This window comes from Actinoallomurus rhizosphaericola, from assembly GCF_024055675.1.
Lineage (GTDB): Bacteria > Actinomycetota > Actinomycetes > Streptosporangiales > Streptosporangiaceae > Actinoallomurus > Actinoallomurus soli.
In genome coordinates this window covers 1-114,046 of the sequence record NZ_JAMXMW010000008.1, presented here as the reverse complement: position 1 = coordinate 114,046, position 114,046 = coordinate 1, and the positions used below count along the sequence as shown (strand labels likewise).

At 71.8% G+C, this 114,046-nt stretch carries 102 protein-coding genes and 3 pseudogenes (1 of these 105 cut by a window edge); 44 read left to right on the top strand and 61 right to left on the bottom strand.

The genetic code is table 11. The annotated features are described in order from the left end of the window. The 8 genes in view from NE234_RS19475 to NE234_RS19440 are tightly spaced (at most 1 nt apart) and all read right to left on the bottom strand, a layout consistent with a single transcriptional unit that may run on beyond the window. On the bottom strand, window positions 1-600 hold the 5' portion of the coding sequence (locus tag NE234_RS19475; RefSeq protein ID WP_252781876.1) for a V-type ATP synthase subunit D. Its footprint begins 12 nt before the window's first position; only the first 600 of its 612 coding nucleotides appear in the window; it begins with the start codon at window positions 598-600; its stop codon lies beyond the left edge, outside the window. After that, window positions 597-1,949 carry a V-type ATP synthase subunit B gene (locus NE234_RS19470; RefSeq protein WP_252781875.1) on the bottom strand — a complete coding sequence of 451 codons (1,353 nt, stop codon included), beginning with the start codon at window positions 1,947-1,949 and terminating at the stop codon, window positions 597-599. Before NE234_RS19470 ends, NE234_RS19475 begins: the two co-directional genes overlap by 4 nt. Next, the gene (locus NE234_RS19465) at window positions 1,939-3,621 is read right to left on the bottom strand and encodes a V-type ATP synthase subunit A (RefSeq protein ID WP_252781874.1); all 1,683 of its coding nucleotides are present in this window, start codon (window positions 3,619-3,621) and stop codon (window positions 1,939-1,941) included. Before NE234_RS19465 ends, NE234_RS19470 begins: the two co-directional genes overlap by 11 nt. Next, a complete protein-coding gene (locus NE234_RS19460) occupies window positions 3,609-4,187 on the bottom strand; it encodes a hypothetical protein (RefSeq protein ID WP_252781873.1) in 579 nt (192 codons plus the stop codon). Before NE234_RS19460 ends, NE234_RS19465 begins: the two co-directional genes overlap by 13 nt. A gap of 1 nt (window position 4,188) precedes the next feature. Continuing rightward, on the bottom strand, window positions 4,189-4,599 hold the full coding sequence (locus NE234_RS19455; RefSeq protein WP_252781872.1) for an ATP synthase subunit C: 411 nt from the start codon (window positions 4,597-4,599) through the stop codon (window positions 4,189-4,191). After that, on the bottom strand, window positions 4,569-5,915 hold the full coding sequence (locus NE234_RS19450; protein WP_252781871.1) for a V-type ATPase 116kDa subunit family protein: 1,347 nt from the start codon (window positions 5,913-5,915) through the stop codon (window positions 4,569-4,571). Before NE234_RS19450 ends, NE234_RS19455 begins: the two co-directional genes overlap by 31 nt. Further along, a complete protein-coding gene (locus NE234_RS19445) occupies window positions 5,899-6,864 on the bottom strand; it encodes a hypothetical protein (protein WP_252781870.1) in 966 nt (321 codons plus the stop codon). Before NE234_RS19445 ends, NE234_RS19450 begins: the two co-directional genes overlap by 17 nt. Next, on the bottom strand, window positions 6,861-7,286 hold the full coding sequence (locus NE234_RS19440; RefSeq protein WP_252781869.1) for a hypothetical protein: 426 nt from the start codon (window positions 7,284-7,286) through the stop codon (window positions 6,861-6,863). Before NE234_RS19440 ends, NE234_RS19445 begins: the two co-directional genes overlap by 4 nt. A 191-nt stretch (window positions 7,287-7,477) precedes the next feature. Here NE234_RS19440 and NE234_RS19435 point away from each other — a divergent pair, with 191 nt between their 5' ends. Further along, complete coding sequence (locus NE234_RS19435; RefSeq protein ID WP_252781868.1) at window positions 7,478-8,230, top strand: HAD family hydrolase; 753 nt, start codon at window positions 7,478-7,480, stop codon at window positions 8,228-8,230. Between the two features lie 10 nt (window positions 8,231-8,240). Here NE234_RS19435 and NE234_RS19430 read toward each other — a convergent pair whose 3' ends face one another. Beyond that, a complete protein-coding gene (locus NE234_RS19430; protein WP_252781867.1) occupies window positions 8,241-9,107 on the bottom strand; it encodes a universal stress protein in 867 nt (288 codons plus the stop codon). Window positions 9,108-9,276: 169 nt separating this feature from the next. On the opposite strand from NE234_RS19430, the gene NE234_RS19425 reads away from it, so the two are divergent. Both NE234_RS19425 and NE234_RS19420 read left to right on the top strand, forming a co-directional pair. Then, on the top strand, window positions 9,277-11,709 hold the full coding sequence (locus NE234_RS19425; protein WP_252781866.1) for a glycoside hydrolase family 65 protein: 2,433 nt from the start codon (window positions 9,277-9,279) through the stop codon (window positions 11,707-11,709). Window positions 11,710-11,811: 102 nt separating this feature from the next. Next, on the top strand, window positions 11,812-12,633 hold the full coding sequence (locus tag NE234_RS19420; protein WP_252781865.1) for an NAD(P)-dependent oxidoreductase: 822 nt from the start codon (window positions 11,812-11,814) through the stop codon (window positions 12,631-12,633). 99 nt (window positions 12,634-12,732) lie between these two features. On the opposite strand, the gene NE234_RS19415 is transcribed toward NE234_RS19420, so the two are convergent. From NE234_RS19415 to NE234_RS19385, 7 genes are all read right to left on the bottom strand, one after another. Beyond that, window positions 12,733-13,218 (bottom strand): hydrogenase maturation protease, encoded by a 486-nt coding sequence (locus tag NE234_RS19415; protein ID WP_252781864.1) that lies wholly within the window; start codon window positions 13,216-13,218, stop codon window positions 12,733-12,735. After that, window positions 13,215-14,507 (bottom strand): Ni/Fe hydrogenase subunit alpha, encoded by a 1,293-nt coding sequence (locus NE234_RS19410; protein ID WP_252781863.1) that lies wholly within the window; start codon window positions 14,505-14,507, stop codon window positions 13,215-13,217. Before NE234_RS19410 ends, NE234_RS19415 begins: the two co-directional genes overlap by 4 nt. Beyond that, a complete protein-coding gene (locus NE234_RS19405) occupies window positions 14,491-15,252 on the bottom strand; it encodes an NADH-quinone oxidoreductase subunit B family protein (protein WP_252781862.1) in 762 nt (253 codons plus the stop codon). Before NE234_RS19405 ends, NE234_RS19410 begins: the two co-directional genes overlap by 17 nt. Then, window positions 15,253-16,056, bottom strand: a complete 804-nt coding sequence (locus NE234_RS19400; protein ID WP_252781861.1) for an FAD/NAD(P)-binding protein — start codon at window positions 16,054-16,056, stop codon at window positions 15,253-15,255. A 9-nt stretch (window positions 16,057-16,065) separates the two neighbouring features. Continuing rightward, window positions 16,066-16,539, bottom strand: coding sequence for a Crp/Fnr family transcriptional regulator (locus NE234_RS19395; RefSeq protein ID WP_252781860.1), 474 nt, complete (start codon window positions 16,537-16,539; stop codon window positions 16,066-16,068). Next, window positions 16,532-17,638 (bottom strand): 4Fe-4S dicluster domain-containing protein, encoded by a 1,107-nt coding sequence (locus NE234_RS19390; RefSeq protein WP_252781859.1) that lies wholly within the window; start codon window positions 17,636-17,638, stop codon window positions 16,532-16,534. Before NE234_RS19390 ends, NE234_RS19395 begins: the two co-directional genes overlap by 8 nt. Before the next feature lie 213 nt (window positions 17,639-17,851). Then, window positions 17,852-19,597: a carbohydrate binding domain-containing protein gene (locus tag NE234_RS19385; protein WP_252781858.1), complete on the bottom strand. Its 1,746-nt coding sequence runs from the start codon at window positions 19,595-19,597 to the stop codon at window positions 17,852-17,854. A gap of 375 nt (window positions 19,598-19,972) precedes the next feature. Between NE234_RS19385 and NE234_RS19380 the strand changes: the two genes are divergently transcribed. After that, window positions 19,973-21,460 carry a bifunctional aminoglycoside phosphotransferase/ATP-binding protein gene (locus NE234_RS19380; protein ID WP_252781857.1) on the top strand — a complete coding sequence of 496 codons (1,488 nt, stop codon included), beginning with the start codon at window positions 19,973-19,975 and terminating at the stop codon, window positions 21,458-21,460. Window positions 21,461-21,497: 37 nt separating this feature from the next. Here the strand turns inward: NE234_RS19380 and NE234_RS19375 are convergent, their stop codons facing one another. The 3 genes and pseudogenes from NE234_RS19375 to NE234_RS19365 all read right to left on the bottom strand — a co-directional run bounded on the left by NE234_RS19375 (window position 21,498) and on the right by NE234_RS19365 (window position 24,867). Beyond that, window positions 21,498-22,019, bottom strand: coding sequence for a PH domain-containing protein (locus NE234_RS19375; protein WP_406567027.1), 522 nt, complete (start codon window positions 22,017-22,019; stop codon window positions 21,498-21,500). Window positions 22,020-22,096: 77 nt separating this feature from the next. Beyond that, window positions 22,097-23,308 (bottom strand): annotated as a pseudogene (locus tag NE234_RS19370) (DUF5685 family protein). Window positions 23,309-23,421: 113 nt separating this feature from the next. Then, on the bottom strand, window positions 23,422-24,867 hold the full coding sequence (locus NE234_RS19365) for a carotenoid oxygenase family protein (protein ID WP_252781856.1): 1,446 nt from the start codon (window positions 24,865-24,867) through the stop codon (window positions 23,422-23,424). Window positions 24,868-24,942: 75 nt separating this feature from the next. Between NE234_RS19365 and NE234_RS19360 the strand changes: the two genes are divergently transcribed. Both NE234_RS19360 and NE234_RS19355 read left to right on the top strand, forming a co-directional pair. Then, window positions 24,943-25,635 carry a TetR-like C-terminal domain-containing protein gene (locus tag NE234_RS19360; protein ID WP_252781855.1) on the top strand — a complete coding sequence of 231 codons (693 nt, stop codon included), beginning with the start codon at window positions 24,943-24,945 and terminating at the stop codon, window positions 25,633-25,635. 148 nt (window positions 25,636-25,783) lie between these two features. After that, window positions 25,784-26,650 (top strand): formate/nitrite transporter family protein, encoded by an 867-nt coding sequence (locus tag NE234_RS19355; RefSeq protein WP_252781854.1) that lies wholly within the window; start codon window positions 25,784-25,786, stop codon window positions 26,648-26,650. Between the two features lie 33 nt (window positions 26,651-26,683). Here the strand turns inward: NE234_RS19355 and map are convergent, their stop codons facing one another. Continuing rightward, window positions 26,684-27,475 carry a type I methionyl aminopeptidase gene (gene map, locus NE234_RS19350; protein ID WP_252781853.1) on the bottom strand — a complete coding sequence of 264 codons (792 nt, stop codon included), beginning with the start codon at window positions 27,473-27,475 and terminating at the stop codon, window positions 26,684-26,686. Window positions 27,476-27,565: 90 nt separating this feature from the next. Between map and NE234_RS19345 the strand changes: the two genes are divergently transcribed. Further along, window positions 27,566-27,835 carry a helix-turn-helix domain-containing protein gene (locus NE234_RS19345; RefSeq protein WP_252781852.1) on the top strand — a complete coding sequence of 90 codons (270 nt, stop codon included), beginning with the start codon at window positions 27,566-27,568 and terminating at the stop codon, window positions 27,833-27,835. A gap of 17 nt (window positions 27,836-27,852) precedes the next feature. On the opposite strand, the gene NE234_RS19340 is transcribed toward NE234_RS19345, so the two are convergent. The 3 genes and pseudogenes from NE234_RS19340 to NE234_RS19330 all read right to left on the bottom strand — a co-directional run bounded on the left by NE234_RS19340 (window position 27,853) and on the right by NE234_RS19330 (window position 31,860). Then, window positions 27,853-28,101, bottom strand: coding sequence for a Smr/MutS family protein (locus tag NE234_RS19340; RefSeq protein WP_252781851.1), 249 nt, complete (start codon window positions 28,099-28,101; stop codon window positions 27,853-27,855). A 1,522-nt stretch (window positions 28,102-29,623) separates the two neighbouring features. Further along, window positions 29,624-29,971 (bottom strand): annotated as a pseudogene (locus NE234_RS19335) (ADP-ribosylation/crystallin J1); the annotation flags it as partial. A gap of 374 nt (window positions 29,972-30,345) precedes the next feature. After that, window positions 30,346-31,860 (bottom strand): purine-cytosine permease family protein, encoded by a 1,515-nt coding sequence (locus NE234_RS19330; RefSeq protein WP_252781850.1) that lies wholly within the window; start codon window positions 31,858-31,860, stop codon window positions 30,346-30,348. Window positions 31,861-32,005: 145 nt separating this feature from the next. Here NE234_RS19330 and NE234_RS19325 point away from each other — a divergent pair, with 145 nt between their 5' ends. From NE234_RS19325 to NE234_RS19295, 7 genes are all read left to right on the top strand, one after another. Then, a complete protein-coding gene (locus NE234_RS19325; RefSeq protein ID WP_252781849.1) occupies window positions 32,006-33,169 on the top strand; it encodes an NAD(P)/FAD-dependent oxidoreductase in 1,164 nt (387 codons plus the stop codon). A 582-nt stretch (window positions 33,170-33,751) separates the two neighbouring features. Next, window positions 33,752-36,847, top strand: a complete 3,096-nt coding sequence (locus NE234_RS19320; protein ID WP_252781848.1) for a non-ribosomal peptide synthetase — start codon at window positions 33,752-33,754, stop codon at window positions 36,845-36,847. A gap of 22 nt (window positions 36,848-36,869) precedes the next feature. Next, entirely contained in the window at window positions 36,870-37,853 is a 984-nt protein-coding gene (locus tag NE234_RS19315) for an aldo/keto reductase (RefSeq protein ID WP_252781847.1), read from the top strand. Continuing rightward, window positions 37,850-38,566 carry a sulfotransferase gene (locus NE234_RS19310; protein ID WP_252781845.1) on the top strand — a complete coding sequence of 239 codons (717 nt, stop codon included), beginning with the start codon at window positions 37,850-37,852 and terminating at the stop codon, window positions 38,564-38,566. Before NE234_RS19315 ends, NE234_RS19310 begins: the two co-directional genes overlap by 4 nt. Before the next feature lie 12 nt (window positions 38,567-38,578). Then, window positions 38,579-39,454: a family 3 encapsulin nanocompartment shell protein gene (locus NE234_RS19305; protein ID WP_252781843.1), complete on the top strand. Its 876-nt coding sequence runs from the start codon at window positions 38,579-38,581 to the stop codon at window positions 39,452-39,454. Then, entirely contained in the window at window positions 39,451-40,605 is a 1,155-nt protein-coding gene (locus tag NE234_RS19300; RefSeq protein ID WP_252781842.1) for an MFS transporter, read from the top strand. Before NE234_RS19305 ends, NE234_RS19300 begins: the two co-directional genes overlap by 4 nt. A gap of 177 nt (window positions 40,606-40,782) precedes the next feature. After that, the gene (locus NE234_RS19295; RefSeq protein ID WP_252781840.1) at window positions 40,783-42,075 is read left to right on the top strand and encodes a patatin-like phospholipase family protein; all 1,293 of its coding nucleotides are present in this window, start codon (window positions 40,783-40,785) and stop codon (window positions 42,073-42,075) included. 16 nt (window positions 42,076-42,091) lie between these two features. Here NE234_RS19295 and NE234_RS19290 read toward each other — a convergent pair whose 3' ends face one another. Next, window positions 42,092-42,586 (bottom strand): MarR family winged helix-turn-helix transcriptional regulator, encoded by a 495-nt coding sequence (locus tag NE234_RS19290; RefSeq protein ID WP_252781838.1) that lies wholly within the window; start codon window positions 42,584-42,586, stop codon window positions 42,092-42,094. A gap of 139 nt (window positions 42,587-42,725) precedes the next feature. Here NE234_RS19290 and NE234_RS19285 point away from each other — a divergent pair, with 139 nt between their 5' ends. Continuing rightward, complete coding sequence (locus NE234_RS19285; protein WP_308206907.1) at window positions 42,726-44,504, top strand: ABC transporter ATP-binding protein; 1,779 nt, start codon at window positions 42,726-42,728, stop codon at window positions 44,502-44,504. Between the two features lie 34 nt (window positions 44,505-44,538). On the opposite strand, the gene NE234_RS19280 is transcribed toward NE234_RS19285, so the two are convergent. Then, window positions 44,539-45,753: an epoxide hydrolase family protein gene (locus NE234_RS19280; RefSeq protein WP_252781836.1), complete on the bottom strand. Its 1,215-nt coding sequence runs from the start codon at window positions 45,751-45,753 to the stop codon at window positions 44,539-44,541. 143 nt (window positions 45,754-45,896) lie between these two features. On the opposite strand from NE234_RS19280, the gene NE234_RS19275 reads away from it, so the two are divergent. Then, the gene (locus NE234_RS19275) at window positions 45,897-46,466 is read left to right on the top strand and encodes a TetR/AcrR family transcriptional regulator (RefSeq protein ID WP_252781834.1); all 570 of its coding nucleotides are present in this window, start codon (window positions 45,897-45,899) and stop codon (window positions 46,464-46,466) included. A 169-nt stretch (window positions 46,467-46,635) separates the two neighbouring features. Here NE234_RS19275 and NE234_RS19270 read toward each other — a convergent pair whose 3' ends face one another. From NE234_RS19270 to NE234_RS19245, 6 genes are all read right to left on the bottom strand, one after another. Continuing rightward, on the bottom strand, window positions 46,636-47,133 hold the full coding sequence (locus NE234_RS19270; protein ID WP_252781832.1) for a hypothetical protein: 498 nt from the start codon (window positions 47,131-47,133) through the stop codon (window positions 46,636-46,638). A 91-nt stretch (window positions 47,134-47,224) separates the two neighbouring features. Next, window positions 47,225-47,473, bottom strand: coding sequence for a non-oxidative hydroxyarylic acid decarboxylases subunit D (locus NE234_RS19265; protein WP_252781830.1), 249 nt, complete (start codon window positions 47,471-47,473; stop codon window positions 47,225-47,227). Then, window positions 47,470-48,891 carry a non-oxidative hydroxyarylic acid decarboxylases subunit C gene (locus NE234_RS19260; protein WP_252781828.1) on the bottom strand — a complete coding sequence of 474 codons (1,422 nt, stop codon included), beginning with the start codon at window positions 48,889-48,891 and terminating at the stop codon, window positions 47,470-47,472. The genes NE234_RS19265 and NE234_RS19260 overlap by 4 nt, the downstream gene beginning before the upstream one ends. An 89-nt stretch (window positions 48,892-48,980) precedes the next feature. After that, window positions 48,981-49,619 (bottom strand): UbiX family flavin prenyltransferase, encoded by a 639-nt coding sequence (locus NE234_RS19255; protein ID WP_252781827.1) that lies wholly within the window; start codon window positions 49,617-49,619, stop codon window positions 48,981-48,983. Between the two features lie 116 nt (window positions 49,620-49,735). Beyond that, on the bottom strand, window positions 49,736-50,371 hold the full coding sequence (locus tag NE234_RS19250) for a UbiX family flavin prenyltransferase (protein ID WP_252781825.1): 636 nt from the start codon (window positions 50,369-50,371) through the stop codon (window positions 49,736-49,738). A gap of 195 nt (window positions 50,372-50,566) precedes the next feature. Continuing rightward, a complete protein-coding gene (locus NE234_RS19245; RefSeq protein WP_252781823.1) occupies window positions 50,567-51,079 on the bottom strand; it encodes a MarR family winged helix-turn-helix transcriptional regulator in 513 nt (170 codons plus the stop codon). A gap of 180 nt (window positions 51,080-51,259) precedes the next feature. Between NE234_RS19245 and NE234_RS19240 the strand changes: the two genes are divergently transcribed. From NE234_RS19240 to NE234_RS19230, 3 genes are all read left to right on the top strand, one after another. Next, entirely contained in the window at window positions 51,260-54,019 is a 2,760-nt protein-coding gene (locus tag NE234_RS19240; RefSeq protein ID WP_252781821.1) for a lectin, read from the top strand. Between the two features lie 65 nt (window positions 54,020-54,084). Continuing rightward, the gene (locus tag NE234_RS19235) at window positions 54,085-55,185 is read left to right on the top strand and encodes a zinc-dependent alcohol dehydrogenase (protein ID WP_252781819.1); all 1,101 of its coding nucleotides are present in this window, start codon (window positions 54,085-54,087) and stop codon (window positions 55,183-55,185) included. A 49-nt stretch (window positions 55,186-55,234) separates the two neighbouring features. Further along, entirely contained in the window at window positions 55,235-56,839 is a 1,605-nt protein-coding gene (locus NE234_RS19230; protein WP_252781817.1) for an L-lactate permease, read from the top strand. Between the two features lie 100 nt (window positions 56,840-56,939). On the opposite strand, the gene NE234_RS19225 is transcribed toward NE234_RS19230, so the two are convergent. Beyond that, the gene (locus NE234_RS19225) at window positions 56,940-57,578 is read right to left on the bottom strand and encodes a TetR/AcrR family transcriptional regulator (protein ID WP_252781815.1); all 639 of its coding nucleotides are present in this window, start codon (window positions 57,576-57,578) and stop codon (window positions 56,940-56,942) included. Window positions 57,579-57,715: 137 nt separating this feature from the next. On the opposite strand from NE234_RS19225, the gene NE234_RS19220 reads away from it, so the two are divergent. Further along, a complete protein-coding gene (locus NE234_RS19220; RefSeq protein WP_252781813.1) occupies window positions 57,716-58,807 on the top strand; it encodes an acyl-CoA synthetase family protein in 1,092 nt (363 codons plus the stop codon). Beyond that, the gene (locus tag NE234_RS19215) at window positions 58,807-60,180 is read left to right on the top strand and encodes an aldehyde dehydrogenase family protein (protein WP_252781812.1); all 1,374 of its coding nucleotides are present in this window, start codon (window positions 58,807-58,809) and stop codon (window positions 60,178-60,180) included. Before NE234_RS19220 ends, NE234_RS19215 begins: the two co-directional genes overlap by 1 nt. Before the next feature lie 112 nt (window positions 60,181-60,292). On the opposite strand, the gene NE234_RS19210 is transcribed toward NE234_RS19215, so the two are convergent. The 9 genes from NE234_RS19210 to NE234_RS19170 form a co-directional block, all read right to left on the bottom strand. Next, window positions 60,293-61,705, bottom strand: coding sequence for a multicopper oxidase family protein (locus NE234_RS19210; protein ID WP_252781810.1), 1,413 nt, complete (start codon window positions 61,703-61,705; stop codon window positions 60,293-60,295). Window positions 61,706-61,888: 183 nt separating this feature from the next. Next, window positions 61,889-62,266 carry a VOC family protein gene (locus NE234_RS19205; protein ID WP_252781809.1) on the bottom strand — a complete coding sequence of 126 codons (378 nt, stop codon included), beginning with the start codon at window positions 62,264-62,266 and terminating at the stop codon, window positions 61,889-61,891. Between the two features lie 187 nt (window positions 62,267-62,453). Next, window positions 62,454-63,029 carry a YkgJ family cysteine cluster protein gene (locus NE234_RS19200; protein ID WP_252781808.1) on the bottom strand — a complete coding sequence of 192 codons (576 nt, stop codon included), beginning with the start codon at window positions 63,027-63,029 and terminating at the stop codon, window positions 62,454-62,456. Then, window positions 63,026-63,502 (bottom strand): hypothetical protein, encoded by a 477-nt coding sequence (locus NE234_RS19195; RefSeq protein WP_252781806.1) that lies wholly within the window; start codon window positions 63,500-63,502, stop codon window positions 63,026-63,028. Before NE234_RS19195 ends, NE234_RS19200 begins: the two co-directional genes overlap by 4 nt. Before the next feature lie 314 nt (window positions 63,503-63,816). Further along, window positions 63,817-64,935, bottom strand: coding sequence for an NrfD/PsrC family molybdoenzyme membrane anchor subunit (gene nrfD, locus NE234_RS19190; RefSeq protein WP_252781804.1), 1,119 nt, complete (start codon window positions 64,933-64,935; stop codon window positions 63,817-63,819). Then, window positions 64,932-65,795: a 4Fe-4S dicluster domain-containing protein gene (locus NE234_RS19185; protein WP_252781802.1), complete on the bottom strand. Its 864-nt coding sequence runs from the start codon at window positions 65,793-65,795 to the stop codon at window positions 64,932-64,934. The genes nrfD and NE234_RS19185 overlap by 4 nt, the downstream gene beginning before the upstream one ends. A 1-nt stretch (window position 65,796) precedes the next feature. Beyond that, the gene (fdh, locus tag NE234_RS19180) at window positions 65,797-69,024 is read right to left on the bottom strand and encodes a formate dehydrogenase (RefSeq protein WP_252781800.1); all 3,228 of its coding nucleotides are present in this window, start codon (window positions 69,022-69,024) and stop codon (window positions 65,797-65,799) included. Between the two features lie 106 nt (window positions 69,025-69,130). Continuing rightward, window positions 69,131-69,742 carry a TetR/AcrR family transcriptional regulator gene (locus tag NE234_RS19175; RefSeq protein WP_252781798.1) on the bottom strand — a complete coding sequence of 204 codons (612 nt, stop codon included), beginning with the start codon at window positions 69,740-69,742 and terminating at the stop codon, window positions 69,131-69,133. A gap of 41 nt (window positions 69,743-69,783) precedes the next feature. Further along, complete coding sequence (locus NE234_RS19170) at window positions 69,784-70,002, bottom strand: nitroreductase family protein (RefSeq protein WP_252781796.1); 219 nt, start codon at window positions 70,000-70,002, stop codon at window positions 69,784-69,786. Between the two features lie 304 nt (window positions 70,003-70,306). On the opposite strand from NE234_RS19170, the gene NE234_RS19165 reads away from it, so the two are divergent. Then, window positions 70,307-71,776, top strand: a complete 1,470-nt coding sequence (locus tag NE234_RS19165) for an MFS transporter (protein WP_252781795.1) — start codon at window positions 70,307-70,309, stop codon at window positions 71,774-71,776. 91 nt (window positions 71,777-71,867) lie between these two features. Continuing rightward, window positions 71,868-72,872, top strand: a complete 1,005-nt coding sequence (locus tag NE234_RS19160) for an LLM class flavin-dependent oxidoreductase (RefSeq protein ID WP_252781793.1) — start codon at window positions 71,868-71,870, stop codon at window positions 72,870-72,872. A 9-nt stretch (window positions 72,873-72,881) separates the two neighbouring features. Here the strand turns inward: NE234_RS19160 and NE234_RS19155 are convergent, their stop codons facing one another. After that, complete coding sequence (locus tag NE234_RS19155) at window positions 72,882-73,685, bottom strand: polysaccharide deacetylase family protein (RefSeq protein ID WP_252781791.1); 804 nt, start codon at window positions 73,683-73,685, stop codon at window positions 72,882-72,884. A 165-nt stretch (window positions 73,686-73,850) separates the two neighbouring features. Between NE234_RS19155 and tatA the strand changes: the two genes are divergently transcribed. Further along, a complete protein-coding gene (gene tatA / locus NE234_RS19150) occupies window positions 73,851-74,255 on the top strand; it encodes a Sec-independent protein translocase subunit TatA (protein WP_252781789.1) in 405 nt (134 codons plus the stop codon). Window positions 74,256-74,328: 73 nt separating this feature from the next. On the opposite strand, the gene NE234_RS19145 is transcribed toward tatA, so the two are convergent. Beyond that, a complete protein-coding gene (locus NE234_RS19145) occupies window positions 74,329-74,769 on the bottom strand; it encodes a nuclear transport factor 2 family protein (protein ID WP_252781787.1) in 441 nt (146 codons plus the stop codon). 88 nt (window positions 74,770-74,857) lie between these two features. Next, window positions 74,858-76,378, bottom strand: coding sequence for a flavin-containing monooxygenase (locus NE234_RS19140; RefSeq protein ID WP_252781785.1), 1,521 nt, complete (start codon window positions 76,376-76,378; stop codon window positions 74,858-74,860). Between the two features lie 300 nt (window positions 76,379-76,678). Between NE234_RS19140 and NE234_RS19135 the strand changes: the two genes are divergently transcribed. Next, window positions 76,679-77,812: a polysaccharide pyruvyl transferase family protein gene (locus NE234_RS19135; protein WP_252781783.1), complete on the top strand. Its 1,134-nt coding sequence runs from the start codon at window positions 76,679-76,681 to the stop codon at window positions 77,810-77,812. Further along, window positions 77,812-79,455 (top strand): right-handed parallel beta-helix repeat-containing protein, encoded by a 1,644-nt coding sequence (locus tag NE234_RS19130; RefSeq protein WP_252781782.1) that lies wholly within the window; start codon window positions 77,812-77,814, stop codon window positions 79,453-79,455. Before NE234_RS19135 ends, NE234_RS19130 begins: the two co-directional genes overlap by 1 nt. Before the next feature lies 1 nt (window position 79,456). On the opposite strand, the gene NE234_RS19125 is transcribed toward NE234_RS19130, so the two are convergent. Further along, window positions 79,457-79,888 carry a DUF2267 domain-containing protein gene (locus tag NE234_RS19125; protein WP_252781780.1) on the bottom strand — a complete coding sequence of 144 codons (432 nt, stop codon included), beginning with the start codon at window positions 79,886-79,888 and terminating at the stop codon, window positions 79,457-79,459. A 171-nt stretch (window positions 79,889-80,059) separates the two neighbouring features. Then, window positions 80,060-82,759 carry a helix-turn-helix transcriptional regulator gene (locus NE234_RS19120; RefSeq protein ID WP_252781778.1) on the bottom strand — a complete coding sequence of 900 codons (2,700 nt, stop codon included), beginning with the start codon at window positions 82,757-82,759 and terminating at the stop codon, window positions 80,060-80,062. 427 nt (window positions 82,760-83,186) lie between these two features. Here NE234_RS19120 and NE234_RS19115 point away from each other — a divergent pair, with 427 nt between their 5' ends. The 6 genes from NE234_RS19115 to NE234_RS19090 all read left to right on the top strand — a co-directional run bounded on the left by NE234_RS19115 (window position 83,187) and on the right by NE234_RS19090 (window position 89,242). Then, window positions 83,187-84,035, top strand: coding sequence for an SAM-dependent methyltransferase (locus NE234_RS19115; protein ID WP_252781777.1), 849 nt, complete (start codon window positions 83,187-83,189; stop codon window positions 84,033-84,035). A 154-nt stretch (window positions 84,036-84,189) separates the two neighbouring features. Further along, window positions 84,190-85,167 carry a hypothetical protein gene (locus tag NE234_RS19110; protein WP_252781775.1) on the top strand — a complete coding sequence of 326 codons (978 nt, stop codon included), beginning with the start codon at window positions 84,190-84,192 and terminating at the stop codon, window positions 85,165-85,167. 20 nt (window positions 85,168-85,187) lie between these two features. Next, window positions 85,188-85,952 (top strand): class I SAM-dependent methyltransferase, encoded by a 765-nt coding sequence (locus NE234_RS19105; RefSeq protein ID WP_252781774.1) that lies wholly within the window; start codon window positions 85,188-85,190, stop codon window positions 85,950-85,952. 178 nt (window positions 85,953-86,130) lie between these two features. Further along, window positions 86,131-87,069 (top strand): SRPBCC family protein, encoded by a 939-nt coding sequence (locus NE234_RS19100; RefSeq protein WP_252781772.1) that lies wholly within the window; start codon window positions 86,131-86,133, stop codon window positions 87,067-87,069. Then, window positions 87,066-88,235, top strand: coding sequence for a zinc-dependent alcohol dehydrogenase (locus tag NE234_RS19095; RefSeq protein WP_252781770.1), 1,170 nt, complete (start codon window positions 87,066-87,068; stop codon window positions 88,233-88,235). Before NE234_RS19100 ends, NE234_RS19095 begins: the two co-directional genes overlap by 4 nt. A gap of 152 nt (window positions 88,236-88,387) precedes the next feature. Next, entirely contained in the window at window positions 88,388-89,242 is an 855-nt protein-coding gene (locus NE234_RS19090; protein ID WP_252781768.1) for a DMT family transporter, read from the top strand. Here NE234_RS19090 and NE234_RS19085 read toward each other — a convergent pair. The 3 genes from NE234_RS19085 to NE234_RS19075 all read right to left on the bottom strand — a co-directional run bounded on the left by NE234_RS19085 (window position 89,228) and on the right by NE234_RS19075 (window position 92,387). Next, window positions 89,228-90,463: a glycosyltransferase gene (locus NE234_RS19085; RefSeq protein WP_252781766.1), complete on the bottom strand. Its 1,236-nt coding sequence runs from the start codon at window positions 90,461-90,463 to the stop codon at window positions 89,228-89,230. The two genes, NE234_RS19090 and NE234_RS19085, sit on opposite strands and share 15 nt — an antisense overlap. Then, complete coding sequence (locus NE234_RS19080; RefSeq protein ID WP_252781765.1) at window positions 90,460-91,206, bottom strand: DUF2334 domain-containing protein; 747 nt, start codon at window positions 91,204-91,206, stop codon at window positions 90,460-90,462. Before NE234_RS19080 ends, NE234_RS19085 begins: the two co-directional genes overlap by 4 nt. Before the next feature lie 62 nt (window positions 91,207-91,268). Continuing rightward, on the bottom strand, window positions 91,269-92,387 hold the full coding sequence (locus NE234_RS19075; protein ID WP_252781763.1) for a glycosyltransferase family 4 protein: 1,119 nt from the start codon (window positions 92,385-92,387) through the stop codon (window positions 91,269-91,271). 129 nt (window positions 92,388-92,516) lie between these two features. Between NE234_RS19075 and NE234_RS19070 the strand changes: the two genes are divergently transcribed. Continuing rightward, entirely contained in the window at window positions 92,517-93,347 is an 831-nt protein-coding gene (locus NE234_RS19070; RefSeq protein ID WP_252781761.1) for a class I SAM-dependent methyltransferase, read from the top strand. Between the two features lie 3 nt (window positions 93,348-93,350). On the opposite strand, the gene NE234_RS19065 is transcribed toward NE234_RS19070, so the two are convergent. The 3 genes from NE234_RS19065 to sfnG all read right to left on the bottom strand — a co-directional run bounded on the left by NE234_RS19065 (window position 93,351) and on the right by sfnG (window position 96,519). Continuing rightward, window positions 93,351-93,929, bottom strand: coding sequence for a hypothetical protein (locus tag NE234_RS19065; protein ID WP_252781760.1), 579 nt, complete (start codon window positions 93,927-93,929; stop codon window positions 93,351-93,353). Between the two features lie 139 nt (window positions 93,930-94,068). Next, window positions 94,069-95,274 (bottom strand): acyl-CoA dehydrogenase family protein, encoded by a 1,206-nt coding sequence (locus NE234_RS19060; RefSeq protein WP_252781758.1) that lies wholly within the window; start codon window positions 95,272-95,274, stop codon window positions 94,069-94,071. A 111-nt stretch (window positions 95,275-95,385) separates the two neighbouring features. After that, on the bottom strand, window positions 95,386-96,519 hold the full coding sequence (gene sfnG / locus NE234_RS19055; RefSeq protein WP_252781756.1) for a dimethylsulfone monooxygenase SfnG: 1,134 nt from the start codon (window positions 96,517-96,519) through the stop codon (window positions 95,386-95,388). A gap of 187 nt (window positions 96,520-96,706) precedes the next feature. Between sfnG and NE234_RS19050 the strand changes: the two genes are divergently transcribed. After that, window positions 96,707-97,765 carry an RDD family protein gene (locus tag NE234_RS19050; protein WP_252781754.1) on the top strand — a complete coding sequence of 353 codons (1,059 nt, stop codon included), beginning with the start codon at window positions 96,707-96,709 and terminating at the stop codon, window positions 97,763-97,765. Between the two features lie 193 nt (window positions 97,766-97,958). Here NE234_RS19050 and NE234_RS19045 read toward each other — a convergent pair. Continuing rightward, window positions 97,959-98,063 (bottom strand): annotated as a pseudogene (locus NE234_RS19045) (SDR family oxidoreductase); the annotation flags it as partial. An 89-nt stretch (window positions 98,064-98,152) separates the two neighbouring features. Here NE234_RS19045 and NE234_RS19040 point away from each other — a divergent pair. Next, window positions 98,153-98,551 (top strand): winged helix-turn-helix transcriptional regulator, encoded by a 399-nt coding sequence (locus NE234_RS19040; protein ID WP_252781752.1) that lies wholly within the window; start codon window positions 98,153-98,155, stop codon window positions 98,549-98,551. Between the two features lie 28 nt (window positions 98,552-98,579). On the opposite strand, the gene NE234_RS19035 is transcribed toward NE234_RS19040, so the two are convergent. Genes NE234_RS19035 through NE234_RS19020 form a run of 4 tightly spaced genes read right to left on the bottom strand, consistent with a single transcriptional unit; the run spans window position 98,580 to window position 104,258 of the window. After that, a complete protein-coding gene (locus NE234_RS19035) occupies window positions 98,580-99,728 on the bottom strand; it encodes an acyl-CoA dehydrogenase family protein (RefSeq protein ID WP_252781751.1) in 1,149 nt (382 codons plus the stop codon). After that, window positions 99,725-100,660 carry a hydroxymethylglutaryl-CoA lyase gene (locus NE234_RS19030; protein WP_406567026.1) on the bottom strand — a complete coding sequence of 312 codons (936 nt, stop codon included), beginning with the start codon at window positions 100,658-100,660 and terminating at the stop codon, window positions 99,725-99,727. The genes NE234_RS19035 and NE234_RS19030 overlap by 4 nt, the downstream gene beginning before the upstream one ends. Continuing rightward, complete coding sequence (locus NE234_RS19025) at window positions 100,657-102,648, bottom strand: ATP-binding protein (RefSeq protein ID WP_252781749.1); 1,992 nt, start codon at window positions 102,646-102,648, stop codon at window positions 100,657-100,659. The genes NE234_RS19030 and NE234_RS19025 overlap by 4 nt, the downstream gene beginning before the upstream one ends. A gap of 2 nt (window positions 102,649-102,650) precedes the next feature. Next, window positions 102,651-104,258, bottom strand: coding sequence for a carboxyl transferase domain-containing protein (locus tag NE234_RS19020; protein ID WP_454923399.1), 1,608 nt, complete (start codon window positions 104,256-104,258; stop codon window positions 102,651-102,653). 74 nt (window positions 104,259-104,332) lie between these two features. Between NE234_RS19020 and NE234_RS19015 the strand changes: the two genes are divergently transcribed. From NE234_RS19015 to NE234_RS19000, 4 genes are all read left to right on the top strand, one after another. Next, window positions 104,333-104,914: an SACE_7040 family transcriptional regulator gene (locus tag NE234_RS19015; RefSeq protein WP_252781747.1), complete on the top strand. Its 582-nt coding sequence runs from the start codon at window positions 104,333-104,335 to the stop codon at window positions 104,912-104,914. Between the two features lie 104 nt (window positions 104,915-105,018). Further along, on the top strand, window positions 105,019-105,351 hold the full coding sequence (locus NE234_RS19010) for a hypothetical protein (RefSeq protein ID WP_252781745.1): 333 nt from the start codon (window positions 105,019-105,021) through the stop codon (window positions 105,349-105,351). Next, a complete protein-coding gene (locus NE234_RS19005; RefSeq protein WP_252781743.1) occupies window positions 105,345-106,616 on the top strand; it encodes a putative T7SS-secreted protein in 1,272 nt (423 codons plus the stop codon). Before NE234_RS19010 ends, NE234_RS19005 begins: the two co-directional genes overlap by 7 nt. Window positions 106,617-106,618: 2 nt before the next feature. Then, on the top strand, window positions 106,619-107,278 hold the full coding sequence (locus tag NE234_RS19000; RefSeq protein ID WP_252782080.1) for a pentapeptide repeat-containing protein: 660 nt from the start codon (window positions 106,619-106,621) through the stop codon (window positions 107,276-107,278). A gap of 101 nt (window positions 107,279-107,379) precedes the next feature. Here NE234_RS19000 and NE234_RS18995 read toward each other — a convergent pair whose 3' ends face one another. Next, on the bottom strand, window positions 107,380-108,345 hold the full coding sequence (locus tag NE234_RS18995; RefSeq protein WP_252781742.1) for a ketopantoate reductase family protein: 966 nt from the start codon (window positions 108,343-108,345) through the stop codon (window positions 107,380-107,382). Between the two features lie 89 nt (window positions 108,346-108,434). Here NE234_RS18995 and NE234_RS18990 point away from each other — a divergent pair, with 89 nt between their 5' ends. Then, a complete protein-coding gene (locus NE234_RS18990) occupies window positions 108,435-109,085 on the top strand; it encodes a TetR/AcrR family transcriptional regulator (protein ID WP_252781739.1) in 651 nt (216 codons plus the stop codon). A gap of 294 nt (window positions 109,086-109,379) precedes the next feature. Here NE234_RS18990 and NE234_RS45960 read toward each other — a convergent pair whose 3' ends face one another. Then, a complete protein-coding gene (locus tag NE234_RS45960; RefSeq protein WP_406567025.1) occupies window positions 109,380-109,472 on the bottom strand; it encodes a DUF397 domain-containing protein in 93 nt (30 codons plus the stop codon). Beyond that, on the bottom strand, window positions 109,460-110,260 hold the full coding sequence (locus tag NE234_RS18985; RefSeq protein ID WP_252781737.1) for a helix-turn-helix domain-containing protein: 801 nt from the start codon (window positions 110,258-110,260) through the stop codon (window positions 109,460-109,462). Before NE234_RS18985 ends, NE234_RS45960 begins: the two co-directional genes overlap by 13 nt. A gap of 153 nt (window positions 110,261-110,413) precedes the next feature. Between NE234_RS18985 and NE234_RS18980 the strand changes: the two genes are divergently transcribed. From NE234_RS18980 to NE234_RS18970, 3 genes are all read left to right on the top strand, one after another. Continuing rightward, window positions 110,414-110,695 carry a hypothetical protein gene (locus tag NE234_RS18980; protein ID WP_252781735.1) on the top strand — a complete coding sequence of 94 codons (282 nt, stop codon included), beginning with the start codon at window positions 110,414-110,416 and terminating at the stop codon, window positions 110,693-110,695. Next, window positions 110,692-110,916 (top strand): hypothetical protein, encoded by a 225-nt coding sequence (locus NE234_RS18975; protein WP_252781733.1) that lies wholly within the window; start codon window positions 110,692-110,694, stop codon window positions 110,914-110,916. The genes NE234_RS18980 and NE234_RS18975 overlap by 4 nt, the downstream gene beginning before the upstream one ends. A gap of 184 nt (window positions 110,917-111,100) precedes the next feature. After that, on the top strand, window positions 111,101-112,375 hold the full coding sequence (locus tag NE234_RS18970) for a cation:proton antiporter domain-containing protein (protein ID WP_252781731.1): 1,275 nt from the start codon (window positions 111,101-111,103) through the stop codon (window positions 112,373-112,375). A 62-nt stretch (window positions 112,376-112,437) separates the two neighbouring features. On the opposite strand, the gene NE234_RS18965 is transcribed toward NE234_RS18970, so the two are convergent. Continuing rightward, on the bottom strand, window positions 112,438-113,247 hold the full coding sequence (locus NE234_RS18965; protein WP_305886708.1) for a glucose 1-dehydrogenase: 810 nt from the start codon (window positions 113,245-113,247) through the stop codon (window positions 112,438-112,440). A 50-nt stretch (window positions 113,248-113,297) separates the two neighbouring features. Between NE234_RS18965 and NE234_RS18960 the strand changes: the two genes are divergently transcribed. Beyond that, window positions 113,298-113,915 (top strand): TetR/AcrR family transcriptional regulator, encoded by a 618-nt coding sequence (locus NE234_RS18960; RefSeq protein ID WP_252781730.1) that lies wholly within the window; start codon window positions 113,298-113,300, stop codon window positions 113,913-113,915. Window positions 113,916-114,046: the final 131 nt, after the last annotated feature.

The following is a 114,046-nucleotide window of genomic DNA, read 5'->3' as shown; positions in this document are numbered from 1 at the left end:
CGTGCGCTGAGCGGACGCCCGCAGGAGACGCGCCCGGTCGATGCGTTCCCCTTCGTCCAGTGCCAGTTCCACGGCGCTCAGCCCGGTGGTCAGCCGTGGGATCCAGCGCCGTTCCAGGGCGCGGACCCGCCGGCGCGTGGCGGCGATCTCACCGGCCACGACGCGCTCGGCCGCCCGCGCGGCCGCGTAGCGGGCGGCGGCCACCACCGCGGCACGGCACGCGTCGCGGGCTTCGACGAGCGCGGCCGAGCAGGGCGGCGCGTCCGGGAACGCGGGAAGGACGCAGACAGCCTGCTCCGGGTAACGGGTGCCCATCGCCTGTCTCCACGTGATGGTGACGTCCGCGAGGCCCGGCGCCGGGGACAGCGATCGACGGCCGCCGGCCAGGGCCGCGCGCAGCAGCCAGGTGTCGGCCCGCCGGCATGCCGTCGTCCACTCCGCCTCCGCCCGGTCGGCTTGCAGCGCGAGCCGTTCGTGCTCCCGGTGAAGGATGCGCAGCTTCCGTTCCAGCAGGTCGTGCCCGCGTTCGGCGATGTCGATGCGCCGGCGCAGCCAGAGCCGTCCGGCGCGGCCGGGAGGGATGCGGTACGGGGACGTCACACGGCCTCCCGGTGTCGCGCGTCGAGAACGTCCCCCGCGATCATCGTCAGTTCGCGGCGCGGCAGCACGGCGAGCGCCCGCCAGACGCGGTCGACGGTCTCGGTCAGGGTGCGGCACTCGTCCGTGCGCTGCGCCACGACGTGGTCGAGGAACGCCCGTTCGAAGTCGAGATGACGCCGGTCGATGTCGCCGAGGGCGGCCTCTCCGACCAGTTCGGCGAGCTCACGGGCCTGCCGGGCGCGGGCGAGCGCGGCCAGGCACTGCGCGGCGAGGTCGAGGTGCGCCGGGGTGACGCCCGCGCGCATCATCCGGGACAGCGACGACAGCGCGTCGACCGGCGGCCGGACCGGGACGTCCGGGCTAAGGACGATCTGCCCTTCGGTGATGTACCCGGTGAGGTCGGGGACCGGATGGGTCATGTCACGCGCGGGCATGGTCAGCACCGGCACGACGGTCACCGACCCCGGCATGCCGCGCACGCGGCCGCAGCGCTCGTACAGCGAGGCCAGGTCGCTGTAGAGGTATCCGGGGTACGCCCGCCGGGCCGGGATCTCACCGCGCGCCACCGAGACCTCGCGCAGCGCCTCGCAGTAGCCGAGCATGTCCGCCATGACGACCAGGACGTGCCGCCCGCCGGTGAAGGCCAGGTGCTCGGCGATGGTCAGCGCCAGGCGCGGCGTGAGCACCCGTTCGATGACGGGGTCGTCGGCCAGGTTGAGCAGCAGGGCGAGTTCTCCGGCGGCCGAGCGCTCCTCCAGCGCGTCACGTACGGTCGCGGCGTCGGCGTGAGTGAGGCCCATCGCGGCGAACACGACGCTGAACGGCGCGCCGCCCGCGTTCGCCTGCGCGCCGATCTGGGCGGCCAGTTCGAGGTGCGGCAGCCCGGCGGAGGAGAAGATCGCGATCTTCTGTCCCCGGACCAGGGTGGTCAGCGCGTCGATCGCCGACACCCCCGTGAGCACGGGGTCGGCCGGAGGCAGCCGGCGGGTCGGGTTCAGCGGAGCCCCGGAGACGGGCGCGGTCGTGGTCCCGAACACGGGCGGGCCGCCGTCCCGGGGCTCTCCGCGCCCGTCGCAGACCCGGCCGAGCCAGCCGTCGCCGACCGGGATGCGCAGCGGGCCGCCGGTGAACGTCACGCGGGTGCCGCCGGTCGTCATCGCGGCGGTGCCCTCCAGCACCTGGACCAGCGCGATGTCCTCATGGACCTCCAGGACCAGGCCGTGGCGCTCCTCGCCGGAGGCCGACCGGATCCGGGCGAACTCGTCCCAGCCGACGCCGGACGTCCGCCGTACGACGATGAGCGGGCCGCGCAGCGCCGCGATGTCGGTGTACTCCAGGTCAGGGCGCACCGGGCACCCCCTCCGCCCGGGCACGTACGGTCTCCGGGTCGGGCGCGTCGTCCTTGGCGCGCAGGACCGGGGAGAAGTCGCTCTGCTCGATCCGGCCGGCCGGGACGCCGCGGGCGGCGAGTTCCTCGCAGCGGCCGATGACGCCCAGGACCGCGTCGGTGAGCGCGATCGTCCGCTCCGCGTCGCAGAACGCGTCCGCGGGGCTGAGCGCGCTCTGCTGCAGGACGCCCTCGCGCAGGAGGCGTCCGGCCAGCAGCGCGACCCGCTCGCGGGCCGGCAGGGCGGCCGCGCCGACGAGTTCGGCGAGGAGCGCCAGCCGGTCGGCCTCGGCCAGCAGAGAGGCCACCCTCGCGCGGCGCTCGCCCCAGCCCGACCGTCCCTCACGGGCGTGCCACCCGGCGATCGCCTCGGCGTCACGGGCGAACGACGCGCTCCAGGAGACGGCCGGGTAGTGCCGGGCGTACGCCAGGTCGCGGTCCAGCGTCCAGAGGCATCGCACGAACCGCTGCGTGTGGGCGGTGACCGGCTCGGTCATGTCCCCGCCGGGTGGGGACACCGCGCCGATGACCGTCACCGAGCCGGTGCGCCCGCCGAGCGTCGTGACCCGGCCCGCCCTCTCGTAGAAGGCGGCCAGCGCGGAGGCCAGGTCGGCGGGGTACCCCTCCTCGGCGGGCATCGCCCCGCTGCGGGAGGCGAACTCGCGCCGCGCCTCGGCCCAGCGGGAGGTGGAGTCGGCGATGACGACGGCGTCGTGTCCCATGGAGCGGAAGTGCTCGGCCACGGTCACGCCCGTGTAGATGCTCGCCTCCCTCGCCATCATCGGCATGTTCGAGGTGTTGGCGATCACCACGGTGCGGTCGGCGAGGCGTCCGCCGGTCCGGGGATCGGCCAGCTCCGCGAGAGCCGCGACCACCTCGGCCATCTCGTTCCCGCGCTCCCCGCAGCCGACGTACACGACGACGTCGGCGTCGCACCACTTGGCGATCTGCTGCAGGAGCACGGTCTTGCCCGTGCCGAATCCTCCGGGCACCGCTACGGTGCCGCCCCGGGAGACCGGCAGCAGCAGGTCGACGACCCGCTGTCTCGTCACCAGGGGAACGACCTCCTCCAGCCGATCGCGGTAGGGCATGGGGCGCCGGACGGGCCACCGGCGCAGCAGCGTGACGTCGCGCCCGCCGACGCGGCCCACGGGCTCGCCGGGGCCGACCGGCCCGGCCGGCCGGATCGCGCCGACCCTGCCCGCCGCCGGTGCGAGCACCAGGTAGGACGGCGCGCCGGCCGTCTCCACCTCGCCCAGCGGCGTCTCCAGGTCCACGGCGTCCCCGGCCGCGACCAGCGGGGCGAACCGCCACTCCCGGCCACCGGAGGGCGTACGCGCGCCGGTCAGCCAGACGTCGGCGCCGGACAGCGGGCGCAGCAGCCCGTCGAAGACCCCGCCCAGGAGGTGCGGGCCCAGGTCGGCCGACAGCGGCCGGCCGTACGCCGTGGCCGGATCACCGGGGCGCAGACCACCGGTGTACTCGTACGCCTGGACGGTCGCCCGGTCTCCCCGGATCTCGACCACCTCCCCCGGCACGCGGACGGGCCCCAGCCCGACGAGCTCGAACATCGCGAGTCCGGGCAGGCCGGCCACCTCCACGAGAGGGCCGTTGACCCGTGTCAGGGCGCCCACAGCCGTTCCACCTCCGCGCCCAGGGCCTCGAACGCGCGGTCGGTGAGGGCGGACGGTGAGCAGTCGACGAGCGTGCCGTCCCCGCGCGCGACGACGCCGCCGCCGGCCCCCGGGGCGATGTCCGCGCCCGCGCCGGCCAGGTGACGGGCGAGCGTCCGCAGCCGCTCGGCGAGCGCCGGATCGTCCCGCAGCAGGGCGGAGACGGCCGCTCGCACCTGCGCGCGCAGCCGTTCGCAGGCTTCTTGGCGGGCGCGGAGCACGATCGCCCGCGCCTCGCGCCGGGCCCGGGTGAGATCCTCGGCGGCGAGCGCCGCGCCCTCCGCGGCCCCGGCGGCCCGCGCCTCGGCCAGCAGCGCGTCCGCCTCCGCCCGTGCCCGCCCGACCGTGGCGGCGGCCTCGGCCGCGGCCTCCGCGCGGATCCGATCGGCGTCCCGCCGCGCCGTCCGGAGGAGGTACCGGGCGACCGGACCGGTGCCGGGCAGGGGCTCCCGCCGGCCCGGGCGCGTCGCGTCGTCCTCTTCCACCGTCGTCCCGGTCACGGGGGGATCACCCCCGTCCGGTGCCATGTCACACCTTCCCCAGCAGGAGGATCGCGACGACCAGACCGTAGATGGCGATCCCCTCCGCCAGGCCCACGATCACGATCGCCCGGCCGAACAGCTCCGGCCGCTCGCTCATGGCGGCGAGCGCCGCCGACCCGGTGTAGGCCACCGCGATCCCCGCCCCCACGCACGATCCGGCGACCGCGACGGCCGCGCCGAGCAACGCCGCCCAGCTCCCGGCCGGAGCCGCCGGCCGGGCCGCCGCCGACGCCGGCCCGGCCGCCAGCGCCGCCGCCGTGACGGCGAGGGCGCCCGCGGCCATGACGACGTTCACGGCGACCAGCAGACGGAGCGCCCACCGTCCCCGGCGGCGGAACAGCCGGGTCACGACGGCGCCACCGGCGATCACCGGGAGGGCGATGATCCAGGCGGACATGGGGTGACCTCCTCGGTGACGATCGGGATGTGCCAGGGCCGGAACGGCCGTCCCTGGACCTGGAACACCTTGGAGAACAGCTCGTAGTACTCCAACCGCAGGGCCTGGACGGCCACCACGACGCCCTCGAGCGTGAAGGCGAGCAGGTTCCCCGCGGCGAACACGATGACGGCGGCGAGCGCGCCGGCGCCGGGCGCGTGCCACAGGGCGCGGCTCGTGTTCCAGACGATCAGGCCGACCGCCGCGTGCGCGAGGCCGAAGGCCGCCAGCCGGGTGAAGGACGCGACGTTCGAGCCGAGCCCCAGAACGGTGTGGAAGACCTCCATCACCGCCTCGACGACGCCGCTCTCCCCGGCGAATCCCGCGAAGATCAGCGCCAGCCCCGCCGACGCGACGGCGGCTCCGAGCAGGACCGGCCAGGTCGCCCCGGCGTACCAGCCCCCGGCGATAAGTCCGAGGCCGGCCGGCAGACCCGCGCCGGCGATCCCGGTGGGCGCGTACAGACCGGCCCGCCAGCCGCCCTCCCGGACGCGGTTGACGGCGCCCAGGAGCGCCGCGCCCATGAGAAGGACCGCGCCGACGCCCACCGCCGCGGCGAGCAGCGGAACCGGCCGGTCGAGCGGCCGCAGCCAGATCGCCGGGACCAGGCCGGTCGGGCCGAAGAACTCGCCGTACAGCAGACCGAAGCCGATCCCGGCCAGGCCCGCGCCCGCCGCCAGGGGCCAGGCCGCGCGAAACCGGGCGAGAGGGCGCAGGCGGCGCAGCGCGAACGCCACGGCCAGCAGCATCAGGCCGTGGCCGACGTCGCCGAACATCATCCCGAACATCAGCAGGTACGCGCCGACCGCGGCCGGAGTCGGGTCGACGTCCCGGTACGGGACCGTGCCGTACGTCTCGACGAGCGGCGTCAGCGATCCCCGGAGCCCCTCGGCGCGCAGGAGTGAGGGAACGTCCGCGCCGGGCGGCCGGGACAGCACGACCACTCCCCCGCCGACGGGCGCGAGCCGGCCGGCCATGCCCCGCACCGCGGTCGCCGGCGCCCATCCGGTCAGCGCGGACAGGCCGCTGTGGACGGCGGCGGCACGGGCGCGTTCGTCGAGGCGCGCCTCACCGAGGAGGACCGCGGGCCGCGCGGCGCCGGGCGGTGGCCGCGGCGACAGCGCCGCGTCCGGATCGGGAGGCGCGGACCTGCCGTCGAACTCGACGACGCCCGCGTCCGCGACGCGGACGAGCACGTCCCGCAGCGCCTCGGTCGGCGCGACGATCGCGATCCGCTCCATCCGGACCGGGCGCAGGGCCTCACCCAGCGAAGGCATCGAACGCCTCCACCGAGCCGCCGCGCGCGGCCAGTTCGAGCGCGGCGCGCACCCGCCGGGCATCCGCCGCCAGGAGGGCGACCGCGCCGAGCACCGGCTCTGGGCCGTGACCAGCGCCCGCCAGCAGGTCCGCGGCGTCCCGCTCGACCCGGGTCCACCACCGCGCCTCCGCCGCCCAGAGGTCGTGCTCACCGGCGACGCCCCGCAACGCCCAGGCCGCGTCGCCGGGCAGCCGGCGCGACAGTTCGGCCAGGCCGCCGGCCCGCTCGGCGGCTCTCCCGAGGAGACCGGCCGGCGACACCGGCAGTGTCCTGTCGGCCGGCGACACCGGCAATGCTCCGCCGGCCGGCGACACCGGCAGTGTCCCGTCGGCCGGCGGCACCGGCGCGGTCGCGCCGGTCAGGAACCGTTCGCGGGCCACGAGCAGCGCGAGGGCACCGGCCGCCCATGGCCGCGCGTCCGCCGACACGGCCGCGACCCGCCGGGCCCAGGAGATCCGCATGCCCAGCCGGACCGACCGGCCATCGCTCCCGCCCGGATCGCCCCACGGCGAGGCGGCGAGCGCGGCGCGCAGGTCGGCCGCGCTCCGGAGGCCGGGCCGGACCGTCGCCAGCGCGCCCATGTCGAAGGCGGGCCCGCCGAGGAGACGCGCCTCGACGTCGGCGATCTCGAACCAGCCGGCCAGCACCCGCAGGAGCGCCGCGCCCCGGGGCGGCAGCCACCCCGCCAGAACCCGCAGATGCCACAGCAGGGTGGCCGCCACCGCGTGCTGCGCCGCGAGGACGTCCTGCCCCTCGCGCACGTCGCGGCCGTACGGCGTCGCGGCCAGCAGCCGGAGGGCGTCGCCCAGATTCGGGCGGCCGGCGATGCGGCGCGCGATGCCCGGCGTCCGCCGCCGGGCCACCAGCGCCCTGGCCCGGACGCTCCCCGCGACCCAGGCTGCGCTCATCCCCCGGTCATCGCCTTGACCATCTCGACGGCCCGGGTCACCAGCGCGGGCAGCCGCTCGTCGGCGCGATCCCGGATCGTCGCCGCGCGCCGCTCGGCGTCGGCGACGATCACATCGCGCTCGGTCGCCGCGGATCGTCCCGCCGTCACGGACGCGACCGCCCGCTCGGCCTGTGCTCGCGCCCTCGCGGCGCCGAGCAGGGCCGTGGCCTCCTCGCCGGCGCGGCGCCGAACGTCGTGTGCCGCGCGCTCGGCGGCGTCGCGGATCTCCCGGCACTCCGCCTGCACCGGTTCCATGGCCGCGAAGACGCCGGCCAGCTCGGCCCGGTCTTCGGCGGCCCGGTCGGCGGGCACGCCCGCGCGCGCGGCGGCGGGAACCCCGGTCGGCCTGAATCGTTCCAGGAAACCGCGCAGCCTCCCCATGCCCACATCCTCAGGGTGGCCGGGTCGCGCGCGGCAGGGTCGCATGGGACCGGCTTTCGGGACTTTCGCCCTGGTAAGGGACCGAAGTCCCCGGACACGCGGGAAGTTCGTCCCTACGGCCCGGCCGGGGATTCGCCTGGAGTGAAGAGGCGGGCCGAAGTCAGGCGCAGGGCCGAAGAGGGGTGAGACGGGTGCGGACCGATCAATGCGTGCTCGGCGGCGACATCGCGGCGATCATCTTCGGGGTCGACGGTGTCGTCCTCGACACGGCCCGGGCGGCGGCCGCCGCCTGGAAGTCGGTGCTGGACCCGTTCCTGCGCTCTCACGCCACGGGGCGGGAGGCGGGCTTCCGGCCGTTCGAGGTCCGTGCGGACTATCTGCGGTACTTCCACGGCCGGCCACGATCCGGCGGGGTGCGCGAGTTCCTCGCCTCCCGGGGGCCGGCACCGCCGGCCGAGATCGTCCTCGACCTGGTCGAGCGCCAGGAGAGGCTGTTCCTCACCGAGATCCGCCGGCACGGGATCGCGCCCTTCGCCTCGACGGTCGATCTCATTCGCGCGGCGCGCCGCCACCGGCTGCGGACGGCCGCGATCTCCGTCGACCGGTACGCCTCCGAGCTGCTCACCAGCGCCGGCGTCGCGGACATGTTCGACGTACGGCTGGACGGCCTGGACGCGCCGGGCACCGGCCTGCCCGGCCACCTCGAACCCTGCCTGCTCATCGAGGCGGCGTTGCGGATGAGAACGCCTCCGGCGCGGACCGCCGTCATCGAGCAGTCGCCGGACGGCGTGGCCGCCGGACGGCACGGCGGCTTCGGGTTCGTCGTGGGGGTCGACCGCGTCGGCCGGGGCGCCGCACTCCGCGCGTACGGCGCCGACGTGGTGATCGAGGATCTCACGCAGGTGACGCTGCTCAGGACCCCCGCCCTGATCGGACGCCATTAGCGCGGGCGGTTCAGCGGGCGGCCGGTACGACGGCCAGCGGGCAGTGGGCGTGGTGCAGCAGCCCGTGGCTCACCGACCCCAGGAGCAGGCCGGTGAAGCCTCCCCTGCCCCGGGTGCCGACCACGAGGAGGTCGGCCCGTGCCGACGCGCCGCCGAGGATCCGCACCGGTCGGCCGTGCTCGACGTCGAAGACGACCTCGACTTCGGGGAACTTGTCCCGCCAGGTGGCCAGCGACGCCTCCACCAGGCGCAGCTCCTCCTCCGCGACGAGCCTCGGGTCGTACACCAGCGGGCGCATGTCCCCCGGGCCGCTCGACGCGGGGTAGGTCCAGACGTGGACGGCGCGCAGCCGGGCCTCGCGCAGCGCGGCCTCCTCGAACGCGAACCCGACGGCCGGCTCGCTGACCGCCGATCCCTCCACTCCGACCACGATCTCCCGCCGCACCACGGGCTCCAGGTCGCGCACGACCACGGTGGGCACCTTCGCGTGCGTGACGACCTGCAACGTGCTCGAACCCAGCAGCAGGCCCGTCGCGGCTCCCATGCCGTGGCCGCCCAGCACGACCATCGCCGAGTCACCCGCCCTCTCCAGGAGGACGCGCGCGACCTGACCGGGTGCGGTCTCCGCACGGACGGCGACGCCGGGGGCACGCTCGCGCGCGACGGCCTCCGCCCTGGCCAGCAGCTCCTTGCCGCCGGCCAGCAGCAGTTCCCGCACGCCGCCGACCCTCGGATCGACCGGAGTGTCGTACATCCACTCCGCCTCGGCGTGCACGATCCGCAGGGGCAGAGCCCTGCGCTCCGCCTCCTCGGCCGCCCACTCGACCGCCCGGAGACTCTGGTCCGACCCATCGGCGCCGACGACGATCTCGCGCATGACCATCCTTCCCCCAGAAAACGGATCCCGGCCGTGTCCGCTCCCATCGCATCCGCCGGTGACGACGGCCGCCAGGGGCCGAAGGTCCTGGAACGACGGGCGGTCCGCCTCTCGTACGCGGGATTCCGGGCGGCTGGGATGAATGCAGATGAGCGGGAGGAGGCGGGCCGTGGGGGCGTGGCTGCTCCGCTACGACGGCGTCGACCCGGACGGGGAGCGGCTGCGGGAGTCGCTGTGCACGCTCGGCAACGGCTATTTCGCGACGCGGGGCGCGGCTCCCGAGGCGACCGCCGATGCCGTGCATCACCCGGGGACCTACGTCGCCGGCTGCTACGACCGGCTGACATCGACGGTCGCCGGCCGTACGACGACCAACGAGGACCTGGTCAACGCGCCGAACTGGCTGCCGTTGACGTTCCGTGCCGGGGACGGCGAGTGGTTCGGTTCCGGCTCCGCCGGGCTGCTCGACCACCGGCAGGAGCTCGATCTGCGCCGCGGCGTGCTCACCCGGCGCCTGCGTCATCGGGACGCGGCGGGGCGGGACACCGCGGTCGAGCAGCAGCGCCTGGTCTCCATGGACGATCCGCACCTGGCGGCGTTGCGCACCGTGATCCGGGCGGAGAACTGGAGCGGCACGCTGGAGATCCGCTCGGGCCTGGACGGGCGGGTGCGCAATGACGGCGTGGCCCGCTACCGCGGGCTGGCCGACGCCCACCTGGTGATCCGTTCGACCGGCACGGACCGTGACGTGATCTGGCTGGAGGCGGAGACCGTCACCTCGGCCGTGCGGATCGCCGAGGCCGCCCGCACGACCGTGACCGGCGCGGCCGTGATCCGCCGGGAGACGCGGGGCGAGCCCGGACGGATCGCGCATCACCTCACCGTGACGCTGCGCCGGGGGGACGCGGTGATCGTGGAGAAGGTCGTCGCACTGCACACCTCACGGGACCGCGCCACCGACGGGACCCTGGCGGCGGCCCGGTCGCGCGCCGAGCGGGCGCCCGCCTTCGCGGAGCTGTGCGAACGGCACGTCCTGGCCTGGGACCACCTGTGGCGCCGGGCACGCCTCGACGTCGGGCGGAGCGCGGCACAGCGGACCGTCAACCTGCACATGTTCCACCTGCTGCAGACGGTCTCCCCGCACACGGTGGGCCTCGACGTCGGCGTACCCGCCCGCGGGCTGCACGGCGAGGCCTACCGCGGGCACGTCTTCTGGGACGAGTTGTTCGTGCTGCCCTTCCTCGGCCTCCGCTTCCCGGACGTCGTCCGTGCCCTGCTCCTCTACCGCTGGCACCGGCTGCCGGCGGCGCGCGAAGCGGCCCGCGAGGCGGGGTACGCGGGGGCGATGTACCCCTGGCAGAGCGGCGGCGACGGCCGGGACGAGACGCCGCGCACGCACTTCAACCCCCGCTCCGGCCGGTGGCTGCCGGACAACTCCCGGCTGCAGCGGCACGTCGGCCTGGCCGTCGCCTTCAACATCTGGCAGTACTACGAGGCGACGGGCGACCTGGAGTTCCTGTCCTCCCATGGCGCGGAGATGCTGCTGGAGATCGCCCGCTTCTGGGCGGACCTGGCGACCTTCGACGCGTCCTCGGGCCGGTACGACATCAGGGGCGTCATGGGGCCGGACGAGTATCACGACGCCCTTCCCGGCGCGGCCGCCCCCGGGCTGACCAACAACGCCTACACCAACGTCATGGCCGCCTGGACGCTGTGCCGCGCGCTCGACGTGCTGGCCCTGCTGCCGTCCGAGCGCCGGGCCGAGCTCCTCGAACGCCTCGGTCTCGAGCCCGCGGAGATCGCCCGTCTGGAGGACGTGAGCCGGCGGCTGCGCGTGCCCTTCCACGCCGACGGCGTCATCAGCCAGTTCGAGGGGTACGAGGAGCTCGCGGAGTTCGACTGGGCTGGCTATCGGGCGAAATATGGTGACATCCGGAGGCTCGACCGCATCCTCGAGGCTGAGGGCGACACGCCCAACCGGTACAAGGCTTCCAAGCAGGCCGACGTGCTGATGCTGTTCTACCTGCTGTCCGCCGACGAGCTGACCGCCCTGCTGGACCGGCTCGGCTACCGCCTCGACCGCGCGGCCATCCCGAGGACGGTCCGGTACTACCTCGGGCGCACCTCGCACGGCTCGACGCTCAGCGCGGTCGTGCACGCCTGGGTCCTCGCCCGGTCCGACCGGGCCGCGTCCTGGCGGTTCTTCCTCGAGGCCCTGGACGGCGACCTGCACGACGTCCAGGGCGGCACGACGGGTGAGGGCGTCCACCTGGGCGCCATGGCCGGCACGCTGGACCTGGCGCAGCGCTGCTACACCGGACTGGAGCCGCGCGGCGACGTGCTGCGCCTGAACCCGCGCCTGCCTCCGGGCCTGCCCGGCCTCGGCATGGAACTGCGCTACCGCGGCCACTGGGGCATCCGGCTCGACGCGGATCACCGGGGCGTCCGGGTCGGGTTGCGCCGATCGGCGCAACCGCCGATCCGGATGGTCGTGGACGGCGGCCCGGTCACCACGATCCCGGCGGGACGGACCGTCTGGTTCGCCACCTCCGCCCCGGCCGGCGAGCACGCGGCCGGTGAGCGGACCGCGGGAACCGGGTGATGCCCGGACGGCACGCCGACACCCGCCAGAATGGGGTCTTCGTCGTTCGGACCATGGCGGGGCGTTGATATGACGGACGGTAAGACCATTTCTCAGCCGCGGGTGGGTTTCGTCGGGCTCGGTGACATCGGTGAGCCGATGGCCTACCGGATCATCGAGGCAGGTTTCCCGGTGACACTGTGGGCCAGGCGCGAGGCGAGCCTGCGCCCGTTCGAGGGGACCTCTTTCCGGCGGGCCGAGACCTTGGCCGAGCTGGGCCGCGACAGCGAGGTGGTCGGGGTCTGCGTCTTCGGCGAGGACGATGTCAGCGAGGTGGTCCTGGGCGAGGGTGGCATCCTGAGCGGGATGGCCGCCGGCGGTGTCATCATGGTCCACTCGACCGTGTCGGTGGAGTTCGTCGTCGACCTGGCACACCGGTGCGCCTCTCATGGCGTCACCGTCATGGACATACCGATCAGCGGTTTTCGGGCGCGCGCCGTATCGGGGGAGCTCACGGTCATGGCGGGTGGCCCGGCGCCGACGTTCGAAGCCGTACGCCCGGTGCTCGACACGTTCGGCACGCACGTCGTGCGCCTGGGGCCGATCGGCAGCGGCCTGAAGATGAAGGCACTCAACCAGGCTCTCCTCGGCGCGAACTTCACCTCCGCCGCGCTGGCCCTGCACACCGGCCGCCGGTTGGGCCTCGATCGAGCCGCGACCGAGACCGTGTTGAGCTCGGCGAGCGGTGGCAGTTTCGGCCTGAACCTGCTGGTCGGCCGGATCTTGCCGGACCCGCAGTTCGCCGAGCTGGCGTACAAGATCCTTCTCAAGGATCTCGGTGTTTTCGAGGCGATCTGTCGCGCCGCCGATGTGGACGCCGCGGAGCTGAGGAGCTTCGCCGCTCAGGCCGTGGCGTTGATCACCCGGCTTCACGAGGGCCGATGAGCGAAGCGTCGGCACACCGACGGCGTTCCAGGGTCCCGGGAAAGCCGAGTTCGCGGTGACGCCCGGACCGTACGCCGTCACGGCCGGTCCCGGGCCCGTTCAGCCAGCGGAACCGTCCCGGTCCGGCCCGCCCGCCGCGCGCCGAGGCCGCGTCTCGTCGGCGAGCGCGGCGATCCGGTGGGCCACCTCCGTGACGGCGCGGCGCACCGGCGGGGTCAGGCCGGAGCCGAAGCCGAACTCCACGCCCTCGATGCCGTAGACGCGAAGGTCACCGGGCACCCGGTCGAGGACCCGCCCGAGCTCCGCGGCCAGGTCGATGCCGAGACCGTGGCAGCTGGTGTCGGCATGCGATCCGGCGGGAAGGTCGGTGGCCTCGTGCACGTAGCCCGGCCCGCGCGCGGGCGACACCGCGTCCACCACCACGGCGAGGTCCGCGCCGGCCCACAGCTCCATGAGCCAGACGGGCTCGCCGTCGCACGTCACAAGCCGTACGTCCGGCGGGCAGCGGCCGTGCAGCTCGCGGATCACCGCCGGGCCGGCTCCGTCATCCCGGCGCAGTTCGTTGCCCACCCCGATGACGATCATGATCTGACGACCTTCAGGTCGAGGAAGTGCGCCGCGCAGGAGATGCACGGGTCGTAGCTGCGGATCGTCCGTTCGCACGCCGAGGTGAGCGCCTCGTCGTCCAGATCGAGGCGCTCCTGAACCAGGTGGCGCAGGTCCTCCTCGATCGCCGCCTGGTTCTGCGAGGTCGGCGGCACGATCCGGGCCGAGGTCAGCAGGCCGTCGGCGCCGATGTCGTAGCGGTGGAACAGCAGGCCGCGCGGCGCCTCGGTCGCGCCGTGCCCGCGGCCCTTCCGTGGCGGCACCGGGACGGACGGCGGCGGGGGCTCGTAGGACGCGATGATGCGCAGGGCCTCCTCGATCGCGTGGACGATCTCGACGGCGCGTACGACGATGCTCTGGAACGGATTCCGGCACTCGCGGCCGAGCCCGGCGTCGGCGGCGGCCTCGTGGGCCAGCGGGGAGAGGCGGTCGCGGTTCAGCGCGAACCGCGCCAGCGGCCCGGTGAGGTACCGGCCGCCGTGCACCAGCCGGGAGTGCAGGGCGGTCGAGTGCGGGACCTGGTACTCGACGACCTCGTCCTCGAAGTCCGCGACCTCGAACGACGCGCCCGTCGTGGTCCGGGGCGTGCCGCGCTCGAGCGGGTACTCCTCACCGGTCAGGGCCAGGAACTCATGGTCGAACGTCAGGTCGGGGAAGTCGAAGGCCGCCGCCCAGCGCACCGTGGCCAGCGCGTCCTCCAGGGCCCGGCCGAGCATCGGCACGAGTCCCCGCAGCTCCCGTGGCGTGGGCACCCGGTGAAAGCCGCCGATCCGTACGTTGACGGGGTGGATCGGGCGGCCGCCGAGCCGGTCGAGGATCATGTTGCCGGTCTTCTTCAGCTCGAGGCCGCGCTCGATCAGCGGCCGGTAGGCGCGGGCCATCTCGACCGCGCTCGGATAGCCGAGGAAGTCCGGGGCGTGGAGCAGATAGATGTGCAGGGCATGACTCTGGATCCACTCCCCGCAGTACAGCAGCCGCCGCAGGTCGCCCAGCGGCCCGTCGACCGCGACGCCGCACGCCGACTCGATGGCCCGGCAGGCGCTCATCTGGTAGGCGACGGGACAGATGCCGCAGATCCGCGAGGTGATGTCCGGCGGTTCGGTGTACGCGCGGCCGCGGAGGAACGCCTCGAAGAAGCGCGGCGGTTCGTAGATGTTCAACCCGATCTGCTCGACGCGGTCCCCCGTGACCTGGACGCGCATCGCGCCCTCGCCCTCCACCCGCGCCAGGGCGCCGATGTTCAGGATCCGCTCATGCCGGTGGGTCATCGGACACCTCCGTGAACGCCGTGACGTTGAACGTGGAGAACGCGCGGTCGATCTCGGGGCGCGACATGCCGATGTCGCCGAGCCAGGTCTTCAGCGAGCCGGTGTTGGGCCGGGCCGAGGGGCCGAAGCAGCCGTAGCAGCCGCGCCCGTAGGCGGGGCAGATGGCCCCGCAGCCGGTGTGCGTGACCGGCCCCAGGCAAGGGGTGCCGTGCGCGACCATGACACAGACGTTCCCGCGCATCTTGCACTCGAAGCAGACCGGATGGTTCGGGATGCCGGGGCTGCGCCCGGCCAGGAAGGCGGACAGCACCTCGAGGAGCTGCCCCCGGTCGATCGGGCAGCCGCGCAGCTCGAAGTCGACCGGCACGTGGGCCGAGATCGGCGTGGACTCGGCGAGCGTGGCGACGTACTCGGGCCGGGCGTACACCACCGACCGGAACTCCTCGATGTCGGCGAAGTTCCGGAGCGCCTGGATGCCGCCGGCGGTGGCGCAGGCGCCGATCGTGACGAGCCGCCGGGACATCCGCCTGACCTCCTTGATCTTCTCGGCGTCGGCCGGGGTCGAGATCGAGCCCTCGACCAGCGACACGTCGTACGGGCCGTCCGTCACGGCGCTCGACGCCTCGAGGAAGTGCGCGATCTCGATCTCGCCCGCCAGCGTCAGCAGCTCGTCCTCGCAGTCCAGGAGGGTGAGCTGGCAGCCGTCGCAGGAGGCGAACTTCCACACGGCGAGCTTCGGGGCCATCTACCGCTCCTTCACCAGAAGCTCCGTGGCGACGTCCCGGTAGGCCACGACCGGGCCGTCGCGGCAGACGAGCCGGGGGCCGAGCTGGCAGTGGCCGCACCATCCGACGCCGCAGCGCATATTGCGTTCGAGGGAGATCCGCACGTCGGTCAGGCCCCTGGCCTCCAGCGCCTCCGCGGTGAACCGCATCATGACCTCCGGACCGCAGATGAAGGCCGTGGCGTTCGGCGGGTCGGCACAGGCCAGGCTCACGAGCGAGGTGATCAGCCCGACGTTCCCGCGCCAGCCGTCGCCGGCACGGTCGACCGTCACCTCGACCCGCGCGCCACGCTCGCGCCACCCGTCGAATTCGGCGCGGTAGATCAGGTCCGCCGGGGTACGGGCGCCGATGAGGACGGTGATCGCGCCGTAGGACGCGCGCCGCCGCAGCGCGTACAGGATGGCGGGACGCAGCGGCGCGAGCCCGATCCCGCCCCCGGCGAAGACCAGGTCCCGGCCGACGGCGTCCTCGACGCCCCACCCGACGCCGTACGGCCCGCGGACGCCGATCATCCGGCCGGGCCCGCTTCCGGCCAGCGCGCGGCTGACCGCGCCGACGTCGCGGACCGTCTGCTCCATGACCGTGCCGGTACGGCTGACGGAGATGGGCGCCTCCCCGACGCCGTACGCGTACATCATCGTGAACTGGCCGGGCCGTACGGGCGGGATCGGCTCGCCGCACGGCCGCAGGACGAGCGTCGCCGTGTCGCGGGTCTCCTCCCGGCGTTCGGTCACCCGGTACGGGACCGGGGTCATGGCCGTCATCCGTCGTCCTCACGGCGCGCCGTACAGGTCGAGCAGCCGCATGCGAGTGTTCTGCAGCCGGTCGAGCATGACGGCGGCGAACCGGCGCGTCAGCTCGTATCCCAGGGCCGGGTCCTCGGCGCACATCGCGCGCACCGCCCTGGCGTCCAGGGCGATCGCCCGGACCGGCGCGGCCGCGAGCGCCCCGAACCGCCAGGCGTACGGCGGGAAGAGCCACGACCAGCCGAGCACCGCGCCCCGCCCGAGCGTCTCGACGATCACGGTGCCGCGGCCCGGGATGTGCAGGTCGAGGGTCACCCGGCCGGCCTGGATCAGCCAGAACCGGTCCGCGCTCCGGCCCTCCTCGAACAGGCGGTGCCCGGCGGGGACCTCGACGTACCGCGCCACCGCCGCCAGTCTGTCGACCTGGTCCTGCGGCATTCCCCGGACGAAGGCGTGGCCGGCCAGCGCCGAACGCGGCAGTGCGGTCGTCTGTTCACCCATCGGTGTCCTCCCTCTCCTGCCGGAGCGCGGCGACCTCTTCGGTCAGGTCGATGCCGACCGGGCACCAGACGATGCACCGCCCGCAGCCGACGCATCCCGAAGAGCCGAACTGGTCGTGCCAGGTGCCGAGCTTGTGGGTGAGCCACTGGCGGTAGCGACTCTTGGTCGACGTCCGCACGCTGCCGCCCTGGAGGTGGGAGAAGTCGAGGTCGAAGCAGGAGTCCCAGCGCTGCCAGCGCTCGGCGTGGTCCCCGGTCAGGTCGGTGACGTCCTCGACGGTCGTGCAGTAACAGGTGGGGCAGACCATCGTGCAGTTGCCGCAGGTGAGGCAGCGACGGGCCACGTCGTCCCAGCGGGCGGCCTCCAGGCTGCCGGCCATCAGCTCCCGCAGGCCCTCGGCGGGCATCTCCCGGCCCATCCGGCCGGCCGCCGCGTCCACCTCCGCCCGCGCCCGCGTCTCGGTCACCGGGTCCGCCTCGCGGTGCTCGATCCGCGCCAGCATGTCGGCGCCCGCGTCGCTGCCGACATCGACGAGGAACCGCCCCTCCCCCGCGAACTCGGTCAGCGCCAGGTCGTAGCCGGAGTCGGCGCCCGGCCCCGTGCCCATGGAGACGCAGAAGCACGTCTCTCCCGGCTCGGTGCAGTTGACGACGATGACGAAGACCCCGTCACGGCGCGCGGCGTAGGAGTCGTCGCGGTACCGGTCTGCGGTGAGGACCCGGTCGAGGATCCCGATCGCGCGCAGGTCGCATGGGCGCACCCCGAGGAAGGCGTAGCGCGGCGGCTCCTCCCGTTCCTCGCGGATCTCGAAGCCGTCGTCGGTGCGCCGCGCGTCCCAGAGCTTGACGCGCGGCGGGTGCAGGAACGGCTTCCACGACTGCGGCCCCGCCGAGTGCGCGAACGCGGCGGAGTCCGCCCGGCGCCGGATCCGGTAGCCGCCCGGTTCCAGCGTGACGCCCCAGCCGTACGGGAGGTCGTCGGCCGAGCCCAGCTCGGCGAGGACGATCGCCCGGTCGCGGACCGTCGGGCCGATCACCGTATAACCGGACTCGACCAGCGCGGCGTGCAGTCCGGCCACGCCGTCGAGGATCCAGGCCATGCGTACACCTCCTCGCCGAGGGTCCCCCCGTTCTCTCCTCAGCCTCGCCCCGTGCGCTCGGCGGCGAGTAGGGCCCGAAGTCCCCTCCGGCAGGGTCCCTCGGTCCGGCGGCCGATCGGCCGTGTCTCACGGCTCGACCGGCCGCCGGAACGGGGCGTCAGGCCAGGGTCGTCACGCCAGGCCAGTCACGCCAGGCCCGTCACGAAAGGCCCGTCACGACAGGGTGAAGTCGTCCGCGTAGACGTTGCCCTGGCCGTACCAGCCGTGGACGTAGACCGTCACGTTCCCGGTCGAGCCGGTGGTGAACGGGACGGTCAGCTTCGTCCAGGCGCTGGACGGCGTCCAGGTGCTCGCGGTGGCGTCACCGGAGACCCCGACGTAGGCGTACGGGCCCTGCACCCAGGCCGTCAGGGTGTAGGAGTGGTTCGGCTGGAGCGTCACCGCCTGCTCGCACTGGCCGGTCTGGTCCGAGGTGGGCGTGACCTGAAGGGCGTGGCCGCCGGAGTGGACCGGCGAGGTGACCACCGCGCCGCCGGACCGGCAGCTCCACGGGGTGAGGGAGCCGGACTCGAAGCCGGGGTTGACCAGGCTCGTTCCGCTGCCCGTACCGCCCACGGTGAGGGTGAGGGAGGCGCTGTGGCTCGCCGAGGCGGCGGACCCGGCGACGGTGAGGGTGTACGTGCCGGCCGCGGCGGCCGAGCCGGCGCTGACCGTCAGGGTCGCGGAGCCGCCGGCGGTCACCGAGGACGGGCTGACGGAGGCGGTGACCCCCGAGGGCGCGCCGGTGACGCTGAGCGCGACCGTCTCGGCGGAGCCGGAGGTCACGGCCGTCTTCACGGTCGCCGACGCCGAGCCGCCGGGGTTGACGGCGACCGATGCGGGCGACAGCGACAGGGAGAAGTCGTTGGCGGGCGTACCTCCGCCGCCACCGCTGAACGGCTCGAACGCGTGGCTGAAGAACCAGGTGCTCTGGGAGACGCCGGAGCAGTTGTCCGATCCCTTGGTGCCCGGGCAGCCGCCGTTGTCGCGCTGGAGCGCCCAGAAGGACAGCGTGTTGATGCCCGTGCTCTGCGCCCAGGACTCCACGGTCGCGGCGTCGCCGGTGGTGAACGTCTCGGCGGGCCCGTAGTCGTCGATGCCGATCATCTCGGTGACGCCGATCATGTTCCACAGCTCGGCCGAGCTCTTGCCCGGGTACAGGCCGGCGAGCTGCCCGTGCAGGCCGGTGGCGGCGCTCTTCGTGTCGTTCGCCATCTCGTGGGTGGCACCGTCGTAGTAGTCGAACGTCATGAGGTTGACCACGTCGACGCGGGCGCCGTTGGAGACCGCGTTGCGCAGCACGGCCAGACCGCTGTCGGCCAGGCCGCTGGTGGTCGTGGGCAGCGTGTAGGAGAACTGCACGGTGCGGCCGGTGCTCGCGGCCCAGCTCTCCACCTGCTTGACGGCCTTGTTGCGCCGGTCGATCCCGGCGCTGTTGGTCAGCGAGTTGTCCTCGGTGTCCAGGTCGATCCGGGTGATGCCGTAGGTGGTGATCACCTTCTCGTACACGGCCGCGATCTGGTCGACGTCCGTGCAGCTGTCGGCGATCTCGGTCCCGGTGTCGTCGGCGGTGTAGCCGCCGAACGAGGGGATGACGTCGCCGCCGCCGGACCGGATCGAGGAGATCGCGGACCCGAACGTCGAGGAGGAGATCGGCATGCTGGTGTCGCCGTTCCAGTACGCCGTGCACGAGCCCTTCGTGGCGGCCTGGAGGAAGGCCATGGTGAGGTACTTGTTCCCGGACTGCTGGGCCAGGGTCGCCGGGTCGTCACCGGTCCAGGCCTCGAAATAGGGCGCGAACACGTGCGTGGGGAGGGTGGCGGCGCGGGCCTTGGCCGGTCCGGCGGCGACGAGGGCGAACGCGGCGAGGAGCATGGCGAGGCCGGTGAGGACCGCGCGCGGGGACGTGCATGGTCGCATGAGGGCTCCAGATGGCGGGAGGATCCGCCCGCTCCGCCCTCGTGCGGGCGGAGCGGGCGGGCGGGGAGACGCGTCGGGTGACGGGGGTACTGCACGGATCCGCGTGCGCTCCATGGTCGGACCGGCCAACTTATCTGTCAATGTTCTTAACAATTAAGTCCGCGGCCGGCTCTCCGCCCTCCCTCGGCACGGAGTCGGGTGGCCGCGCGGGCCGCCCGGATCGCCCCAGTAACCGGCCTAGACCACCGACGGCGCACGTCGTCCGCAGTCGATTTTCGGACGCACGTTCGCTCGGTCCGGGCCAGGGCTTAAGGCCATCTCCCCCGGGGACCGACGCCCCTGGCGGGGCGGCCTCCCGCACGACACGCTGCGAACATGAGGACCTGGGCCACGGACGTCGCCGAGACGCATTCGGGGGTCGTCTTCTTCTTCGGAGACCGCGCCTACAAGCTGAAGAAGCCGGTGGACCTCGGCTTCCTCGACTTCTCGACCCGCGAACTGCGCGAACGCGCGTGCCATCGCGAGGTCGACCTCAACCGCCGGTTCGCCCCCGACGTGTATCTGGGCGTCGCCGACGTGAGCATGCCGCCGGGGACGCCTCGCGACCACCTCGTCGTCATGCGCAGGATGCCCGCCGAACGCCGTCTCTCCGACCTGGTCCGGGCGAACGCCCCGCTCGACGACGCGCTACGGACGGTCGCGCGCCTGCTCGCCCGTGCCCACGCCGCCTCACCGCACACCGCCGAGATCTCCGCCGAGGGGAGCCGGGACGCCCTGCGCGCACGGTGGACCGCGAGCTTCGAGCAGGTGCGCCCGTTCCACGGACGCGCCATCGACGCCGCCGACGCGGCAGAGGTGGAACGCCTGACGCTGCGCTTCCTGGAGGGTCGCGAGCCGCTGTTCACCGCCCGGATCCGCGAGGGACGCGTGGTCGACGGGCACGGCGACCTGATGGCCGACGACATCTTCTGTCTCGACGACGGTCCCCGTGTGCTGGACTGCCTCGACTTCGACGACCGCCTGCGGTGGCTCGACGGGCTCGACGACGCCGCGTTCCTCGCCATGGACCTGGAACGTCTCGGCGCGCCGCACCTCGCCGGACGCTTCCTGTCCTGGTACGCCGAGTACGCCGACGATCCGGCCCCGCCGTCGCTGCGGCACCACTACGTGGCCTACCGCGCGTTCGTCCGCGCCAAGGTCGCGTGCGTGCGCTGGAGTCAGGGTGACGCCCGCGCGGCCGAGGACGCCGGCCGGCACGCCGAGATCGCGTTGCGGCACCTGAACGCCGGCGCGGTCGGCCTGATCCTGGTCGGCGGCCTGCCGGGCACCGGCAAGAGCGCCCTCAGCGAGGCCCTCGGCGACCGCCTCGGCCGCACCGTCCTGAACAGCGACCGCGTCCGCAAGGAACTCGCCGAACTGTCCCCCGACACGCCCGCCCGGGCCCCGTACGGCACGGGCCTGTACGACGCCTCCTGGACCCGCCGTACCTACGCCGAACTCCTCAACCGCGCCGCGCGTCTGCTCTCCTACGGCGAATCCGTCATCATCGACGCCTCATGGACGTCCGCGGAGCACCGGGCCGACGCCGCCCGCGTCGCCGCCCGGGCGCACGCGGACCTGTTCCAGGTGCGCTGCGACAGTCCGCTGGCCGGCGAGCGCCTGCTCACCCGGCCACGCGGCGTGTCCGACGCCGACCCCGAGATCGCCGCGCACATGGCCGAGTCGGCCGCCCCGTGGCCGGAGGCCGCCACCATCGACACGTCCGGCCCGGTCGGCGACGCCGCCGAGCGCGCCCTGGCCGCGATCCGGCTCCACGGGCCCGGACCGGCCCTGCACCGGCGCCCGCGCATGTCCCCCGGCTGACCTCGGCCGGCCGGCGTACGTCCCGCCGCGGGACCGCTCAGTCGTCCCCGGATCCGAAGGCCACGGCGGAGATCTGCAGGTACACGCCCTCGGGTTCCGGGACGTACTCGACCTTGGACAGGGCCTGGTCCTGGCCGGCGGACTCCAGGACGACGGTGCCGTACCCCAGCATCCGGCCGATGATCGACCGGTCGACCGTGAGGTCGGTGATCTTCGATAGCGGCATCATGTCGACCTTGCGGGTGAACAGCCCGTGCACGAGCATGACCCGGACCCCGGTCACCGCGAAGAACTCGTCCGACCACTCGTACACCTTGAAGACCAGGCGGCCGAGGACCGCGAACCACAGGGCCCAGATCACCGCCAGCACGGCGCCCTGCGAGACGAGGCCGCTCAGCACGCCCGCCACGATCAGTCCGGCGATGAACTCGGCGATGTACCGCAGCAGCAGGGCGGGATGACGCCGGATGACGACCGCGTCCTCCTCGTGGGGCAGCAGGTACCGGTGCAGGTGGTGCGGATCGACGTTGCGCACCGTCATGAACCTGGGGAGTCGCACGAGCCGGACTCTACGCGGCGGAGGCCCGGGATGTCGCCCATGTCACACTCACACCTCCGCGCTTCCCGCGTCGCGCGTCAACCGCAGTCACAGTCGCAGCAGTCACAGTCACAGTCGCAGCAGTCGCAGTCACAGCACTCGCAACAGCTGCAGCAGTCACAGCAGTCGCAACCGTCGCAGGCCCGGCTGCACCAGCACCGGTCGCCGCAACCGGCGTTGCGGTAGTCGCTCCACGGAGGCCGGTACAGGCCGCAGGTGCAGCCGACCAGCGAACCGGCGAGACACGCCAGGCCGAAGCCGGGGCGGGTGGGCGGTCGCCCGGGGCCGTGCGGTCCGTGTCCCGGCCATGAGGGGGGCGGGAACTGCGGACCCGGGCCGTACGGATGCCGCGGGCCGTGCGAGTCCTGGGGACCACTGGGCCCGTACGCGGCCGGGCCGTACGCGGCGAACGCCCGGTCGACCGAACGGCGGACCTCCCGGCCCAGCAGTGCCCTGACCAGCCGGGGGCGCTCCAGCTCCAGATCCCCCAGGGCCAGGTGCAGGCCCCGAACGGCGTCGTCGCAGTGACGGCGCGCCTCGGCCAGGGACGTGCCGGTCGCCCGGAGCGGGTTGAACGCGCCCGAGGCCCGGTCGGCCTCGTAGTCCTCGACGGCGTCGAGGAGGTGCGCGAGGCGGCCGAAGAAGCGCCCCGCCTCGGCGAGCGTCTCCGCGTTCCGCGGCGTGCCCGCGACCACGGCGGTGTGCGCGAAGGCGACCGCGACCGCGGTCTCCGTCGGCTCGGTCAGCTCCAGCAGGCCGAGCCCGGCGGTCGTCTCCAGGGCCGTCTGGCGGGCCACCGTGTCCCGCAGGACGCCCGGGTCCAGTCCCACGGCGGCGCCGGTCCGGGCGCCCGCGGCGTCCCAGCGGCCGGCCATCCACCCCGCCGTCGCGGCGACGAGCCGCCGGGCGTGGGCGCCGTCGCGGTCGGCGACGTGATCGCGGGTCTTACCGGCGGCGAGCAGCAACGACGTCGCGGCGGCCAGCCTGGCCCCCTCCGCGTGCGACGCGACGACGTCGGCGGTGCGCATGCCGCGCAGCGCGCACGGCCCGGCCGTACGGTGCGGGGAGCGCTCCGGGTTCTACGCCTCCACCAGCACGGAGATCAGCAGCCCGTCGTAGTTGGTGACCAGCCGGGCCGCCTGTCCGTGCTCGTCGCGCAGCGCCAGGCAGAGCCCGCACAGGTGCGCCATCCAGTCCTTGAACAGCGGCGCGCACATGACATGACGGCACGGGCGCACGATCCCGAACATTCCCCGACTCTCCCCTGGACCGAACTCGTGGTGCTTCGCACCGGATCATCTCCCAGACGCCGCCGGGGAGATACCGGTTCCAGCCGGTCCGTCGCCGGGGGTGAGCGCCCGGGCTACGGGGCCGGCACCCAGTTCCCGTGGAAGCCGGCGGGCACGCGCACCGGGAGGTGGACGGCGGCGACGGTCTCCAGGCTGCCCGCGTCGAGCAGCATCAGGTCGGTACGGCCGGCGGCCAGGTCGCCGACGAACCCCATCAGCACGCCGTCGTCCTCGGCCGCGCCGGGCGAGGACGGTTCGAAGACGAACTCACCGGCCTGCCGGCCCGCCCCGAAGGAACGCCGTACGGTCGTGCCGCGCGTCACGTCGTGCTTGAGAATCGTGTCGGACGCCGTGATCCCCTGGCTCAGCGCCAGCGCGTAGCCGTAGCGGTGCCGCCGGCCGATGAGGCGTTCGTCGATCCGGGGGAACTCCTGCGCCTGATCGTCCACCTGCTCCTCACGGACCTTCCCGGCGGTCAGGTCGACGGTCCAGCGGGCCAGGACGGGGGCCCCCTCCGTCGGTCCCCGCAGGTCCCGGTCGAAGACCCTGGCGTGGCGGACCACCTCGAGGACGATCGTGTCGCCGTCGTCGTAGGCGTTCAGCGGATGGAAGACGTAGCACGGCTCCACCTCGAACCACCGGACGTCGCCGGCGTTCCCGGAGCGCGGCATGACGCCGACCCGGGCCGGGTACGCGGGGTTCCACCGGTAGGGCATCCGGTGGCCCGCGCCGCTCCGCCCTCCCGCCGCCGCGACGATCGGGTCGGGGACCCGCACGCGTCCGACCAGCGCGGACATCACCAGCCGGGCGGGGGCGCGCAGGAACCGCGGCACCGAGACCTCGGCGGCCTGCCGCACGTCGAAGGTCACCGGCAGGTCGTAGAACACGACGTGGGACTCGGTGAGCGAGAAGTCGTGCATCATCGGGCTGCCGGTGACGCGGACGTCCACGGTACGGCGCGCGTGCCCGGCGCGGTCGATCACCGAGTACCGCACCTCGTTGCCGCGGCCGAAGAAGTACGACACCGCGTGCAGTTCTCCGGTCTCGGGATCCCGTTTGGGATGGGCGGTGTAGCCGCCGGGCAGCGTCCCGTCGAAGTCGCAGAACCCGACCGTGTCGAGTTCGTCGGTGAGCTCCTGGATGGCGAGGCCCGCCTCGACCAGCGCGAGCGTGCGGCCCGCGTGACCGATCACGTTCGTGTTGGCGCCCGTCCCGTGCAGCGGCGCGCTGCTCCCACCCGGCCGGAAGGCCTCCCCGAGCGCGGCGGCGACCCGGGGGGTACGGATCCAGCGGTTGCGGTACCACTCGGCCCGCCCGTCGCGGATCCGGACGCCGTGCACCATCCCGTCGCCGGTGAACCAGTTGTAGGTCTCCGGGTCGACCTCGGCCACGGGATTCGGCCCGTTGCGCAGGTACCTGCCGTCCAACTGCGCGGGGATCCTCCCGGTCCCAGGCAGATCGGTGACCGTGTGCTCCTGCCTGACGGGGGCGAACCCGCCCTCGAGGAATGGGTTGCTCATGATCCACGCTCTCGTCGATCGCAGGGCATAACACCGTTATTTCTAGGCATAACACCGTTATGGCATGATGACAAGGTGAGCACGCAAGATCCTGCGGCCGAGGCGCACCCGCGCGACCGCCTGCTGTCGGCCGCGCTCCGGCTCCTGGCCGCCGACGGCCCCGAGGCCCTGCAGGCCCGCCGTCTGGCCGCCGAGGTCGGCATGTCGACGATGGCGGTCTACACGCACTTCGGGGGCATGGGCGGGCTGATCACGGAGGTCGTACGGGAGGGCTTCGTCCGGTTCGACCGGTGCCTGGAGGCGGCCCCGCGCAGTGACGACCCGGTCGTGGACCTGCTCGCGCTCGGGCTCGCCTACCGCGACCACGCGCTGGAGAACCCCCAGCTGTACCGGCTGATGTTCGGCGTGATCCCACCCGTCGGCCGGCAGAACGGCAAGGATCTCGTCGCGTCGAGCGTCGGGAACGACCTGCCCGAGGGGCAGACCGCGTTCGGCCGGCTCGTCACCGCCGTGACACGCGTCATGGAGGCGAGCGGCGCCTGCGAGGAGAAGCCGGACGCGGCGGCGGCCCAGATCTGGAGCGCCATCCACGGCTACGTCCTGCTGGAGATAGCGGGCTTCTTCGACGGCGACGACGATCCGGTCGAGTGCCACCTGCTGCCGCTGGGAACGAAACTGGCCGTCGGCCTCGGCGCCGCCCCGGACCACGCGGCCCGCTGCGCCCGCCGGATCGCCGCGAGCCGGCTGAAGCCGTTCACCGAGGCCTGAGCCCGGGCCGTGGCCGGTCTCGTCCGGCCCGCGTACGTCGGCGTATCGGCCCCTCCGCCCGGCTCCCGCGCCCCGCGATGCGTGAGGATGGAGCGAAGAGGCAGGTCATCGCACCCCGGCAGCGCTCGGTCCGGCGCGGAGGTGGGGCATGGGAGAGCCGTCCCGTCCCGGCGAGGATGACCGGCCGGAGGAGTCGTCCCGGCCGGTCGCCCTCGAAGAGACGTTCACCCGGGTCGTCGACGAGGGACGTCGCCGGCTGTCACGACCGTGGCTGCCGCTGGTGGCGACCGGGCTGGTCGGCGGCGTCGACATCGTGACCGGCGTCCTCGCCCTTCTGCTGGTCGAGGACGCCATGACCGGGTCCCCCGGGAAGGAGCTGGTCGCCGGGCTGGCCTTCGCCGTGGGATTCGTCGCCCTGACGATGGCCGGCAGCGAGCTGTTCACCGAGGACTTCCTGATCCCCGTGATGACGGTCGTCGCCCGTCAGGCCACCTACCGCGAACTGATCAGGCTCTGGTCGGTCACGCTGGCGGCCAACCTCGCCGCCGGATGGATCCTGACCTACATCGTCGACATCGGGTTCCCGCGGCTGCACCCCACCGCGGTCGAGGCGGGCGCGCGCTACATCGACCTCGGCATCACCTGGCGCGCCCTGGCGCTCGCGGTCCTCGCCGGGGCGGTCATGACGCTGATGACCTGGATGCAGCACTCCACCACGTCGCCCGGGGTGAAGCTCGCGCCCGCCGTGACGACGGGCTTCCTGCTCGGCGGAGGCGGCCTCAACCACGCCGTGGTCAGCTCGCTGCTGATCTTCGCCGGCCTGCAGGCGGGGCACGCCCCGTACGGCTACGCCGACTGGGCCGGCGCCGCCGCCCTGGCGGCGGCCGGCAACATGGTCGGCGGAATCCTCCTGGTCACGACCCTGCGGCTGGCCCAGGTCCCCCGCAAGCTGGCCGACCACCGCGCCGACTCGGCCGCCGACCACACCGTACGGCCCGAGGAACCCGACGCCTGACGCAGCCCGCGGGCATGCCGGACGGTCCGGCCGTCACCGACCCGGCGACCTCATCTCCTCCTCACGCCGGGTGAGCACCAGGGGGGCGTCCTCGGTGATGGCGATCGTGTGCTCGGAGTGGGCGGTGCGTGAGCCGTCGGCCGACCGGATGGTCCAGCCGTCGTCGTCGTAGATGATCCGGTCGGTCGTACGGGCGAACCACGGTTCGAGTGCGAGGGTCAGCCCCGGCCGGAGCTTCAGGCCGCGTCCTGCGCGGCCCTTGTTGGGAACGTGCAGCTCCTCGTGCATGGTACGGCCGATGCCGTGGCCGCCGAACTCGGTGTTGACCGGATAACCGTGGTCGCGGGCCACCGCCCAGATGGCCGCCGAGATGTCACCCAGGCGGTTGCCCGGACGCGCCACCGCGATCGCCGCCTCCAGCGCCTCCTCGGTGGCGCGGATGAGCCGCAGATCCTCCTCGGCGGCGGTGCCGACCACGATCGTGTACGCCGAATCGGCCGCCCAGCCATCGATGCTGACCGCGAGGTCCGCGCTGAGGACGTCCCCGTCGCGCAGTGTGTAGTCGTGAGGCAGGCCGTGCAGGACGGCGTCGTTGACGGACAGGCAGATGACGTTGCGGAACGGTCCGCTCCCGAAAGACGGCGCGTAGTCCCAGTAGCACGACTCCGCCCCGCGCCGCTTGATCATGCCGCGCGCATGGTGCTCCAGGTCCAGCAGGTTGACGCCCACGTCAGCGAGCCGGCCGACCTCGGAGAGCACCTCGGCGACGAAGCGCCCGGTCACATGCATGCGTGCGATCTCCGCAGGCGTTTTCAGGTCGATCACGAAATACCTCACGTCACAGAGTTGCCGGTATAGTTATACCGGCAACTCTAACGCTTGCAGGTATATAAATACCAGCTCTATCCTGGGGGCATGGTCCGCCAACCGCTCACCCCGGAGCAGATCGAAGCCGGAAGGCGTCTCGGCGCGCTGCTGCGCCACGCGCGAGCGGGACGCGACCTGGCGGAGGTCGCGCACGCGGCCGGCATCTCGCCGGAGACCCTGCGCAAGATCGAGACCGGACGACTGCCGTCCCCCGGATTCGGCACCATCGTCTGCCTCGGCGAGGCACTCAACGTGCCGGTCGAGGAGTTGGCGGCCACCTGGCGCGGCAACGACCTACCGCTGGAAGTCGTCTCGTAGCCGCTGTCCGCAGGCGACTACCGGAAGCGTACGATCACCCGCCCGAGGTTCTCCGGATCGGGCTCGACGGTCTTGTACAGCTTCTTGAGGTGAGGCTGCCGCAGAAGGGCGAGCACGCGGTTCTTCAGCTTCTGAGAGCCTTTGCCGGGGATGATGATCACACGCTCGACGTCCGACTTCGCCGCCCTGAACATCATCGAACGGACGGCCTGGTCGACGTCGCGCTGGCTCTGGAAGATCGGATGGAGGTCGAGCGTGAGCGTCATGGGCTCTCCTTGGACACCGTGACCCGACTGTAGCCGTAGTCCCCGTCCATGCCTACGGCCGAAGGCCCCATCCGGTTCACGTCGGGAAAGATCAGTGGCCGTTCAGGAACCAGCGCAGCCGGCGGGCCTCCTCGCCGCCGATGACGGGCTCGGCCACGTCGATCAGGGCGTCGAGCTCGGACCTGGCCTCCGGTGCCGGCCCCTGGTAGGCGGTCGCGGCACCGGCCCGCGACCAGGCGATCAGGTCGGTGCGAGCCCGGGAGCCCAGCTCGGCGTCGCGGTCGGCCACCAGACGCAGGTCGGCCTGGAGGCGGGTCCAGACGTTCTCCTCTCTCAGGCGCCGATAGGCCGCCAGCCGGACGTGCGGCGGTGAGCCGGGGGCCAGCCACTCCCAGAGCCGGGCGGCCGGCACGGCGTCGGGCTCGGTGCACAGCGCCCTGCCGACCGCGCGGACGACCACGGGGGCGGGGTCCGCGAGCATCGGGGCGATCCGGGTGACGGGTGCGCCCAAACGGCGGACGGCGCGTACCGCCTCCGCGCGCACCCGCGGACTCGGATGCGCGAGGAAGAGCGCCAGCGGTTCGACGTCGTGGACGGTGCCGCACTCACCGAGCCCGGCGACCAGCGTCCGGGCCCGGCCCGCCGACGGATCCGCGGCCAGGGCCGCGCGATACAGCGCCGCGGGGTCACGCCCCTCCCGGCGGGCGGCCCACTGCGCGGTGGCGCGCATCATCGCCGACCGGTCCGCCAGATACGCCGCACCGGCCTCGGGCCGGCCGAGCCGCACCAGGGCCGTGAGCGCCTCGACTCGGACGTTCGCGGCGCCCTCCGTCAGCAACCGCTCCAGTACGTCGAGACGCCGTTCCCGTACGGCGTCGGCCACGAGCCGCTCCGCGCACAGGGCGCGGCAGAGCACATCCCGCTCCCCCAGTGCGGCGCGCATGACCTCCTCGGACCGGGCCCGGCCCGACTCCAGCCACAGCCGGTACGCCCAGCGCCGCAGTCCGCGGTCCCGGTGGGCCCGAGCCGACGCCGACACGTCCTCCGGGGCCGACCGCAGGGCCTCCGCCACGGCCTTCAAGGCATGGGAACCTCGCTCCCACGACCCCATCGCGACCGCGACGCTCGCCGCCGCCAGGAACGCGGCGGTGTCCGCGGTCCGCAACGCCGCCTCCAGAGACCGGCGCGCCCGCTCGCGGACCTGCGGCACCCAGTCGGCGGTGCGCAACACGAGGATGGGCAGCGGCAGCCCGTTCCACGCCGCGCTCGCGACCGCGGCCTCTCTCTGGTGCCCGTCGTCGGAGCAGGCGGCGACGAGCGACGACAGGCGCGCGTCCCTCGGCTGCGAAGCCCGCCCCGTACGGCCGCCGTACCTCATCGCGAGGGTGCGGAACGCCCGGTCCAGCTCGATCCACGTCCTCGCGCCCGCGACCGACAGCATCGCCGTGACCTCGTCCGCGGGCTCGCGACCGGCGGCGGCCTCGGCCACCCGGGCCGCCAGGTGCCCGTGGCCGGGGGCGTGGTACTCGCGGACGACCTGGATGGGACCGGCCAGGTGGGCGTTGAACTCCTCGAGCTCCTCCGCCGGCACCCACAGCTCCCGGATGGTCCGGCCACCGGCCTGCCGGACGGGGTAGCGCCGCGCGAAGCCGGCGTCGACCTCGAACCGCGTCACGAACCCGGCGCCCGAGGCGGGGACGTTCCAGTCCCGGGCGATCTTGATCGCGTACGCCTCGTTCAGCACCGGGTAGAAGATCGGCTGGTCGGGCAGTCGAGGCGGCCACGCCCGCCACCCGGACGCGCGCAGCAACGCCAGCTCGGCCGGCCCGACCGGCCGCCACAACCTGACCGTCGCCCGCTGACCCGTCATCGCTCACCGTCCCTCTTCGCCGACGCCCCAGTGTCACGACGCCCCGCAGCGTTGACCACCGAATATCGGGATTCCGGTCGGCGATCACGGGCAGGTCGGACACCACCGGAGGCACCACGACCGCCCAGGGGCGCGTAGAGCGGTTCCATGGACCGGCTCGTGCGAACGAGGAGTTCCCCCCGGACCCTGGGCGGCTCATGCGGACCGACCACGGGCACGACCTGCCTGAGCAGACCCCGAACCACCTCCGGGATCAGCGGCCGGCCTGGTGACGAGGGCAGCCGGCTTCGTCCCCGGCGCGAACGAGCAGCGGGGGCTACGCCGGCATGGCGATCAAAGGGCGGCGGGTTGCCGTCGCCCGCCCGCCGGGCCGGTCATGCCTGCGTGGCCTCGGGCTCGGGGGCGCCCGTCGGCGTGGACGGGCGGGTCTCCTGCCTGCGTACGGTCGCGCGGTTCAGGGCCCACGTCGCGGCGAAGCCGATGACGAGGGCGGCGAGGACACCGAGGTTGGCGAAGGCCCAGGAGCCGGAACGGCCGCCGAGGCCGAGGGGCTTCAGTAGGTAGCCCTGCCATTTCAGCCAGCTCGCGGCCGTGTTGGTCACCAGCCCCCAGCCGACGGCGGTGGCGGCGAGCAGGATGACCGGGGGCAGCGGCGGAACGTCGCCGTACCGCCCCGCCGGCCGGTAGAGGTCGGCCTCGTCGTAGTCGCGGCGGCGGCGCGCGATGTCGGCGAGCATGATGCCGCACCAGGCGGCGACGGGGACGCCGAGGGTGGTGAGGAAGCCGGTGAACTGGCCGAGGAAGTCGCCGGAGACGAAGACGACGTAGACGGTGCCCAGCATCATGAGCACGCCGTCCACGAGGGCGGCGGCGTAGCGCGGCACGCGCAGGCCGGCCGCCAGCAGCGCCAGACCGGACGAGTAGATGTCGAGGACGGCGCCGCCGACGAGGCCGAGCACCGCGACGGCGGCGAACGGGATCAGGAACCAGGTCGGCAGGATCGTCGTCAGCGCGCCGATCGGGTCGGCGGCGATCGCCTTGCCGAGATCGGCCGAGGACCCGGCGAGGAGCAGGCCGAAGACGAGCAGCACGGCCGGCGCGAGGGAGGCGCCGAAGGTGGTCCAGCCGACGACACCGCCGCCGGAGGTGTTCCGGGGCAGGTAGCGGGAGTAGTCGGCGGCGGCGTTCACCCAGCCGAGGCCGAAGCCCGTCATCATGAAGACCAGGGCGCCGATGACCTCCTGGGTGGAGCCCGCGTGGATGGCGCTGACGGTGTGCCACTCGATCCGGTGCGCGACCAGGAGGATGTACACGACCGTCAGCACGCCGGTGAGGACGGTGATGACCGCCTGCATGCGCATGATCAGGTCGAACCCGATGACGCCGCCGCCGACGATCAGCACCGCGACGACGATCAGCGCGACGACCTTGGTGGTGGTACCGCCGCCCCAGCCAAGACGGCCGAAGACGGTGGCGGTCGCCATCGTCGCCAGGGCGGTCAGGACCGTCTCCCAGCCGACGGTGAGCAGCCAGGAGACGGCCGACGGCAGCCGGTTGCCCCGTACGCCGAAGGCCGCGCGGCTCAGGACCATCGTCGGCACCGACCCGCGCTTGCCCGCGACGGCGATGAGGCCGCACAGGAGAAACGAGAAGACGATCCCGACCAGTCCGGCGAGCAGGGCCTGCCAGAACGAGATGCCGAAGCCGAGGGCGAACGACCCGTAGCTCAGGCCGAGGATCGACACGTTCGCGCCGAACCAGGGGAAGAACAGCTGCCGGGGCCGCCCCTTGCGGTCGGCGTCTCCGATCACGTCGATGCCGTGCGTCTCGATCCGGAGGGTCCGCCCGCTCTCGCCGTCCGCCGAGGCGTCGCCCTGGACACCGCTCATGGGTACCTGCCCGTCCCGAACTGTCTCGTCTGCCCCGCACCGTAGAGGCCGCCCGTTATAGCGGTCAATGACCGGTTTTATTCCGTGGCCCGCGCGGGGCCGGGCGGGCATTGCACCGTCCGGCACGGTGTGGTCCTTTGCGAAGATGGGCGATTTCCTCGTTGTGGGCGCCGGCGTCGCCGGCGCCGCCGCCGGCTACTTCCTGTCCGAGTACGGCCACGTCACGCTCCTGGAGATGGAGGCCGCCCCGGGGTACCACTCGACCGGCCGGTCCGCCGCGCTGTTCTCCGAGTACTACGGCAACCCCACCGTACGGGCGCTCACCGCCGCGAGCCGGGCGTTCCTCACGACGCCGCCGCCCGGCTTCGCCGACGGGCCGCTGCTGGCTCCGCGCGGCGTGCTGACGCTGTGCCCGGCGGGCGGCGAGGAGGAGTTCGCCGCCATGCTCGCCGACGGGCTGTCCGCTCCCGTCCCCGTCCGGGAGATCGACGTCGCCGAGGTCACGCGGCACTGCCCGGTCGTACGGGCCGGGCGGTACGTCCGCGCGATGGTCAAGCCGGGCGCGATGGACATCGACGTCGACCTGCTCCACCAGGGCTTCCTGCGCGGCGTCCGCGCGCGCGGCGGCGCGGTCGTCACGGGAGCGCGGGTACGGGACCTGTCGCGTACCGGCGGGCTCTGGCGGGCGGCGACCGACGCCGGCGAGTTCACCGCTCCCGTCGTGGTGGACGCGGCCGGGGCGTGGGCGGACGAGGTCGCCGCGCTCGCCGGCGTCCGTCCGCTGGGCCTCACCCCGCTGCGCCGTACGGCGTTCATGGCGGACCCGCCCGCCGGGGCCGACGCCGCCCGGTGGCCGATGGTGACCGACGTGGCCGACGGCTTCTACTTCAAGCCGGAGTCGGGGCGGCTGCTCGTCTCCCCGTCCGACGCGACACCCGTGCCTCCGTGCGACGCACGCCCGGACGACCTCGACGTCGCGCGCGCGGTCGAGCGCGTGGAGGAGGCCACGACGCTGCGGATCCGCGGCGTCCGGCGCGCGTGGGCCGGGCTGCGGACCGCGACGCCGGACGACACTCCGGTGGTCGGCGAGGCGCCGGACGCGCCGGGTTTCGTCTGGCTCGCCGGCCTCAGCGGGTACGGGGTGCAGACGTCGCCCGCCGCCGGCCGGATCGCCGCCGCCGCCGCGACCCGGACACCGCCGCCCGCCGACGGCGTCGATCCGTCCGCGCTGTCCCCCGGCCGATTCGCGGCGGCGAGTCATATTACGGAGTCAGAAACATTCGCGAGCCGCCGTACGACCGTGGAATAAGCGACCGATAATCGCGCACCGGCCATTACGATATCCATTCTGAATAAACGGCGGATCGATTCCACCGTCGAACAGCCGCAAGATCATCTGACCGAAACCGGGCCATGCGGGCCGCCCGCCGGTCCGGAACCCGGGAAGGGCAGGTCGCGATCCCTGCGGGGCGTCGATATGTGCGGCCCGGTCGCGGCCGGGCCGCAGTCGACCACCCGGCGCGCACATCCGTGTCCGCGCCGCCGATTTACTCCGATCGCCTCTCCCGCGACTCCGCGCCGACCGTTGGGAGGTGGCGAATCCAGAGGTGACGGCATCGCGTCGGCGTCGTCCGGCTTTCAGTCAACTCCGCCAGTCGGCGATGAGACCGGACGCCGCGCCGCCGGCGAGACGCCTCCTGGGAGAACTCCGTACGGCGATGGGATGGTCACCATCCGCTCCCCGGCGAGCGGCCGGAGAAGCCGCCCGAAAGTGGGCCTTGCGGAATTCGCGACGGGCAGCTTAATTTACCGCCAGCTTCGCACCAATTCCTCCGGCGGGCCCCGGAAAAGGACCCGCCTACCTTTTGTGACCCCTCACGGGGAGGTGTGGATGCCCGGACCGTCGGCCGACGATATCAACGACCATCACGACCAGTCCCAGCGGCGCTTCACCGGACGAGCGGTCGACCACGGCGGGTTCCGCCCGGTGTCGGCGTTGATCGAAGAGCAGGCCGACCGGCATCCCGGACGCCCGGCCGTCTCGTGCGGCGGGCGCACGCTCACCTACCGCCGGCTCGACGAGCTGGTGAACGGCCTCACGGCCACGCTGGCCGGACGCGGAGTGCGCAAGGGCGACGTCGTCCCGGTCCTGCTCGTGAACAGCCTCGAACTGCCGGTCACGTACCTGGCCCTGATGAGGCTCGGAGCGGCGTTCGTGCCGCTGGACCCGGCGTGGCCGCGCGAGCGGATCCGCGACACGTTCGGCGTGCTGCCCCGGACGCCGGTGCCGTGCGCGGCGGTGGACGCGGTCCCGGCGGAGCACCGGGACCGGGCGGTCGTCGTCGACGTCGACCGGATCGCGCCGGCGGAGCGGCTCGACACCGAGGCGCCGGGCCCGGGCGACCTGGTCTACGGCTTCTTCACCTCGGGGACGACGGGCACGCCCAAGTGCGCCATGAACCGGCACGAAGGGCTGACCAACCGGCTGCGCGCGATGGCGCGGTACTTCGGCGTGACCGGCGCGGACGTGGTGCTGCAGAACAGCAAGCACACCTTTGACTCCTCGCTGTGGCAGCTGTTCCTGCCGCTGATCACGGGCGGGCACACGGTGCTGCAGGTTCAGGGCGAGTTCCTCGACCTGCGGCGGACGATCGACACGATCGCGGAGTACCGCGTGACCGCCACCGACTTCGTCTCCAGCATCTTCAACGCGCTGGCGGCGGAGGTGGACCGGGACGAGGAGTTGCTGCGCGGCCTCTCGTCGCTGCGCTGGCTGATCGTGGGGAGCGAGCCGCTCAACCCCGGCGCCGTCCACCGGATGATGGCGCAGCTGCCGGGCCTGACGGTGACCAACGGCTACGGGCCGACCGAGGCGAGCATCGGGATGGTGTTCCACACCGTCTCCCCCGGCGACGGCGATCTGGTGCCGCTGGGCCGGCCGATCGACAACTGCTACGCCGTCGTCGTGGACGATGCCCTCCGCCCGGTGCCGCCCGGCACGGTCGGCGAGATCGTCATCGGCGGCGCCTGCCTGGGCGCCGGCTACCTGGGCGCGCCGGAGGCCACCGCGAGGGCGTTCGTCCCGAACCCGTTCCCGGAGATCCCCGGCGACCGGCTCTACCGCACCGGCGACCTCGGCCACCTCGACGACCAGGGGCTGCTGTACTTCTCCGGGCGCAAGGACTTCCAGGTCAAGATCGGCGGGGTCCGGATCGAGCTCGGCGAGATCGCGGTGGCGGCCGAGAGGTGTACCGGGGTGCGGCAGGCGGAGGTCCTGGTCGCCGAGCAGGCGGGCACGAGGTCGCTGGCCCTGTTCGCCTCCGGCACGGGCCTGACGGTCGACGCGCTGCGGGACGGGCTGCGCCGCACGCTGCCCCGGATCAGCGTGCCCCGGTACTACTTCCTGCTGCCGGACATCCCCCTGAACGACAACGGCAAGGCCGACCGCAGACGGCTCCAGGCCGTCCTCGACGCCCGGCTCGCCGAGGACGCGGCGCGGCTGGCCGGAGGCCCGCCCGCGGCGACACCGGCCGAGCAGGTGTTGCGGGCACTCCGCTCGGTGCTGGGCCGGCCGGACCTGACCGCGGACGCGCACTTCATGGAGGCGGGCGGGGACTCCCTCCAAGCGCTGTCGCTGGTGCGCACGCTCACCGCCGAGTGCGGGATCCCGGTGGAGGTCCAGGACCTGTACGAGCACCCGACGGCCGAGGGGCTGACCGGGCTGATCGAGGACCGGCGGCGCGGCGGGGCGGTGATCGAGGCGGAACCGGTCCTCATGGTGCGCGACGCGGCCGTGCCGGAGGGCGAGCCGATCCGGGCCGCCGACCGCGCCGCGGAGCTGCGGACCGTGCTGGTGACCGGGGCGACCGGGTTCGTCGGCAGCCGTCTCGTCCACGAGCTGCTGGCCCGCACGGACCTGCGGGTACGCTGCCTGACCCGCGCCGGCGGCGACTTCGGCGCGACGGCCCGGGTGGTCGGCGCGCTGGCCGAGCGCGGCCTGTGGGAGTCACGGTTCGCGGACCGGATCGAGGGCTACGCGGGCGACCTGGCCCGGCCCGGCCTCGGCCTGACCCCGCAGACGTGGGAGCACCTGGCGCGCACCTGCGACCTGGTGCTGCACAACGGCGCGATGGTCAACTTCCTGTTCGACTACCGCGCGCACCGCAACGCGAACGTGCGCGGCACGGTCGAGCTGCTGCGGCTGGCGATGGCGCACCGGCCGGTGCCGCTGCACCACGTCTCGACGCTGGCGACGCTGCAGACCGAGGCGCTCGGCCACGACGCTCCGCTCCCCGAGGACTTCGACCCGTCCCTCGCCCGGATGCCCGAGGGGGGGTACGCCCGCTCCAAGCTGGTCGCCGAACGGCGTCTGGCCGCGGCGCGGGAGCGCGGCGCGCTGGTCACCGTGCTGCGGCTGGGCGAGGTGATGCCGAGCGAGGACAACGCGTACCCGAACACCTCGGCGCTCACGCACCTGCTGCTCGCCGCGTTCCCCCGCCTCGGCGTGCGGCCCGACGCCGTGATCCGGTCGGACTACACGCCGGTGGACCACGTGGCGGCGCGGGTGGTGGCCGCGGTGTGCGACCGCGACGCCTGGGGCCGTACGTTCAACGTCTTCCACGCCGAAAGCGTCGACTTCGGCGCGGTGATGGAGCCGCTTCCGGTGGTCCCCTGCGGCGACTTCCTCGCCCGCGTGCGGGAGGCCGCGCTCGCCACCGGCGACCGGGAGCTGACGGCCCTCGCCTCGCTCCTGCCCGGACGGCCCGACGCGGACGAGCGGACGCTGAAGGACGCCTTCGCGGCCATGCTCACCGACAGTCCCCGGCTGTTCCGCAAGGACGAGTGCCGCCGGCTCGAGGAGCGCCGTGAGCTCACCGACGGACCGCTCGACGGCGCGATCGCCGCGTACCGGGCCCGCCTCATCCGGGGCGAGACGCCGGAGCCCCGGGGCGCCCTGGGGCCGCGACACGAGGTTTCCACCAGCTGACGACGAGACGGGAAGGCGAGCGATGCGCTATCGCACGATGGGAAGGCTCGGCTGGAAGGTCAGCGAGGTCGGATACGGGATGTGGGGCATCGGCGGAGGCCCCGGCAACTTCACCGGCTGGGACTACGACCTCGCGCCGCGCTGCCTGGACGAGGCCGTCGAACTGGGCTGCACGTTCTTCGACACGGCCTGGGTGTACGGGCGCGGCATCAGCGAGCGGATGCTCGGCGCGCTGCTGAAGCGCCACCCCGACCGGCGGCTGTACGTCGCGACGAAGATCCCGCCGAAGAACCGCGAGTGGCCGCCCGGCCCCGGCGACACCCTCGACGACGCCTATCCGGCCGGCCACATGCGGGAGTACACCTACCGCAGCCTGGAGAACCTCGGCGTCTCCCGCATCGACCTCCTGCAGTTCCACACGTGGGAGGACCGCTGGGCCGGCGACGAGCGCTGGCAGGAGGTCGTCGCCGACCTCAAGCGGGAGGGCGTCATCGGCGCGGTCGGGATCAGCGTGAACCGATGGGAGCCGGCCAACTGCCTCGCCGCGCTCGACACCGGCCTCATCGACGTGATCCAGGTGATCTACAACATCTTCGACCAGGCCCCCGAGGACGAGCTGTTCGAGCGCGCGCGGCGGGACGGCATCGGGATCATCGCCCGCGTGCCGTTCGACGAGGGAACGCTCACCGGCACGCTGACCGCCGACAGCACGTGGCCGGAGGAGGACTGGCGCGCGACCTACTTCTGCGACGAGAACCTCAAGCCGAGCGTCGAACGCGCCGAACGCCTGAAGGAGATCCTCCCCGACGGCATGTCGCTGCCCGAGCTGGCGCTGCGGTTCATCCTGCACCACCCGGCGGTGAGCACGGTGATCCCCGGCATGCGCAAGCCGGCCCACGTCCGCGCCAACCTCGCGGTGGGCGACGGCCGGCCGCTCGACGACGCGCTGCTGCGCGAGCTGCGGAAGCACCGCTGGGACCGGGTCCCGACGTGGTGGTCGATGTGAGCGCCGGTGTGATCGTGATGTGGGCGCACTCGCGCTCGGCCTCGACGGCGTTCCTGCGCATGATGCTCGAACGCGGCGACGTCGCGGTCCTGCACGAGCCGTTCCTCGCGCTGACCGAGGAGGGCGAGGTCGCGGTGCCGGCCCCGGACGGCGGCCGGGCGACCGCACGGTCACAGGAGGAGCTCCTCGCCCGGCTCACCGAGCTCGGCCGGACCCGGCCCGTGTTCGTCAAGGAGGTCGTCGACTACGAGTACGCCTTCCCCCGCGAACGCCTCGCCGCGCTGACGCACACCTTCATCGTCCGCGACCCGAAGCAGACGATCAGCTCGCACTACGCGGTGAAGCCGGCGGTGACCTGCGCGGAGATCGGCTACGAGCGCCTGTACGCGCTGTTCGAGGTCGTACGGTCCGCCGCCGGCCGCGTGCCGCTCGTCATCCGCGCGGAGCGCCTCGTGGACGACCCGGAGACGGTCGTGCGGGCCTTCTGCGCGTACACCGGGCTGCCGTTCCTCCCCGAGTCGCTCGCCTGGGAGGCCGGCGAGCGGCCCGAGTGGCGGCGGACCCGCGAGTGGCACGTCGACGCGAGCCACAGCACCGGCTTCACGAACCACCGGAACGCCTATCCCGTCACGGTCGACAACGACACCACCCTCAAGTCCTTCTACGACCACCACCTGCCGTTCTACGAGCGACTCGTCCAGCACGCGTTCTGAGCAGGAGCAGGCATGACGACAGAGACAGTGCCGGCGGAGACCACCACCGGTCCGCTGCGGCGGTCCCCCGGACAGTTGTTCGCGCGGGCCTTCGCGGCCGACCCCGAACACGCCGAGGTGAGGTTCGACTACACGATCACCGAGGCGCACGAGCCCACGAAGGACCGGCCGCGGCTGACCGTACGGAACCTGCTCAAGGTCCGCCCGGTCGACGAGGACGTCGTGCGGTTCTGGACCGAGACCCGGCCGGACGCCGGAGACGCCGGCGCGGTGCTCGACGCCGGTGTCCGCCGTGAGGCCGCGTTCCGGTTCGGCACGGCCGAGGCGGGCGTCCACCCGATCCGGGCATGGGTGCAGATCCCCGAGGGGCTCGCCGGCGACCCGGACGCGCTCGCCGAGTTCCTCGACTACCGGCTGCTCGTACGCCTCGCGACCGCGGAGAACCAGGCGCTGACGAACGGGCCGTACGGCCTGGTCAACCGCCCGGACATCGCCCGGATCGCCTACCGCGACTACGTCACCGGCATCCTGACGGCCTGCGACGAGATCGAGCAGACGGGCGCCACCCCGCACGCGATGATCGTCAACCCGAACGACTTCTACCACCGCCTGCTCGGCCGGAACGGGCTGCTGGCGGAGCTGGCCGCGAGCAACGGCATGAAGATCAGCCGGAACCGGTGGGTGCCCCCGGGCACGGCCCTGGTCGGCGACATCTCGGTCGCGGCCCGGCTCCTGGACGCGCGCCGCTCCGTGATCCGCGTGGCGGAGCCCCCGCCGGGGACCTTCGCGCGGCCGGGCGTCGCCGTCTGCGCCGAGGTCTACGAAGGGCTCGCCGTGCTCCTCCCCGCGCTGTTCTACCTCGTCGTCCCCGAGGACGCCGCCGCATGAGGCTCTCGTTCTACCGCCCGTACGCCGCGATGTTCGGCGGGATCTTCTTCTGCCTGCTCGGCGTCGGGGCGTCGCTCGCCACCCTGCCCTTCTACGTGCTGCGGGAGCTGCACGGCGACAAGGTCGAGGTGGGCGTCGTGACCGCGGCGATCGCCGTCGCCGCGGTCGTCACGCGGCCGATCGCGGGGCGGCTCGGCGACCGTCACGGCTACAAGCTCGTCATGCTGGCGGGCACGGCGATCTGCGTCCTCGCCGGCGCAGGTTATTACGCCGCCCGCGACGTGCCGGTCCTGGTCGCCGTCCGGATCCTGCACGGCATGGGCGAGGGCACCGTCTACACCTCGGGCGCGGCCTGGCTGGTGCGGCTGTGCCCGACCGAGCGACGGGGCCGCGTCGTCGGGCTGTACGGCATCTCGATGTGGCTGGGCATCACGCTCGGCGCGCTGTTCGGCACGGTGGCGATGCGGGAGAGCGGCTTCTCCGCCGTCTGGGGCCTGTGCGTCGCCGTCGGCGCGCTCGGCCTCCTCGTCGTGTCGTTCCGGCAACGCCCGGAGCAGGCCGAGACCGCGGCGAGGACCCGTGCGGCCATCCTGCCGGCCGGCACGGTGATGCCGGGCATCGCGCTGTCGCTCGCCGCCCTCGGCTACGCGGCGCTGTCGTCGTTCGTGGCGCTGCACATGGCGGCGCGCGGCGTCTCCGACGGGATCGCCGGGCTGAACGCCTATGGCGTGACGTACGTCGGCGTCCGGCTGGTCATCGGCAACCTGCCGGACCGGCTCGGCGCGCGGCAGGTGGCGTTCTGGTCGGCGGTCGTCGAGGCCGTCGGGCTGCTGATCGTCGCCGTCGCCACGAACCTGGTCACGGTGATCATCGGTGGGCTCGTGATGGGAGCGGGCCTGTCCCTGCTGTTCCCGGCGCTCGCCCTGCTCGTCATCAACCGTACGGAGCCGTCCCAGCAGGGGGCCGCCCTGGGCGGATTCACCTCGTTCTGGGACGTCGGGCTGGCGGTGGGCGGACCGTTCGCGGGACTCATCGCGAACGCGTCCGGCTACCCGGCCGTGTACTGGGTGATGATGGCCTGCGCGGTCGTGTCGGCGCTGCTGTCCTGGACGACGAACCCGCAGCGGAGACCGGCGATGCAGGAGCCCTGACCTCCTTCCCCGGCGGCCGGGCCGGCCGGCGCGGTCGTGCGTGGTCGTGCGTGGTCGTGCGTCTAATCCGCGAACTACCTGTGCGTTCTCTTGGGGTTCCCCGCCGTGAGACCGGGCATTGCGTGGTTGACCCCCTCGCATGTCCCGAAAACGGCACGGAACTCGAGGAGGGCACCGATGACAGAGACGGCTCAGCGTGCGCGACAGCAGGAGCGCGAGGAGCAGCGAGAACGAGCCCAGCGCGGCAGGCGCGAGGAACCACCGGCGGAGGGCACCGTCGGCATCGTGCTGGCGGGGGCCGGGGCACGCGGCGCGTACGAGGCCGGGGTGATGTCGATCCTGTTGCCGGAACTCGACAACCGGGGCTACCGGCCGTCCGTCTTCGTGGGCACCAGCGCCGGTGCCATCAACGCCGCACTCTTCGCCTCCCTCGCGCACCTCGACGCCGCCGAGGCGGCGGAACGCGCGCTGACGATGTGGCGATCGGTGCGCCGGCACATGGTCTTCAAGCCCGTCCTGCCGACGCTGCCGTTCGCGGCGATGCGCTACCTGCTCCGGCTGGGCAACATGCCCGTCCCGATGACCGGCGGCCTGCTCGACACGCGGCCGCTGGGCACTGCCCTGGCCGGCATGCTGAGCTGGCGGGACCTGCACAAGAACCTGCGCACCGGCGCCGTCCAGGCGGTGGCCGTCGCCGCCACGGCGAGCCACACGGGGCGGACCGAGATCTTCATCGAGAGCCCGAACATCCGCACCCCGGAGCCCGACCTGATCCGCGCGGTCGACTACGTCGACGCCCACCTGACGCCCGAGCACATCATGGCCTCGGCCGCGATCCCGGTGCTGTTCCCGCCGGTGCGCATCAAGACCGAGGAGACCGACGGCTGGTACATCGACGGCGGCGTCCGGCTGAACGCGCCGATCGAGCCGGCGCTCGAACTCGGCGTCGAACGCGTCGTCGTCATCGCCACCGACCCCGGCAGGCGGCTGGAGAAACCGCTCGGCGACCACGCGGGAATGCCGCCGACCGTCCAGGACACCTTCGCGCAGCTCCTCAACGGTGCGCTGTCCGACTCCATGATGGAGGACCTGAACACCCTCCGCGACGTCAACCAGCTCGTACGGGCCGGTGGGACGGGCGTCATGAGCCGAGGCTCCTCCGGCCGTAAGTACCGCGTCGTCGACTGCCTCTTCGCCGGACCGGCCCCGGGGGACGTCGACGAGCTGGGGCAGCTCGCCAACACGGTCCTGTCGACGGGCATGGCCGGGCTGCGCGCCCTCCAGCACCCCGAGCTCCGCCTGCTCAGCATGCTCATCGGGCCGACGGCGAGCCGTGGTGAGCTGATGAGCTACCTGATGTTCGAGCCGGAGTTCATCGACGAGGCGATCGAGCTGGGCCGCCGGGACGCGATGCGCGTCCTCGAACCCGCCAAGGACAAGGACGGGGACATCTGGAGCATCTCCGACTAGCCCCCTCGCCGGTAGATCACGTTCCGGAGGCAGCCCACCCGTCCGACGGGGTGGGCTGCCTCCGCGCTTCCGCCCGCCGGTCCCCCTGCGCGTCGTCCAGCACGGACAGCAGGTCGATGAGGCTGCGCCGCTGGCCGGGCGCCAGCGGCGCGAACAGGTCCTCGCTCGCCTGCCGACGGGCCTGGCGCATCTCCTCCCGTACGGCCAGACCCGCGTCGGTGAGGTGCAGCCGGATGGCGCGCCGGTTCACCGGATCGACCGCGCGCCGGACGAGGCCGGCCTCCTCCAGGGAGTCGATCACGGTCGTGACCGACCGGGGCACGACGCCGAGCCGGTCGGCCAGCTCGGTCATCCGCAGCGGCTCGTCGCTGCGGGTGATCACCCGCAGCGCCCGCTCCTGGGCGGGCGTGAGACCCAGCGGGGCGAGCCGGGCCAGCTGGGCCCGCCGCAGGCGCTTGGTCAGCCGCTGGAACAGGTCCGCGAGCTGCGCCGACGACTCCTCTTGATCCATACCGCCGAGTATACCGAACGAGGCTCATACTGAGTTTTGTACATTGTGAGTGTTACTCTGTTTCGGACAGAAGCCACCGATTCGTGAGGCGCCCTTGAGCCACCACTCCCCCGAACGCGATCGCCCTTCCACGCCGCGCGTGCCGCTGCGGCGGGTCCTCCGCCTGTTCACGCCGTACCGCTGGAGCCTGGCCTTCGTCGGCCTGCTCGTCGCCGCGTCGTCGCTGGTCTCCCTGCTGAACCCGTTCCTGATCCGCGAGGTGATCGACGTCGCGCTGCCCAAGGGACGCGTGGGCCTGCTCACCGTCCTGGCCGCCGGGATGATCGTCGTGTCGGTCGCGAACAGCTGCTTCAGCGTGTCGCAGACCTATGTGTCCACCAAGGTCGGCCAGCGGGTGATGCACGACCTGCGCACCGCCGTCTACGCCCACCTCCAGCGCATGTCGCTGGCCTTCTTCACCCGCACCCGCACCGGCGAGGTCCAGTCCCGCATCGCCAACGACATCGGCGGCATGCAGGCGACGGTGACCACCACCGCCACCACGCTGGTGTCCAACCTGACGACCGTCGTCGCCACGGTCATCGCGATGGCCGCGCTCGACTGGCGGCTGACGCTCGTGTCGCTGATCATGATGCCGGTCTTCGTGTGGGTCAGCCGCCGCGTCGGCCGGGAGCGCCGCCGCGTCACCCGGGCGCGTCAGGCGCAGCTCGCCACGCTGGCCTCGATCGTCCACGAGTCCCTGTCGGTCAGCGGCATCCTGCTCGGGCACACGATGGGCCGCTCCCGTACGCTCACCGACGCGTTCGCCGCCGAGTCGGCAACGCTGTCCGACCTGGAGGTCCGCGCGAACATGGCGGGCCGCTGGCGGCAGTCCATCATCCAGATCGTCATGTCCTCGATGCCCGCGGCGATCTACTGGGCGACGGGCCTCACCGGCCGGAACGGCCACATGCTGATCTCCATCGGCACGCTCGTGGCCTTCACGACCCTGCAGCAGAGCCTGTTCCGGCCCACCGTGCAGCTCCTCCAGGTGGGCGTGGACCTACAGTCCTCGCTCGAGCTGTTCGGCCGCATCTTCGAGTACCTCGACCTGCCCGTCGACGTCGCCGAGCCCGAGCACCCCGCGCGCGTCGGCGAGATCCGCGGCGACGTACGGCTCCGCGCGGTCGGGTTCCGCTACGCGGGCGCGGCCGATGACACCCTGAGCGACGTCGACCTCTCCGTGCCCGCCGGGAGCAGCCTGGCGGTCGTCGGCGAGACCGGGTCGGGGAAGACGACCCTCAGCTACCTGATCCCCCGGCTGTACGACGTGAGCTCGGGCAGCGTGACCATCGACGGCATCGACGTGCGCGACCTGTCCTTCGACGACCTCACCCGCGCGGTGGGCGTCGTCTCCCAGGAGACCTACCTCTTCCACGCCTCGGTCGCGGACAACCTGCGGTTCGCCAAGCCGGACGCCACCGACGCCGAACTCGTCGAGGCGGCACGCGTCGCGCAGATCCACGACCACATCGCCGCGCTGCCGGACGGCTACGACACCGTGGTCGGCGAGCGCGGATACCGGTTCTCCGGCGGGGAGAAACAGCGCCTCGCGATCGCGCGGGCCGTGCTGCGCGACCCGCCGATCCTCGTCCTCGACGAGGCGACGAGCGCGCTCGACACGCGGACCGAGCGGGCCGTGCAGGAGGCGATCGACGCGCTGTCCGCCGGGCGCACCACTATCACCATCGCGCACCGGCTGTCCACCATCCGCGGCGCCGACCAGATCGTGGTGCTCGACCGCGGGCGCGTCGCCGAACGCGGCACGCACGAGAGCCTGCTCGCCCGCGACGGCCGCTACGCCGCCCTCGTGCGCCGCGACGCCCGCCTGACGGTGGACGCCGCGCTCGGCGAGGAGGCCGAGGCCCGCTCGGCCTGAGCGTCACCGGCCCCTGTCCGGGACGGCGCCCCGGTCACCGGTCGTCCCCGGGCGCGGCCGGGCCGCCGCTCGCGCCCGAGCCGGTCGAGTCGTCATGGTGCGCACGGAGCGGGCGGAAGAACGCGCGAATCTCCTCGGCCAAGGCTTCCGGTGCCTCCATGGCGCCGAAGTGTCCACCCCGAGGCATCGTCGTCCAGCGCGTCACGTTGAAGACGCGCTCGACCCAGGGGCGGGGCGGCATCGTGTCCTGCGGGAATACGGCTACTCCCAACGGCGGGTGGACCCGTTCGCCAGATTCGAAACGATTGGGGCGGAGACGGTTCTCGCGGTAGAACCGCATGGAAGAACCGATGGTGCCGGTGAACCAGTAGATCGAGATGTTGGTGAGGATGGCGTCCAACGTGAAGGCGCGCTCCACGTCGCCGCCGCAGTCGCTCCAGCCACGCATCTTCTCGACGATCCACGCCGCCAGGCCGGCCGGTGAGTCGGTCAACGCATACGCAGGCGTCTGCGGCTTCGTCGACTGGAGACGGTGGTACGCGCCCTCCGCGTCGAACCATGCCGCGGCGGCGTCAAGGAAGGTCTTCTCCTCTGCCGACAACGGCGGCTGTCCATCGCCCAGGGGCGGCCGGTAGAAGCCGGGAATGAAATTCAGGTGCAGTCCGGAGACCCGGTCGGGGAAGCGGGACGCGAGCCACATCGAGACAGCCGCACCCCAGTCCGCCGCCTGGGCACCGAAGCGGTCATAACCGAGGCCCGTCATCAACTTCATCCACAGCTCGGCCACATGTTCGGGGCCGAAGCCCGGCCGGGTCGGCCGTTGCGAGAATCCGTGACCCGGCAGCGAGGGGACCACGACATCGAACGCGTCGGCCGGATCCGCGCCATGACCGCCGGGGTCGGCGAGGAGGGGGATGAGCCGCTCCATGTCGAAACCGGAACCCGGCCAGCCGTGAGTCACCACCAGCGGAAAAGGGGCGGGGCCGGTCCCGCGTTCGTGAATGAAGTGAATCCCGAGCCCGTCCAACTCCGCGACGTACTGCGGAAACGCATTGAGCCTCGCTTCTTGCGCCCGCCAGTCGAAGTCTGTCCGCCAGTACTCCGTCAGGCGCCGAAGGAATGCCAGGTCGGTGCCGTCCTCCCAGTCCGTGCCCGGCATCGCATCGGGCCAGCGAGTGTGCCGCAACCGACGACCCAGGTCTTCTAGCCGGTCGTCACTGATGGCGATTTCGAAAGGCTTCATCTTCATGTACGCCTACTCCGATCGCGGAGCAGCACCATCGATGGCACTGCGGTGCATCGCTAGACTTTCGGACTATGAGTCCATCGGAGCCTAACACGGTTTCGGACCGACAGTCCGAAATTCCCGGCCGACGTCAGGGCCGACCGCCGGTGTCTCGCGACAGCATGCTCGCCGCCGCGGACGCGCTCTTCGCGGACGCCGATACGCCCCAGACGGTGTCGATGGACGCCATCGCCGCGGCGGCCGGCGTCGGCAAGGGAACGTTGTTCCGGGCGTTCGGCGACCGCGACGGGCTTCTCGACTCACTGGCCGCCGCGAAGTTCCTGCCGCTTCGAACAGCCGTGGAGTCCGGCCCGCGGCCCCTCGGACCGGACACTCCGGCGCCCGATCGGATCGTCGCGTTCCTGGACGCAGTGCTCACCTTCAAGCTGGAGAACCGCGACCTCATGCGCGCCCGCGAGGTGGCCTCCACCGGGAACCTGCGGTCGGAGCGCTACCGGTGGATGCACGGACTCCTGCAACGTCTGATCCAGGACGCCGCGACCGGATGCGCCGCGAATGACGCCGGCTACGCCGCGCACGCACTGCTTGCGACGTTGCACATCGACCTCATCGACGAGTTGCTCACCACCGGGCATTCCGTCGAGGACATCCGCCGCGCGCAAGCGGCACAAGCGCGTGCCGTTCTCGGCGGAGTGGTACGGGCGTACGGACGGTGATTCCGGGCCGGCGAACCGGTGGAGGGGCCGTCGGCCGATCAGCCCGTCGGCGTAGCCGGTCCGGATGCCGGCGGCGGCTCACCACCAGATGGGTCTCCACGCCGAGTTCACGCAGGGCGGCCAGGAGGCCGAGGCCCGCTCCGCCCGAGACCGGCCGTCCGGGCTCACGTCACCGATCGTCGTCGGGCACGGCGGCCGCCCGCGCCAGCAGGTCCCGCTGCCGGCGCCAGGCGGCGAGGGTCGTGGCCTGGTCGGGCTCCTCGGGCCGGAACGTAATGCCGCTGGTCACCGGCATACCGGCGTGAATGTCGGACTCCACGCTCGCCACGGTGAGCTCGAAGGACTCCGTTCCGGCCGGCTCCGGAGTCGTCAGGCGGATCGGCCTCGCCCGTACGTAGACCACCGACCCGGGAGAGACGGCTCCGAACAGCACCGTGCCGCCGCGACCGAGGTTGCGCGCGGTCCGGGTGCCGTGCCACAACGCCACCCGCAGCGTCCGCTCGTCCCGTACGAGCAGCTCACCGGCACTGAGCATGCAGAGCCGCGGCGCTCCGTCCTCGTCGGTGGTGACGAGCAGGAAGGCGGGCTGCTCCGTGGCGGCGAGCGCTTCGTCGCCCAGCGCCTGGACGAGTTCGTCCGGGAGGCGGTCTCCGAGCAGGTCTGCCATGTCGTTCGGCCTTTCATGCTCATCGTACGAGCCGGGACGCCGACCGTGACGGCCCACGCCGGGGCATGGCGGGGCCGGTCACGGGCGGTGCTCAGCGGCGTCGCGGAGGGACGGTGGGGATCGCCGGGATGGAGGGGATCTCCGCCGGGTCGATCTTGAACTCCGCGGGGTACGTGAGCGGGTCCGTGGCCGAGCGCGGCTCGGTGGAGCGCCAGCTGTAGATGCAGGTGTCGCAGACGTACATCGTCCACCGGCCGGGCACGGGCGATGTGGTCAGCACCCGGACGTTCTCGGTGCCACAGCGCGGGCAGATCGTGGAGTTCACGGTGGTATCGGTCATTTGAGCAGTCCCTTGATGATGTTCTCCCAGTCGGCGGTGCCTTCGGGGTCGCCCACCACCTGGGAGTAGTGACCGCGCTCTTCGGGCGCGACGGGCGTCGTGGCGTCGAGGATCACCTTGTGCGTGATCCCGGCCGGGTCGGAGCTGGGGTCCAGCGCGAGGATCGACAGGTTCGGGATCGTCACGGTGTCGTGCAGCGGGTGGTAGTGGACCGACAGGGCCCACATGACCTGCGCGAGGTTGAACGGGTCGACGTCCTCGTCGACCATGATGATCACCTTGCAGTACGCCAGGCCGTGCGGAACGGTCATGGCCCGCATGCCGACCGCCTTGGCGAACCCGCCGAAGCGCTGCTTGACGGAGATGATTCCCAGCAGGCCCTGGGTGTACATGGCGTTGACCGCGGCGACCTCGGGGAACTCCGCCTTCAGCTGCCGGTACAGCGGCACGCTCGTGTTGAGCGCGAGGGTGTAGTCCATCTCGGTCCACGGCATGCCGAGGTACAGATGCTCGAAGATCGGATTCCGGCGGTGCGTCACGCGGCGGACCCTGACGACCGGCTGACGGCGGGCGCCGGAGTAGTGCCCGGTGAACTCGCCGAACGGCCCCTCGATCTCCCGTTCGCCGGCGATGATCTCGCCTTCGATGACGACCTCGGACCCCCACGGCACGTCCAGGCCCGTCAGCGGCGCCTTCGTGATCCGGTACGGAGCGCCCTGGATCGCGGCCGCCATCTCGTACTCGGACTGGTCGTAGGCCAGCGGCATGCCGGCCACCGTGGTGATCGCCGGTTCGTTGCCGAGGGCGATCGCGATGGGCAGGTTCTCCCCGCGCTCCTCCGCCCGCTGCAGATGCAGGCCGAGGTCGTGCGCCGCGAGCGGCTGGATGCCGAGCCGGTCCTTGTCCTTGACCTGGATCCGGTAGATGCCGACGTTCTGCTTGCCGAAGTCGTCCGGGTCGTCGGGATCCCGGCTGATGACGGCGGCCTTGTCGATGTAGCAACCCACGTCGTACCTGTTCAGCCGGAACAGCGGAAGCAGGTGGAACAGGTCGATGCCCTCGGTGATGGTCACCTCCTGCCACGGCGCGTCGTCCCGCCGCTCGACCGGGCCGGGAAAGGCGTCCCAGCGGCCGGCGAACTCGAAGAACTGGTCCTTGACGGAGGTGTCCTTGTCCAGGCCGAGCATGAGCGCGTGGTTGGGCCAGGAGCCGACGACGTTGAGAGCGACGCGCCCCTTGCCGGGCTCGTAGCCGTTGATGTTGTCGAACAGCAGTGCCGGACCGCGGTCGGTGAGGTTGGCGGTCGCGCGGGCGGCCGCTCCGAGGTCGGGTTCGGGGTTCACGGGTTCGGAGTAGGTCAGCAGTTGACCGTTGCGATCGAGTGTCTCGAGGAACTCGCGCAAGTCGGCATAGGCCATGTTCGGATCTTCTTTCGCGTGGAGTGGCCCGGAAGAGCCAGGGGTTCTCTCGATGTCCGCGCCGCGGAGCGGGGCGGAGCCGGGGCCGGTCAGGCGGTGGCGGCCACGGGGTCGTCGCCCATCGAGTGCCGGTCGCGGGGTGGAGTGACGGCCCGCGGGTGCGCGCCCTGCCGCATCCCGCCCCACCGGCGTACCGTCGGCAGGTCCAGTCCGAACTGGTCCAGCGTGCGTCCGACGATGTGCTCGACGATGTCGTCGATGCTCGACGGGTGGTTGTAGAACGCGGGAGCGGGCGGCAGCACGGTCGCGCCCATCTGGGACAGCGCGAGCAGGTTCTCCAGATGGATCGTCGACAGTGGCAGTTCTCGTGCCAGCAGCACCAGCCGGCGGCGTTCCTTGAGCGTGACGTCCGCCGCGCGGCCGATGAGGCCGTCGGCATATCCGGTGCGGATGCCGGCGACCGTCTTCATGCTGCACGGCGCGACGATCATCCCGTCCGTGCGGAACGAGCCGCTCGAGATCGCCGCACCCTGGTCGTCCGGCGAATGAACGACGCTCGCGAGGTCGGTCACTTCGCGCACCGTGTACGGAGTCTCCTCCGCGATGGTGGCGCGCGCCCAGCGGCTCACCACCAGATGGGTCTCCACCTCGAGCTCACGCAGGGCTTCCAACAGGCGTACCCCGATGATCGCGCCGGTGGCCCCTGTCATGGCAACGACGAGTCGCACGGCAACCTCCCCGGTACAGATGCGTGACGCTCAGTTAGTACGTGGGCGTCCTAACTCGGCCCACGATACTCCGTGTACGTCCTATTACCGAATCGGGGGGCGGGAGGCGGATCCGCTCAGGGGGTGCCGGTGTGCTCCCGCCGGGCCGGCGTGCTCTCGCCGTCCCATCGGTACCGGTCGGTGCGCTGCAGCCCCAGCAGCTGCAGCACGCGCTCGGCGAACTCGTCCTGCAACTCCGCCAGCGTCTCCGGGGCGTTGTAGTAGGTCGGGATCATCGGGAAGACGATCGCACCCGCCTCGGTGACCGAGACCATGTTGCGCAGGTGGGCGAGGTTCAGCGGGGTTTCACGCAGGCAGAGCACCAGCCTGCGGCGTTCCTTCAGCGCGACGTCGGCGGCGCGTTCGACCAGGTCGAGGGCCAGACCGTGGGCGATGCGGCCGAGCACTCCGGCCGCGCAGGGCAGGATCACCATCGCGTCGTACGGGTAGCTCCCGCTCGTCACCGGGCCGGCCAGATCGGCCGGATCCAGCAGCCGGACCTTCGGCGACGTGGCGCCCAGCGCCTGGGCGACCGAGTCCGGGTCCTCCTGCGTGCCGAACTCCAGGGCCACCAGCTTGCGGCCGTTGGCCGACACCAGCAGGTCGACGTGGGTGACCCGGTCATCGTCCTGCAGCGCGGCCAGCAGCCGCTTGGACACACCGACGCCGCCGGCACCGGTCACGGCAACCGTGATTCTTCGGTTCTCAGGCATGAGGTCGCTCCCCCGTGAGCGCAAGAAGGTCCAGGCCTCATGGAGGCCGACCTCGCAACAGTTCCCGCCCACGAGATCGCGAAAACCTTGCCCACCGGGCCGGAAGCGACCTGACCAGGTCATACGCGCGTGTCCGCGCCAGATCTCTCCGCCCGCCGCGCGGGGCCGTCACCTTCGGCTCCGGAGCAGTCCGGGTTACTCCGGTTGCTCCGTGTCCGCGGCCAGAACGCGGTGTACGAGCCGGAAGAACTTCTCGCGCTCGTTCGCGCCGAGCGTCGCGAGCAGCCGCTCGTCGACCTGGGCGGCGAATGGCGCGGCCTTGATCACCATCCGCCGGCCCTCCGGGGTGAGGTCCAGCAGTTTGCGCCGGGCGTCGGCAGTGTCCCGCCTGGTCATGAGGAGGCCGCGACCGCGCAGCCGTTCGACGATGGGGGCGGCCGTGGACTTGTCGAGCCCCGCGTGCTGTCCGAGCGTGCCCTGGTCCATGCTGCCGTGCTCGTACAACGTGCCGAGCACGGTGAACTGCGGGCCGGTGAGGTCGCAGGGCATGATGTCCTGCCAGATCCGAGTGCGGAGCTGGAACAACCGCCGGATCAGGTGCCCGGCGCCGCTGGTCCCCTGACGGACCAGTGCCCGGATCTCCGCGTCGTCACCTCCGGCGGTGACACTGGGACCGGAGCCTGCGGGCGCCTCGTCGGCACCGCTCATGCGGCCACTCCTTCGCTCATCGGACGTGCACGGAGTATAGGGGGCTCGGCGGCAGAGGTTCCCCCGCAGGCACGGGTGGCCGACTCATGACAAACGTATTGACTGCCGCTAAAGCGGGGCGTACAACCAGGCGACAACGTTGTCATCGCCCTATCCCCCTCCGCGAAAGGGCAATCAAGGATGGCACTCCCCCGCCCCCTGCGTGCTCTCACGCCCGCGCTCCTCCTGCTGGGCGCGCTCTTCCTCCCCGCCCCCGCCTCGGCGAGCGCCGCCGCGCTCGTCTCCGACCCCGCCTCCCTGGTCAACCCGCTCCTCGGCACGACCAACGGCGGCAACGACTTCCCCGGCGCCGACGTCCCGTTCGGGATGCTGCAGTGGAGTCCCGACACGTCCAGCCGCGCGCTGGGCGGCGGTTACTCCTACAACAGCTCCACGATCACCGGGTTCAGCCTGACCCACATGGCCGGACCGGGCTGCGGCGCATACGGCGACGTGCCGATCATGCCGACGACCGGCGCGGTGAGCAGCCCCGGATCGGCCAGTTCGCCGTACTCGCACGCGAACGAGTCGGCGTCCCCCGGGTACTACGGCGTGACGCTCGGCAACGGCGTCAAGACCGAGCTGACCACCACCACGCGCGGCGGCATCGGCCGCTTCACCTTCCCGTCCACCACGCAGGCGAACCTGCTGTTCAAACTGACCGGCAGCCAGAACCCGGTCTCAGCGACGACCTGGCAGACCGTCGGGAACACCGAGGTCGTCGGCTCGGTGACCAGTGGCCGCTTCTGCGACGCCGCCAACACCTACACGCTGCACTTCTCCGTGGCGTTCGACCACCCGTTCAGCACCGGGACCTGGCTCGCGTCCGGCGTGCAGGCCGGGGCGCGGCGGCTGGCCCAGAAGTCGACCGCGCGGACGACCGGCACCACCGTCTCGCCGCACGCGGCGGACCGGCCCGACCACCCTCGCCTGCACGGCACGGCGGCGAGCACGGCGGCGCCGCTGGCCGCCCCGAACGGCGGATACCTCACCTTCGACACGACCACGAACCAGGTGGTGACCGCGCGGATCGGCATCTCGTTCACCTCCGACGCGAACGCGACGGCGAACCGGGACGCCGAGGTGCCGAACTTCGGCTTCGACGCCACCCGTACGGCCGCCCACAACGCCTGGAACAGCATGCTCGGCAAGATCCAGACGGCCGGCGGCACCACCGCGCAGCAGCACGTCTTCTACACGTCGCTGTACCACGCGCTGCTGCACCCCAACGTGTTCAGCGACGCGAACGGCCAGTACATGGGCTTCGACAACGCCGTGCACACCGCCGCGTCCGGGCACGCGCAGTACGCCAACTACTCGGGCTGGGACATCTATCGCAGCCAGGCCCAGCTCATCGGCATGATCGCCCCCGCGCAGGCGAGTGACGTGGCGCAGTCCGCGGTCAACGACTACGCGCAGGGCGGCCGGCTGCCGAAGTGGGCGCAGGCCAACGGCGAGTCCTACGTCATGGTCGGCGACCCGGCGGCCCCGATCATCGCCGACATCTACGCGTTCGGCGGCCGGGACTTCGACACGGCCGCCGCGAAGAACGCGATGATCCACCAGGCGACGGTCACGAACAACGACCGGCCCGGGCTGAACTACCTGTCCAGCATCGGCTACCTGCCCAGCGACGGGTCGTACGGCTGCTGCAACTACTACGGGTCCGTCTCGACGACCCTGGAGTACGACACGGCCGACTTCGCGGTCGGGACGTTCGCCGGCGCGCTCGGTGACACGGCGAACCAGAAGAAGTTCGTCGACCGCGCCCAGAACTGGAAGAACCTGCTGAACACCTCCAGCGGCTTCATGCAGCCGCGTACGTCCAGCGGGTCCTGGGCGGGCGGCTTCTCGCCGACGAGCGGCACCGAGATGGTCGAGGGCACGTCCTGGCAGTACACCGGGATGGTGCCGTTCAACGTCCGCGGCCTGGCGGACGCGAAGGGCGGCAACGCCGGGATGGTGAGCTACCTCGACCACGTGCTCGCGGCGTACGACGGCAGCGGCGGCGACCACGCCGACCTCGGCAACGAGCCGAGCATCGAGCTGCCCTGGGAGTACGACTACGTGGGCCGGCCGTGGCGCACCCAGGAGGTCATCCGGAACGTGCAGAACAAGCTGTGGCCGGACTCCCCCACCGGCTGGGGCGTCGGCAACGACGACCTCGGCACGATGAGCGCGTGGTACGTCTGGTCGGCGATGGGGATGTTCCCCGATACGCCGGGCACCTCCGACCTGGCCCTGGGCAGCCCCCTGTTCACCCAGGTCGTGATCACCCTCAGCACCGGGAACAAGCTGACCGTCAACGCGCCACAGGCCGCGACCGACGCGCCGTACGTGCAGAGCGCGACCTGGAACGGCGGCGACTGGAACAACGCCTACCTGCCCGCCTCGGCGGTGACGGCCGGCGGCACGCTCGCCCTCACGCTCGGCACGACGGCGAACACGTCCTGGGCGACCGCGGCCTCGTCGGCTCCCCCGTCGTACGCGGGCAGCGGCGGCACGACGACCCGGACCGGCCCGATCACCTCCGGGATCGCCGGTAAGTGCGTCGACGTGGCGAACAGCTCGGGCGCGAACGGCGCGCACGTCCAGCTCTACACCTGCAACAACACCAACGCGCAGAAGTGGACCGTCCAGGGGGACGGCACCCTGACGGCCTTCGGCAAGTGCATGGACGTCAACAACAGCGGTACGGCCGACGGCACGAAGGTCCAGCTCTACGACTGCAACTCCACCGGCGCGCAGCAGTGGACCTACGACACCGCGAACAAGGCACTGGTCAACCCGGAGTCCGGGAAGTGCCTCGACGACCCGAACAGCACCACCACGGACGGCACCCAGTTGCAGATCTACACCTGCAACAAGACCGCCGCCCAGCAGTGGACGCTGCCGGGCTGACGCACCGAGCGGCGTGCGGGGCCCGGCCCCGCACGCCCGCCGGTTCCACCGCTTAGTGTGGACACGTGGTCACGATCCGTCCGCCCGGGCCACCCGATCCGTGTGTTCCGGCCGCGATGCGGGCGGCGGTCCTGTTCGGGCCGGGCGACCTGCGCGTCGTCGACCGGCCGGTGCCGGAGCCGCGTGCGGGGGAGGTCCTCGTCCGGGTGGCCATGTGCGGCACCTGCGGCACCGACCTGAAGATCCTCGACGGCCACTTCCCGCAGACGCCGCCGTACGGTGAGCACATCCCGGGCCACGAGTGGACCGGCACCGTGGTGGCCACCGGCTCGACCGTCGACGAGGTCGCGCCCGGCGATCGGGTGTGCATCGAGGCGCACCACGGATGCGGGCGGTGCGGCAACTGCCTGACCGGCCGGTACACCGCATGCCTCAACTACGGCGACCCCGCCAAGGGGCACCGGGCGACCGGGATGACGTCGAACGGCGGCTTCGCGCAGTACGCGGTCCACCACGTGAGCGCGCTGTACCGGTTGCCGGCCCGGGTCACGGACGAGGACGCCGTGCTCATCACCACGGCCGGCACCGGTCTGTACGGGCTGGACACCGCGGGCGCCTACATCGCCGGGCAGGACGTCGCGGTCTTCGGGCCCGGTCCGGTCGGCCTGATGACCGCCCAGGTGTGCAAGCGCCTCGGCGCGACGCGGGTCATCCTCGTCGGTACGCGGGAGTCCCGGCTGCGGCTCGGCCGTGAGCTGGGGGCGGACCACGCGCTGAACGCCCGCGAGGTCGATCCGGTCGGGACGGTGCTCGACCTGACCGACGGCCTGGGCGTCGATCTCGCGATCGAGGCCTCCGGGAGCCCCGACGTGCCCGAGCAGTGCGGCCGGGTCACCAGGCGCGGCGGCAAGATCCTGTTCCTGGCGTACTACCCGGAGCCGGTGCGGCTGGACCTCAGCGCGATCGTCCGCAAGGACATCACCATGTACACCGCGCGCGGAGAGGGAGGCGACAACGTACGACGCGCCGTCGCGCTGGCGGCCGCGGGGATGCTCCGGGCCGGAGAGCTGGTCACCCACCGTTTCCCGCTGGAGGACATCGCCGAGGCGTTCCGGGTCCTGCGGGAGCGCGACGGTGATCCATTGAAGATCGTCATCGTTCCGTGAGCTCGGCGGCGGCCCGACCGGGGAATCAGCACCGGTGTGGGGGCGGCCGATGTACCGACAGATCCTTGATCCGATCGGTGGCTCCCTGGCGCTGTCCGCCGCGGTGGCGGCGATCCCCCTTGGCCTGCTGCTCACGCTGTTGGGCGTCTTCCGCGTACGGTCCGACGTGGCGGCGGCCTGCGGCCTGCTCACGGCGTTGACGATCGCCGCGTTCGCCTATCGGATGCCGGTGACGCCCGCGCTGAGCGGCGCGGCCCAGGGCGCGGCGTTCGGCCTCTTCCCGATCGTGTGGATCATGTTGAACGCGGTGTGGCTGAACCGGCTGATCGACGCGTCGGGCCTCCTGGCGGTCATCCGGCAGACCTTCGCCGCCCTGTCGCCGGACCGCCGGGTCCAGGCGCTGGTGCTCGCGTTCTGCTTCGGCGCGCTGCTGGAGGCCCTGGCGGGTTTCGGCGCGCCGGTGGCGGTGGTCACCGCGATCCTCATCGGGCTGGGTCACGGCCCCGTCCGCGCGGCGACGGTGGCCATGTTCGCCGACGCCGGCGGGACCGCCTTCGGGTCGATGGGGAACCCGATCACGGCCCTGGCCAAGGCGACGAACCTGCCGGCGGTGGAACTGGGCCGGATGGTCGGCCGCCAGTCCGCGATCGTGGCGGCCTTCCTGCCCGTGATCATCGTGGTCGTCCTGGACGGGCGGCGCGGGCTGCGCGAGCTGTGGCCGATCGCCGTGGTGACCGGGCTCGGCTTCGCGGCCGGGCAGTTCGTGACCTCCAACCACCTCGCCTACCCGTTGTCGGACCTGGTGGGCGCCCTGGCGGCCACGGGAGCGGCCGTGGTCCTCCTGCGGCTGTGGTCGCCCGCCACCGCACCGGCCCTCGCGCCGGAAGACCCGGAATCTCCGGGCCGCTCGCCGGCCGCCGGGCTGCGCGCGTTCACTCCCTATCTGCTGCTGGTCGTGCTCCTCGCGCTCGTCTCGCTCGACACGCCGGTGTCCCGCGCGGCCACCCGCCTCGGGGTGCGGTTCTCCTGGCCCGGCGTGCGGGTGGCCGACGTTCACGGCAGGCCGCTGGGCCTGGCGGCATTCGCGTTCGACTGGCCGGCCGCGACCGGAACGATCCTGCTGCTGACCGGACTGATCTCGACGGTGATCCTGCGGCTGCCGGCACGCACCGCGCTCCGCGAGTACGGCCGGGCGGCCGCGCGGATCCGGCGTGCCGCGACCACCGTCGTCCTGGTGATGGCACTGGCCTACCTGATGAACTACTCGGGGCAGGCCGCGACCATCGGCACGTGGCTGGCCGGCGCCGGCGGCGCGTTCGTCCTGCTGTCCCCCGTGCTCGGCTGGCTCGGAGTCGCGGCGACCGGCTCCGACACCTCGGCGAACGCGCTCTTCGGCGCGGTCCAGGTGGCGGCGGCCGGCCGGATCGGGGTCGGCCCGGTCCTGCTCGCGGCGACCAACAGCGAGGCGGGCGTCCTGGGCAAGCTGGTCAGTCCGCAGAACCTGGCCATGGCCGCGGCCGTCGCGGGGATGGCGGGCCGGGAGGGCGTCTTGTTCCGGCGCACCTTCCCGTGGAGCGTCGCCTGTCTCGCCGGGTTCACCGTCCTGGTCGCCCTGATGGCGGCGGGCCCGCTGTCCTGGATGGTCCTGGGGTGAACGGCCGGGAGGCGGCGCGATCCCAGTCGGCCTGGCCCAGGAGGCGGCGCGATCCCGGTCGCCCGGGCCCAGGAGGCGGCGCGGTCCCGGTGGGGCGGGCTCAGGAGGCGGCGCGGTCCCGGTTGGCGGGCTCCCCGGGCTCCGCCGCGATCGCGGGCCAGAGGGTGTCGACGACCCGCGTCGGGAGCTCCCCGTCCTCTCCACCGCGGATGAACGCGGCGTAGTAGCTGCCGATGCACATGTCGGCGACCGCCTCCAGGTCCACGTCCGTACGGAGGTCGCCGCGCTCCTGGAGGGTCCGGAGGGTGTCGAGCAGCAGGCGCCGCCGGGGCAGCACGGCGTGGGTCCGCACCATCTCCAGGAGCTCGGGGTTGTGCTCGGCCTCGGCCATGACGTGGCCGACGAGCATGATCCCCGTCCGGTCGGGCTCACGGACGTCGAGCCGTCGTACGGCCTCGGTGACCGCCTCGCGCGCCGTGAGCCGCTCCAGGTCGACGGGCGGGGCGGCCTCCTGCAGCGCGCGGAAGGCGTGGTCGAGGGCGTCGACGACCAGGTCGTGCTTGTTCTCCCAGCGCCGGTAGACCGTGGGCCGGGTGACGCCGGCGTCGGCGGCGATCGCGCCGACGGTCATCCGGGAGTAGCCGTCGACGGCGAGCCGGCGGCGGGCCGCGCGCAGGATCGCCTCCTCGATCAGCGGGTCACGAGGGCGCCCCCGCTGCTTCCTCGGAGCCTCCGTCACGATCAAACGCCTCCTGACCTGCGGGAATGATCATATCTTTACTTGACAGTACCGTAATAAAAAATACTCTGGAAGAGGAAGCGAGACAACCCACGAACCGCCTGGCCGCCCGTCGCGGCCAAGGAGGGTGTGCCAAAGTGAGCGAAAAAATTCTTGATCTTCCACTCGACGCTCGGCCGGACCCCGACGAGTTCGTCCGTGCCGCGATGGAGTGGCACTTCAACCCCGAGACGGGCTCGGCGTACTGGCTCGACCGGGCGAAGACCCTGGACTTCGACCCGCGCAAGGACGTCAAGAGCGTCGAGGACCTGTCCCTGTTCCCGAACATCGTCAACGAGCTGCGCGACGTACGCGTGGAAGACCTCATCCCCAGGGGATACGGCGCGGACGCGGACGTCGTCGGCGTGTACGAGAGCGGCGGCACCACCGGCGCCCCGAAACGCGTGATCATCCTGCGGGACTGGTGGCAGCGGATCATGGCGTGGATGAACGCCGGGATGGACGCCGCCGGGTTCCCCAGGAACGTCAACTGGCTCGTCGTCATGCCGAGCGGGCCGCACATGGCCGGCAAGATGTCCGAGCAGCACGCCACCGACCGTGGCGGCATCAGGTTCACGGTCGACATGGACCCGCGCTGGGTGAAGCAGCTCGTCGCCGCCGGCAAGGCCGAGGAGGCCGAGGCGTACGCCGAGCACCTCGTCGAGCAGGCCGGATTCGTGCTGCGGACCCAGGACGTCGGCGTCATCATCACCACGCCGCCGCTGCTGGAGCGGATCTCGCGGCACGACGACCTGGTCGAGCTGATCGACGAGAAGGTCAAGGGCATCGTCTGGGGCGGCGCGCACATGGACGCCGACACCCGCTACCTGTACCGCACCGAGGTCTTCCCGGGCGTGAAGCTCCGCGGCACGTACGGGAGCACGATGATCCTCGGCGGCTCGAACGAACGCCTCGACCTCACGGACGACGACGCGTGCATCTTCGACCCGCCCGCTCCGTGGATCACCTTCCGCGTCATCGACCCCGACACCGGCCGTACCGTCGACCACGGCGAGCGCGGCCAGGTCGTGATGAACCACGTCACCAAGAACATGCTGCTGCCCAACAACCTGGAACGAGACCTCGCCACCCGGGTCGAACCGCCGGCCGGCCTGGCCGGGGACTCGGTGGCCGACGTGACTCCCGTCGCCCGCTTCGACGACGAGACCGTCATCGAAGGGGTGTACTGATGACCGACCCGATCTTCATCGACGCACTGGGACCGAACGGCTCCTACCGGGCGCGCAACCGGCTGACCGTCCCCGACGTGGCCGGGAACCCGCTGGTCGAGCTCAGCCTCGTCCCGAGGCTGTACGTCACCCGCGCCATGTCCGCGCTGCACAAGGCCGAGACCCTTCCCACGGAGCAGCGCCTGACCGCCATGCGCGCGGCCGGTGAGCTGTTCGCCACCGGCGTCGTCGACGGCATGTCCGCGGCCGACTACCAGTACACGGTGAGCCGGATGTCCGGCACCCCGCTGCCGATCGTCCAGCGGGCGGTCCGGGCCATTGCCCGCAGCGCCGCGAGCTCGTACGACAGCGCCCAGAAGGCCCGGCCCGTCGGCGCGGTGAACGACTGGCGCGACCCGAAGGCCCGGGAGGGCACGGCGGTGTGGATCCGCCGCGGGGACGTCTTCGCGGTGCACGCGGCCGGCAACCACCCCGGCGTGCACAGCCTGTGGCTGGAGGCCCTCGCGCTCGGCTTCCGGGTGGCCGTACGGCCCTCACGGCGCGAGCCGCTCACCCCGTACCGCCTGATCTCGGCGCTCCGCGCGTCCGGGTTCGGCGACGACCAGATCGTCCTGCTGCCCACCGACTACGCCGAGGCCGACGAGATCCTGCGCCAGGCCGACCTGAGCATGGTGTACGGCGGCCAGGACGTGATCGACAAGTACGCCGCGGACACGACCGTCCTGCCGAACGGGCCCGGCCGGTCGAAGATCCTGGTCACCGCCGACTCCGACTGGCGCGACCACATCGACATGATCGTCGATTCGATCAGCCATGAGGGCGGGACGGCGTGCGTGAACACCACCGCCGTGTTCGTCGAGGGCGACCCGGCCCCGCTCGCCGAGGCGATCGCCGCCCGGCTCTCGGCCATCCCGAGCCTGCCGCCGGAGGACGAGAAGGCGGTGCTCACCGCGTACTCGATGCCGGCCGCCAGGAAGATCGACGGCTACCTGCTGGCCAAGGCCGCGGGCACGAGGGCCCACCTCGGCGGCGACGGCGTGGTCGACGAGCTCCCCGACGGCAGCGCCGTGCTCCGGCCGGCCGTCCACGAGCTCGACGACCCGTTCGCCGAGCAGGCCAATGTCGAGCTGGCGTTCCCGTGCGTGTGGGTGGCCCCCTGGACCCGGGAGGCCGGTCCCGCGGTGTTCCACGACACGCTCGTGCTGACCGCGGTCACCAAGGACGAGAAGCTCCTCGACGACCTGCTCGCCGACCCGACGATCAAGAACCTCTACATCGGCGACCACCCGACCTACTGGATGACGCCGGGCGTCCCCCACGACGCCTACCTCGGCGAGTTCCTGATGCGCACCAAGGCCGTCATCCGCGACTGACCACGTGAGCATCGTCGGCGCCGGTCGGCGGCGCCGACCGGCGGCCTTGTGCCGAGGGTTTCCGTCGCCATGACGACGAGGATCCTCGGCGCTGAGGCCGCGGAGGCTCCGCTCAGGGGGTGACCTCGGACTGGGCCATCATGCCCATCGACGAGTGGTCGAGCAGGTGGCAGTGGTAGAGGTACAGGCCGGTGTAGCGCTCGTAGCGCACCCTGATCCGCACGTCGCCGCCGTTCGGGATCGCCACCGTGTCCTTCCAGCCGGCCTCGTGGCCGGACACCGGTACGCCGTTGCGGTCGATGACCTGGAAGTGCGTTCCGTGCACGTGGAGGTTGTGCCGGATCGGCGGGTTGACGTCGCTGTTGACGACGCGCCATTCCTCGGTCTGGCCGAGCTTGATCTGCTGATCGACCCGGTCCATGTCGAAGGACCTGCCGTTGATCTCGGACATGCCGGTGGTGGGGTTCACCCCCAGGACGATGTCGCGGTGGACCGTCGCCGGGCCGAGGTCGGGCCGGGAACCGCCGAGCCTCGGCGGGACGCGGCTGGGGTCGTACGCCCGGCGGACGACGTCGAAGCGCATGAGGTCCGACGGCTGGCCGATGTTCGGATCGGTGTTCCGCAGCGTGAGCTGTGAGCCCGGCGCGAGGTCGGCGAAGTCGACGACGGCGTCGACCCGCTCCCCCGGTGAGAGGGTGACGCCGGTGGCGCGCACGGGCGCCGGCAGCAGGCCGCCGTCGGAGGCGATCAGCCACATCGGACGGCCGTCGCTGAGGCCGAGCGTGAAGTAGCGCGTGTTCGCGCCGTTGATCAGCCGCAGCCGGTACTTGCGGGCGGCCACCGGGTGATAGGGCTGCCGGCGCCCGTTGACCAGGAGCACGGTGCGCTTCCGGGCGTCGCCCATCGTGAACACCAGGCCGCCCTGGTCGTCGAACTGCGCGTCGCGCAGCATGAGCGGCAGGTCGTAACGGCCCGCCGGCGGGCCGGTCCACCGCGGCTCGTCCAGCAGGTAGCAGCCGGCCAGCCCGCGGAAGACCATCTCGGCCTCCATGTGGTGCGTGTGGTCGTGGTACCAGAGCGTCGCGGCGGGCTGGAGGTTCGGGTAGACGTAGTCGCGGAAGGCGCCCGGCGCGATCGGGTCCTTCGGGTGCCCGTCGCTGTCGGCCGGCACGTACGCCCCGTGCAGGTGCACCACGGCCTCCGTTCCCAGGGCGTTCCGCTGCCGCACCACGACGCGTCGGCCGGGTCGGGCGCGGATCGTCGGGCCGGGGAAACACCCGTCGTACGTCATCACCGGGGTCTGCACGCCGGGCAGGATCTGGGCGGTCGCCTCCCGCATGGTCATCTCGTAGTAGTCCGTCGTGGCCGTCCGGCGCACCGGGCGCTTGACCGGCGGGACGACGAGCGGCAGTGAGAACGGCGGCGTGTCCGCCGCCCGCGCGACCGCACCGCGCGCACCGCCCGGGAGGAGCAGTGCCGCGCCACCCAGCGCACCGATCCTCAGGGTCTGTCTCCGATCGAGCATTCCGGCACCTTCTCCCCGTGGCTGTGAACGGAGAGCACTGTGCCGTCGGCGCCTCAAGAGCCGCTGGAGAGCCGGTGACCACGATCGTCGGACGTTCAGCCGGCGGGGAGGCGGTCGCCCGCCAGGACGGCGGCACCCGCTATCGGGAGCTTGGGCGGCCGATATCCGCCTGAGGAGGGCTGATCACCGGTTGTCCTGAAGTGGGCGTAGGACGCAGAACTCGTTGTCCTCGGGATCGGCCATGACGATCCAGGACGCGTCGGAGGGTTGGCCGACCGACGCGCGCCGGGCGCCCAGGGTGATCAGGCGCTGCACCTCGCGTTCCTGGTCCTCGGGGCGCAGGTCCAGGTGGAGCCGGTTCTTGCCCGGCGTGGGGTCGGGTACCCGCACGAACAGCAGGTCCGGGGCGACGCCGTCCTCGGCGCTGCCCTCCGGTGGCTCCAGGACGATCTGCTCGGCGGTGTGGTGGGTGCGTCGCCAGCCCAGCGCCGCCTCCCAGAATCCGGCCACGACCTCCAGGTCGTGGCAATCGATGACCAGGCACTGAATCCTCAACGTCATCCGGCGACCATGCAATACCTCAGCGGTGCTGTCGAGCGGTTTTCCGCGCCTCGCTCCCCCACCGGTTCTCGGTGCCCAGGGCGGCCCCGTCCGACGGTCGGCGAAAGCCCATCCGCGCACAGGAACGCCTCTGACCGCGTTGAGACCGATGTCGTCATCGAAAGGGGACTACGCGCGGCCGTGGCGTTCAGTCTTTGTGACCTTGCGCCGCCGCTTCGAGCGGGCAGTTCAGCAGGTATTCGTAAAGGTCTTGGGGTGTCGCCTCCCAGCCGCGGGCATCGACGACCGTGTTCCAGGACCGCATGACCTGTCGATGTTCGGCCCAGGCTGATCGGTCGCGGGTGAGGTCGCGCCGGTAGGCGGGAAGGTCCATCGTGGCGACGTTCCAGGAGCCGGGACCGCAGACCGTGTCCTCGCGGGTCGTCACCACGCCGCGTCGAAGGCTCAGGGGAAAGGTGCTGCACACCAGCGGGCGGTGGGCGTAGACACCGCACCGGGCGATGCCGGAGGCGATCTCCATGAGGAACACGCAGGCACCGGTCTCCGATCTGCGTTGCAGACAGATCTCCTTCGCGGGCCCGCCCGGTCGAAGGCGGAAGCCCTCCCCCTTGGTGTCCCGAAGCCTGATGAAGTCGCTGGGATGCATGGCGGTTCCTTCGGCGAGCGCCCGGACGTCCCTGACGGTGACTCCGACGGCGTACGAGCGGCAGCATTTGCCGCCGCAACCGGCACAGCCGGCGACATTGGCGCCGCTGCCGTTCATGCCGTCACCTCCTCGGGCCACCCGGCACCGGCCTCACGGGCGTACTGCGCCTCGAGCAGGTAGCGCTGGAAATCCTCGATGCCCAGTTCCTCATTGGACTCGGCGGCCAGCGCGTTCCACCGCGCCACGACCTCGAACCAATGGTCGCGATCGGCCGACCAGGTGCGCAGGGCTTCGGTCAGCGCCTCCTGGTCCAGATCCTCCAGCTTCCACTCCCGGCAGTCACATCCGGGCTCGGGACGTATCTCCGGAGCGCCGTCCTTCGTGGCGGCCGGGAAGATCCGGCATGAGATCGGAGCGACATCTCCCAGGCCACAGCAGGTCGCGCCGCTGGGAGTACGGACCGAGAAGACGCACCCGTCCATGGCGTTGGCGAGCTTGAGGAAGACCCGGCGCCGACCCTTGTCAAGGACGATCCCGGTGGGGTCGCCGGCCACGGCGGGCGCGGTCTGCGTGAAATGCCACGGTTCCACGGCGAGCGTACGGGAGATCCGGGCGATGTCCGCCCCGGTGACGTGCCGGGCACCACGCGCACAGCGGGTCTTCGCCCGGCAAGACTGCCATTGGGCTCGCACGCCCGGCGATTCATCCGACAGCACTGCTTCATCCCCTCCGCTACCGCGACACAGACCAGTCCTTCTCCGGCATACGGAGCGGAACGCTTGGCGGTTCAATCCAGCGCGCTCGCCCGGGCCGACTTCGTCGCCGTCGTGACCCGGCGATGGCACGCCTCTGCCGCGTGAGCGTGCCGATGGCCGCTGTCGCAGACAGGGTGGTGAGCCGAGGGTCAGCGCTGCTGGACGGTGCCGTCCGGCCGGACGGCGTTCACGTCGTCGCGGGCGTCGAGGCGGGCGCGCTGGGGGACGACCGTGTACTTCGGGTCCTTCGAGGAGATCATTCCGGCCTCGAAGACGCCGAAACGGGTCAGGGCCGAGCCGGCGAGGAGTGACCCGCCCGCGGCGGCCGACAGCCACCGGTTGCGCCGTCCGAGGACGGCGGCGAGGGCGCCCGCGCCCGTCAGGGCCTCGGCCGTACGGATCAGCACGCCGGCGCGGCCGGTCTCGTACGCCTCGGCGACGATGCCCATCCGCCTGCGCATGAAGTGGGCCACCAGGAGTTCGGCGGTGCCGCCCGCCACGCCCATGCGGCGGGCGGGCGTGGCCTCCTCCAGTGGCGCGACCAGCAGGCCAAGGCCGCCGCCCGCAGCGGCGGCCGAGGACACGAAGAGGTAGGGCAGTTCGCGGTGGCCCTCATGCCACCCGGGGACCGCGGTGTCGGCCAGGAGGACGCCGGTGTAGGCGGCGACGGCCGGTCCGGCGACCGCGCCGGCCATCGCGCCGGCCGTGCCGATCCGCGGGAGGCGGCCGGTCACGGCGGAGAAGGCGGCGGCTCCGGCGGCCGGGGCGTACGCGCTGAGGATCCAGGAGCCGACGCTCATCGGCGAGGTCCACTTCAGCACCCGCAGCATGTTGACGAAGCGCGCGGGGCGGCCGAGGTCGTGGACGAGGGCGGCCAGGCTCACCGCGATCGCGCCGGCGGCGCCGATCCGGGTGCCGCGGGCCAGGCGAGGCCGTCCGGTCAGCTCGGCGCCGGCGGACAGGACCGAGGACGCGCCGGCCAGTCCGCCGAGGAACAGGTATCCGGCGATGTCGAGCGCCTTCCAGACGGGCGGCTTGACCACCGGCCTGCCGTAGTAGGACGTGAACTCCGGCTCGGGCACCACCGGCCGTTCGCGGCGGCGGCGCCGGCGGGGGCCGGCGGTGCCGGTGAGCGCGTCCCGCGCGTGGTCCTCGGGGCTCAGCGCACGGCGTGCGCGCACCTCCTCGCTGATCGCGTCCCGCCCGGCCCTTCCTTCCTCCCGCACGGCGTCCTCTTCCTCGCCGGGCCCCCGTGCCTCCTCGCTCATCGCGGCCGCCCCGCGACGGCCAGCAGGCCGGCGCCGAGGAGGCCCGCGGCGGCGAGCGCGGCGTGCCGCCACATGGCCGGCAGGTCGCGGGTCGTGGCGATCGGGTCGGGGGGCAGGCCGTACACCTCGGGGTCGTCGAGGAGGAGGAAGAACGCGCCCGCTCCCCCGATCCCGTCGTCGGTGTCCGCGAGGTAGAGGTGCGCGTCGTCGACGCCCGCGTCGTTCAGCGTGGCGACCCGGGCCGCGGCGCGTGCCCGCAGCTCGTCCAGGGGCCCGTACTGGATCGAGTCGGTCGGGCAGGCCTTGGCGCACGCGGGTTCCAGGCCGTCGCCGATCCGGTCGTAGCACAGCGTGCACTTCCAGGCCCGCCCGTCGTCCTTCCGCTGGCCGAGCACGCCGAACGGGCAGGCCGGGATGCAGTAGCCGCAGCCGTTGCAGACGTCGGACTGGACGACGACCGTGCCGAACTCCGTACGGAAGAGCGCGCCGGTGGGGCAGACGTCCAGGCAGGCGGCGTGCGTGCAGTGCTTGCAGACGTCACTGGACATCAGCCAGCGCAGGTCGCCGCCCTCCCCCGGTGTCATGGGGTTCATCGGGGCCAGGTCCGGCGGCGTGCCGAGCGGGGGGACCGGGCCCTGGTGGTCCACGCCCGGCTCCTGCCGGGCGAGCGGCTTGCGCTGCTCGATGAAGGCCACGTGCCGCCAGCTGTCGGCGTCGAGCTTCTCGGTGTTGTCGTACGACATCCCGGTGAAGTTCAGGCCGTCCTCCGGGATGGCGTTCCACTCCTTGCAGGCCACCTCGCACGCCTTGCAGCCGATGCACACGGAGGTGTCGGTGAAGAAGCCCATGCGCTCTGCCATGTCAGATCTCCATGCCGGTCCGCTCGGTGATGCCCGCCCGCCGCCGGTAGTCCTCGACGAGCTCCAGCGCGGCCGGTCCGCGCGGCCGCCGTCCGGGGCGGATGTCGCAGGCCATCGCCTTGACCTCCTGGATGTGGGTGTTCGGGTCGAGGGAGAGGTGGGCCAGCTCGTTGGCCGAGTCGCCGCGGCTGTAGCCGTTCCCGCCCCAGTGGTACGGCAGGCCGATCTGGTGCAGCCGCCTGCCCTCCACGATCAGCGGGGTCATCCGCTCGGTGACCAGCACCCGGGCCTCGATGACGGCGCGCGCCGAGACGATGGTGGCCCAGCCGAGGTGGGTCAGGCCGCGCTCGGCCGCGAGTTCCGGGGAGACCTCGCAGAAGAACTCCGGCTGCAGCTCGGACAGGTACGGCACCCAGCGGGACATCCCGCCGACGGTGTGGTGCTCGGTGAGGCGGTAGGTGGTCGTGACGTAGGGGAAGAGCTCCGATCCCGGCTTGCCATCGCTGGGCTGGTACCGGTTGACCGGATGCTCGATGAGCTCACGGGCCGGGTTGCGCCCGTAGTGGTAAAGCGGATTCTCCGAGGGCGACTCCTGGGGTTCGTAGTGCGCGGGCAGCGGGCCGTCGACGATGCCGGCGGGCGCGTACAGCCACGCCCTGCCGTCCGCCTGCATGATGAAGGCGTCGGTGCCCGACAGCGCGTCCGGGCCCGTGGCGTCCGGCGGCGGCCGGTGGTCCGGGGGCAGGGTCGGCGGGAAGTCAGGGGTGTCCGGTCCCGTCCATCGCCCGCGCTCCGGGTCCCACCGCACGTACGCCTTGCGGTCGCTCCAGGGGCGCCCGCCGGGGTCGGCGGACGCGCGGTTGTAGAGGATCCGCCGGTTCGCGGGCCAGGCCCAGCCCCATTCCAGCGCCACGTGGTCCTGTTCCCAGCCGGGCTTGCGGCGCGCGGCCTGGTTGACGCCGTCGGCGTAGACGCCACAGTAGATCCAGCAGCCGCAGGAGGTCGAGCCGTCGTCCGCGAGCTCGTCGTAGGAGCTCAGGTGCCGTCCGCCGGGACCGAAGCCGTTGATCTCGGCCAGCACCGCCTCGGCGGACGGCTCGTCCTGGGCGCCCTCGGTCGGGTAGTCCCAGGTCACATGCTTGATCGGCAGGTCCATCGGGTCGTCGGAGTCCGCCAGCCTCTCCCGGATCAGCCGGCCGAGGTGGTAGACGAACCACAGGTCGCTGCGGGCCTCGCCGGCGGGTTCGACGGCCTGGTCCCGCCACTGCAGCAGGCGATCGGTGTTGGTGAAGCTGCCCGACTTCTCGGTGTGCGCCGCGGCGGGCAGGAAGAAGACCTCGGTGCGGAGGTCCTCGGTGCGCATCTCGCCCGTCTCGATCTCCGGGCCGTCCTTCCACCAGGTCGCGCTCTCGATCAGCGAGAAGTCACGGACCACCAGCCAGTCGAGGTTCGCCATGCCCATGCGCTCGTACCGGGAGTTGGAGGAGCCGGCCGCCGGGTTCTCGCCCATCAGCAGGTAGCCCTTGCAGACGCCCTCCATCTGCCGCAGCACGGTGTGGTACGTGCTGTGGTTGCCGGTCAGCCGGGGCAGGTAGTCGAAGCAGAAGTCGTTGTCGGCGGTCGCGTGCTCGCCCCACCAGGCCTTCAGCAGGCTGACCATGTAGGCGGACATCTTGCCCCAGTAGCCCTTGCTCGCCGCCTCGTCCTCCAGGTAGGCCGCGAGTCCTTCGTTCTGGCCCAGGTGCGGCATGGGGATGTAGGCGGGCAGCAGGTCGAACAGCGCGGGGATGTCGGTGGAGCCCTGGATGTTGGCGTGCCCGCGCAGGGCGAGGATGCCGCCTCCGGGGCGTCCGATGTTGCCGAGCAGCGTCTGCAGGATCGAGGCGGCGCGGATGTTCTGCACGCCGGTCGTGTGCTGCGTCCAGCCGACCGCGTACGCGATCGCGGTCGTACGGTCGGGGCCGGAGTTGGCGGTGAGGTGCTCGCAGACCCGGTCGAAGAGGTCCCGTGGGACGCCGCAGATCTGCTCGACGACCTCCGGCGTGTAGCGCGCGAAGTGCCGTTTGAGGATCTGGAACACGCACCGGGGATGCTGCAGCGTCTCGTCGGTGTAGATCTCCCCGGAGACCTCCGGGCCGCCGGAGCCGTGGGCCTCGACGCGCGCCGTCTCGGTCATCAGCAGCATTTCCTCGTCGATCTCGCCGGACGGCGCGCGCATCTCGCTGCCCGCGTACTGCCAGCTCCGAGGGTCGTACACCCGGTGCTCCTCGTCGTAGCCCGAGAACAGGCCGTCGAGGTCCTCGGTGTCCTGGAACTCCTCCCGGACGATCGTCGCCGCGTTGGTGTAGGCGAGCACGTATTCGCGGAAGTACTTCTCGTTCTCCAGGACGTGGTGGATCAGGCCGCCGAGGAAGGCGATGTCCGTGCCGGCGCGGATGGGCACGTGCAGGTCGGACAGCGCGCTGGTCCGGGTGAACCTCGGGTCGACGTGGATCACGACGGCGCCGCGCGCCTTGGCCTCCATCACCCACTGGAACCCGACCGGGTGGCACTCGGCCATGTTCGAGCCCTGGATGAGGATGCAGTCGGCGTTCCGGAAGTCCCGCTGGAACGTCGTCGCGCCGCCGCGCCCGAAGCTGGTCCCCAGACCGGGGACGGTCGCGGAGTGTCAAATACGGGCCTGGTTCTCGATCTGGATCGCGCCGAGGGCGGTCCAGAGCTTCTTGAGGAGGTAGTTCTCCTCGTTGTCCAGCGTCGCTCCGCCCAGGCTCGCGATGCCGAGCGTGTGCCGGACGTTCCGGCCCTCGTACTCCCATATCCAGCCGTCCCGGCGAGCGGCGATCATCCGATCGGCGATCATGTCCATGGCCCGGTCGAGCGGGAGCCGCTCCCACTCGGTCCCGTACGGCCTCCGGTACAGGACCTCGTGCATGCGTGAGGAGCCGGTGGTGAGCTGCAGGCTGGCCGACCCCTTGGGGCAGAGCCGGCCGCGGGAGATCGGCGACTTCGGGTCGCCCTCGATCTGGATGACCTGCTCGTCTTTGACGTAGACCTTCTGCGCGCAGCCGACCGCGCAGTACGGGCAGACGGAGTTGACCACCTTGTCCGCGTCCCGGATCCGGGGCCGCAGCCGGGCGGTGCGCCGGCTCTTCGCCGCGTCGCCCCGCGGGTCGCCGCCCTTCAGCTGACGGAGGACCGGCCATGACGCGACCAGCTCGCGCAGGGTCATGTGAGCCGCCTGCCCGCGATCTGTCCCGTTGATACGTCGCTTTACCGGACGGAAGCCTCCCCCAGAACGGATGATTACCGCATAAAGGAGACACCCACGAAAAGCCTCACTGACCCTTGTCTCGTCCGTCGGTGTTCGGCAGAGCATGATCGAGGAGGACCTGCGCAGCCGCCCGTGCGTGCCGGCCGTAGTCCGCCTCGTCCAGCACCATGGCGCGGCTGGCCGCGCCGTCCGCGAGAGTGGCCAGTTGCTCGGCGAGTGCGTCGGGTTCGCGGCAGCCCAGTTTCCTCACCAGGGCGGCGATCAGCCGCACCATTCGCAGTTTCTGTTCGCGGGCGTAGGAGTGGACCGCGCTCTCCGGATCCGGAAACTCCGCGGCGGCATCGATGAACGGACAACCACGAACCGGCCCTGCGTCCGTTGCGATCTGGTCGAAGAGCATGAGAACCCGCTCCCGAGGGGAGAGGTCCTCGCGGTCCAGCACGCTCTCCAGAGTGGCACCCGTCAGCACGAGGCCCTGCAAGTGGGCGATGACCAGGTCGTTCTTGGTCTTGAAGTGCGCGTAGAGCGTCCGCTTTGACACCGGCGCCTTCTCGGCGACCTGTTCCATGCCGGTGGCGTTGATCCCCTGGGCCGCGAACAGCTGGGCGGCAGCGGCGAGAATACGCTCCCGACCTCCGCGTCCCCGCCGTTGAGGCACCGTCGGCGTTGTACTCATGAACCAAGTATACGCTACCGTTTACATCACCAGGCGCCTGGTCATGCGTGGAAGGTCGTGGTCGACTCGAGCGGGGCTCGCTTGGTCGTCACCCGGTTCACCGGCGCGCTGGAGTTGGATGGCGCGGCGCCTGCGAGCGAGAAGATCGCGCGCATCGTGGCCTCAGGCACGGCCTCCGGACGGAAGGCGCGGGTCGCGCGACGGCTGCGTATCAGCTTTTCCCCGTAGCCGCTCAGCCCAGTGGGGGCCGGACTGCTCATGGAGCACTCCTCAACGACGCCACATGTAAACGGATCCGTATACACGGAGGAGACCGTAGCAGCACACTCCCTCGATGTAAACGGTGACGTGTACATACACCAGCGAGGCGGAAGCCCGTCGGCGTTCCACCAGGTCAGGGCGAAGCACTGAGCCGCTCTTGAGGTACACGGTTCCGTTTACTTCAGCACTTTGGGTGTGTTACGGTCCGCTTGTAAACGCTTCCGTGTACCTGTGTCGATGTTCCGCTGGCATGCCAGGCCACGGCGTCGAGCACCGACCACAGATCGCATGAACGGAGAAGTCATGTCCGACGTCCTTCCGCCCGATCAGACCCTCGTCAAGCCACTTCCAGGAAGGGACACAGCCACTGCTGCCGCATCCGGCGCGTCGGGGCCGAGCGTTCGCCGGCCGAGGCTCGTCCTGGCGCTGCTGGCGATGGCGACCTTCCTGGCCGCGCTCGACCTGCTGATCGTCAACGTCGCCCTCGCTCCCATCGGGCGCGGGATCGGTACGCGCGACCTGTCAGATCTCAGTTGGATCCTGAACGCATACGCCATCGTCTTCGCTGCGTTGCTGGTCCCCGCGGGCCGGCTGGCAGACCGCTACGGACGTAAGAGCGCCTTCATCCTCGGCCTCGGCTTGTTCGCCGTGGCCAGCCTGGGCGCGGCGCTGTCGGGGAATCTGTGGCTCCTCGTTGTGTTCCGTGTCATCCAGGCCGCCGGTGCGGCGGTGCTCACCCCGGCCAGCCTTGGCTTGGTCCTTGCGACGGCCCCGCCTGCGAAGGTGCACAAATACGTGCAGATCTGGGCGGCCAGCGGGTCGCTCGCCGCCGCGGCCGGCCCGGCGGCGGGCGGTCTGCTGGCGAACGCGGCCTGGCAGTGGATCTTCCTCATCAACATCCCCCTCTGCCTGGCCGCCATCGCCATGGCGGTCCCCCTGATCCCCAACGTCCGCCACGACCTGGCCACCCGCATCCCCGACCTGCTCGGCGGGTTGCTGATCATCCTCGCCGTCGGAGCCCTCGCCGTCGGGCTGGTGAAGGCCCCGGAGTGGGGCTGGGGTGCGGCGTCCACGCTCGGCAGCCTGAGCCTGGCCGCGGTGTCGCTCATGGCGTTCATCGTCCGCTCGTCCCGCGCGCACGTGCCGATCGTGGAACTCGGCATCTTCCGGAACCTGGTGTTCTCCTCGGCGAACGTGGCGGTCGTACTCTTCTACGCCTCATTCACACTCCAACTGCTGGGCATCATCCAGTGGCTCGAACAGCAAGGCGACTGGTCGGTGGTCACGACGGGGTTCGCGGTGGCGCCCGGACCGGGCATGGTGTTCGTTGCGTCCCTGCTGGCCGCGCGACTTGCCCACCGGCTGCCCGTGGGCCTCATCGCCGCAGTCGGCGCCCTCCTCTCAAGTGCCGGCATCGCCCTGATCACCGTCTCCACCGGGGGGCACGCCGTCCACTACGCCTCCGGCATCCTCCCCGGCTGGCTCATCGGGGGTTTCGGAATGGGTCTGGCGCTGCCCACCATGTTCTCCTCTGCCACCCGTGACCTCCCTCCCCACCAAGCAGCCACCGGCAGCGCCGTGGTCAACATGGGCAGCCAGATCGGCTCCGTCCTCGGCGTGAGCCTTCTCGTCATCTTCCTCGCTCTGCCCAACTCCGATCCGCACCACGGCTACGCCATCTCCTGGTGGACCTCCGCCGCGCTCGCCCTCGCCAGCGCAATCGCCGCCCTCGGCCTCAACGCACGCCGACACGCCCATACGGCCGGCGCTTGAGCGCCCCGGCGCCCTCACCGTCAACCCACCGAACACACGGCGAGGGCGCCGGTCCTCTGCAACCAGACCAGAACAACCACGGGACACCACGATGAAGACTCTCGGTTTCCTTTCCTTCGGTCACTACCAGCCCGTGCCGGGCTCACGCACCCGCACCGCCCGCGACGCGTTGATTCAGACCATCGAGCTGGCGATCGCCGCCGAGGAGATCGGGATCGGCATGGCGGCCGTGCGCGTACACCATTTCGCCCGCCAAGCGTCCACGCCCTTCCCCTTGCTCGCCGCCATCGCCGCGCGCACACACCGGATCGAGATCGGCACTGCCGTCATCGACATGCGCTACGAGAACCCTTACGCCATGGCCGAGCAAGCCGCGGCGGCAGACCTCATCAGCGGCGGACGGCTTCAGCTGGGACTCAGCCGCGGATCGCAGGAGGTGGCGCTCCGCGGATATGAGGCATTCGGGCACGTCCCCGCTGAGGGGACGAGCGACGCCGACATGGCGCGCCATCACACCGCGCAGTTCCGCCTCGCCATCGCCGGGCACCCCATCGCATCAACCGACCCGGCCGCAGGCCCTTCCACCGGACTCCCCGTTGAACCCCGCTCGCCGGGCCTCACCGAACGCATCTGGTGGGGCTCCTCTACACGGGCAAGCGCCGTCTGGACCGCCGAGCATGGCATGAACCTCATGAGTAGCACACTGCTGTCCGAGGACACCGGAGCACCCTTCGACGAACAGCAACGCGAACAGATCGACATCTACCGCGAGACGTGGCGCTCGGCGGGCCACGAACGCACCCCGCGCGTGTCTGTCAGCCGAAGTGTCCTGCCGGTCACCAGCGACGAAGACCGCCTCTACTTCGGACGCACAGCGGACGACCGCGACCGGGTCGGAATTCTCAACGGAGCGATTTCCCGGTTCGGCCGCAGCTATATCGGCGAGCCGGACGTCATCGCGAAGGAGCTCGCCGCCGACGCGGCCGTCGCCGCCGCGGACACCCTCTTGCTCACCATCCCGAACCAGCTCGGCGTCGACCACAACGCGCGCCTCCTGCAGACGATCGTCGATCACGTCGCCCCGTACCTGCGGTAGCGGAGGAAGTCACAGTGCGACGAATGCCAGCCCGCGCTGTTTGAGGGCGGGGATCACCGTCCGCAGCGCCTGGATCGTCTCGGAGCGGTCACCGCCGCCGTCGTGGCACAGGATGATGGCGCCGGGCTTGCTGTCGAGCATGCTCCTGGTGATAGACGGCGTGCCGGGACGGGCCCAGTCGCGCGGATCGACCTCCCAGTCGATGCAGATCATCCCGTGCTCCGCGGCGGTGTCCATCACCTGGGCGGACCAGTTGCCGCCGGGGGCGCGGAAGTAACGCGGAGCGACGCCCGAGGCCTGGGCGATCCGGTCGTGCGCGCCGCCGATCTCCTCCTTGATCTGGCCGGCGCCGAGTCCTGGCAGGTTCAGCGGGTGGGTCACGGTGTGATCGCACACCTGGTGCCCGGCGGCCACGATGCGCTCGACCAGCTTCGGATACTGGGCGACCTCCTCGGCGATCAGGGAGAACGTCGCCGGCACCTGGTGTTCGGCGAGCAGGTCCAGCATCATCGGCGTCCACCGCGGGTGCGGCCCGTCGTCGACGGTCAGCGCGACGGCGTTGGGCGGAGCGGCCGGTGTCAGGTCGTGCAGGCTGTGCACCGGCCGGCGCAGCGCCCGCAGGGATCCGTGCGCGTAGCCGGGGTCGCGTCGCGGCGCGGGTCCGGGTTTCCCCGGGTGCCCGTGCGGCGCGGGCTTCTTCGGCCGGGTGTCCGGCCGCAGCATGCGCAGCAGCTCGGGCACGCCTCCGGCCGCTAAGCCGGCGCCCGCGACGGTGACGGCCAGCAGGGCCTGGCGTCTGTTCGGTCTGCGCATGCCTCCCCCAATCGCCGCTTTCGTCGCTTACGTACCCGCCTTTGCGTCAATGCGTGGCATGACGGATCTTGTGGGCGGACCAAGCTTTCAGTGGTCGCGACAGTACGATGGGTGATGGGCCCGGGACGAGTCAGGTCTGGCGCGCCGGTCGGCGAGGAGAGCGCGATGGGTGAGTTGTCCATATGGCACTGGTTGATAGTGCTCGCGGTGGTCATCCTGCTGTTCGGATCCACCAGGCTGCCGGGGGCCGCGCGGTCGCTGGGGCGATCGATGCGCATCTTCAAGTCCGAGACCCACGGCCTGATGACCGATGACGACGAGCCGGGCGTGCCGGCGCGGGAGACGCACGAGGGACCGGCGCCCGCGCGGGAGGTGCCCGCCGGGCCTGAGGCGTCCGGGCAGGGAGTGCCCACCGGGCCGGAGGCGACCGCGCGGGAGTTGCGGGAGGAGGCCGCGCGCCTGCGGGACGAGGCCGCGCGCCTGGATGACCAGGCGGATCCGCCGCAGGACCGGACGGTCCCGGGCCGCGACGCCGCGCCCGGCGGGGACCGGAGTCCCGGCCGGGGATGACACACGCCGCCCGGCGGCCGCTCGGAGGCGGGATGCTCCGGTGTCCGGGCGGTCGCCCTGCGGCGCGTACGGGTCAGGAACCCGCCAGCCAGGGGTACCGGGCCGTGTCCGCGTCGGCGTAGTCGGGATCGAGGTAGACGAACAGCCGCTGGATCTGGAAGTCGCGGATCTCGAAGACGTCGCACCAGCGGCCGGCGTGGGTGACGCCGGCCCGCCACTCCGCGCCGGACGCCGTACGACCGGAAGAGGTGCCCTCGACCACCAGCAGGTCGCCGTTGTAGGCGAAGTTGAGGTAGGCGTAGTCGTGCTCGATCGCGGCGAGGATGCCGCCGACGTCGGCGAACAGCCGTTTGATCTCGTCCGTGCCGTTCGCGACGCCCCACTTGGGGAAGTACACCTGCGCGTCGGCGGCGAACAGGTCGAAGAAGTCGTCGCCGCGGTCGAGGCGCTTGAGGTACTCCAGTGCCACCGCCTTGCGCTGTTCGTCGGTCATCGCCTGAGTGCTCAGGGCCATCGTCTTCTCCTTGACGCTGCCCGGCCGTTCGGCCGGGAGAGGCGGGATTCGGCCTTCCTGCGGTCGATCTCCGCCCGGCGCCGTCCCGTTACCCGCTTTCCCCGTCTCGACCGCGGCGAGGTCGGCCGGCGGGGCGGGCGGCCGTGGAGGCGGCGGGCCGGCGGGAGAAGCGCAGGGCGCCGTCGTCGATGGCGCGGTACCGCAGCGTGATCAGGTCGTGGGCGTAGCTCATGCCGAGCCGCCACGGCGCCCGTGAGCCCGCCCGCGGGAACTCGTCGATCGAGCGCAGCACGTAGCCGGACTGGAAGTCGAGGAGGGGGCGTTCGGCGATCGTGGGATCGTCGTTGCACGGCACGCACTGGTCGTAGCCGTGGGCGTCGAGGTGCCGCAGCAGCCGGACGACGTACTCGCTGACGAGGTCGGCCTTGAGGGTCCAGGAGGCGTTGGTGTAGCCGACCGTGAAGACGAAGTTCGGCACGCCGCTGAGCATCATGCCTTTGTAGGCCATCGTCTCCGGCGGCCTGACCTCACGGCCGTCGACGACGAGCCGTACGCCGCCGAACAGCAGCAGCCGCAGGCCGGTCGCGGTGACGACGATGTCCGCGGCGAGTTCGGCGCCCGACTCCAGGCGCAGGCCGGTCGGGGTGAACTCCTCGATCCGGTCGGTGACCACCGACGCGTCCCCCCGGCGGATGGCCCGGAACAGGTCGCCGTCGGGGACGAAGCACATCCGCTGGTCCCAGGGCTCGTAACGGGGGGTGAAGTGGGTGTCGACGTCATAGCCGGGCGGCAGCCGGCGGAGCAGCCCCTTGCGGATCAGCGACTTGACGACCTGCGGACGGCGGCGGCTGAGCTGGTAGAGCAGCGTGATCACCGCGACGCTCTTCCACCGTACGATCGGGTACGCGCGGCGGTTCCCGATCAGGCGCCGCAGCCTGGTGGCGAGGGGGTCCTCGGCCGGCAGCGCCATGACGTAGGTGGGCGAGCGCTGCAGCATCGTCACGTGCGCGGCCCGCTCGGCCATGGCGGGCACGAGCGTGACCGCGGTCGCGCCGCTGCCGATCACGACGACCTTCTTGCCGGTGTAGTCGAGGTCCTCCGGCCAGTGCTGGGGGTGGACGACCGTGCCGCCGAAGCGCTCCACGCCCGGAAAGTCCGGCGTGTACCCGGCGTCGTACCGGTAGTAGCCGCTGCAGGTGTACAGGAACCCGCAGGTGAACCGGACCGGCTCGTCGTCGTGGACGGCCTCGACCGTCCAGCGGGCCTCCTCGCTCGACCAGGACGCGGACACGACCCGGTGCCCGAACCGGATGTGCCGGTCGATCCCCGCCTCGGTCGCGGTGTCGCGGATGTAGCGCAGGATCGACGCGCCGTCCGCGAGGGCCTTCGCCTGGGCCCACGGCCGGAACCGGTAGCCGAAGGTGTGCATGTCCGAGTCGGAGCGGACCCCGGGGTACCGGAACAGGTCCCAAGTCCCCCCGATCGCGTCCCGCGCCTCCAGAATGAGGTACGTCTTGCGGGGGAACGCCTCCTGGAGATGGCGGGCGGCGCCGATGCCGGACAGCCCGGCACCGATGATCAACATGTCGACGTGCTCGACGCCGGTCATCCCGCCTCCCTTCCCCACGTGCTCGTACGACCCGCACGGTACGCCGGTATGCCCGAATCTGCGACGTCGCACCCGGCGGCCCGCGTCGTACCGGCGACCGGGGGTACGGGGCTACATGAAGTGAGGATGTGGCGGCGCACCGCTGCCGTCACCATGGTGTGTGTGCTTCTGGCCAGGCCGGCGCGGGCTCCGCGCCGGCCGGTGCCCCGGCGCCGGGGGCCGCCGTAGGGCCCGCCGCCGACGCCCTCTTCACGCCCTGTCCCTCGTCCGGCCGGCCGGACCTGAGGGGAGGTGAATCGGATGTCGGATGTTGACCGGCACGAACTCCGGATCGGAGTGCTCGGATCGTACGGGGGCCTGAATCTCGGCGATGAGGCCATCCTCGCCTGCGTCCTGGACAGCCTGCGGCAGATACGGCCCACGGCGGAGAGGATCGTCTTCAGCCGTCACCCCGAACACACGAGTGCCCGTTTCGGCACCCCGGCGGTGGCCTACGCCGGGGTGTCCCAGGGACAGCTCGTCGAGGCGGAGACCGGCCTGGACCTGCTCGTCCTCGGTGGCGGCGGGATCCTGCACAACGGCCTCGCGGCCTCGGTGATGCGCCCCGTCCGCCTGGCTCACCAGCTGGGCATTCCCACGTTCGGCTACGCGATCGGGGCCGGGCCGCTCACCGGCCACGAGGAGATCGACGTCGTACGGGAGGTCATCGACCAGATGACCGACCTCACGGTCAGGGACCAGGAGTCGATCCTCGTCCTGGAGGGGATGGGGGTCACCCGGCAGATCTCGGCCACCGCCGACGCGGCGGTGCTGCTGGATCCGGAGGACTTCACCGAGGAGATGCTGATCCGCGAGGGAATCGACGCCCACACCCGGCTCGTGGGGATCTCGGTGCGGGAGCCGGGAGGCGCGGCCGACAACCTCGACGAGAGGACCTACCACGGTCTGATCGCGGAGATCGCGGACTTCATGACGTGCAGGTACAACGCCCAGGCCGTGTTCGTGCCGATGGAGCGGGGCGACATCGCCCACGCACACGCGGTGCTGTCGGCGATGAGCGCGCCGGAGAACGCGCGGATCCTGAACCGCCCCTACAGCCCCGGCCAGATCGCCGGGCTGATGCGGCACCTGGAGTTCGCGGTCGGCATGCGCCTGCACTTCCTGATCTTCGCCGCCTGCGCCGGAGTCCCGGTGCTGCCTCTGCCGTACGCCGGGAAGGTCTTCGACTTCGCGCAGACGGTCGGCGCGCCCGCGCTCACCGGCATCGCGAAGAGCCAGGCGGGGCCGCTGCTCGCCCAGCTCGACCGGCTCTGGGACGAACGGCACGCCTGCACCGACCGACTGCGGCAGCGCTTCCAGTACCTGCGCGAGCGCGCGCGGGAGAACCAGGAGCGTTGTCGCATCCTCATCGATCGACTGGATCCGGTCTCCTGATGTCCACAGATCCCTTCTTCCACAACGCGCTCGAGCACGGGCTGGTCGGTGACGGAAAGGCCAACGACCAGCCCGCCCTGCAAGACCTGGTCGACAAGCTCGGGGACGCCTACCTGGACGATGGCCGGCCGCGCACCATCTTCTGCCCGGCGGGCCGCTATTCGATCCGCGACCGGGGCACCGTCTGGCGGAGCGGCATCTCCCTGATCGGGGCCGGCCCGGCGGCCACGCGGTTCTCCCTGGCGAACCCCGGCGACCTGGCCACCGCCACCCCCCTGGCCTACTTCACCACGCTGCAACACGGCGCTGGTCGCCAGAACCACATCGCCGACTGCACCTTCGCGCACTTCGAGATCGACGGCTCCGGTGTGATCCTGCCCGAGTACGACGTGCTGGCCAAGGGGCTCGGCCTGCAGTACGTCCTCCGGGGAAGATTCCGCGACCTCTACATCCACGACACTCCGGCCACCGGGTTCGGCTGCGACTTCCTGCAGGACACCTTCGTCGAGAACCTGCTCGTCGTCCACTGCGGGCGGCTTGAGCGCGACGGCGAGTGGCTGGGCGGTGCCGGCATCGGCATCGGCACCGGCGGCTGGGGCTCCGTCGAACGCTGCACCGTCTCCTCATGCACCACCGTTCGCAACGGCACGAACGGCATCTTCTTCGAACTGCAGAACCGGGAATGGCCGCGGACCCGCGGCATACGCGTCATCGGCTGTCACTCGGAGAGCAATCGCTTCGGCCTCTCCGACTGGGGCACGGATGGACTGGTCGTGTCCGGCTGCACCCTGATCGGCAACCACCAGGCCGGTTACGACGTCTCAGCCCTGGGCACGTCCGCCGTCGCCGGACGCGGCGGGGTCATCACCGGCTGCGTCATCGAGCACAACGTCTGGGACGGTGTCGCGATCGGCAACACCCCGGGCCCCTACACCTTGGCGGGCAACCGCATCAGCCGCAACGGCCGTTACGGGTACTGGCAGCACAACCTGGCCGCGGGCCCTCAGGAGGCGGCCGCCAACATGATCATCGACGCCAACGAGTTCTGGGACAACGGCCTCGACGGCGTCTTCATCGACTCGGCGCTCGCCGATCCCGACATCGCCGGCAACCGGATCCGCAGCAACGGCCGGCAGTGCGAACCGGCGGACGAAGGCGGGGGCGACACGGTGTTCTACACGACGCACTCATTGATGGACACCTCGGCCGCCTGGCGCACGGACGGGCACATCGGCAAGTGGGTCACGGCCGGCGGGCAACAGGCCGTCGTGATCGGCAACACCGCCACCGAACTCATCCTCGCGCCCTCCCGTCCCGGTGCCGCCACCGCGTGGTCCGAGGGCACCCCGAATCCCGGCGTACCGTACCGGCTGCCCGACGCACCCGGGATCAGAGCCGGCATCACGCTGGCCGCGAGCGTGCGCAGTCCTTCGATCCACGACAACCGCGTATGGGACGGCGAACCTCGCAAGACCCAGACCCACGGGCTCGTCATCACCGATCGCGGGACCTGCGGTGTCGCGTGGGTCCACGACAATGACTTCGAAGGGAACGGCGTCGGAGCCGTCCGGTTCGACACCGAGCCCGCCGGCGGTTGCTGGCACCACAACCACGGGCTCGACGGGTGCCCCGGGCAGGCGTGACTCAGGGCAGCATGGCGGCGACGTCCTTCGGCATCTCGGCCTTGACGTCCTCCCACTCGCCCTCGGTGACGTAGACCCTGAGCGCCTCCGTGACCGTGCGCACGAGGTCCTCCAGGCCGCCCTGGATCTCGTACGGCGGCATCTCCGCCCGTATCTGGTCGAGGAACTCGTCCCGGTGCATCTTCTTCGGCACCTGGTTCGGATGCCATCCGTCGTAGTACATCCCCCGGACCAGCATCGGAAGCTGGGCGGCGAAGTCGACGGCCTCGTCGACCGTCAGCCGGTCGCGCAGCGCGTGCAGTACGGCGCGCAGGGCGTTGTAGGACTGGTTGCGCCGCTCCTTCGGCCAGTCGTAGGACTCCTCGATCTGGTGCAGGATGCGGTTGGTCTTGTCGACGGTGGTGTCGATGGAGTGGTATCCCGTCTGGGGCATCGCAGTGCCTCCGTTCCTCCGGCGTCGCACCGCCCGCCGTCGCAGCGCCCATGCCCTCGGTCACCGGCGGCAATCTCGGCCACCAGCTCTTTTGCCGGGATTTTCCTCCGCCGGCACGCGCCCGTCCCACGAGCCGACGGGAGCCGGCGCCACCCCGGCGGGCCGGCCGGGTCAGGGGCCCGCCTCGATGGTGAGCCGGGTCAGCTCGACCCGTGAGGTCACGTCGAGTTTGCGGAAGACGTGCCGCAGGTGGAAGGCGACCGTGTGGGTGCTCATGGACATCTGGGTCGCCACCTGGCGGTTCGTGAGGCCCTGCGCGACGAGCGCGGAGACGCTGCGTTCGGTGTCGGTGAGGCTCGCCCAGCCCGAGACCGGCCGGTCGGTCTGGCTCCAGTATCGGCGCCGGACGCCCAGCCGCCGCAGCCGGCGGCGTACCCGTGCCGCGTCGCGGGCCGCGCCGAGATCCGTGTAGGCCGCCAGCGCCGTGTCCAGGATCGCGACGGCGTCCCGCCGCAGGGCGGGGCCCTCCGCCGTGATCAGCATTCCCAGGTCCTCGGCCGCCGAGGCGCGCGCCCACGGGTCGGTGTGCCCGGCGGCGGCGCGCTCGAGCGCGTCCCGGTCCCGGTCGAGCAGGCCGCGCGCGTGCGCGGCGGTGACGCCCAGGCCGGCGAAGACGGGATGGCCGCCGGCCAGCCGGTCCATCGCCGCGACGACCGCCCGGGCCCGCGCCCGGTCGCCGAGGGCGAGCGCCGTCCGTACGAGCCACGGCGCCGCGGTCGATTCGCTGATCAGCGTCCAGCGGTGCGTCTCCAGGTCGTCGCAGAGCCGTCCGACCGCCTCCGCCGCCGCGGCCGCGCCTTCAGTGGCCACGGTGACCTGGGCCCGGGCCAGGCGGAGCCGTGCGTCTGCGTACGGTGAGCCGCAGTGGCACGGCGGCGGCCGGTCCCCTTCGGCGTATCGCCGGGCCGCGCACAGGTCACCGGCCCGCATCATCGCCGTCGCCAGAGCCGACAGCGCGTACGCGGTGAGCACGTGCGGTCCGAGCCGGCTGGTGATCGCCAGACCGGCCCCGGCCTCGGCGGCGGCGTCGTGGAAGCGCCCCTCGGCCAGGTGCATGCGGGCGCGCAGGACCGCGGGCGCCGCCGCCCAGGCCAGGTGGCCGGCCGTCTCGGCCTCCTCCCCCGCGCCCGCCATCACCGCGCGGGCCTCCTCCAGGCGGAGGACGTCGATCAGCAGCATCGCCAGGATCATCCGGGGGTGGAGACGGCGCGCATCCGCCGACTCCGCCCGCCGTACGGCCGCACGGGCCAGCCGCAGCCCGTCGGCCGGCCGTCCGGCCCCCCACTCCGACAGCGCGAGGGTGATCAGCGCGCCGGTGACCAGGGCGTCGCCGTGGCCGTCCCCCGCGGACATGATCCGTTCCGCTCGCGCGCGGGCGGCCCCGTCGTCGCCCATCCCCGCCTGCGCGTTGAGCAGCACCAGTTCGGCCTCGTCGCGCAGCTCGCCGGACAGCCCCGGGACGGTGAGGAGTGCGCTCGCCTCGGCCGCGGCCTCTCCGGTCCGGCCCGTCAGGGGGAGGATCGCCGACCGCAGGCACCGCAGCCGCGCGGACGTCTCACCGGGCAGGGGCGTCAGCAGCGCCGAGTCCACGAGGTCCAGGGCGTCCTCCAGCCGGCCCGCCGTGCTCAGGGCGCGGACGGCCGTCACCGTACGGGCGGGCCGGGCCGGCTCGGCCGGATCGGTGAGCCGGAGGGCGTGCGCGGCCAGGGCCGCCCCGGAGCGGGGCGACACCGGGGTCACGGCGGCGACCGCCCGGTCGAGATCCGCCAGGGCGCGGGCGTCGCCCGCCCGGATCCCCTGCATCAGGTGCGAGGCCGCGGCCGGCATCGCGCTCCCGCCCCGCTTCATGAGGAGGTCCCCGACCTGCCGGTGCAGCGCCCGCCGGACCGGCGCCGGGACGGCGTCCGCGACGACCCGCCAGACCAGGCCGTTGCGGAACGCCAGCTCCTCCGGGGCGGCGACCAGGAACCCCTCGCAGAACGCCTCGTCGAGCTGCGGCAGGAGCGCGGCCGGTGTCGTGCCGAGCACCTCGGCGGCGTCCTCGGGACAGAAGGAGCGCCCGATGACCGCGCCCACGGTCAGCAGGTGACGCGTCGCCGGGCTCATCCGGCCCAGGCGGCGGCCGAGGCCGGCGCGGATCCGCTCCGGGATCCGCGGGGTCACCAGGCGCGCCCGCCCGCCGACGACCGTCACCGCCTCCTCGTCCCGCAGCCCGGACAGCAGCTCGGCGAGGAGGGCCGGGTCACCGCCCGTCTCCGCGGCGAGCGCCAGCAGGTCCGGGTCGGGCACCGCCCCGAGCATGTCGATCACGACCTCCCGCACGGTCGCGTCGTCGAGCGGGCCGAGCGTGAGACGCGTCGCGCCCTCGCGTTCGAGCAGGTCGAACAGGCGGCCGGCCTCGATCGCGCGCCCGGTCGTACGCCGGGCCAGCAGCCACACGACGGGGCGGGAGGCCAGCGCCCGCGTCAGCGTGTGAACCGCCGTGAGCGTGGCCGGATCGGCCCACTGCAGGTCGTCCAGGCCCACCAGCACGGGTCCTTCGCCGCAGCGTCCTTCCAGCGCGGCCCGGATCTCCTCGAACTCCCACGCTCCCCCGGTCGCCGTCGAGAAGCCCGGCGCCGCGGCCGTGGCCGCGGCCTTCGCCAACAGGAGGCTCTTGCCCGTCCCCGCCTCGCCCTCGATGAGGAGGACGCCGGACCGCCCGGCCCGCGCCGACCGCGTCAGGGCGACGATGGCCTCCCACGCGCGCTCGCGGCCCCGCACCGTCCTCTCGTGGCGCGGCGTCTCGACCCGTGAACGCTGAACGGTCATGGAGCCTCCTCCGTCGGCCTCATGACCAAGGTGCTGTGCTCGTTGAATCCCTCGCTTCGCTCGGTCATGGCTCCCGTGCTCCCCCTCTCCCGAGGATAGGACGGCGGGATACGCGCATTTTCGGTAACGATCTTTTCGGGGGGTCAGATAGACCGTTACCGACCCCCGAAGAGGCCCCCGGAACGCCGGGACGGCCGGGCGCCCGTGGAACCGCAGCGTGCCATGGGGGTTTTGCGCGCATGCAAGGACCCGTGACGGGATTCCCCGGACGCGTAAGGCTGTCTGTCATGGGAGCACATCCTGGTCCCGAAAGACCGGCCGGCAGGGTCGGCGGCGCCGCCGTGACACGCCGCCCGACACGAACCGCGACTCCGTGCGTCGCGGTCCTCGGCCCGGCCGCCCACTCCGGACGGAAGGTGTGATGACCATGGGGTCGGTCCTCAGGATGCCGCGGCCGGAGTTCGACCGAGCCTGGCCGTACGGGGCGGAGGAGACGTACGAGGACGCCTCCCCGCCCGGAATCGACGCCGCGACGCCCAACGTCGCCCGGATGGACAATTACTACCTCGGGGGCAAGGACAACTTCTCCGTCGATCGTGATCTGGCCGAACGCGCGCTGCACGAGGCGCCCGTCATCGCCAGGCTGGTGCAGGTGAACAGGGGCTTCCTGCACCGCACGGCCCGTTTCCTCGCCGAGGAGAGGGGCATCCGGCAGTTCCTCGACATCGGCTGCGGTCTCCCCTCGGAGATCAACCTCGACGAGACCGTGCGGCGGATCGACCCGGACTGCCGGGTGGCGTATGTCGACAACGACCCGATGGTGCTGACCCACGCTCGTGCGCTGATGGCCGTGGGCGGCAGCGTCGGGGTGTACGAGGGGGACCTGCGCGAGCCGTCGACGGTGCTCGGCGACCCGGAACTGCTGCGGCTCCTCGATCTGACCGAGCCGGTGGCGGTGTTCCTGCTGAACGTGCTGCCCTTCATCCCGGAGAACCCGCGCCGGATCGTGGACGAGCTCGTGCGCTACCTGCCCACCGGCAGCCACGTGGTGGTGTCCCACGCCGAGCGCACGCCGGACCTGGAGGCGGTGGCCGAGCTGTACGAGGAGGCCGGTCTGTCGTTCCTCCCGCGCAGCAGGTTCGAGATAGCGCGGATCGCCCACGGCCTCGAACCGGTCGCGCCCTACCCGGCGGGTCTGCCGCTCTCGCGCTCGGGAGGAGAGCCGGACCCGGCCGACGCGGTACCCCTCATCGGCTGCGTGGGGCGCAAACGTTGAAATGTAAATCAAGCCGATTCGTCGTGCTTTGCTCGGTCGCCGGATAGGATCGATGCGCCCGCCAGTGCTACTTCCCGAGCGCGTGATGCCATCCGAAAGCGACCCGAAGCCCCTTTCCGAAATCGCGCAGGACATCGGGCTGACGATGTCCGATGTGGCGATTTTCTCCGGTCTCGACGAGAGCACCGTCTTTCGTTTGTGGGACAACAGCGACTGGCTGGATCGCGTCAGCGGCCGGTCACTGCAGAGCCTGATGTCGTCGGTGCCCGGCATCGCCGAGTACGCGATGGCGCACTCGCTGCTGAAGCGGCGCACCACACTGATCGCGGACCTCGCGGCCGAAGGGATGTCCGTCAACCTGGACGCGCTGGAGACCTCGACCGTGGCCCGCCAGCTCCTGCTGAACGCCCTCGAGGCCGCGCTGTACATCGTCCGCGACGGCCCGAGCCAGCGGGTCTCCTCCTATCTCGCCCGCTTCTGGGGACGGGAGCAGGATCGCGCGCTGGAGGCGCTGTTCTCCGCCGAGCCGGGACACGGCCTGCTGGGCGATCCGGGCAGGCTCGTCGAGGCGTCGATCGATCTGGCGCCCCGCCTGAGCCGCAAGACGTACTCGTTCCACTCACTGCTCACGCTCAACATCCTCACCCACCAGGTCAGCAAGGCGGCCGGTGCGCCGGACGCCGACCTGGCGCCGCAGCGGCCCGGCCGCCAGAGCGCCCTGATGATGCGCGGGGTGGTCATGGGCGCGCTGATCAGCTCGAACGACCTGGAGCTCGCCGAGAGGTACCGGCGGGAGCTGGACCGCACACCGGTGTACGCCGCGCTCGAGGAATGGTCCTTCCCCACCTACATGCGGGACGGCCGGATCAGCTCCGACTTCACGCTGCCCAACTCGCTGCTGCTGCGGAACACGGCGGCCGAGGTGCTGCGGGAGATCGAGACCTACAACGACGCCTACGTGTACTACCTGGTGTCGACGTACCTTCCGCTCGCGCTGCGCCGCGACCCGACGTTCGGGCGGCGGATCACTGATCTGATCACGACACTCGAGCAGCGCGCCGCCGACTGCCGGGACAAGCGAATAAGGGCCGCCTGCACCACGCTGGTGCGGCAGCTGAAGGGCGTGGCCTGACCATGCCAGAGGGGGGACAGATGGGCCGGACGTACCAGGACGTCGCAGAACTCACCCGGGAGCGGTGGGAGGCGAACACCGACTACTGGGTGCGGGTGATCCGGGAGAGCCGCGACCGGTACCGCACCGAGCTGACCGACCGCGCCGTCCTGGACGCGATCGGCGACTGCGCGGGCCTGCGGGTCCTGGACGCCGGCTGCGGCGAGGGGTACCTCACCCGCACCCTGGCGGCCCGCGGTGCCCGGGTCGTCGGCGTCGACGCCTGCCACGGCCTGATCGACGCCGCCGAGGGCCTGCCCTGCGAGGGTCCCGGCTCGGCCTCGTTCACCCGGGCGAGCGTCGACGCGCTGCCGATGGAGGACGCCTCCTTCGACCTGGTGGTCTGCAACCACCTGTTCAGCCACCTGCACGACCCGTCGCGTGCGATCGATGAGTTCGGCCGGGTGCTCAGGAGCGGGGGGCGGCTGATCATCCTCACGCTGCATCCCTGCTTCTACACCGGCAACGCCGAGCGCGGAGCGAGCACGAGCGTTCCGGCGGCGGAGTACTTCGCCGGGCGGGGCATCGACCAGCACTTCATGGTCGACGGGCTCCGCTCACCCTCGAAGATCACCTCGTGGCTCCGCCCGCTGGAGTTCTACGCCAGGACCCTCCGGGAGGCCGGGTTCGTCATCGCGGATCTGCGGGAGCCGCACCCGACGGACGAGCAGCTCCGGAACGATCCATGGTGGCGCACGGGCTTCCCAACCGCGATCTTCATGCTCCTGGTGGCGGAGCGCCGCTGACCCCGGATTTGCCGATCTTTAATCAAAACACCTGCTAAACGGGCACATCGGGGGTAGGGCCCGGATTCGTAGGCTCCACTTCCTTCTCTGGAGCGTCTTCGGTCGCAGGCCGGCGAACCGGGCCGCGGCCGACCGCGGCGAACCTGCCGCGATCACGGTGAATCGGCAGGTGAACAACATGACTGATGAAGACCGACGTAGGGCCGACCGCCTCGCACGCGCGCTGGGAGTGGCGAGCCTCGGCCTGGGAATCGCACCGCTGACCGCCTCCGACGTCATCAGCCGGCTGTGCGGCGTGGACGACTCGAGGTCGGCTCGCACGATGGTGCGACTGGTGGGCCTGCGCGAGGTGGTGCACGCGGTGCTGCTGCTGGGCAGCCGCACGCCCGGACCGCTCGTGTGGACGCGGGTCGCGGGCGACGTGATGGACCTGAGCACCCTCGGCCTGGCGGCCTCGAACCGGATGGGCCACCGGCGCTCCCGGGTCCTGGCAGCGACCGCGGGGGGCGTCGCGATCACCGCGGTCGACGTGTACGTCGCGCTGCGCGGGACCCGGCGCCGGAAGCCGGACCGCGCCCGCGCCCGCGCCGGCACCGTGCACGCCTCCATCACCGTCAACCGCCCACGCGACGAGGTCTATCGCTTCTGGCACGACCTCGAGAACCTCCCTCAATTCATGATCCACCTCGACACGGTCCGCGACCTCGGGGACGGGCGTTCGCGCTGGAGGGCCACGGGACCGCTGGGCAGGACCCTCGAATGGGAGGCGGAGATCATCGACGACCGCCCGGACGAGCTGATCGCCTGGCACGCGACCGAGGGGATGATCGCCGGCAACAGCGGCGCGATCCGCTTCACCGACGCGCCCGGCGACCGGGGCACGGAGGTACGGGTGACCCTGCACTACGCGCCGCGCGGCGGCGGAGCCGCGACGGCGTTCACCCGTCTCCTGGGTGAGCACCCCGACCAGATGGTCCGCGACGACCTGCGCAGGTTCAAGCAGGTCATGGAGACCGGCGAGGTCGTCCGCTCCGAGAGCACGCCGGAGGGCACACGCACGACGCGGCAGCTGCGGCAGCGTCCGGCCCAGCCGCTGGCGAGAGGAGGATTCCGATGAGAGCCAACTGCTGGATGGGCCGGGGGAAGGTCGAGGTCCAGGACGTTCCGGATCCGCAGATACTCAACAGTCACGACGCGATCGTCCGGATCAGCTCGTCGGCGATCTGCGGATCCGACCTTCACCTCTACGACGGCTTCATCCCGACGATGAAGAAGGGCGACGTCCTCGGCCACGAGTTCATGGGCGAGGTCGTGGAGGTCGGGTCGGAGGTCAGCAAACTGCGGCCCGGGGACCGCGTGGTCGTCCCCTTCCCGATCGCCTGCGGGCGCTGCTGGGCCTGCGAGAACGAACTGTTCTCGGTCTGTGAGAACTCCAACCCCAACGCCGGGATGGCCGAGAAGCTCATGGGGCACTCGCCGGCCGGCATCTACGGCTACAGCCACATGCTCGGCGGCTTTCCCGGCGGCCAGGCCGAGTACGCGCGGGTGCCGTTCGCCGACGTCAACCCGATCAAGATCGAGGACGACCTGCCCGACGAGAAGGTGCTGTTCCTGTCCGACATCTTTCCGACCGGATGGATCGGGGCGGAGATGGCGGACATCAAGCACGGCGACGTCGTCGCCGTGTGGGGCGCCGGCCCGGTCGGCCAGTTCGCGATCGCCAGTGCGTTCCTGATGGGCGCCGAGCGGGTCATCGCGATCGACCGCTTCCCGTACCGGCTGCGCCGCGTCGAGCGGATGGGCGCCGACCCGCTCGACTACGAGGAGGGGATCGACATCCCTGACGCGCTGCGCGACATGACCGGCGGTCGCGGCCCGGACTCCTGCATCGACGCCGTCGGCCTCGAGGCGCACCACGCCACGCCGATGTACGCCTACGACCGGGCGAAGCAGGCCACGCGTCTGGAGACGGACCGGCCGTTCGTCCTCCGCGAGGCGATCATGTCCTGCCGCAACGGCGGGACGGTGTCGGTGATCGGCGTCTACGGCGGGCTCGTCGACAAGTTCCCGATGGGCTCGTTCATGAACCGGTCTCTGACCATGCGGGGCGCGCAGTGCCACGTGCAGAAGTACCTGCGCCCCCTGCTCGACCGGATTCGGCACGGGGACATCGACCCGAGCTTCGTCATCAGCCACCACATGAGCCTGGACGACACTCCGCACGGCTACGAGATCTTCCGCGACAAGCAGGAGGAGTGCAACAAGGTCGTCCTGCACCCCTGACGGCCCAAGAACGTCACTCGTCGGCGAAGATTCGCCGTCGGCTCATCTCACCGTCTCCGGACGGGGGCGGTACGCGGAGATGCTCCCTGTGTGAGCGACTCGACGACGGGTGACGCGCAGGGCGGACCGCGCGGCGGACCCGGGCCCGCCTGATGGAGTTCAGCGTCCCGCTGGCACTGCTCGGCGCGATGCTCTTCGCGGTGTCGGCCGCCCTGCAGCAGCGTGCGGCACGCCGGACGCCGCCGCTCCTCCGGATGGTGCGCGAACCGTCCTGGTTGCTGGGCTGCGTGGTGGGCCTCGCCGGCTTCGGCGCCCAGGCGATCGCTCTGCACCTCGGCTCCATCGTCGTCGTCCAGGCGCTCCTCGTCACGCAGTTGCTGTTCGCGCTCCCGCTCAGCACCGTGACCGGCGGGCGGCGACCGCTCCCGCGGGACTGGTCGGGAGCCGCCGTGGTCTGCGCCGGCCTGGCCCTCCTGGTCGCCGTCCGCGGCGAGGTGGCGCCTGCGGCCGGGCGGCGATCCGCGGTGGTGCCGGCGGTGGCGGTGGCGACGGGTCTCATCGGACTGCTGCTCCTGATCGCCCGGGTGCTCCGATCGCACGCGCAGTCCCGCACCGCCGCGCTCGCCGTCGCGGCCGGGATCTGCTTCTGTATGACGGCCGTCTTCCTCGTGTTCGCCGGTGACGACCTCGCCCGGCGCGGCGTGGTCGCCACCGCCCTCGACTGGCCGCCGGCCGCGCTGGCCGTGTCTACGGCCGCGGCCACGGTGCTGGTGCAGAAGGCGTTCGCGAGCGGTTCGCTGTCCACCGCCATGACGTCGATGACCATCACCGACCCGGTCGCCGGCTGGGTGGTGGGCATGGCGGTCTTCGGCGGCGCGCCGGGGAGCGGCGCGAGCGCGCTCTGGGGCAGTCTGCCCGCGATCGTCCTGGTCGCGGCCGGAGCCGCGGCGCTGGCCGCCTCTCCCACCCTGCACGATGAACCACGGGGGCCGTCACTCGGACGCTGAGACCTCCGCGCCGGCGCGTCGGCTGATCTGCTCATGGCCGTTCAGCAACCTGACGACCGTCGCCGCCCAGGGGTAGCGCTCGGCACTGGCCCGGGCCGCGGCACGGCGCCGCGCCTCCGGCAGTGCGAGCAGCTCCAGGACGGCCTCCGCCATCCCGCTCGGCGTGCCGTCGCCGACCACCCCGGAGCCGGGCCCGCCGAGCAGTTCCCGCGCCGCTCCCTCCGGCGGGACGACGACCGGCGTCCCGCACGCCAGCGCCTCCAGCGTCGCCAGCCCGAACGACTCCACCGGGCAGGGGAACAGTGCGACGTCGGCGGCGGCGACCAGCCGGGCGATGGCCGGCCGATCGGACAGGTGGCCGAGGAACGTGACCGGCAGACCGCGGGCGCGGTGCCGCAGGCGCTCCCGCTGCGGGCCGTCGCCGATGATCACCAGGCGGGCGTCGACACCACGCATGTGCAGCGCGGCCACGGTGTCGATCGCGGCCTCCGGGCGCTTCTCCCGCGACAGGCGCGTGACCGTCACCAGGAACACCGGCCGATCGCCTCTCGGATCCGTGTGGGTCGCCGACGGCGGTCCGTCGGCGACGGACCGGGATCCGCCCAGGTCACCTCCGGACCGCGCCTCGCCCATGTCCGCGATGGACCGGCGTTCGCCCAGGTCGGCGGCCGGCCGGAACTCGGCGAGGTCGACACCGAGCGGTATCCGGTGGACGTTCGGCGCGCCGATCCGCTCGAACTCGGCGGCGGAGAAGGCGGACGTGACGATGACCCGGTCGGCCAGGCCGCTGAGCCGGCGGTTGATGGTGTCCGCCGCCGCGCGCAGGGGAATCCAGCGGGGCACTCTCGACCGCAGGATCGCGTCCAGACGCTCATGGGAGAAGAGCACGAGCGGCACGCCGCGCCGACGGCTCCATCGGGCCAGCCAGACGAGACTGATCTTGTCGCTGACCTCCAGGACGTCCGGTGGGGCCGCGTCGAGCAGCCGGAGCACCCGCCGCCGAGCGGTGAGGACGCGGTAGTCGCCGAGGCCGGGCAGGCCGACGCCGCGCACGGTGACGCGTCGCCCGGAGGGCGTCTGCTCCACCGACTCGACGCGCCCGGGGACGATGAGGATCCGGTCGTGTCCGGCCTCCCGGTAGCCCCGGCCGACCTTGTCGAGTGCGATGCGCTGGCCGCCGGACGTGGGGGTGTAGAAGTTCGCGACCTGGACGATCCTCAACGGATCACCACTTCCGAGTAGGTCATCGCCCGTCCTCCCGCCGCGAGCACCGCTTCGATCGCCCGCATCGTCGTGTCCCGCAGGCCGGGCCGGTCCAGGTCGTCGGGGTGCAGGGCGATGCGGACCAGGCCGCCGCGGCTCGCGCGCCGACGCGCCCACTCCTCGACGAGGACGGCGCCGAGTCGTTCGCCCGCGCCGCCAGGCCGGTGAGAGAGGGCGAAACCCCGCTTCAACCGCCCGGTCCACAGGTCGTGCACACCGAAGTGTGAGGTGGTGTACCGGAATCCCGCCCGGCGTAGGGCCCGGCCGGCGGCGGGTGAGGCCAGCCAGCCCGGTGGCGTGAACCCGGAGGTGGTCAGGCCCAGCTCCCGTAGGACGGTGCGGCCCGCCCGCAGCCGTTCCGCGGCCTGCGCCTCATCGAGCGCGGCGAACTCGGCCGCGCCGCGAGCCACCGCCCGGCCCACCGAGCGGCGCAGCACCGATCCCTCCGGACCGGCCCGATGGCTCCACCCGTGCAGGACGAGCTCGTCGCCGCGCTCCACCCGGGCCCGGAGGACCTCGGCGTAGCCCGGCTCGTCGGCGAGCGAGGGCCCGCGCCAGGGGCCGGGGATCACGAGCAGCGACACGGAGATGCCGAGCGAGTCCGCGTCGGCGCACCAGCGCCGCGTCTGCTCGGCCGTCGCGGGAGCGACGTCGTGGACGCTGACCACCAGTCGCGTCGGGGCGCGCCGCGCCGCGGGCACCCGGCCCGCTCGCCACGCCCGTCCGCGATCGTCAGCACGGATGACGGGCCGACGCCGGTCCATCACGCGGCCTGCCGCTCAGGCCGGCCGGATCGGACGGCATGATAGTGGCCGACCAGCTCCGCACAGACGGTGTCCCAGTCCCGTCCGCGCACCGACAGCCGGGCGTGGGCGGCCATCCGCCGCCGCATCGGGGCGTTCGCGGCCAGCGTGGCGACGGCCGCCCGGAGCGAGTCCGTGTCGTCCGGGGGATAGAGCAGGCCGTTGTAGCCCGGTTTCACGAGATCGAGAGGGCCGCCGGCCGCGGGCGCCACCACCGGGACTCCGGCCGCCAGGGCCTCCTGAACGGCCTGGCAGAAGGTCTCGTCCGCGCCCGTGTGCACGAAGACGTCGAGCGAGGCGACGAGCTCCGACAGCTCCCGGCCGGTGCGGAACCCGGTGAAGACCGCGTCGGGCAGGATCCGCCGCAACCGCCGCGCGGCTGGCCCGTCGCCCACCACGACGAGCCGCACATCGGGTAGGCCGGCAAGGTGCCGCAGCAGCGACGGGCGTTTCTCGGCGGCCAGCCGGCCGACGTAGCCCACCAGGAGCCGTCCGTCCGGGGCCAGCCGCGCGCGCAGTTCCGCGGACCTGTGCCGTGGGTGGAAATGCCGGTCGTCGACTCCCCGCGCCCACAGCGCGAGCCGTGGCAGGCCGCGCCGCCGCAGCAGGTGCAGGGTGGGCGTGGACGGCACGAGCGTACGGTCGGCCTGTTCGTGGAGATGACGGAGCCACGCCCAGACGAGGTGGTCGGCGCCTCGTAGACCGTACCGGCGGGCGAAGCCCACCACGTCGGTCTGGAAGACGGCCACCGTCGGCACGTCCAGTCGCCGGGCGGCCGCGACGCCGGAGGCTCCGAGCGTGACCGGAGCGGCCAGATGGATCACGTCCGGGCCGAACTCGCTCAGCACGGCGGTCACCTGACGTGTCGGCACGCCGACGACGAACGACCGATAGAACGGCAGGGCGACGCCTCGCGTGAGGCGTACCGGCTGTCCGGCATGGCCGCCGGGCCCTGGCCCCGGCGCGACCACCAGCACCTCACTGCCGCGCCCGGCCAGGTGCTCGACCACACGACACACCGAGTTCGTCACCCCGTTCATCCGGGGCAGGAACGACTCGGTCACGATCGCGACCTTCACGGCTGTGAGCCTGACCCCGCCGTACGACCGCGGGACCGCCTCGTGGTTCCGCCGGAGCGAACATCCAACGAACGACGTTGATCGCCCGCGTCGGGAGGCGTTGGCGGTCGCGTCGCTATGGTCGACAGGGTGGAGGCGCACCGTAACGCGGCAGGGCATGGTGGTAAGGACCGGATGGGCTTCGACGCGTTACGTGAGGCGGCTCGCCAGACCTACGGTGCTGATGCCGCCGGCTACCGGGAAGGGCGGCCGGATTATCCGCCGCGGGTCTATGAGGTGCTGCGGTCAACGTGTGGTCTTGGACCGGGCAGCCGGGTGCTGGAGATCGGGCCCGGGTCTGGGTTGGTGACTGAGCATCTTGTCGCTGCGGGGGCGACCGTGGTCGCGGTCGAGCCGGACCAGGGGTTCGCTGAGTATCTCGGCCAGACCATGCCAGAGGTGCAGGTGGTGGGTGCGCCTTTCGACGAGGCCGAGGTGGGTGATGGGTTCGACGCTGTCGTGGCCGCGACTTCGTTTCACTGGCTTGACCAGTCCACCGCCCTACGGAAGGTGAGCGCTACGCTGCGACCGGGCGGCTGGGCGGCGATCTGGTGGACGGTGTTCTCCGATCCGTACCGGGAAGACCCGTTGCTGGCCGCGGCCAGGGCTGTTCTGGGCTTCGAGCCCGGCAATCAGCGTGACGGGACGGCATTCCAGCTTGACCGCGACGCTCGATGTGAAGATCTGCGCCGTGACGCCGGTCTGGTCGACGTGGCCTCGGAGTTGATCTCCTGGGATCTGCCGATGAACGCCGATCAGGTACGGGCGCTGTTCAACTCGATGATGACAGTTCGACAGTTGCCGGAAGCCCAGCGTAGACACGTGCTGGAGACGCTGACCGGCCTGGTGAACGAGCGATTTGCGGGCATCGCCACCCGTCCGCACGTGACCGCCTTGTACGTCGGCCGGAAGGTCGGGTGAGGGTCACCGGCCCGGGGCCGGGGCGACGCGCAGGACCGCCCTGCCGTCGGCGATCGCGACGAGCGTGATCGCGAGGCCGTTCATCATGGTGGTCGCGCCGGCGTTCCCGCCCAGTTCGACGGTGAGGGACGTGCCGGGGGCGGTCCCGCGCAGGGTGATGTCGTCGCCGTGGATGGCGGTCACCGTCAGCTCGTTCACGCCGAGCCGGGCCGGCACCGGGATGCGGTCGCGGGGGGACACCTGGACCTCGCATCGCCCCGTGCGGCAGGCCTTGAGATCGGTGCCGTTCGCCGCGCGCGGCAACGGTGCGCCGGGCCCCGCCGTGGTCCGCGGCACCGGCCAGGGCGGTGCCGTCGGCCCGGTCGGCGGTACCGGCCAGGGCGGGGGCGTCGGCCCGGTGGGCGGTACGGGGACGCCGGACGGTGGCACCGCCGGCGGAGCGGCCGGCCGCGTCCGGTAGGTCGGCGGGCCGCCTTTCGCGCCGGGCGGCGGGACCGTACCCGACCCGCCGCCACCGCCTCCACAGCCTGCGGCGGCGAGCACGACGCCCGCCGCGAGCACCGCACGCCCAGTCCCGCCCATCCGCCCTCCCCGGAGCCCTCCGCCCGGGGCGCTTCACCCGAGCCCGTAACCAGACCCTACCCAGAGTCATGAACTGATCACTCAGCGCATGGCGGGAGGTCCGGCCCCCGGCGGTGGGCGCCGGGGACCGGAGCGACGGTCACCGGTAGAGGGAGAACTCCGGCGGACGCCGGTTGAGGGTCCAGTCGCCGACCTCGCGGGCCTTGTAGGCGACCGGGTCATGGAGGGTGTGGGTGCGCAGGTTCCGCCAGTGCCGGTCGAACCCGTACGCGCTGGTGGTCGCCCGCGCGCCCTGGATCTCGAACAGCCGGGAGGCGGCAGCCAGGGCGACCTTGGTGGTCAGGTACTTCGCCTCGTAGACGGCGACGGCGGCCTCGGCGCGCTGGTCCTCGGTGAGCGAGGGGCCGGTGTCCAGAGCCGCCTGCAGCGCGTCACCGGCGCGATCGGCGAGCAGGGCGGCGGCGCGGATCTCGCTCCGCACCTCGCCCACCGTCTGCAGGATGTAAGGGTCGTCGGTCGCGCGCTCCACGCCCGAGGTCTCCCATGGGGCCGCGTGCAGGCGCGTCCAGTCGAGCGCCTCGTCGAGCGCTCCTTCGGCGGTGCCGATGTAGAAGTTGACGAAGGCCAGCTGCCAGTGCGGCGTGACGAGGGTCTGGTACGCGGTGAGCGTCCGCCCGGTGAGGGGGTCGGGCCCGAGGATCTCGGAGCGTTCAACCGGGGTGTCGGTGAACTCCACGCCGCCGGAGTCGGTCAGCCGCTGCCCGATGTTGTCCCAGTCACCGAGCGCCCGGAAGCCGGGGCGTTCGGCGGGCAGTGAGATGAAGACCAGTTCGCCTTCATAGGCGGCCGTGACGGACAGGTGGTCGCCGAGGCCGGCGCCGGAGGCGAAGGAGCTGCGGCCGTTGAGCCGGAACGTGTCGCCGTCGCGGGTCAGGACCAGGTCCGATCCACCGCGCGGGTTCTGCACGCCGCCCCAGAAGATCTTCAGCTCCCCGTTGCGGCGCGAAAGGACGTCGGCCTGCTCGGGAGTGCCGAAGAGGGGTGCGATCCGGGTCTGCGCGTAGTGGTAGCCGATGAGGTGGGCGATGGAGGTGTCGCCGCGGGCGATCCGGCGGGTGAGCTGTGCGGCCTGCGCGTAGTTCAGGCCGTCGCCGCCGTACTCGACGGGTTCCTGCACCTGCAGGAGGTCGTTGCGGCGCAGCAGCTCGACCTCCTCACGGGGCGTCCGGTTCGCGCGGTCGCGCTCGGCGGCGGTCGCGCGCAGCTCGGCGGCGACGAGGTCGGCGCGTTCCAGCGCGGCGGCGAAGCGTTCGGCGTTCGCGGTCTGTGCGGTGTCGACGGTCATGCTGGGAATCTCCTCGATCAGGGGACGGTGGGCCGGTGGCTCGGAGCGCGACACAGTGCGCTGCAGGTCCGGAGGAGATCGACGTGCCGGCGGCGGACGAGGATCACCGCGTCAGGAACCGACCCCGGCCGGCTCGCCGCGCTCGGCGGCGTCGGCCTCCAGCTCACGTACGAGGGGCAGCACCCGCGCGCCGAAGTACTCGACGTCCTCCAGGTAGTGCAGGAAGCCCAGGAGAAAGAGGTTCACGCCCAGGCGCTTGTACGCGACGATGCGCTCGGCGATCTGCTCGGGCGTTCCGATCAGCCCGGTGCGGAATCCGTCGTTGTACTGGACCAGGTCGGCGAACTCCGAGTCCTCCCACATGCCCTTGCCGTCCGACGTGGATCGTCCGGCCTGCTTCACCGCCGCGCCGAAGCCCTTGACCGCCTCTTTGTCGGCCTTGGCGACGATCTCCCGGAGCACCTCCCGCGCCTCGGACTCCGTGTCGCGCGCGATCATGAAGCCGTTCAGGCCGAACCTCACCCGCCGGCCGTGCAGCGCCGCCTCGGCGTTCACGTCCGCGATCTGCTCGGCCACGCCGTCGAAGTCCCGGCCGTTGCTGAAGTACCAGTCCGAGACCCGGCCGGCCATGGCGCGGGCACTGGTGGAGTTGCCGCCCTGGAAGATCTCCGGGTGCGGGCGCCCCGGCACTTCGACGGGTTTGGGCCGCAGGTCGAAGTCGTGCAGGCGGTAGAAGTCCCCGTTGAACTCGGCGTGCTCGGAGGTCCAGATCTCGCGCAGCACCCGGATGAACTCCTCACTGCGGCGGTATCCCTCGTCGTGCTCCAGCCACGGCTCGCCGAGCTTGGTGAACTCGTCCTTGAACCAGCCGCTGACGACGTTGACCGCGGCCCGACCGCCGGAGAGCTGGTCCGCCGACGCGATGAACTTGGCCAGCACGCCCGGATGCCACAGACCCGGATGGATCGCGGCGATCACCTTGAGCCGCTCGGTGGCCAGCAGCAGGGCGAGGCTGAACCCGGTCGACTCGTGCTGATAGGCCGCGCCGTAGGACGCGATGTAACGGACCTGGCTCAGGGCGTACTCGAAGCCGTTGTTCTCGGCGAGGATCGCGAGCCGCCGGTTGTAGTCGTAGCCCCAGTCGGTCCGCTGCTCGATCTTGCTGACGACCAGGCCGCCGCTGACGTTCGGCACCCAGTAGGCGAACTTCATGGGCTCGGCATTGCCGATATTTCCTACTGACATAGTCAAGATTTTGCTGCCTGCCCCGACGCCGGTCAATGTGACTTGAAGGCAAGCTCGGCGTAACCGTGCTCGACCGGCACCGGACAGCGCGCCGTCGCCGACCGGGATCCGCCCGGGTTGGCCGGGTTCGGTCGCTCCTGACCCGAGAGCCTGACGTGATCGTTACCGGTCTCTAGACTCCGGCCACGTGTACGCCGCTCCCCAGCCTCCCCCGTACCCTGTCGCGCCGCTGCCAGAGGGCTTCCCGGCCGAGAACGCCGCTCCACCGGTACGGCGGTTGGCCGCCTGGGCCGTCGACACGCTGCTGCTGTGGGGCGCCGCCGTCCTGCTCGCCGTCGTGACGTGGGGCCGGCTGCACGGCCAGTTGGTGGACGACCTGCCGTTCAAGGCGGTGTCCGCGGCCGGCGGCCTGCTGGTGTCCGGCGGCGACGTCCACAAGGCCGCCGCCGACTTCGGCACCGGGCTGTGGGACACGTTCGCCTCCGACGTCGAACAGGCGCTCGTCCTGCTCGTCGTGATCCAGCTGCTCTACCAGTTCGCCCTGAACGCCTGGCTCGGCCGCACGCTCGGCAAGGCGGCGGCGGACCTCCGCGTCCGGACGGTCGCCGGCGACGGCAGCAGGCCCGGCATGGCGAGCGCCTTCCGCCGTGCCCTCGTCACCACCGCGGGGGGGACCGGCCTTTACTGCCTCGCCTGGATCCTCCTCCTGGAGGGCCTGTTCCTGTTCGCGCTGGCAGCCTGGCTGCTCGCCGTCGCGGTCTTCGTCGCGACCGGCCTCCCCGCGTTGTTCGGCGGCCGCCGTACGCTCGCCGACCTGCTCGCCGGAACCACCGTCGTCCGTGCCCATACGTACCAGCGCGTCGCGGCGACCGCCCGGCAGGGCGCAGCACTGGCCAGGGACGGCGCCCAGGCGGCGGGCCAGGCCGCCCGGGACGCGGCGCGCGAGCAGGCCGCTCGCCTCGCGCAGACCGACGCCCTGCGGCGCGCCCTGGACTCCCAGCGCGCCCACCAGGCGCGGGATATGGGCAGGCGGCTGGGCGGCCGGCTCAGGAACACCTACCGGGAGCGCTCGGCCGGGGAGGCACCGCCGTTCCCGGCCCCTGGCGCTCCGGCCCTGCCACCGCCGCGACCGCGCTACGACCCGCTCCTGGGTTCGTACGACGGGCAGTCGCCGCAGGCCCGGTACGTCCCTCCGCCGGCGCCGCCTCCGGCTCCGGAGAACCGGTCCCCCACGGACGACCACTGACCCGAGGCGCCTCCGAGGTGGGCGAGCCCTGACACCACCGGTCTACCGAAGTGCCGGCACGGGGCGTTGGTCCGGGCCGATGCCGCTCTTCGTCGGCCCTCGCGTTGGAGGGCCGACGAAGGTGGCGGGCTCAGCGGGAGACATTCCAAGACCTGAAAGGCCGGCGGACGCCGGTCGATGGCCCGTTGGTGGATCAGCGCAACCCGCCGGAGGCGAAGATGACCTCGCCGGTGATCCAGGCGGCGTCTTGGGAGGCGAGGTAGGCGACCACAGGGCCGATGTCATCGGGGCGCCCGAGGCGGCCGAGCGGTCAGCGGCATAGTTGACCGCCACGGCGGCGCCGGCAGCGGCGAGGGCGGTCGAGAGACGGTCGATACCGGCAAGCCGGTGTCCAGCCAGAACTTCCTCGTCGCCGATTGCCCGGTCCGGCCGATCTATGACGACATCACCAGTCGCTGGGCCACCATGGTGCTGACCACGCTGATGACCCGGCCGCACCGCTTCTCGGAGCTGGCCGCCCGCGTCGGAGGCATCAGCGAGAAGATGCTCTCCCAGACCCTGCGCCGTCTCACCCGTGACGGGCTCGTCCGCCGCATCGTGACCCCCACGGTGCCGATCCAGGTCACCTACGAGCTGACCGCCCTGGGAACGGATCTGACACCGCGCCTCAAGGACCTCGTCATCTGGGTCGAACAGCACACCGACACGATCCAGGCGGCCCAGGCGGCCCAGGCCGCCTACGACGCCGACACCCCGATCCCGCCCGCCGTGGCGAACCGACGCTGACGCCGTTCACGCCGACGACGGGCGGGGCTCAGCGGGCGGACAGGCCGAGGTGGCGGGCGATGAGCATGCGCTGGACCTCGGAGGTGCCCTCGCCGACCTCGAGGATCTTGGCGTCGCGGTAGAACCGGCCGACCGGGTACTCGTTCATGAAGCCGTACCCGCCGAAGACCTGCGTGGCGTCGCGCGCGTTGTCCATGGCGGCGTTGGAGGCGACCAGCTTGGCGATCGCCGCCTCCTTCTTGAACGGCTCGCCGGCGAGCATCTTCGCCGCCGCCGCGTAGTAGGCGAGCCGGGCCGTGTGCGCCCGGGTCTCCATGTCCGCGACCTTGAACTGGATCGCCTGGTACTCCCCGATCGCGCGGCCGAACGCCTGGCGCTCGCGCACGTACTTCAGGCACTCGTCGACGCAGCCCTGCGCGAGCCCGACCGACAGCGCGGCGATGGCGATGCGGCCCTCGTCGAGGATGCGCAGGAACTGGGCGTAGCCCCGGCCGCGCTCGCCGACGAGGTTCGCCTCCGGGACGCGGACGTCGTCGAAGGACAGCTCACGGGTGTCGGAGGCGGACCAGCCGACCTTGGAGTACTTCTTCCCGGCGGTGAACCCCGGCGTGCCCGACGGCACGAGGATCGTGGAGATCTCGCCGTCGCCGGTCAGCGCCGCGACCGTGACGGCCGCGGTGACGTCGGTGCCCGCGTTGGTGATGAACGCCTTGGACCCGTTGATCACCCAGTGCCCGTCCTCGAGCCGCGCGGTGGTGCGCATGCCGCCGGGCACGTCGGTGCCGCCGCCGGGCTCGGTCAGCCCGAACGCCGCGAGCCGCTCGCCCGAGCACAGGCGCGGCAGCCACTCGCGCCTCTGCTCCTCGGTCCCGAACCGGAAGATCGGCATCGCACCGAGGGAGACGCCGGCCTCCAGCGTGATCGCGACCGAGGAGTCGACGCGGGCGAGCTCCTCCAGGGCGATGCACAGGGCGAAGTAGTCGCCGCCCATCCCGCCGTACTCCTCGGGGAAGGGCAGCCCGAACAGGCCCATCTTCCCCATCCGGGCGACGATCTCGTACGGGAATGCCTCCCGCTCGTAGTAGTCGCCGATGACCGGCGCCACCTCGTCCCGGGCGAACGTCTCGACGGTACGGCGCAGGGCCTCGTACTCCTCGTCGAGGGTGAATCCGATCATTGGTCGCTCCCTTGTTCTCGGGACAGGGCCTGGACGACGCGGGACGGGCTGGGGCGTCCGAGGCGTTCGGCCATCCAGAGGCTCGTCTCGGCGAGGCGGCGTACGTCGACGCCGGTCTCGATGCCCAGGCCGTCGAGCATCCACACGAGGTCCTCGGTGGCCAGGTTCCCCGTCGCGCTCTTGGCGTACGGGCAGCCGCCCAGGCCGCCCGCCGAGGCGTCGACGGTGGTGACGCCGCAGCGGAGCGCGGCCAGGGTGTTGGCGAGCGCCTGCCCGTAGGTGTCGTGGAAATGCACGGCGAGCCGGCCGGTGTCGACGCCGGACTCGGCCAGCGCGCCGATGAGGGCGGTGACGTGCCCCGGCGTCCCGACGCCGATCGTGTCGCCCAGGGACAGCTCGGTGCAGCCGAGGTCGAGCAGGCGCGTGGCGACCGCGACGACCTGCCCGATCGGCACGTCGCCCTCCCACGGGTCGCCGAAGCACATGGAGACGTAGGCGCGCACGTCCAGGCCGTTCGCCCGCGCCCGCTCGACGACGGGCGCGAACATCTCCACCGACTCGTCGATCGTCCGGTTGAGGTTGCGCCGGGCGAACGTCTCGGTCGCGCTGCCGAAGATCGCGATCTCGGTGACGCCGGCGTCGAGGGCGCGGTCGAGGCCGCGCTCGTTGGGCACCAGCACGGGGTAGCGGACGCCCTCCGCGCGCTCCAGCCCGCCGAGCAGCCCTGCGGCGTCGGCGAGCTGCGGCACCCACTTCGGGTGGACGAAGCTCGTCGCCTCGATCACCCGCAGCCCGGCGCCGGCGATGCGGGTGATGAACTCGCGCTTCACCTCGACCGGCACGATCGCCGATTCGTTCTGCAGGCCGTCGCGGGCCCCGACCTCGTAGACCGTGACCCGGGAGGGCAGCCCGTCGAGTGGCACGCGCATCATGAGTCTCCCTTCGGCGTGACGACGGCGAGGACCTCGTCCAGGGCGACCTGCGCGCCAGGCTGGACGGTCAGCCCGCTCACCACGCCGTCGACCGGCGCTGTCACCGTGTGCTCCATCTTCATCGCCTCGACGATCACCAGCGGCTGGCCGGCGACGACCTCGTCCCCGTCGGCCGCCTTGACGGCCGCGACCGTGCCGGGCATCGGGCTGCGCACGGCGCCGGCTCCGGCGGTGGTCTCGGCGGCCCGCGCGGCGAGCGGCTCGGCCTCCTTCAGCGACCAGACGCGCCCGTCCCGGCCGAGCCAGCACACGTCCCCGTCGCGGGCGCAGGTGAAGCGGGTACGGTCCCCCGCGTACTCGACGAGCAGGGTCACGCCGTCGCGGCGGGCCGTGGCCCGTACAGGATCGCCGCCGTCGACCGACACCTCCGCGTCGGCGGCGCGGCCACGGACCCGCACCTCGTGCCCGGCGATGCGCCAGGTCGTCCAGGCGGGCTCGCCGAGACGCCAGCCGTCCGGGACCTCCCAGGGGCCGGGGTCCGGCGTCTCCAGCGCGAGCATGCGCTCCAGCGCGGCGGCGGCGAGGACGTCACCGGGGATCTCGCCGTCCGCGGGGCCGGCGGGGCGGCGCTCGACCAGGCCGGTGTCGAGCCGGCCGGCGACCACGTCCGGGTCGGTCAGCAGCGACCGCAGGAACGCGATGTTCGTCCCGACCCCGAGCAGCGTGTACGAGGCCAGCGCCTGATCCAGTCGGCGCAGCGCGCTCGCGCGGTCCGGCCCCCGGGCGATCACCTTTGCCAGCATCGGGTCGTACGAGCCGCCGACGATGGCGCCCTCGTGCAGTCCCGAGTCGACCCGGAGGTCGAGGCCGTACGGCTCGTGCAGCAGCAGCACCCGGCCGCCGGTGGGCAGGAAGCCCCGCGCGGGGTCCTCGGCGTACACCCGCGCCTCGACCGCGTGCCCGTCGAACGCCACGGCGTCCTGGCCGAACGGCAGCGGCTCCCCCGCCGCGACCCGCAGCTGCAACTCGACCAGGTCCAGGCCCGGCCGGCCGTCGATCACGACCGCGCCCTCGGTCACCGGGTGCTCGACCTGCAGCCGGGTGTTCATCTCCATGAAGAAGTACTCGTCCGGGCGGTCGGCGGAGACGATGTACTCGACCGTGCCCGCGCCGACGTAGCCCACGGAGCGCGCGGCGGCGACGGCGCTCGCGCCCATGGCGGCCCGGATCCGCTCGCCGTCCGGGCCGGTGCCGAGCAGCGGCGACGGCGCCTCTTCGACGATCTTCTGGTGGCGGCGCTGTAGGCTGCACTCGCGCTCGCCGAGGTGGACGACGTTCCCGTGCGCGTCGGCGAAGACCTGGATCTCGATGTGCCGGGGCTGGTCGATGTAGCGCTCGACGAGGAGCGTGTCGTCGCCGAACGCGCCGCGCGCCTCCCGCCGGGCCGCCGCGATCGCGTCCCGCAGCTCCGCCGGATCCGCGACCCGGCGCATGCCCTTGCCGCCGCCGCCCGCCGACGGCTTGAGCAGCACCGTCGCGCCGTCGCGCAGCCCGACCTCCAGGGCCGCGGCGGCCAGCTCCTCGTCGCTCAGGCCCGCCTCGTCGCGGCCCGGCACGACGGGGACGCCGGCGGCGGCGACCGTGCGCTTGGCCCGGATCTTGTCGCCCATGGCGGTGATCGCGTCCGGCGGCGGGCCGACGAAGACGATCCCGGCGTCGGCGCACGCGCGGGCGAGCTCGGGGTTCTCGGCCAGGAAGCCGTACCCGGGATGGACGGCCTCGGCGCCCGCCCGCACGGCGGCGCCGACGACATCGCCGACGTCGAGGTAGCTCGACACGCGGAGGGCGGAGTCGGCCTCCCGTACGTGGCGGGCGTCCGCGTCGGCGTCGGTGTAGGCCACGACGGACCGGATGCCGAGCCGGCGCAGCGTCCGGATGATCCGGCAGGCGATCTCGCCGCGATTGGCGATCAGGACGGAATCGAACATGGTCACATCCGGAAGATGCCGTAGCCGACGGGTTCGAGCGGGGCGTTCGCGCAGGCGGCGAGGGCCAGGCCGAGCACCCGGCGGGTGTCGAGGGGGTCGATCACGCCGTCGTCCCAGAGGCGCGCCGTCGAGTAGTACGGGCTGCCCTGCCGCTCGTACTGTTCCCGGATCGGCTTCTTGAACTCCTCTTCCTCCGCGGCGGGCCACTCGTCGCCGAGCTGGTCGCGGCGTACGGTGGCCAGCACCGACGCGGCCTGCTCGCCGCCCATGACCGAGATCCGGGCGTTCGGCCACATCCACAGGAAACGCGGCGAATAGGCGCGGCCGCACATCGCGTAGTTGCCCGCGCCGAACGACCCGCCGATGATCACGGTCAGCTTCGGCACCCGCGCGCACGCGACGGCGGTGACCATCTTGGCGCCGTGCTTGGCGATGCCCCCGGCCTCGTACTCACGGCCGACCATGAACCCGGTGATGTTCTGCAGGAACACCAGCGGGATCGAACGCCGGTCGCACAGCTCGATGAAGTGCGCGCCCTTGAGCGCCGACTCGCTGAAAAGGATGCCGTTGTTGGCCACGATCCCGACGGGCTGCCCGTGGATGTGGGCGAAGCCGGTGACGAGCGTCGGCCCGTACCGCTCCTTGAACTCGTGGAACCGGCTGCCGTCCACGATCCGCGCGATGACCTCGCGCACGTCGTACGGCGTGCGGGGGTCGGGCGGGACGATGCCGCGCAGCTCTCCGGGGTCGAAGGCGGGCTCCTCCGCCGGGACCGTCGGCCACGGCGCGGGGCCCGGCGGCTCCAGCGTCGAGACGATCGACCGGACGATGCGCAGCGCGTGCGCGTCGTCGTCGGCGAGGTGGTCGACGACGCCCGAGACGCGCGAGTGCACGTCTCCGCCGCCCAGGTCCTCGGCGCTGACGACCTCCCCGGTCGCGGCCTTCACCAGCGGCGGGCCGCCGAGGAAGATGGTGCCCTGCTCCCGGACGATGACGGTCTCGTCGCTCATCGCCGGGACGTACGCGCCGCCGGCCGTGCAGGACCCGAGCACGGCGGCGATCTGCGGGATGCCCTTCTGGGACATCGTCGCCTGGTTGTAGAAGATCCGGCCGAAGTGCTCGCGGTCGGGGAACACCTCGTCCTGCTTGGGCAGGAACGCTCCCCCGGAGTCGACGAGGTAGACGCACGGCAGCCGGTTGTGCAGCGCGACCTCCTGGGCGCGCAGGTGCTTCTTCACCGTCATCGGGTAGTACGTGCCGCCCTTGACGGTGGCGTCGTTGGCGGCGATGACGCACTCGCGCCCGGACACCCGCCCGACGCCGGCGATGATGCCCGCCGCGGGGGCCTCGTCGTCGTACATGCCGGTGGCCGCCAGCGGGGACAGCTCCAGGAAGGGCGAGCCCGGGTCGAGCAGCGCGTCCACCCGGTCCCGGGGCAGCAGCTTCCCCCGCGCGACGTGCCGCTTGCGGGCGCGCTCGGAGCCGCCCTGGGCCGCGCGGGCCAGGCGCTCGCGCAGCTCGGTGGCGAGCGCCTGGTTCTCCTCGGCGTTGCGCTGGAATGCCGCACCGCGCACGTCCACGCGGCTCACCAGCCGCGGAGCCTCCGCCACAGTCCCCTCCTGTTAACGATCGTTAACAAGTCCGATGTTAATCAACATTAACAGCGACCGTCTAGACTCGTGGCATGGCAGAGGTCAGCGCTCCCCCGACCCGCCGGCTGGAGATCCTGTCCGCGGCGGCGGAGCTGTTCGCCCGGCGCGGCTACCACGGCGTGTCCATCGGTGACCTCGGCCGCGCGGTCGGCCTCACCGGCCCGGCGCTGTACCGGCACTTCCGTGGCAAGGAGGCCCTGCTCGCCGAGATGCTCCTCGACATCAGCGAGCGCCTGCTGACCGAGGGCCGCCGCCGCGTGGCCGCCGCCGGCACCCCGGACGTGGCCCTGGACGCCCTGCTCCGCTGGCACATCGACTTCGCCCTGGACAACCCGGCCCTCATCACCGTTCACGTCCGCGAGCTGGGCAACGTGCCGCAGCCGGAGCGCCGCGAGATCCGCCGCCTGCAGCGTTCCTACGCCGAGGAGTGGGTGCGGGTGCTCCGCCTCATGCACCCCGGCGCGGCCGAGGACCGCGCCCGCGCCGCGACGCACGCGGCGTTCGGCCTCCTCAACTCCACCCCGCACAGCACCGGCGAACTCGACCGCGCCACGATGGCCCGCCTCCTGCACGCCATGGCCTCCGACGCCCTCACCGGCGCCTTCCGTTCCTGATTAGGGATTTCCGTTTAGGCGAATTCGTGGCCGCCTTAATCAGGCCAGGGAACCCGTCACCCCGTGGGCACGTCGTATGAAGGGAATGCCACGGAGGTGACCGGATGACCGACGGTTACAAAGTGAACTTCGACGCTCTCGCCGAGGCGGCCACGGGCGTCAATGGAACGATCCTCGCGCTGCAGAACAACAAGGTCAGCGACATCGACGGGAAGAAGGCCGACTACGGCGACGACGACCTCGGCAAGATGATCGCCGACTTCTGCGATCGCTGGGAGATCGGCGTCGAGCACCTGATCAAGGACTCGAAGGAGGTCGCGAACCGCCTCGCGCTGTCCGCACTGGCGTACGCCAAGGCCGAGAAGACGAGCGTCGCCCGCCTGCACGGCCTCCTGCAGAGCCGCACCGGCTCGGATCCGGCGGCCGGCCAATGGTGAAGCAACTCGGCGACACCGACGACCCCAAGGAGCTCGTCCCGGGGAACGCCGAGGCGATCGTCGTGGTCGCGGGCAAGATGTACGGCTACGCCGAGCTGCTCAACGAGGCCGGGGACGGCCTGACCCGCATCGACACCGCCGACGGCTGGACGGGGCCCGCGGGCGACGCGTTCCGCAAGCGGTTCCACGGTCACCCGCAGAAGTGGTCAGAGGCCGGCGAGTGCTTCACCGGCGCGGCGAAGGCTCTCGACGACTACGTCCCGACGCTGGTCTGGGCCCAGGGCCAGGCGGGCGTGGCGATCCAGCAGTGGAACCAGGGGGACCACGACACGGCCAAGGCCACCTTGGAGAGCGCACGCGGCCAGCTCCACAAGGCGGCGGGCACCGCGGCCGCGGCCGTCAAGAAGTTACGCGACAAGGCGCCGCACAAACCCGGCTTCTGGTCCAAGGTCGGCAACTTCTTCGAGGGACTCGGCAAGGACGCCGAGAAGCTCGGTGAGACCGCCCTCAACGACCTCGCGTCGTTCGGGAACGCGATGCTGCACCATCCCCTCGACGACCTCGGCCTGATCGGCGGAACGGCCCTCGCCGGGATCAGCGCGTTCGGCGACGGGGCCGGTCTGGTCCTCGACGTGACCGGAGTGGGCGCGATCGCCGGGGTGCCGATCAACGCCATCTCGACGGCCGGTGTCCTCGCCGGCGGCACCCTCATGATGGCCTCCGCCGGCGACCTGGCGAGCCACGCCTCCGGCGACGACAAGGTGGAGCCCTTCGACACCAGCAGCGGCGAGGGAACGGCGAGCGCCCCGGACCCGCAGTACACCGAGGGGACGCCGGAGTGGCAGAACCGGATCGACACCCTGTCCAAGGACCCGGCCAAGAACGGCGCGTCCAATCCCGCCTCCCAGCGCGAGGCAACGGTCGCGCTCAAGGCCGAGGGTTCCGGCGATCTTCCCGGGCCGGTGAGCCGGACTCCGCTCGGGCCGAACGGCGAGGACATGGGCGACATCACCGACGGCACCGGCCAGCGGTGGGACGTCAAGAGCTCACCCGACATCCGGCCCAGTTACCGCCCGAACCCCGGGCAGCCCATCTCCAGCCCGCAATCGGACCAGCAATTCACCGACATGATCGATAAAGAGCTGAACAACGGCCAGAACGTGCTGCTCGATCCGGACGGAATGACGCCCGCGCGTCTCGCCCGTCTTCAACAGATCGTCGCCAACAATCCGTCCTGGCAGGGAAGGGTAGTGTGGGGCCAGTGACCATGACGTACGGTCGTACGCGCGGCGACGTGATCCGCTGGCCCGACGATTCCGCCGCGCGTCAGGCGCTCGAGACCTACCTCGCGGCACTGCCCGCCGACTCCCAGGACGTCCTGTCGGTGCTCGACGCCGAAGGGCTCGACTTCACCGGCGCGGACCTGTCCGCGCTCGACCTCACCCAGGCCGAGCTCAGCGAGGCGACCCTGGGCGGCGTCCGCCTCGTCGGCACGAATCTGTCCGGCGCCTGGCTGGTCTCCGCGGACCTGCGGAGAGCCGATCTCTCCCACGCCGACCTCCGCAAGGCGCTGGCGCGCGGGTGCGACGCCCGGGGTGCCGTGTTCGTCGGAGCCGACCTGCAGCGCGCGGAGCTCGAAGGCGCCGACCTGCGCGGCGCCGACCTCCGCAAGGTCCGGTTCGGCAGGGCACTGCTGTCCGACGCGGACCTACGCGGCGCCGACCTGCGAGAATGCTCGTTCGGCCTGGACGGAGAGTCGACCGGCCTGGCCAGGGCGAGGTTCGGCCAGTGCGCCGTCGAGGGTGCCACCGGAGGAGTCTCCGGCCCGATCGACGTCGGCACCGACGAACCGCACCTCATCGACGGCGAAGACCTGACCCACTGGTTCACCGCCCACGGTGCCCCCGACGTCCAGGTACGCCCCTGATACTCCGGCCGCACTTGGTGATCTCGGTCTGATCGGAGGCCGGACGTGAGGCGGCCACCGCTGTGATCAGATGGCCGCCACCGCGGTGGTCTGTGGTGGATTCAGGTTCGAGCGGTCCCCTCACGGGCGAAGTTCGATTCCGCCGCTTCCAGCCGCGGTACCGAGATGCCCAACCGCCGTGCCTCTGCCAGGGTGTCCCGGCAGATCTCACGCGGCTCCTCGGCCGCGGGGTCGGAGTGCGCGGCAAAATTCACGCGTACCGGCGCGACATGAGCAGTCAGCCAGGCGAGCGCGGGTGCCGTCAGCCAGGTGGGCGCACGGAACAGCAGCACGCTGCCCCGGTGACGTCGCAGGTCAAGGCCGCGCGCCTCAAGGAGCGGCAGCAACTCGCGGCCGGCCAGCAGCCCCTCGCGCAGGTCGCCCGTTGCGCCGGCCAGCTGGGACAGGGAACCCAGTCGCAGGCCCTGCGAGTGCAGGCCGGCATCCGACACGAAATGGACCCACAGCCAGCCGCGGAAGTCGGGCTGCTCCTTGAGTCGGAGCCCGGCCTCGCGAAACGCCTGGCGCACGGCCCGCTCCCGGTCGGTCGGGGGCCGGCCGAGGGTGCCGAAGATGACCGACGGCAGCAGCATCCCCCGGAGCACGCCGTCCGCGCCGAAACCGCCACCGGCCTGGGGAAAGCCCCAGGCGATCTGATCGACAGGGAGTGCGCCGATCGCGACGAGCGGCTCGGTCCAGATGTTGCCGAAGACCAACACTGTGGCCTGGCCGACACGCGGGGTCAGGAAGGCCGCCGCCTCCGCGAGGCGGTGGTGCGGCACGCTGAGCACGATCAGGTCGAAGTCGTGGTCCGGCTCCAGCGCCTCGCGGTAACGCACCGGCCACTTCTCGACGACGCGCTGCCCCCACACCCGGCGCCGCACATCGATCAGATCGAGGTCCACCGCGTCCCCGTACGTCGCGGCGCGGCCTGGCCGGACGTAGAACTCGACGTCATGTCCCGCCTGTTGCAGGGCCCAGCCGTAGACGGTGGCGATCACGCCGCGGCCGAACATCAGGATCTTCAAGCTGCACCTCATGGGGTACGATCGATCTGGAGATCATCTCCACTTTCAAAATATGGAGGTCATCTCCATTTGTCAACGCGAGGTAGCGCATGACTGCCGACAAGCCGCTGCGGGCCGACGCCCAGCGCAAGCGCGAGGCCCTGCTCGCCACCGCCCGGGAGGTATTCGACGCCGGCGACTTCTTCGACCTGCGCTTCGATGACTTCGCCCGCCTGGCCGGTGTGGGCACCGGCACGCTGTACCGCCACTTCCCCACCCGGGAGGCGCTGGCCGAGGCGGTCTACCGCGGGGAGATCGCCGCACTGTGCGACCGCGCCCGCCGGCTACAGGCCACGCTGCCCGCGGAGGAGGCTTTGGCGACCTTCCTACGCGGCATGGTCGACCACATTCACGCCCACCGGGGCCTCGCCCGGACGCTGGCCACGCTCATGGCCGACCGGTCGGGTGCCCTCGCCGAGGGCAGCCGGGCACTGGAGCAGGCTGTCACCGACCTGGTGGCCGCCGCCGTGCGGGATGGCGCCGTTCGCGACGACGTGGGCGCCGGCGCCGTCATGATGGCGCTGCACGGCATCGGTGCGGCCCATGACCGCCCCGGTTGGCGGGCCGAGGCCGACGGTATCGTCACCCTCCTGCTGGACGGGTTGCGCCGCCCGCACTCAGCCCAGGCGGCCACAGGGTCGTCGCCCGCTATGACCAGGTGCGACACGAGGTCACATGCCGCGAGTGAAGGATCCGGTTAGTACTTCAGCCGCAGGCGGCGGATCTCGTTGACGGTGAGCGGGATCAGCTCAACGGGTTCGATGCCGTCTGCGCTGTCGCGATGTGATCGTCCCCATTGGTCGGGCCCCCGGTGCGCCGAGGCCTTGGTGGTCCTCGCCCGGCGCGCCGAATCCACGCCAGTCATAGAACCGGCGGCCCTTGGCGCCCTCTCCGCAGGAGTACCGCATGGTTCCAACACACCGACCTGATCACAGCGGTGGCCGCCTCACGTCCGGGCCTCGATCAGACCGAGATCACCGAGTGCGGCTGGAGTACTAACCGGCCCTCTCCTCGACAACAGCGACCTCGACGCACTGGCCCCCACCGCTGCCGCTATAGGACGACGTTCGCCAGGTCAGGTCTCCCACTGTGACATCGCCTTCTCTATGAGCTGAATAGAGTCGTTAGGCGGCAGCGCCACCTCCCGAATATCTTCCCAGATCTTGGCGATTTCGACTACTGCCGACCGCTCCTCAAGGATCCGGCCGATGAGAGCATCCTCCAAATTGACGAGGTCTACCCCATCAAGCCGCGCGATCATAAAAGACGGAGCGACGTAGTAGTCAGTCCCCATAGGCACGATCTTGACGACGATGTTGTCTCGTGTCGCCAAGTCGAGCATCCGCGCTAGTTGATCGACCATCAGCTGGGCTCCGCCCACCAGGCGACGTAACGCGTACTCGTCGATGACGAAGATGCACATCGGCGGGTTGCCGTCGTCGAGAACCGCCTGCCGTTCCAGCCTGCGTCGCACACGTTCGTCGATGTCCATCGACGAGTGCCGATTGTGGCGTAGAACTGCTCGAATGTAGTCAGGCGTCTGAAGCAGACCCGGAATCACCGATGGGTCGTAGCTTTGGAGGAGGTTCGCCTGCGCTTCCGCCTGCCGCCACCGATCCGCCCACTCAGAGGGGATTTCGCGCGTCACCCACTTCTCGAAGTAGCGGGCGAGGTAGCCGTTCGTGTGCAGTGCCTCGTCGCAGCGCTTTACGTCGTCGAGGTGCGGTGTGCGGCGGCCGTTGATCCACTGGCTCACCGTCGAGGGCGCGACGTGCAGCGCCTCGGCGAATCGTTTGCCGGTGAGGCCGGCCGCCTCGCAGGCGTAGGCCAGCTCCTTACCCCACGCGTCGAGTGCCGTCTCTCGTTTCGGTGCCATTGGGGGTTCACATCCTCGTGTGAATGGCTATCAGGACTTCACGCACAAGCGACGGCGGGTTCGCACTTCCCAGCATATCCCTTTGCGGCCACGCTGGGTAGCGCCACCAACACGCTAGGAGATCAGTCGATGCGGCCGTACACGAGTGAAGAGATGAGCGCATTCGCGAAGTGGCTCACGCAGGCATGCCAGGAGGCCGGACTGACCGCGGAGCAGTACGGGACGAGGGTCCGAATTCTTGCGCAATGCCACTTTCTCACCGAAGAAGTCGAATGCCGCCCTGACACCGACGGGAACCTCCGCTTCTGGTGGTCCTGGGGCAAACCGATCGCCGACCGGCACGACCACACGCGCCTTCTCACCGCGGACGAGGTCGACGACCTCGTGGTCGCCATCCGGCACGTCGTCACGATTCCGGTCCGGCGGCGGCCGTGACCGAATCGCAGGAGGTCACGGACCCGGTCGCCCGGGCGGCACTGGAGTCGGTGCGGGCCTTCAACGCCGCCATCGACCGGCTCGGGCTCCCCGCCATGACGGCGGCGTGCGAGCTCACGCAGCTCGATCGGCTTGTCCGAAAATACCCGGAAGCTGCCCGTAAAAGCCTCCAGCTGCTTGAGCAGGAGAAACGGTCGCGCACCCAAGCCTCGGCTCCCTGATTAATTCCGGTCGGTGTTCGAGTGACGCCCGTGCGAAACGTTCGGTTAACAAGGAAATCAGGGACGGTGGTCTATGGCGCGCTTTCGGGTGCCGTGTGATCATGGCAGTCGCCATCCGGTGATTCCGCAATTCTTGCCCTGGACAACGGAGCACTCCATGAAAAGCCTTGCGCAGCATTCCGATTTGCTGATCGCGACTGTGATGGCCGACATCGCGATTGTCCTGGTGGTAGGGGCGATCCTCGGTCGCCTGGTCCGGCATCTGAGACAGCCACCGGTCATCGGCGAGATCATCGCCGGTATCGCGCTCGGCCCCAGCCTGCTCGGGCTGCTCCCGGGCAACCCCACCGCCCACATCTTCCCGACCGAGGCGCGGCCGTACCTCTCGGCGATCGCGCAGGTCGGGCTCCTGATCTTCATGTTCGGCATCGGCTGGGAGTTCGACAAACGGCTGCTGAAGGGGCGTCGCAGCGCGGCCGGGGCGGTGTCGATCAGCTCGATCGCGCTCGCCTTCGCTCTCGGTATCGCCCTGGCGACGCTGCTGTACTCCCACCATCGGACCGTCAAGGGCCACCACACGTCGTTCACGGCGTTCGCGCTGTTCATGGGTGCGGCGATGTCCATCACGGCGTTCCCCGTGCTCGCCCGGATGCTGACCGAGCACCGCATGATGGGAACACGCGTGGGTGCTCTCGCACTGGCCAGCGCGGCGATCGACGACGTGCTCGCCTGGTGCCTCCTCGCGCTGACCGCCGCGATCGTCACCGCCAACGGCGCCGCCGGGCACATGGTGCAGATCGGCATCCTGTCGGCGGTCTACGTAGCGGCCATGGCGCTGCTCGTACGCCCGCTGCTGGCCTACCTGACGCGCACGTGGGTCACCGACCGGGTGCCCCCGCTGTACGTCATCATGCTGGTGACCGGGATCTTCCTGTCGTCCTACGCCACGACGTGGATCGGCATCCACGCCATCTTCGGCGCCTTCGCGTTCGGCGTCATCATGCCGCGCGAGCCGTTCGAGGTCCTCATCGAAGGAGTGAAGCGGCCGTTCGACGGGATCAGCATGGTGCTGCTCCCGGTCTTCTTCATCGTGACGGGCCTGAACGTCGATGTCAGCGCCCTCTCCGGCCGCAGCGTCATCGAACTGGCCGCGATCGTCCTCGTCGCCTGCGTCGGCAAGATGGTGGGCGCGACGGTCCCCGGAAAACTCACCGGAATGTCGTGGCGGGAGGCCGGCACCCTCGGCCTGCTGATGAACACGCGCGGCCTGACCGAGCTGATCATCCTCAACGTCGGCGTCAGCCTCGGCGTCCTCGACGGTCAGATGTTCACGATGATGGTCCTGATGGCGCTGGTCACGACGGCCCTGGCGGGCCCCCTGCTGCCGAACGCCCCCGCGTCACCGGACGAACTCGCCCACCGCCGCTCCGCGCGATCGGCCGAGTCACAGGCGGCATAGGGCCGCCGGGGATCCTCTCGTGCGGGAGGCCGCCGAACGGACTCCCGCACGAGGGGCCGCGCTCACAGCCCGGAGCCGCCCGTGGCGTCCACGACCCGTCCGGTCACCCAGCGCGCGTCGTCGGAGGCCAGGAAGGCCACGACGTCGGCGATGTCCTCGGGCCGTCCGACCCGGCCGAGGGCGGCCAGGGACGCCGCGTACGCTTCGGCCTCCGGGTCACCGCGAAGCCAGGAGGCGTTGACGTCGGTGTCGACGATCCCCGGAGCCACCGAGTTCACCGTGATGCCACGCGGGCCGAGCTCCTTGGCGAGGTTGAGGGTGAAGGTGTCCAGCGCGCCCTTCGTGGAGCCATAGGCGATGATCTCCGGCATGGCGATGGTGGCCGCGCCGCTGGAGATGTTAATGATCCGGCCGCCGTCGCGCAGGCGGGTCAGCCCCTGTTGAACGATGAAGAACGGCGCGCGCACGTTCACGGCGAACACCTCGTCGAACTCGTCCTCGGTCAGCGCGGCCAGCGGCGCGCTGCGCCCGATGCCGGCGTTGTTGACGATGATGTCCAGCCTCCCCTCGGGCGCGTGATCTGCACCCGCGGCGTCGAAGGCGGCCCACAGGCGAGCCGCGTCGCCGTGCCGTCCCAGCTCCGCGCGCAGCGCGAAGGCCCTGCCCCCGTCCTTCCGGACGCGCTCGACGGTCTCACTCGCCGCCGCCTCGTCGCGGGCGTAGGCGACGGCGACCGCCGCGCCGTCACGCGCGAGTCGTTCCGCGATGGCCCGCCCGATGCCCCGGCTCCCGCCGGTCACCAGCGCGACCCTGCCTTCCAGCGCCCCTGTTCCCATGACCACGTACGCCCCTATTTTTGAGGGATCACTCAACAAAAGGGGACCCTAGCATGTTTGTTGAGTGATCCTTCTAAAATGACGGCGTGAGCGAAGCAGGCGCGAAGCGCGGACGGCCGCCGGCGTTCGACCGGACGAGGGCCCTCGCGGCCGCCACCCGGTTGTTCTGGGAGCACGGCTACGAGGCCACCTCCATCGGCGAGCTGACCAAGGCGATGGACATACGGCCCGGGAGCCTGTACGTGGCGTTCGGCGACAAGAAGGGCCTGTTCAAAGAGGTGGTGCGGGCCTACGGGCGCTCTCCCGCCGGCGCGTTCGTGGGCGTCGCGCTGAAGGAGGAGCCCACGGCCCGGGAGGCGTTCCGCCGTATCCTGCGCGAGGCCGCGGCCGTCTACCCCGACCCCTCCCACCCGGCCGGCTGCCTGACCATCAGCGCCGCGACCAACGTCACCGTCCAGGACGCGGAGGTGGCGACCTTCCTGCGTGACCTGCGCAACACGAACCTGGCCGCGTTCGAGACCCGCCTGCGGACCGCCCAGAGAGAAGGCGAACTGCCCGCCACGGCCGATCCGCGCGCCCTCGCCGCGTACTTCGCGGCGGTCATCCAGGGCATGTCACAACGCGCCCGTGATGGCGCCACGGCGGCCGAGCTCGCCGAGACCGCCGAGCTGGCCCTGGCGGCCTGGCCCGAGGAACACGATTGATCGCCGTGCGCCCCGGACGGGAGGAGCGGGCTCACTTCTCCGTACGGCTTTCGTGGGAGACGCCGACTTCCGTGGACCACGTCGACTGGCTCGCGGAAGTCCGGCGGTGGACCGACGAAGTGGCGGCGAGA

Excerpts from the sequence above, each read along its gene's own strand:
- NE234_RS19215 (WP_252781812.1), top strand. The coding sequence starts at position 58,807 with ATGACCGACCCGATCTTCATCGACGCACTGGGACCGAACGGCTCCTAC.
- NE234_RS19105 (WP_252781774.1), top strand. The coding sequence starts at position 85,188 with ATGGGCCGGACGTACCAGGACGTCGCAGAACTCACCCGGGAGCGGTGG.
- NE234_RS19395 (WP_252781860.1), bottom strand. The coding sequence starts at position 16,539 with ATGGGTGAACAGACGACCGCACTGCCGCGTTCGGCGCTGGCCGGCCAC.
- NE234_RS19355 (WP_252781854.1), top strand. The coding sequence starts at position 25,784 with ATGGGAGAGCCGTCCCGTCCCGGCGAGGATGACCGGCCGGAGGAGTCG.
- NE234_RS19265 (WP_252781830.1), bottom strand. The coding sequence starts at position 47,473 with ATGACCGATACCACCGTGAACTCCACGATCTGCCCGCGCTGTGGCACC.
- NE234_RS19415 (WP_252781864.1), bottom strand. The coding sequence starts at position 13,218 with ATGATCGTCATCGGGGTGGGCAACGAACTGCGCCGGGATGACGGAGCC.
- NE234_RS19385 (WP_252781858.1), bottom strand. The coding sequence starts at position 19,597 with ATGCGACCATGCACGTCCCCGCGCGCGGTCCTCACCGGCCTCGCCATG.
- NE234_RS19270 (WP_252781832.1), bottom strand. The coding sequence starts at position 47,133 with ATGGCAGACCTGCTCGGAGACCGCCTCCCGGACGAACTCGTCCAGGCG.
- NE234_RS19165 (WP_252781795.1), top strand. The coding sequence starts at position 70,307 with ATGTCCGACGTCCTTCCGCCCGATCAGACCCTCGTCAAGCCACTTCCA.
- NE234_RS19430 (WP_252781867.1), bottom strand. The coding sequence starts at position 9,107 with ATGCGCGAGATCGTCGTCGGCGCCGATGGGTCGGACCAGAGTCTCCGG.
- NE234_RS19295 (WP_252781840.1), top strand. The coding sequence starts at position 40,783 with ATGACAGAGACGGCTCAGCGTGCGCGACAGCAGGAGCGCGAGGAGCAG.
- NE234_RS19145 (WP_252781787.1), bottom strand. The coding sequence starts at position 74,769 with ATGGCCCTGAGCACTCAGGCGATGACCGACGAACAGCGCAAGGCGGTG.
- tatA (WP_252781789.1), top strand. The coding sequence starts at position 73,851 with ATGGGTGAGTTGTCCATATGGCACTGGTTGATAGTGCTCGCGGTGGTC.
- NE234_RS19245 (WP_252781823.1), bottom strand. The coding sequence starts at position 51,079 with ATGAGCGGTGCCGACGAGGCGCCCGCAGGCTCCGGTCCCAGTGTCACC.
- NE234_RS19315 (WP_252781847.1), top strand. The coding sequence starts at position 36,870 with ATGCGCTATCGCACGATGGGAAGGCTCGGCTGGAAGGTCAGCGAGGTC.
- NE234_RS19035 (WP_252781751.1), bottom strand. The coding sequence starts at position 99,728 with ATGATCGGATTCACCCTCGACGAGGAGTACGAGGCCCTGCGCCGTACC.
- NE234_RS19175 (WP_252781798.1), bottom strand. The coding sequence starts at position 69,742 with ATGAGTACAACGCCGACGGTGCCTCAACGGCGGGGACGCGGAGGTCGG.
- NE234_RS19125 (WP_252781780.1), bottom strand. The coding sequence starts at position 79,888 with ATGCCCCAGACGGGATACCACTCCATCGACACCACCGTCGACAAGACC.
- NE234_RS19160 (WP_252781793.1), top strand. The coding sequence starts at position 71,868 with ATGAAGACTCTCGGTTTCCTTTCCTTCGGTCACTACCAGCCCGTGCCG.
- NE234_RS19400 (WP_252781861.1), bottom strand. The coding sequence starts at position 16,056 with ATGACGGCCATGACCCCGGTCCCGTACCGGGTGACCGAACGCCGGGAG.
- NE234_RS19345 (WP_252781852.1), top strand. The coding sequence starts at position 27,566 with ATGGTCCGCCAACCGCTCACCCCGGAGCAGATCGAAGCCGGAAGGCGT.
- NE234_RS19300 (WP_252781842.1), top strand. The coding sequence starts at position 39,451 with ATGAGGCTCTCGTTCTACCGCCCGTACGCCGCGATGTTCGGCGGGATC.
- NE234_RS19240 (WP_252781821.1), top strand. The coding sequence starts at position 51,260 with ATGGCACTCCCCCGCCCCCTGCGTGCTCTCACGCCCGCGCTCCTCCTG.
- NE234_RS19170 (WP_252781796.1), bottom strand. The coding sequence starts at position 70,002 with ATGAGCAGTCCGGCCCCCACTGGGCTGAGCGGCTACGGGGAAAAGCTG.
- NE234_RS19210 (WP_252781810.1), bottom strand. The coding sequence starts at position 61,705 with ATGCTCGATCGGAGACAGACCCTGAGGATCGGTGCGCTGGGTGGCGCG.
- NE234_RS19365 (WP_252781856.1), bottom strand. The coding sequence starts at position 24,867 with ATGAGCAACCCATTCCTCGAGGGCGGGTTCGCCCCCGTCAGGCAGGAG.
- NE234_RS19140 (WP_252781785.1), bottom strand. The coding sequence starts at position 76,378 with ATGACCGGCGTCGAGCACGTCGACATGTTGATCATCGGTGCCGGGCTG.
- NE234_RS19410 (WP_252781863.1), bottom strand. The coding sequence starts at position 14,507 with ATGACCCACCGGCATGAGCGGATCCTGAACATCGGCGCCCTGGCGCGG.
- NE234_RS18980 (WP_252781735.1), top strand. The coding sequence starts at position 110,414 with ATGAGCGCATTCGCGAAGTGGCTCACGCAGGCATGCCAGGAGGCCGGA.
- NE234_RS19000 (WP_252782080.1), top strand. The coding sequence starts at position 106,619 with ATGACGTACGGTCGTACGCGCGGCGACGTGATCCGCTGGCCCGACGAT.
- NE234_RS19095 (WP_252781770.1), top strand. The coding sequence starts at position 87,066 with ATGAGAGCCAACTGCTGGATGGGCCGGGGGAAGGTCGAGGTCCAGGAC.
- sfnG (WP_252781756.1), bottom strand. The coding sequence starts at position 96,519 with ATGTCAGTAGGAAATATCGGCAATGCCGAGCCCATGAAGTTCGCCTAC.
- NE234_RS19065 (WP_252781760.1), bottom strand. The coding sequence starts at position 93,929 with ATGGGCGGGACTGGGCGTGCGGTGCTCGCGGCGGGCGTCGTGCTCGCC.
- NE234_RS19130 (WP_252781782.1), top strand. The coding sequence starts at position 77,812 with ATGTCCACAGATCCCTTCTTCCACAACGCGCTCGAGCACGGGCTGGTC.
- NE234_RS19230 (WP_252781817.1), top strand. The coding sequence starts at position 55,235 with ATGTACCGACAGATCCTTGATCCGATCGGTGGCTCCCTGGCGCTGTCC.
- NE234_RS19330 (WP_252781850.1), bottom strand. The coding sequence starts at position 31,860 with ATGAGCGGTGTCCAGGGCGACGCCTCGGCGGACGGCGAGAGCGGGCGG.
- NE234_RS19450 (WP_252781871.1), bottom strand. The coding sequence starts at position 5,915 with ATGCCTTCGCTGGGTGAGGCCCTGCGCCCGGTCCGGATGGAGCGGATC.
- NE234_RS19025 (WP_252781749.1), bottom strand. The coding sequence starts at position 102,648 with ATGTTCGATTCCGTCCTGATCGCCAATCGCGGCGAGATCGCCTGCCGG.
- NE234_RS19135 (WP_252781783.1), top strand. The coding sequence starts at position 76,679 with ATGTCGGATGTTGACCGGCACGAACTCCGGATCGGAGTGCTCGGATCG.
- NE234_RS19115 (WP_252781777.1), top strand. The coding sequence starts at position 83,187 with ATGGGGTCGGTCCTCAGGATGCCGCGGCCGGAGTTCGACCGAGCCTGG.
- NE234_RS19290 (WP_252781838.1), bottom strand. The coding sequence starts at position 42,586 with ATGGATCAAGAGGAGTCGTCGGCGCAGCTCGCGGACCTGTTCCAGCGG.
- NE234_RS19015 (WP_252781747.1), top strand. The coding sequence starts at position 104,333 with ATGGCAGAGGTCAGCGCTCCCCCGACCCGCCGGCTGGAGATCCTGTCC.
- NE234_RS19340 (WP_252781851.1), bottom strand. The coding sequence starts at position 28,101 with ATGACGCTCACGCTCGACCTCCATCCGATCTTCCAGAGCCAGCGCGAC.
- NE234_RS19155 (WP_252781791.1), bottom strand. The coding sequence starts at position 73,685 with ATGCGCAGACCGAACAGACGCCAGGCCCTGCTGGCCGTCACCGTCGCG.
- NE234_RS19100 (WP_252781772.1), top strand. The coding sequence starts at position 86,131 with ATGACTGATGAAGACCGACGTAGGGCCGACCGCCTCGCACGCGCGCTG.
- NE234_RS19005 (WP_252781743.1), top strand. The coding sequence starts at position 105,345 with ATGGTGAAGCAACTCGGCGACACCGACGACCCCAAGGAGCTCGTCCCG.
- NE234_RS19060 (WP_252781758.1), bottom strand. The coding sequence starts at position 95,274 with ATGACCGTCGACACCGCACAGACCGCGAACGCCGAACGCTTCGCCGCC.
- NE234_RS18985 (WP_252781737.1), bottom strand. The coding sequence starts at position 110,260 with ATGGCACCGAAACGAGAGACGGCACTCGACGCGTGGGGTAAGGAGCTG.
- NE234_RS19010 (WP_252781745.1), top strand. The coding sequence starts at position 105,019 with ATGACCGACGGTTACAAAGTGAACTTCGACGCTCTCGCCGAGGCGGCC.
- NE234_RS19120 (WP_252781778.1), bottom strand. The coding sequence starts at position 82,759 with ATGACCGTTCAGCGTTCACGGGTCGAGACGCCGCGCCACGAGAGGACG.
- NE234_RS19090 (WP_252781768.1), top strand. The coding sequence starts at position 88,388 with ATGGAGTTCAGCGTCCCGCTGGCACTGCTCGGCGCGATGCTCTTCGCG.
- nrfD (WP_252781804.1), bottom strand. The coding sequence starts at position 64,935 with ATGAGCGAGGAGGCACGGGGGCCCGGCGAGGAAGAGGACGCCGTGCGG.
- NE234_RS19030 (WP_406567026.1), bottom strand. The coding sequence starts at position 100,660 with ATGATGCGCGTGCCACTCGACGGGCTGCCCTCCCGGGTCACGGTCTAC.
- NE234_RS19205 (WP_252781809.1), bottom strand. The coding sequence starts at position 62,266 with ATGACGTTGAGGATTCAGTGCCTGGTCATCGATTGCCACGACCTGGAG.
- NE234_RS19390 (WP_252781859.1), bottom strand. The coding sequence starts at position 17,638 with ATGGCCTGGATCCTCGACGGCGTGGCCGGACTGCACGCCGCGCTGGTC.
- NE234_RS19460 (WP_252781873.1), bottom strand. The coding sequence starts at position 4,187 with ATGGCACCGGACGGGGGTGATCCCCCCGTGACCGGGACGACGGTGGAA.
- NE234_RS19250 (WP_252781825.1), bottom strand. The coding sequence starts at position 50,371 with ATGCCTGAGAACCGAAGAATCACGGTTGCCGTGACCGGTGCCGGCGGC.
- NE234_RS18990 (WP_252781739.1), top strand. The coding sequence starts at position 108,435 with ATGACTGCCGACAAGCCGCTGCGGGCCGACGCCCAGCGCAAGCGCGAG.
- NE234_RS19455 (WP_252781872.1), bottom strand. The coding sequence starts at position 4,599 with ATGTCCGCCTGGATCATCGCCCTCCCGGTGATCGCCGGTGGCGCCGTC.
- NE234_RS19405 (WP_252781862.1), bottom strand. The coding sequence starts at position 15,252 with ATGGCCCCGAAGCTCGCCGTGTGGAAGTTCGCCTCCTGCGACGGCTGC.
- NE234_RS19320 (WP_252781848.1), top strand. The coding sequence starts at position 33,752 with ATGCCCGGACCGTCGGCCGACGATATCAACGACCATCACGACCAGTCC.
- NE234_RS19200 (WP_252781808.1), bottom strand. The coding sequence starts at position 63,029 with ATGAACGGCAGCGGCGCCAATGTCGCCGGCTGTGCCGGTTGCGGCGGC.
- NE234_RS19325 (WP_252781849.1), top strand. The coding sequence starts at position 32,006 with ATGGGCGATTTCCTCGTTGTGGGCGCCGGCGTCGCCGGCGCCGCCGCC.
- NE234_RS19185 (WP_252781802.1), bottom strand. The coding sequence starts at position 65,795 with ATGGCAGAGCGCATGGGCTTCTTCACCGACACCTCCGTGTGCATCGGC.
- NE234_RS19260 (WP_252781828.1), bottom strand. The coding sequence starts at position 48,891 with ATGGCCTATGCCGACTTGCGCGAGTTCCTCGAGACACTCGATCGCAAC.
- NE234_RS19380 (WP_252781857.1), top strand. The coding sequence starts at position 19,973 with ATGAGGACCTGGGCCACGGACGTCGCCGAGACGCATTCGGGGGTCGTC.
- NE234_RS19280 (WP_252781836.1), bottom strand. The coding sequence starts at position 45,753 with ATGAAGATGAAGCCTTTCGAAATCGCCATCAGTGACGACCGGCTAGAA.
- NE234_RS19445 (WP_252781870.1), bottom strand. The coding sequence starts at position 6,864 with ATGAGCGCAGCCTGGGTCGCGGGGAGCGTCCGGGCCAGGGCGCTGGTG.
- NE234_RS19305 (WP_252781843.1), top strand. The coding sequence starts at position 38,579 with ATGACGACAGAGACAGTGCCGGCGGAGACCACCACCGGTCCGCTGCGG.
- NE234_RS19440 (WP_252781869.1), bottom strand. The coding sequence starts at position 7,286 with ATGGGGAGGCTGCGCGGTTTCCTGGAACGATTCAGGCCGACCGGGGTT.